This is a genomic window from Agromyces sp. NPDC058484 (genome assembly GCF_042720415.1).
Classification (GTDB): domain Bacteria; phylum Actinomycetota; class Actinomycetes; order Actinomycetales; family Microbacteriaceae; genus Agromyces.
Genome location: NZ_JBHXMP010000011.1, coordinates 18,166 through 129,455 on the forward strand (window position 1 = coordinate 18,166; position 111,290 = coordinate 129,455).

The window sequence follows — 111,290 nt, forward strand, 5'->3', positions numbered from 1 at the left end:
CCGCTGCAGCATCCTCCTCGACGACGATCGTGCGTGCGCGGCATCCGTCGACCCCGGCGCGCCCCTGAATCTCTGCGCCGAGCACCTGCTCGTCGCCCACGATTGGGTCGCGCGCACGGTCGGCGTCACCGACCTGCTGCCGAGCCCGTGCATCGCGTGCGGCTCGAGGGTCGGCGTTCGCTACCCGTCGGGATGGATCTGCGCCGAGTGCGAGTGGCGGGTCGGCGACGTGCCCGACGACGAGCTCGAGCGCCCGGTGGTCGAGGTCGTCTACTACATCCGCTTCCGCGACCAGATCAAGATCGGCACGTCGGCGAATCCGCGACTGCGCCTCGTCAGGCTGCCGCACGACGAACTGCTCGCGTTCGAACGCGGCGGACGCGCGCTCGAACAACGCCGGCACGCGCAGTTCGTCGCGCACCGGTTCCCGGGAACGGAGTGGTTCGCCGTGCACGACGCACTGCTCGCGCACATCGCGGAGCTTCGCGCCGGGATCGACGACCCGTGGGCGGAGTACGGCCGGTGGATGAGCCGCCGGCTCGCGCTGCGGGGGTGAGGCCGGGAGAGCGAGCCCTCCGGGGGCCGTCAGGCCCGGCCCCGTCGTCAGCTTTCGGGATCGAACCCTTCGATGCGCCCGTCGGCCGAGGCGTACTTCACGATGAGGCTGCAGTCCTTGCCGCCGTAGCCCTCGTCGATGAGCCGCTCGAACTGGTCGAGCGCGATGCGCGCCGCGGGCAGGTGCAGGCGTGCATCCTCCCCCGCGGCGAGCGCGAACGAGAGGTCCTTCTCGGCGAGCACGGTCGTGAACGTGGCGTCGAAGTTGCGGTTCGCGGGGCTGGTCTCCACCACTCCCGGCACCGGATACCAGATGCGCAGCGGCCAGGAGTCGCCCGACGAGACGGATGCCACCTCGAAGAACCTCTTGGCGTCGAGTCCGAGCTTCGCGGCGAGCTGCGACCCCTCGGCGAGGCCGAGCAGCGACACGAACAGCATGAGGTTGTTCGCGAGCTTCGCGGCGATGCCCATCGTGGGACCACCGACCGCGAACACGTGCCCGGCCATCGGCTCCACGAGGGCGGATGCCTCGTCGACGTCCGCCTGCTCGCCGCCGAGCATGAACGTGAGGCTTCCCGCGGTGGCGCCCGCGATGCCGCCCGAGACCGGGGCGTCGACGAACCGGAACCCCCGTTCGACGGATGCCTCGTGGCAGTAGCGCGAGGTCTCGACATCCACCGTCGACGTGTCGAGGAGCAGCGCCGACGTCGGCGCGGTCGCCCACACGCCGCCCTCGCCGCCCAGCACCTCGCGCACGTGCTCGCCGCGCGGCAGCGACGTGAACACCGCATCGGCGCCGGCCACGGCCTCGGCGATGGTGCCGACCACGGCGACCCCGCGCGACGCCGCCGCGGCCCGGCACGCCTCATCGGGGTCGACGCCCCGCACCTCGTGCCCCGCCGCGACGAGGTTGCCCGACATGGGCCCGCCCATGTGGCCCAGACCGATCCACGCGATGACCGCCATGGCCCCTCCCGACGTCGTCGGCGCGAAGCGCGCTCCGTGCGGACGCCCGAACGAGCGCCCGCGCTTCCACGATACGGACGCGGCATCCGCGCGGCAACGGAGCGAGCGGATGCCTCACTACACCATTCCCTGTGCGGTCTGTTCGAGGACGCTCTTCGGACGATCGCGCTGCGTCGCGATGGCCGTGCCGGCCGCGCCGCAGACGATCGCGATCTGGCGAGCGCGATCGCGAGCGGTCCGAGGAACTCGATCGTCGCGGCGATGCCGAGGCCGAGCAGGTGTCGCGAGGAAGGGCGCCCGTTGTACAGGACGAGCGGCCACATGGCCTCGTATGCGAGGCCATGACCGCTCTGGTCCTGCGATAGTGGCCACGCGCCAGCCGGCAATCCGCGCGACCTCTCGGCTCACGGCCGACTCGTCCACCCGTTCGCTCAGCCCGCGAGCTGCTCCCGGAACGCGGGCGGCCCGTCGGGCACGGCCCGAGCGGATGCCGCGGCGGCCACGAACCCGTCGGGCCGCACGAGGTAGACGAGGCCCGGGTCGAGCCGGCCGTACGGGTCGGCCGGGAAGGCGTGCGCCTCGAGCCCGAGCGAGTCGGCGATCCGCCGCACCTCCGGCGCGTAACCGCCATAGCCGTGCACCTGCCAGGTCATCGAGCGGAGCACGCCGTAGTTGCCGCCCGTCCACGGGAGGCGGCGGCCCACGACGGGGTCGCGTCGCGACGAGGCGCGCGGCGACATCCGGTAGTGGATGCGCGTCTGCGAGAGGTAGCCGAACACGCGACCGCCGACGAGGCGGGGCAGCAGCCGCACCCAGATCGGCCCGATGAGCGGAAGGATGCGGCCGCGCAGCAGGCGCGCGATCCGCGACTCCGACGTGACGTTCGCGAAGAGGCGGTCGGTGGTCGCGACGAGGGTCCTGCCGACCGGTCGTCGTTCCGCCTCGTAGCGGTCGAGCCGACGGTCGGGCATGCCGCCGACGAGCACGTCGGCGAGCGCGCACGCGAGGTTGTGCGCCTCCTGCAGCCCGGTGTTCATGCCCTGCGCGCCGACCGGCGAGTGGATGTGCGCCGCGTCGCCGACGAGGAAGCACGGCCCATCCCGGAACCGCGCGGCCAGCCGGTGGTGCACGCGGTACGTCGTGAACCACGTGGCCTCGCCGTACTCGACGCCGAACTCGCGCCGCACGAGCGCGCGCACGTTCGCCTCCTCGAGCGTGCCGCCGGCGTCGAGGTCGCGATCGCGCACGATCCCGAGCAGGCGCATCCGGGTGCCGCCCATCGGGAAGGCGAGCAGGAAATGCTCGGTCGTGAACCGCAGGTTGATCGCGTCCTCGGCGAGGCCCGTCACGTCCGCGGCATCCGCGATATAGAAGGTGAACGCGTTCGTGATGCCCTCGAACGGGATGCCGAGTGCCTCGCGCACCGGTGAGTGCGACCCATCGGCGCCCACGCAGTAGCGGGCGCGCACGATCACCTCGCCGTCGGGGCCCGAGAGGGTCGCGGTGACGGGTGCCGCGGTGCCGGATGCCTCGGTGCCGGGTGCCGCGGTGCCGGGTGCCGCGGTGCCGGATGCCTCGGTGCCGGATGCCGCGGTGACGGATGCCGCGGTGCCGGGTGCCGCGGGCTCGACCTCGAGTCGCTCGAGCGCGTGTCCCCACCGCACGGGTCGGCCGAGCTCGGCGAGCGTGTCGGCGAGCAGCTGCTCGTTCCTGCTCTGCTCGAACACTGTGATCTCGGTGTACGGCGAGACGCCCTCGCCCGCCGCTCGCAACTCGATCCGTCCGAACACGCGACGGCCGGATCCGGGCGCGACTGCGACCGCCGGCGCACGCTCCGCGAGCACCCGGTCGACGAGACCGAGCTGGTCGTAGATCTCCATCGACCGGGCCTGCACGCCGAGCGCGCGCGACTCGCGCGTGGGTCCCGTCTTGCCGTCGACGATGATCGCGTCGACGCCGAGCTTCGCGAGGCAGACGGCGAGCATGAGCCCGCTCGGCCCGGCGCCGACGATGAGCACGTCGGTGCGGAGCTCTTCGGAAGCGGCCTGCGCCATGCCTTCACTGTGGCACCACGCGGCATCCGCCGTCGAGGATGCTCAGGGAATGTGCCGCGGGCCAGTTGGCGACCACTTTGTTACATGTAACATTGGCGCATGGCAAGCACACGAGAGCGGGTACGCGAGCATCGCCGGCGTTTGCGCGAGCAGGGCCTCCGGCCTGTTCAGATCTGGGTGCCCGACGTTCGGGCTCCGGAGTTCGCCGCGGAAGCTCACCGCCAGTCGGCTGCCGTCGCGGCGAGCGAGCATGAAGCCGATGACCAGGCATTCGTTGATGCCATATCTGTCGATTGGGACGAGGCGGAGCCCGGCGAGTGAGGCGGGGCGACATCTATATCGCAGCTGCGCGTGGTGCCTACACCGGCAAGCCGAGACGTGTGGTCATCGTCCAGGACGATCGGTTTGACTCAACCGCTTCGGTTACGGTGTGCCCGCTGACGACCAATCCGGTCGAGGCGCCGCTTGTCCGGATCGCGGTGGAGCCGACCGACACCACGGGGATCGAGAAGCCAAGTCAGATCATGGTCGACAAGGTCACGACGATGCCGCGGCTGAACATGCGTGACCGCCTCGGCCAACTGGCCGATGCCGATCTGGTTCGGCTGGACCGCGCCCTTGTCGTATTTCTCGGGCTAGCCGATTGAGCCGGCTCGCTCGGCGGCGCGATGTCGCAAACGGATCGTTCGGCGGGGTGCCCACCAAGTTGTGAAGTTCTCGGAGCTCGCGAACCAGGTGCAGCGCGGCGACCTGAGAAGGCTCGGCGCCTCGGCCCGGTCGACCGCGGCCGCGTTTCTTCAGCGCATCGATATCGAAGCCGACCCCGGCCTCGGCTCGGCTTTCTCACGTGCGTCCTCGGTGCTGGAAGCGTCGACGCTCTCGGTGAAGGCGAGTAGGTCGTCGAACTCGCTGCTCCCGTCCACCAGAATTGAGCCTCGGCCAGCTCGGCTACCGGAATGCATGTGCTGCTCCTGAGGGGCGCGGCATTCGACCGCCGCTCGTACGGTTGCGTAGCGGAGGATCCCGACGACCCACCCCCCGTCGTCCGGCGATGAGATGCCCAATCCTCACTAGAACCGGATCGCGTCGATCACTTTCACCCGCACCGCGGTAAGAGCCGGCACGAGGCCCGCGAGTGCACCGACGATGGTCGCTGCTGCGATGCCGACGACCGCGGCATCGACCGGAAACCCGGGTACATCGTCGGGCGAGGATCCGAACAGCATCGCGAGGAGCGGGCTGCGCACGAGCGCGATCGAGACGCCCACGCCGACGATGCCGGCGACGAACGTGCCGACGACGCTCTCGAGCATGACTGCGAAGAACACGCGACCGCCCGTCGCGCCGAACGTGCGCCGAATCCCGATCTCGCGGATGCGCGTGCGGACGGTCACGAGGGTGATGTTCACCAGGCCGAGCGCGCCGAGCGACAGGATCACCACGGCCACGCCGACGACCACGAGCTTCATCACGAGGAACGGGTCCTCGGGCCACGCGCCGTAGTCGCCGCGCCAGCCGTCGAAGCTCGTGCCCTCGCCGAGCGTTGCCTTCACCTCGCTGGAAACGGCCTGCATCAGCCCGTCAGCGTGTTCGGGCGGTACCCACATCTCGTAGTTCGCCGAGCCCATCATCATCGGGTCGACCGCCACACCGAGCCTCGGGAACGCGTCGGCCAGAACGTAGGCGCTCTCCATGTCGTACTGGCTCTGCACGCGGGTCACGCCGACGATGACGGCGTCAACACCCGAGCCGGAGAACTCGAGCATCGGATGCGTGGCGATCGCCGGCCGTCCGAGGCGGTTCCAGACCACCTCGTTCACGACCACCGCAGGCGCGAGCCGACGCACGTCGCGATCGACGAACCATGCCCCGTCGAGAAGACGCACCCGGCGCATTTCGCCATAGGGCACGTCGACGAGTTGCAGTGCCGTCTGCGACACGCCGTCTGCGTACTGCACGTTCGCCATCGCGCTGCTCACCCGGCTCGCGTAGGTGATCTCGTGCCGGGCGAGGGACTCCGCCCAGGCGGCGTCGAGCGCTGCGGTGTCGAGCTGCCCGGTCGGTGACTGCGTGTGCGCCGAGAACGTGATCGTCGCCGGTCTGCCGCTGTTGCGCTCGTTCACCTCGCGCGACATCTGCTCGGCCACCGTGCCCGCGCCCACGACGGTCGTGAGCGCGCACACGGCGACGGCGACACCGACGAGAGACAACAGCACCCGACCCTTGTGGATGCGCAGTTCCTCCCACGCCTCGGCGAGCGAGCTCACGACCGCGGTGAGGAGCGTTCCGAGAACGTTCATGCGGCAGTTTCCTGCAGGTCTTCGCTGTCGGATGACTCGGCGGCCGAGGCATCCGTCAGCAAACGCCCGTTCTCCAGGCGTAGATGCGTCGAGGCCAGCGCCGCGATCGCGGGGTCGTGGGTGATGGTCAGGAGCGCGGCGCCGGTCTCGGCGGCGACATCCTCGATGAGTTCCATCACCGTCTGCCCGGTGGCCAGGTCGAGGGCGCCGGTCGGCTCATCGGCGAGAATGAGCCGGGGGCGGCGCACGAGTGCCCGGGCGATCGCGACCCGCTGCTGCTCACCGCCCGACAGCCGCGAGGGAAGCTGGGCGGCTCGTTCGCCGAGCCCGACCCGCTCGAGCATCTCGCGGGCGATCCGCTCGCGTTGCCAGAACGAGCGTCCGGAGGCGTAGTAGAGCGGCGTTGCGACGTTCTCCAGCGCCGTCCGGCCCGACAACAGGTTGAACTGCTGGAACACGAAGCCGACCTCCCGGCCGCGCAGGCGATCTCGTGCTGCGCCGCGGAGCCGCATGGCATTCTCGCCGAGAAAATGCAGCTCGCCGGAGCTCGGCGCGTCGAGCAGGCCGAGCACGTTGAGCAGCGTCGACTTGCCCGACCCCGAGCGTCCTACGATCGATATCCGGTCACCCTCATCGACCTCGAGGTCGATGCCGGCGAGGATCGTGAGCGGATCGCCATCGATGACGTCGACGGTGCGCGTCACATCCCGCGCCATGAGCAGCGCGCTCACGGGCCCTCCATGCACGCGGTGGAACCATCGGGCAGGGTCGTGCAGGCTCCCTCGGGAGGCGCAACCGCACCGGGCACGAACTGGAGCACCGTGTCACCCTCGGCCAGACCCTCGACGATCTCGACCATCTTGCCGTCGGTAAGACCGAGCGTGACCGGTCGCTCGGCGTGGCCGCCGTCGGACCCCACTACCCAGACGACCCCGGTCTCCGCACCGCCCTCGACGGCGGTCGACGGCACGACGAGCACATCGCTCGCGGCACCCGCCGAGATCGTCACCTCGGCAGCGAGACCGGGAAACACCCGAACGTCAGCCGGCACTCTGCACGTGACCGTCGCGGCGGCGGCCGTGCCGGCGGCGGTGGGAACCACGCCGTCTTCGCCGCCCTGGCCTCCTCCGCTCAGCGGAGTCGTGATCGTCAGGCCGGTGCATGTGAACGGGGCGGGCCCGCCGGAGATCACGACCTGCGCCACGCTGGGCCGCTGCTTCAACCGGTACTGCATCGCAGGAGCGATCGAAGCGGTGACGTTGAAGCTCGGCGGCGCGATCTTTCCGGAGACCTGCCCGACCGACACTGCCTGGCCTGGCAACACGTCGAGCGACGACAGCGTGCCCGATGCCGCGGCGAACACCTTCTCGAAGTGATGGCTCGGCGCCGGCATCGTGACCACGGGGACGCCGTCGGGGCCGGTCGTCGTGGTGGGGTCCAGCTCATCGACCACCTTGATGTCGAAGAGCTTGTCACCCTCGTGCACGGCAGCGCCGACGGTGAAGAACACCTCGTCGACCGTGCCGGTTCCCGTCGCCTTGACCGGCACCGCGTCATCGGCGTTGACGGTGCCGGTGAGCACGACGTCATTCGCGATCGAGCCGCGCTGCACGGGCATGGTCGCCTCTTCGGTGGTGCCGGTCGGGAACGCACCCAGTTGCGCCGGTGCGCGATCGGGGAAGAACGCCAGCTTCGCGAGCGCGACGGCGATCACCACCACCAGCACGATTCGGATGCTCGGGAAGATCCACTTGCGCCAGACGCCCATTGCACTCCTTCATTCGGGTCGCCGAGCGCGGACAAGGGCGCGCTCGGCTTCTCCCACCCTAGAGAACGGAGACGGCGCTCCGGAAACAGGGTGGGATGAGGTTCTTGGACGGCGCGGCGGGCTGCTGCGCGGTCCCCAGAAGCGGCCACGGTGCGGCGGCCTCGCACACGGGATCCCTCGTGGGGGGCGGATTACCGCGCTCAGCTGTTGACAAGTTGAGGCACGAAGATCAACACGAGTACGCCAGCGGGCGAGACACGAACATATTGCGTTTGGAAACCCGAAGGCGGCGGGATGGGCCGCTACCTCTCGTCGATCCAAGGAACTCGTCCGTCGCCCCTATGCGCCGGGTGAAGGATGAGGCGCAGCGTCAGGCGGATGCCATGATCGGTGCATGCCGACTTCTGTGGAGCTGATCCGAACGTCGACGCTTTCCTCCATCGCCGAGTATGCCTATGCGGCGACGGCGCCACAGGATGCGCGGTTGATATTCCTCGCCGGCGCGTGTCCGCTCAGCGATGACGGAAGCACTGCCGCAGTCGGCGACTACGCCGGTCAGGCGGCCGCCTGCATCGAGACGATGACGCGTGCCCTCGCCGCGGCAGGCGCGACGATCGAAGACGTGATCAGCACCCGTGTGCTCGTCGCGTCGTCTGATCGAGCGGATCTCGGTGCCGCCTGGCACGTGGTGCGTGACGCGTTCGGCGAGCACGACGTGCCGAGCACATTGATGGGGGTCACGGTGCTCGGGTACACCGACCAACTCGTCGAGATCGAAGCAATCGCAGCCGTCGTCGACTGAACATCCAACCTCATGCCGGAGGGCACCCGCCGCGCCACTGGTTCTCGCTACCTGCCCGCTGAACCCAAGCATCCCTCTGCGGGCGGCGCCCACTCGGAACCAGTGGGACTGGGCGGGTTCTCGTGGGGCCACCGAGATTCGGTATGCGATCGAGCTTCAGCGCCGAATCTCTGCAACGTTCATCGCGATCGCGCGCAAAGCGTGGACAACGTTCTTCTGCTGCGCCTCGGCCGAAGTTCCGCTCCCTGACGAGCCTTGCCTCGGCAGCGGAATGAGTTTGGGGTACTCGGTCAGGTCGTAACGCATCGAGTCCTCGTAACGACGCTCGAGCCGGCCGCCTCCAGGCGTCCACCCGTACTGGATCGAAACTTCGCCGACCACCGGCGTGCCAAGGTTCCCGCGAGGAATCGAATCGACGATAGCCGCCAGGGCGAGGACAACACCGACCGCCGTTGCGATCGCTTCGATCCACGACGGCACGAGGTCAGCGGGCGGAATCTCGACAGGGCTCATCCACATGCGGTCAAGCTAACCCAGCGCTCCGACATCGCCGGCATTTCCGAACTACTCGAAGCCAGTGACGTCTTGGATGACAACGCTCATAACTCGGCTCGTCACAATCGAGGATGGTCAGCGGGCACACCAAGCGCGTCGGCAATGAGTGCCTCGGCAGGTTCGCTCTTGGTCCGCGCGACTTCAGAGCGACTTCCGCATCTGCTGCGTGACGACTTCATACCCGGATGAACTGTAAAGGGCAGTGGCCGTGTGGTTGCGTGCGAAGACGTTCAGCTCCAAGGCAACTGCGCCAGCTTGCCGGGTTGCATCCTCGACGGCCTCGAGGAGAGCACGGCCGAGTCCGCGTCCTCGCCTCGTCTCGATGACCTCGATGTCATAGAGGAGTGCAACATCCGGTGCACCACGCGGGTGATCAAGGTCCACCCAGGCACCGCCGACAGGCTCGCCGTCGGTATCGACGCCGCGAAGAACAAGCATTCGCGCGGTCTCCAGCCCTTGAGGGAGTAGCCGCGCGTTCTCGTCGCGAGCACGTTGCACTGCCCCTTCGCGTTGCCATCGGCCAGCAGCGACCTGCTCGTCCGCGTATTCCTCTGCGATCGCGGTTTGCCACTGGTCAAACTCGGCCGGAGTCATACGGCGCACAGTCACCTTCGTCACCAAGCCATGCTGACACGGTGCTGACGCCGCGCAAACGGAAGGCGCGGGGACCAATGCGGCCACGGCTGCACCGGGACAACGTCCTGACCGCATACCGATCCTTGATCGGGGTCGCGTTGGAGACGTCGATCAGTAGGGTGACGACATGCAGCGAATGTCCGGGACAGTACTTGTCGCGCTCATCCTCTCGGGTGTTCTCGTCGTCGGTGGAGCTCTGCTGGTTGTCGTGTCGAGCCAAGCACCCGCATCGTTCGGATGGTTCGCCTACCAGCCGCTGCCCGATTCGGTGTTCGTCCCAGGTAGCTTCGTGGTGCTGGCGCAGACTGCAGTCGTCGGCGCCGCCGTCACGGGCGGCGGTCTCATCGGATTGGGCGGTGTGGTGGGGTTCGCGCTTGGCCGTCGCAGTCGCGTGGCCGAGTAGCCGATCCCATCCGGAACAATCCGTTGAACGTGCGCCGTCCACGATTTCCGGATGTGGCCCTATAGCCGTCCGTGGGGTCAGTCGCATAGTCCCCCGTCACCGGGCATCTTCTCAGGCGGGGTTCGCAGCGAACCTCAGAGCAGGTACCGCTTGCGCCGAGCTTGGCCGCGGCATCCGAGAGGCTCGCTGCGACGTCGGCGCGAGCGGTGCGAAGCGGAGTTCTTGACGCGAACCGCTCCATCCAGGGCAAGCCATGCCGAGACGTCGTAGATCCGCCGCGTGATCAGGCATCTGCGGGGTGGGTGACGACGGTGGTCTCCCCTCGATACCACCAGCCTCCTTGCACCGCGACCGACAGGGCGACTTGATCCATCTCGGCGTCAGCAGGGTCTTCCGCGGCGAGTCGGTGGGCGATCTCATCGCTGCTCCGCAGGGATCGTGCCCGGGGCGAACCGGAACTGGATCCGCTCCATCACTCGCCGGCGCTTCGTGTTCTGGAATGCGGCGATGCGCCACTGGCCGTCCGCCTCGCGAACGAGGGTGTACGTCTGCACCTTGTCGAGCTTCCGGGGCGCGGCGCCCTTGTACGTGTCTCCGAGGCTGGTGACGACCACGGCGTCGGATCCGATGAATCGCACATCGAGCACTTCGTCGGCGAGCTTGGTGTCGCCGAGGAATTTCTCGAAGAGGTGCCGGTGCGCTTGGACGATGTCATTGCGCCCGCGGTAGTAGGTGCCGACGAACGTGACGTACGTCGCGTCTTCGGTGAAGTGAGCGCCGTACCCGTCGGCGTCGTGATTCGCCCACGCTTCGATGAGCGACGCGATGACGGCGGTGACGGCACCCCGATCCCGTGTTGCAGACACAGTTCCTCCGCTCGTTAGACTAGTTGCAGGCGTGCATTATCTGCACGCATGCAACTAAAGTAGTGGAGAGGGAGCCGAATGGCAAATCCGACGCCCACCGATGAGCAGCAGATCTACCGCGAGTACCTCGATGCGGTGGGCCTACACGGCCTCGCCGGCGCTCAGGCCGTCGGGCTGCATCCGACCGAGTGGTACGCAGTCAGCCTGATCTCTCTCGAGGGTGCGATCACTTCTGGCGAACTCGCAACACGCACGGGCCTCACCACTGGAGCGACGACGCGCCTCATCGACCGACTCGAGCGGGCAGGCTACGTGCGGCGCGGCGCGGACCCCGCGGACCGTCGGCGTGTGATGGTCGAGCCGGTTCACACGAGCTACGCCGAGATCGATGACGTCGTCGATCCGGCACGCGGGCGGATCGCCGAGGTGCTCGCCCGCTACACCCCTGAACAGCGCGCACTGCTGTTCGACTACTTCGCTCATGCCGCTCCGGCGTTTCGCGCGGCGGCCGAGGAGCTTCGCACTGCAGCGAACACGGACGGCTCCCGTGGTTGAGCGCGCGATTGGGTCGGTCATGCGGGAGCTCCGCCGCGGCGTCGCCGTGATCGCTTCACCGAATCTGATTTCGCCGACGGGCCGTGCGCCGTGCTCGTGCACAGCATCGGGGATCGGTCCGGCACGATCTCTCAGCGTCCCGGTCAAGGAGAGTGGCTCGTTACGGTGGGTTCATGAAGCTCGGCCTGTCGCAGTTGTTCGACCCTCGGCTGATTCCGCTGGTCGACTCGACCCGCGCGTTCTCTGAGAAGCGGGGCATTGGCCGAGGCCCGGGCAGCTGGATCGAGCTCCAGTCGATCCGCGATGCGGCGCAACCTCCCACCCCATCGTGTCCCCCCGCGGTCGTCGAAGTGGTCGACCACGGCGACCGCACGGTCCCGGTGAGGATTCACTTCCCGACGTCGGCCGCCCCCAGGGGTGTGTTCTTGGATATCCATGGCGGTGGGTTCTACATGGGCTCCGCAGCAGGAACCGATGTCCGCAACCGTGAGCTGGCCGACACGCTCGGCATCGTGGTCGTCAGCGTCGATTACCGGCTCGCACCAGAAGATCCGTGGCCGGCGGCGCCCGACGACTGCGAGACCGCAGCATTATGGCTCGCAGCAAACGCGGTCGGCAGATTCGGAACGCGTCGCCTCGCTATCGGCGGGTTCTCCGCGGGCGCCACCTTGGCGATGACCACCCTCGTTCGCCTCCGTGATCGCGGCGTGGCCGCGTTCAACGCCGCCGTGCTGCAGTTCGGAACCTACGACCTCAGCGGGCAGACACCCAGCGGACGCCTGATCAGCGACGAGTACTTCATCGAAGCCTACGCAGGCCTTGCGCCCGACCGCACCCACCCGGACATCTCCCCCATTTACGCCGACCTGGCGAACCTCCCACCGGTGCTGATCATGGTCGGAGAAGAGGACATCCTGTTGCGCGACAACCTCGCCATGGCCGTGCTGCTTTCCGCAGCAGGCGTCGACGTCGACCTGCGGGTCTACCCCGCCGCGCCTCATGGCTTCACAGGGCACGCGACGCCCCTGGCCAGTGCAGCACGCGACGACCTGCGTGTCTGGCTCGACGGCCAACTCGGCCAGTGAAGGCGACCGTGCAGCGCCATCATGTCAGTTGATGATCTCGCCTCGCTCGTCGGCGCGGAGCGCTGCCAGCCGTTGTCTCCACGCCTGCAGCGCCTCGGGAGTCTGTCTCGTCCAATCGGTGATTTCGCCAACGACCCTGAGTGGGACACTGCTGCGGTACGAGCGGGTGGGGTTGCCGGGAAACTTCCTGTCGGTCACGTTCGGGTCGTCCTCGAACGGTCCGGTCGGCTCGACGGCATAGACGCGCGGGGCACCGTCACCGGCCGCGAGTTCCGCAGCGAGTCCGGCGCCGTCGGGAAGAGCGGTGAAATAGATGTGGTTCATCACCACTTCGGGACGATAGTTCGACCGGAATCCCGGCGTAAGGAGATCACCGTACCGGAGATCGGCCTTCGTGCCGTGAAAGAACGGCCCCTCGTCCAGCGGTTGGCTCACTGCCACAGCCTAGGCGGACGACATCCGTAAGCACAGCAGGCACCGAACCGGATCGGCCGTCGTTCCTCATTGCGCTGAAGGAGAGGAAGCGTCCCGCCGCGGGATCCCCGACCGGGACACGGAGGCACGTGTAGAATCATCATTCGATGATGCATGACGTGCATGGAGGCTACCGTGAGAACTACCCTCGCCCTTGATGATGATCTCGTCGCGGAAGCACAGCGCTTGACCGGAACCACCGAGAAGACCGCTCTTGTTCGTCAGGCCCTGCGTGCATTGATCGAGCGTGAAAGCGCGCGTCGGCTCGCTCAGCTGGCAGGCAGTGAGCCTGGCGCGAAGCCGGTCCCGCGGCGGCAGACGACCCCTGCGTGATCCTCGTCGACACGTCGATCTGGATCGACCATCTCCGTACCGGCAACCCCGAGCTCGTCGCGCTTCTCCAAGACGGCCACGTGCTGGCGCATCCGTGGGTGACCGGCGAACTCGCCCTCGGCCACCTCTCGCACCGCAGTGAGCTTCTCGGGTTGCTCCACAACCTCCCGCAGGCGACCGTCGCGACGGACGTCGAGGTGCTGACGCTGATCGACAGCCGACATCTGTTCGGCCTCGGCATCGGATACGTCGACGCGCACCTCTTGGCTGCGACGATGCTGACAACCGGTGCCCTCCTGTGGACGCGCGACAAGCGACTTGGATCGGTCGCTGTCCAACACGGACTCGCCCACGACGGCGAGAGCCCCTGAGAGGAACGCTCAGCGCGGGCGGGTCACCCGATCAGAGCTTGAAGCGCGTCACAGCAGGATCTCGTCGGATGTCTCGACACGCCGCCATCCCGCCGCGGCGACGGTCGGCGGCATCCGGTCGGCGGCGACGAGGTCGGGCATCGTGAGGCCCGCGAGTGCGGCGATGTCGCCGATCGGCACCTGGAACGTGCGGAACGGCCCGAGCGGCGGCACCTCGCCCGGCGCGGGTTCGCGCAGCTCCTCCGTATCGACGAGCGGCGCCTGGTCGACGACGAACCCGATCGCCGCGAGCTCGACCCCCGTGTTCCACGCCGCGATCTTCCAGAACCGCAACGGCACCCGGATGCCGCGATACGGCGGATCGCCGGCGGCGAGCACGGGTGCGGTGAAGACGCTGAGCCGCAGCCGATGCGCGCGGGCGTGCTCGAGCACATGGTCTTCGAGCCCGAGCCAGAGCTCCTTCGACTGGTTGAACTCCGACGCTTGCGGTGCCGCGTTCGGGTAGCGGAACGAGTCGGCGTTCGCGCGCGTCGCGACCTCGCGGCTCCCCCACACCGGATCGCGGCGCCGCACGAGGTGCCCCCGGTCGAGATCGTTGCGCGCGTAGATCTCGGGCCCCGCCTGCCAGTCGGCCGGGATGCGCTCGTCGAGCTCCCACTGGTCGCCGCGCTCGATCTCGACGAGGGCTGCCCCGTCGATGTTCACACCCGTGACCCGCGCGAACCGCCTCGCGGTATCGAGCACAACGGTGAAGTGCACGTAGTCAAGATGGACGGCAGCGTCGAGTTCGACGGATGCCGCGGCACGGTCCCTGAGCCCTGTCGAAGGGTCCGCCCCTCCCACACGCGGCATCGCCGCGCTCACCCCCAGGAACCGCGCGTCGAAGCCCATGCCCCCACTCGACCACGAACCGCCGACACGCGCCAGCAGAGATCGGGGCGAGGGCGGGAACGAGCACGCACCCTGCCGCATCAGTGGAGGCGCTGATTCTCAGGACCGGATCCGCCGATAGCCTTGGCGCATGACGAGACGAGAGCGCGCGGCCGCGGCGATCTGTGCAGGAATGCTGGCTCTCGGACTCGCCGGATGCACCGGTGCGGGAGCAACGCCGATGGCGGAAGCCGATCCGTCGACGCCCGCCGCGACGCAGGGGCCCTCGGCGACACCGACTCCGACGCCGACGCCGCCCTCGCCGACCCCCGTTGCGGCCGAGCCGGCGAGCTGCGACACCGTGCTCACCGAGGCGGGCTACGCCGACCTCGCGGGTTCGAACCTCTCAGCCAGGGACTTCACGCCGCAGAGCTGGGACTATCCCCTCCTGCACACGATGTCTGCGGAGGGCGTCGTCTGCCTGTGGGGCAACTCGGGCGATGTGATGGTGGTCCTCGGGCAGTTGCCGATGGAGGCGGCGGCGTGGGAGTCCACCCGTGCGCAGCTGGCAGCTGAGGGCTACGTGCAGCGCGACGACCTGGCGGCGGAGTTCATGGACGGACCCGATCTACCGGACGCCAGCTACCCGGGCCGCGGCTTCGTCTACCGCGACGGCATCCTCTACTACGTGAGCTACAGCGACTTCCTGACGTTCGTCGCAGCGTTCGCGTCATAGCGCCCGCAGCGCGCCAGCACCGCCCGATCACACCAGGATGTCGTCGGCCGACTCGAGCGGGCGCCATCCCGTGACGGAACGCGGCAGGTGCTCGGCGTCGACGAGCTCGGGCATGCTGAGGCCGGTCAGCTCCGCGATGTCGGCGATCCGAACCTGGAAGGTGCGGAACGGCCCGAGCGGCGGCACCGCCCCGGGCACCCGTGGGAGCTTGTCGACGTCGACGAGCGGCGACTGGTCGACCACGAAGCCCGTCGTCGCGAGCGCCTCGCCCGTGTTCCACGCCGCGATCTTCCAGAACTTCAGCGGAATCCGGATGCCCCGGTACGGCGGGTCGTCCTCCTCGAGCACGGGGCCCGTGAACACGCTGAGCTTGAGATCGTGCACGCGGGCGTGCTCGAGCACGTGGTCCTCGAGCCCTACCCACAGCTCCTTCGACTGGTTGAACCCCGACGCCTGCGGCGCCGCATTCGTGAAGTGGAACGTGTCGGTGTTCGCCCGGTTCGCGACGTCGGCATCGCCCCACACCGGGTCGTTCCGCCGCACCAGGTGTCCGCGGTCGAGGTCGTTGCGAGCGTAGACCTCCGGTCCGGCCTGCACGTCTTCCGAGACGCGGTCGTCGAAGATCCATCGGTCGTCGCGCGGAACCTGCATGAGCCGCGCGCCGTCGATGTTCACGCCGGTCACCGCGGCGAGGCGCCTCCCGGTGTCGAGCACGACCGTGAAGTGCTGGTAATCGAGCACGACGGATGCCGCGGCCAGCGCCTCGGGCACGCGCGGCATCGTGGCGTCGACCCCGAGGAACCCCGCATCGAATCCCGTGGCCACCTGCACGAGCGCGTCGCCGGGTGCGGAGGGTTCTGAGGGTTCCACTCGTTCATCCGCGTTCATGATGTCCTCCCACTGAGTGTTCCTCAGTTCGTTCTACACCCGAATCGTCCCGGTTGGGTCAGGGGTGCCACCGAGCCGGTGCTTGGATGGATGCAGCCGCCACGAGAGGACCCCCCGCCATGACGTCACCGGCCACCCGCATGCACGCCGTCACCGACGAGACGGCGCAGATCGTCGACCTCGTGCTCGACTACTCCCGCCGACGCATGCTCGCGAGCGACACCCCGCTCGACAAGCCCATCTCGCCGTTCGAGCTGAACCGGCTCGCAGGACGCACGATCGACGAGCACGGCATCGGCGCCACGCGCGCGATCGCCCTCTTCGAGCACGTGCTCGCGCCCGCGTGCCTCACGACGAACCATCCGCAGTACCTCTCATTCATCCCCACCGCGCCGACGAAGGCAGCCACCGCGTTCGACCTGGTCGTCTCGGCGAGCGCGGTCTACGGCGGATCCTGGCTCGAGGGCGCAGGGGCCGTGCACGCCGAGAACGAGGTGCTCGCCTGGCTCGCGCGCGAGTTCGGGCTGCCCGCGTCGGCGGGCGGCGTGTTCGTGCAGGGCGGCACGCTCGGCAACCTGTCTGCGCTCGTCGCGGCCCGCGAGCACGCACGCTTCCTCCTTCATGAGGCGGGCACGGATGCCCCGGGCCGCTGGAAGGTCGTGTGCAGCGCCGAGGCGCACTCCTCGATCGCATCCGCGGCGCGCGTGATGGACGTCGACGTGCTGCCGGTGGCCCCCGGCGCCGACGGGATGCTGCGGGGCGACGCGGTGCGGGCCGCACTCGACGAGCACGGGGCATCCGTCTTCGCCGTCGTCGCCACCGCCGGCTCGACGAACTTCGGAATCGTCGACGACATGGCCTCGATCGCCGCCCTCAAACAGGAGTTCGACTTCTGGCTGCATGTCGACGGCGCGTACGGGCTCGCCGCGATGCTCTCGCCGCTCGCGCGCGACCGGTTCGCGGGGGTCGAGTCGGCCGACTCGCTCATCGTCGACCCGCACAAGTGGCTTTTCGCGCCGTTCGACGCGTGCGCGCTCATCTATCGCGACCCCGAGGCCGGCCGCCGCGCGCACACGCAGCACGCCGAGTACCTCGACACGCTCACCGAGACGAGCGAGTGGAGCCCGTCGGACTACGCCGCGCACCTCACGCGCCGCGCCCGCGGCCTGCCGCTCTGGTTCTCGCTCGCCACCTACGGCGGCGCCGCCTACCGCGACGCTATCTCGAGTTCGCTGCAGCTCGCGCAGGACATCGCACGTGAGATCTCCTCGCGCGATCACCTGCGGCTCGTGCGCGACCCGCAGCTCTCGGTGGTGGTGTTCGAGCGCGACGGCTGGTCACGCGAGGACTACAACGTCTGGTCGTCGCGCCTGCTCGAGTCGCAGCGCGCGTTCGTCACGCCGAGCTCGCACGCCGGCCGCCCGAACACGCGGTTCGCGATCGTGAACCCCACGACCACGTTCGAGCAGCTGGTGGGGATCCTCGACACGATGTGAACGGATGCCGCGGGCCCGCGACTTCAGCGGCGCTGCGCGGCGGTCCCCCTCCACCATGTTCGCGTCGTGCGTTACGGCGCGGTGGCGATGTTGATGCGTTGGGCCTGCACAGCTTGGATCAGGTCGAAAGCCAGTCCGCTGGAGCACATGAGCGCGATCGCAGCTACCGCGACGGTTCCGCCCCAGACGACCGCCAGGCGCCCGCCGCTTCGTGTCCCGTGGGCAAGCGCCCGTTTCCGGGCCTTCTTCTTGGGGATGCGGCCGTCGATTGCGGCGATGTAGCGGCGGTACTCGAGCGCTTCCGTGACCAGGAGCACGAGGAGCACCCCGGCCGCTGCGACCCCGAGGAACAGCAGAACCGCGAACGACACGCCCGGCATGCCATAGACGTCGAGGAACAGTTGCACCTGGTCGGCCAGACGCTGGAACATTCCACGGTTCGTACCTGCCGGATTCGGGGTCGTGACGATCGTCCGTTGCATCGCCTCGACATGCAGGACGTTTCGCACGGTGGTGAAGATGCCAATCCAACTCAGTGTGATCGCGGTTGCTGTGACCACCGTGAGCGCCGTCAGAGTCTTGGCGGGTTGATTCCACCCGTGCGCGCGTACGCCGGCGGTGACGACGTTTACGATAAGGCCGAGTACCACCGCAGTGGCGAGCACGTAGATCCAGAACAGAATCTGGAAGTAGAGAACGAACAGCACGGCGGTGACGATCACGGCCCCGAGGATGCCGAGAATCATCCCGATCGTGTTGGTCGTGTCGTCCTCGCTGGCGGCGAGTGGTGGATTGTTGATCGTCGTGCTGTTCTTGTTCGTCACGTGTTTCTCGGTGTGGTTGTACTTCACCTTCGCGGACCGGTCGCCATCGCCGTCGCCGTTCATCGTTACGACGGGCCCGTCTCCCGAGGTCACGCTGCTGTCTTTGATGGTTGGGCCCGTGGCTCGCTTTGAGCGTGTGAGCAGGTCGTACGGGACGACAGTCAGAAGAAACAGCACGACACCGCTTACGACGGCGACCCACACTGAGGTCCAGAAATCCAAGGCGGGTCCCTTCTATAGCGTGTCCGGTCTAACCCGAACTCTAGCGATCGGAGGTCGCGGCACTTTCGCATTCGGCGAAAAGACATGTACCGGGGCGAGACCAGAAGCGCGGGGGGACATGTAGACCAGTGAGTGCTTCATGGAACTCGAGGCGATCGCTCTGTTCACTATGGAGATCGGTTAGCAAACATTGAACTCTTCGGTTCAGTGTTGTACACTGAACCACATGGTTCAGCAACAAGCTCTCGATCGGGCGTTCGCCGCCCTCGCCGACGAGACGCGCCGCGGCATCCTGACCCGGCTCGGCGAAGGGCCGGCCACGATCACCGAGCTCGCGGGGCCGTCGGGCATGACGCTCACCGGCATCCGCAAGCACGTCGACGTGCTCGAGACCGCGGGCCTCGTCGCGACCGAGAAGGTCGGCCGCGCACGTCAGGTCCGACTCGGCGCCGAGCGTCTGGACGATGTGATGGCATGGATCGGCTTCTACCAACGGCTCTGGGAGCGCCGACTCGACGGTCTCGACGCCTACTTCACCCTCCGCAACGGAGCGAATGAGAATGAGAAGGGATCAGAACAGTGAACGACACGAGCACCACCCAGCAGTCGAGCGAGACCATCGGACTCCGGATGACGCGGCAACTGCCCGCGGCGCCCGAGGAGGTCTTCGACGCGTACACCGACGCCGAGAAGCAGAAGATCTGGTTCTCGATCCTCGACGAGGAGCCCGGCGTCGTCGAGATCGACGTCGACCTTCGCGTCGGCGGCAAGCAGCACGCAGTCTGGGGGCCGAACCGCGCGACCCTCTTCCGCGAGGAGCAGACGTTCCTCGAGATCGACCGCCCGCACCGGCTCGTCACCGAGTCGACCGGCAGCGACCCGAGCGGGCAGTCCATGACGACGCACGTCGTCGTCACCTTCGAGCCCGACGGAGACGGCACGCTCGTCACCGTCGAGCAGACCGGGTTCCCGACGCCCGAGATCCGCGACTTCTTCCAGACCGAGGTGTGGGTCGGCGCGTTCGACCGGATCGAGGCGTTCCTGGTGCGCGAATGACTCCGAGCCCACTGTTCGCAGGATGAGCGCCGGTTCACCGCCCCCAGTGAGCCTGTCCCAGCGCTCATCCTGCGAACGACGTGCCGGAGGCGGTCGGCGCGGGCCTGCGGCATCCGACGTTCGAGGCGGAGTGGCTCGAAGCAGCGCCCGCCCCTCCAGCCGCCAGAATGGACGGGTGACCGACCACGTCTTCATCGCCGGGCCCGCCTCCTGGAATCGCATCGCCCTGCTCGACCGCCTGCCCGAGCCCGTGCCGCACATGCAGTTCGCGCTCGGCGACTGGGAGACCGTGGGCGGCACCTCCGCGGGAAAGGCGCTCGGGCTCGCCGGTCTCGGCCGGCGCGCCGTGCTGCATACGCTTCTCGGTTCAGACGAGGCCGGCGAGCGCGTTCGTGCACTGCTCACCGCCGCGGGCGTCGAGCTGATCGCAACTGACGGCGGCAGGACCGAGCGACACCTCAACCTCATGACGCCCGCGGGCGAACGCGTCTCGCTGTACCTCGCGACGCCCGACGACCGCGACGACGATCCGCCCCGCGAGGTGGTCGATGCGATGACGGATGCCGCGGCGATCGTGCTCGACCTCGCGCCGCTGTCGCGCCGGCTGATCCCGTCCGCCCGTGTCACGGGCCGCCCGATCTGGACCGACATCCACGACTACGACGGCGAGGCCGACTTCCACCGCCCGTTCATCGAGGCCGCCGACGCGATCTTCATGAACGCCGACCGCATCGGCGACGACCCGCTGCCCTTCATGGAACGCTGCATCGAGGGCGGCGCCTCGCTCGTCGTGTGCACCCTCGGTGCCGAGGGTGCGGTCGCGGTCGACGAGCGGATGTCGCGGCACCACGTCGCGGCCGAACCCGTCGAGGTCCTCGACACCAACGGCGCGGGCGACGCGTTCATGGCGGGCGTGCTCGACGCGACGCTCGCGGGGTCGCCGCTGCCCGACGCGTTGCGGGCCGGAGCCCGCCACGCGGCATCCGTGCTCACGACCCGCCATCTGCACCCGAACCTCGACGCGCTGCTCGGGGCGTGATCCCGCGGGCCGGCGCGCACGCCCCCGACACGCACGGCCCCCGACACGAGCGTGCGTCCCGGTCGCGTCAGCGACCCGTGTGGTCGACGAACGCCATGCGCGGTCCGCGCCGCGGGCGCCCGCGCACCCCGGCCGCACCGAGCAGCCGCACGACGCGGTAGCGGTGCCCGGCCCACGGCGTCATCGCCTCGAGCATCTCGTCGTCGGTCATGTCGCGGCCGAAGAGGGCATGGCCGACGTAGTTCGACAGGTGGTAGTCGCCCACCGAGAGGGCGTCGGCGTCGCCGAGCGCGCGCTGGGCGACCTCGGCGGCGGTCCACGCGCCGATGCCGGGCATGAGGGTGAGGCGCGCCGCGGCATCCGGCGGGCTCATGCCGACCGCCTCCTCGAGGCGCGCCGCGTACCGCGCGGTGTTCGCGATGGTGCGCGCGCGTCTCGGGTCGACGCCGGCGCGGTGCCACTCCCAGGTGGGGATCGACGCCCATTGCTCTGGCGTGGGCACGACCGCCATCTTGCGCGGCACCGGGCCGGGCGCCGCCTCGCCGAAGCGCCAGATGAGCCTGCGCCACGACTCGTGCGCCTGCAGGGTGATCACCTTCTGCTCGAGGATCGCCGGCACGAGCGCCTCGAACACGCGGCCGCTGCGCGGGATGCGCAGGCCCGGATTGCGCCGGTGCGCGTCGTCGAGCAGGCGGATGCCCGGCACGAAGCCGGCCGGATCGTCGCGCTCGCCCAGCACCGACGGTGCCGCCGCCACCGCCGCCCGGGCGCCCGGTCCCCAGCCCTCGCAGCGCAGCTCGTGGGCGGCAGGCTGCGTGTACCGGAGCGTCGCGGCGCCCTCGTCGGTGCGCGTCGTGCGCCATACCGCGCCGGCCGCGTCGAGACGGAAGGTGGGGTCGCCGGGTCCTCGCCGCAGCGCACCGATGGTCTGCATCAGATCGGTCGGATGCCGCGGACTCCAGGTCAGGGCATGTTCGGCGATCACCGCTCCAGTGTGCACCACCGTGCTGACAGTCAAGCCCCTGACGGAGTCGCCCCGCCCTCCCTACGTTGTGGAGAAGAGATCTCGAGCGAGGGGGCCTGCCATGACCATCACGGCCGAGCCACGATCCGGCGCCGCCGCGACCGTCGCCCCGACCAGCACCGCGGCCCGCGTCGCCACCGACGCCGCGAGTCCCGGTGGCGCCATGCGCCCGATGGCGCTCCCCGCGCCGCGCGGGCCGGTCTCCGAGGCGCTCATCTCCCAGCTCACCGGCCCCGAGCACGCGCCGGTGGGCGGCCTGGCCGTGACGGCGACCGAAGCACTCGCGGCATCCGACGACCTCCTTCTCGACGACGACGTGCAGCTCGCGCTCTTCCTGATGTACGAACTGCACTACGGCGGCCTCGAGGGGGTGCCCGACACTTGGGAGTGGGATCCGCGCCTGCTCGCCGTGCGCGTGCCCCTCGAGCGCGAGTTCGAGGATGCGCTGCGCCACTCCGTGCCGCAGCCGGTGGCCACCCGCGGCGTCTCCGAGGCGCTCTTCGCCCTCGTCGGAGCCGCCGACGACGGGCCGGGCCTCTCGGCGTTCGTGGAACGGACGGCGACCGCCGAGCAGGTGCGAGAGATCCTCGCGTGCCGCTCGATCTACACGCTGAAGGAGGCCGACCCGCACAGCTGGGCGATACCGCGGCTGCACGCCCGCGCGAAGGCGGCCCTCGTCGAGATCCAGGCCGACGAATACGGCGGCGGTCGGCCCGAGCGCCTGCACGCCACGATCTTCGCGGACGCGTTGCGCGGCGCGGGGCTCGACGACCGCTACGGCGCCTACGCCGACCATGTGCCCGTGACGGTCTACACGTCGATGAACCTGATGTCGCTGTTCGGGCTGCACCGGCGTCTTCGCGGCGCCATCGTCGGCCACCTCGCCGCGTACGAGATGACCTCGTCGCTGCCGTGCCGGGCCTACGCCAACGGGCTGCGGCGGCTCGGCTTCGGCGATGACGTCACCGACTACTTCGATGAGCACGTCGAAGCCGACGCGGTGCACGAGCAGCTCGCCGCCCGCGACCTCGCCGGCTCCCTCGTCGACGCTGAGCCGCACCTCGAAGGCGACGTCCTCTTCGGCGCCGCGGCGTGCCTGGCCGTCGACGGCCGGCTGTGGGGCGGCCTGCTGGAGCGGTTCGAGCGCGGGGAATCCGTGCTGAGGAGGCCGCTGACATGAGCGCAGAGGCATCCGCTCGACCGGAACCCGCCCGCCCGGTGTCGATCACGGCCTGCCCCGACGGCCCGCTGTTGGTGCGCGGGGAGCTCGCACTGTTCGACGACCACGGCGAGCCCGTGCAGCCGAACCGCCGCACGTTCGCGCTCTGCCGCTGCGGCGCGTCGGCGATCCGTCCGTTCTGCGACGGGTCGCACAAGCTCGTCGGTTTCCGCACGACTGCGCCGGCGCAGACCCCGGCCGTGACGTTCGAGGCGAACGCCCCGGTCCAAGAGTGAACCGAGGCGTTCGCGGCGTGAATGCCTACGCGGCGATCTGCAGCCCGCCCTCGCGCACGCTGCGCAGCGCGTCGGCCCAGGCGACGATCTGGTCGACCTGCGTCTGCAGCTCGCCGGCCTTCTGCTCCGCGGGGGTGAAGACGGGAGCGCCCTCCATGAAACCCTCGAAATCGGTGTAGATCGAGAACATCACGTGCTGGCGCACGTCGGCGACCTGCAGCTCGCCGAAGATCTGGCGCAGGTGCTCGCCGGCGCGCACGCCGCCCATCGAGCCGTAGCTCACGATGCCGGCCGCCTTGTCGGCCCACTCGCCCTTGACGTAGTCGAGCGCGTTCTTCAGCGCCGCGGGGATCGAGTGGTTGTACTCGCCGGTCACGAAGATGTATCCGTCGAACTCGTCGACCTTGGCGGCCCACGCGTTGGCCGCGGTGCCCTGGTAGTTGCCGGCGCCAGCGGGGAACGGCTCCTCGAGAATCGGCAGCTTGAAGTCGTGCAGGTCGACGAGCTCGAACCCGACGCCCTGCGCCGCTGCGTTCTGCTTCACCCACTCCCCGACGAGCGGGCCGATGCGGCCCGGGCGGGTGCTTCCGACGATGATGCCGATCTTGAGGTCAGACACGTAGGTCCCTTTCATGAAATTCGATCACCGATCGGTGACGCGTCAACGACTTTAGATCATTGGTTGACATATCAACAAACTGGTAGGATCGCCGACATGTCCGAGTGCCCCGCCGTGAGCGAAACCGAGTGGGCGGTCTGGCGCGTCTTCGACACCATGCACCGTCAGCTCGAGGTGACCATCGAGGGCCGCCTCCAACACGACGCGAGCATCTCGGGAGCGGACTTCCAGGTGCTCTCCGCGCTCCTCGAAGCCCCTCAGCGCGCCTTGCGCGCCGGCGATCTCGCGGCCCTGATCGGCTGGGAGAAGAGCCGGCTCTCGCACCAGATCAAGCGCATGGAGGCGCGCGGGCTCGTCGAGCGCCTCGACTGCGCCACCGACCTGCGCGGCACATGGATCTCGTTGTCCGAAGGGGGCCGCGCCATCGTGCGCGCCGCTCTTCCCGAACGGCTCGGCGTCATGCGCGAGCTGTTCTTCGACGTGCTCGACGACGACGAGCAGGAGCTCCTCCGCCGGGTGTCGCAGAAGGTGCTGTCCGCGATGGACGCCGACGGCTGCGAGGTCGTGCAGCGGGTGCGCGACGAGCAGGCCCGCGACGTCGAGCGGACCGGCGGCGAGGCGCTCGCGGCATCCGTCGTACGCTGATCGCACCATGCGCTTCGGAACCCTCGACTTCACGCCGGCACTCGACGCGCCCGCACTCCTCGCCGCGCCGACGGCTGCTGCGCTCCGACCGACGGATGCCGCGAATACCGCGAATGCGACGAATGCCGCGAATACCGCGAATGCGACGGATGCCGCGAACGTGCTCGTCGCGGCGATCGACCCCGACCTCGCCGACACCGGCGCGTTCTGCGAGCACTACGGGATCCCCATGGGCGACGGCGCGAACTGCGTGATCGTGCAGGCGCGTCGCGGCGAGCGCACGTGGTACGCGGCATGTCTCGTGCGCGGCGCCGACCGCCTCGACGTCAACGGCGCCGTGCGACGGCACCTCGAGGCCCGCAGGCTCTCGTTCGCGTCCATGGACGACGCGGTCGCGCTGAGCGGCATGGAGTACGGCGGCATCACGCCGGTCGGCCTGCCCGACGACTGGCCGATCCTCGTCGACGCGTCGGTCGCCGAGCACGAGCGCCTCATCGTCGGCAGCGGCATCCGCGGTTCCAAGCTGCTCGTGACGGGCGCGTTCCTCGCCGGGCTGCCGAACGCCGAGGTGCTGCCGATCGCACAGGCCCCGCTGGTCGGGTAGCACCGAAGGCGCGTACCGAGACCCGCCCGCCGACCTACCCGGTGACGGTCGGCACGTCGCGCCCGCTCGACTCCTCGGAGGCGTCGTCGCCCGCCGCACCCTCGATGCGCGTGCCGACGTCGTCGAGTCCGAGGTCGGCGAGCGCGGGGTTCGCGACGGGCTCGGTGCTGCGCGCGATGGCAGCGCCGGCGGCCGTGCCTCCGACGAGCGAGCCGATGAGTTCGCGGATGCCGACACCCATCGTCGAGCTCAGCATCGCGTCGACCTCGGTGATGCCCGAGACGGCGTTCTTCGCGAGCTGCGAGGCACCGTCGGTGGAGACGACCGTGAGCTGGTCGATGTTCGACATCGGCGCGGTGAGCTCGCGCGCGATGAGCGGCAGTGCGTCGATGAGCCGCATCTGCAGGAGCGCCTCCGACTCCTGCGCGACGGCCTCGGCGGCGGCCTGGGTGGCGGATGCCTCGGCAGCACCCTTGGCCTGGATCGCGTCGGCCTCGGCGAGCCCCTCGGCCTTCAGGGCCTCGGCGGACGCCGTACGGGCGACCCGGTCGGCGTCGGCGGCGATGCGCACCGCCTCGGCCGCGGCATCCGCCTCGACCTTGACCTTGTACGCCTGTGCGTCGGCGACGGCCTTCACCTCGGAGTCGAGCTCGGCCGCGCGCAGGGCCGCCTTCTTCTGCGCGGTGATCTCCTGCTGGGCGACGACCTCCTGCTGCGACAGTGCCTCGGCCAGCGGGCGGGCGGCGTCGGCTTCGGCCGTCGCCTTGTCGGTCTCGCGCTGGAGTGCAGCCTTGCGCTGGGCGAGCTCGGCCTCACGCTCGGCGACGGTCTGCTCTGCGGCGATCACGGCCTCTCGAGCCTCGCGCTGGGCCTCGGCCTCGGCGATCTCGGCCTGCTTTCGCACCTTCGCCTGCTCGGCGCGACCGAGGTCGTCGATGTAGCCGTTGTTGTCGGAGATGCCCTTGATCTCGAACGAGTCGACGTCGAGGCCCTGGTTGGCGAGCGACTCGCGAGCGACGCCGAGCACGGCGGCCGACAGCTCGTCGCGGCGGTTGATGATCGTGAGCACGTCGGTGGCGCCGATGGAGGCGCGGAGCGACCCCGACAGCACCTCCTGCGCGAAGATGTCGATGTTCTTGTCCTGGCCGAGGAACCGCTGCGCGGCCGCGCGGATCGCCGCGGCGCTGTCGCCGACCTTCACGATGGCGACGGCGTCGACGTTCACCGTGATGCCGTTGTTCGTCTGCGCCTCGGCGCGGATCTCGATGGCCCGCGAGCGCAGCGAGAGCTTGTGCGCCTTCTGGAAGAACGGCATGATCCAGACGCCCTGGCCGTGCACGACGCGCTGACCCGACTCCTCGGTGTCGACGCCATCGATCATCTTGCGGCGCGAGCGCTTGCCGGTGACGACGATCGCCTCGTCGGGCGACACGTTGCGGTACAGCACCTTCGCCCACAGCCACACGACGATGAGGACGAAGACGACGAGGGCGACGATGCCGGCGATCGGGGTGAACAGCAGTTCGAGCACGGGATTCCTTTGCTGGGGTGGATGGGACTCTGTCAAGAATGGATGCCGCGCGCCCGCCGCGCAACGGAGAGTCGTGCCCGTTTCGGCGCTCGCGCGATGTCGCGCGCCGCCGGATGCGGTCGCGCGCTTCGGCGTCTGGCTAGAGATCCTCCACGGTCGCTCGAGCATCACCGGCGAGGAGGGACAGCGCGCGACTCGAGCCCGGGAACCGCTGGAAGCCGAATCGCTCGTAGAACGTGACGACATCCTCGGTGAGCGCGTGCACGAGAATTGCCCGCATGCCGATGATCTCCGCGGCGCGGATCGCTTGCAGAACGGCGTGCTGCAGCAGCGACGCCCCCAAGCCCGCGCCGCTGAATGCGTGGTCGACCGCGAGCCGGCCGATCAGTATCACCGGAATTGGATCGGGCTGATTCCGTGCAAGCACTGAAGGCGCATCCTCGCGGACGAGGGAGCTTGCAGACAGCGAGTAGTAGCCGGCAATGCGCCCCTCTCGGGTGACGGACACCATCGTCCTCGACGCACCCGTCCGCTCCTTCCTGGACGCGAATCGAAGCAACCAGTTGTCGAGGACTTCCACGCCGCAACGGAAGTCGGAGAGTTCATCTCCCGCCGCAAGGGGCCGGGGGCTGAGGAACTCAGTCAATGAAGATCGGCTTGCGCGTCAGCAACTCACGGAGCCCGTCGACAGAGTTCGCAGGTTGATCGAGCAATGCCGCGAACTCATCGAACGCAGCTGCCTCGACACGCAACTCTCGATCGCGCCTGATCACTTCGTCTGCCTTCGCGGTCAACGCGTCCATCGAGAAATCGGTGATGGAGCGGCCCTCAATGGCAGCCGCGGTCTCGATCGCATCCTTCTGTGCACTGGTGAGGCGCAGCTCGATTCGCTTGTCTTTGAGAGGAGTGGCCATGGACCTACGGTACGGGATATTGCCGTACACTGCGTACCTTCTCATTCCTTCACCGCGGCGGATCTCCGGGCCGTCAGCCTGACCGCGCGGTTCGCTGACGATGGCCGCCGTCGGCGGCCGGGTGCAGACTGGCAGCATGTGCGGACGATTCGCGAACGACGCCAAGGTCGACGAGATGATCCAGGAGTTCGTCGCCCAGGGCAACGACTACCGAGACTGGCGGCCCCAGTACTCGCTGGCGCCAACGCAGACGGTGCCGATCGTTCGCGAGCGCAAGAACAGCGACACCGGGGAGATCACGCGATCGATCGACCCGGCGGTGTGGAACTTCCATCCGTCGTTCATGAAGGACGCGAAGCGCCCGCAGTTCAACACCCGCATCGAGACGGTGGCGACGAACGGACTCTGGAAGGGCGCGTTCGCGTCGTCACGCTGCCTCGTGCCGATGCGCGGCTACTACGAGTGGACGGGTGAGCCCGGCCACAAGCAGGCGTTCTTCCTGCACGGCGAGCAGCCGCTGCTCGCCGCAGCCGGCATCTACACCGCGCGCAAGGTCGGCGACGACTGGGAGGTGTCGACGTCGATCATCACCCGTGAGGCTCGGGATGCCTCGGGCGAGGTGCACGACCGCATGCCGGTGTTCCTCGAGCGCGACGTCTGGGACGACTACCTGGCGCCGGTGAAGCTCGACGACACGGCGAAAGACGAGATGGTGGCGCTCCTCAGCGCGGAGTCCGAGAAGGTGGCCGCGTCGATCTCGAGCTATGAGGTCGACCGCAAGGTGAACAACACGCGCACCGTGAACCCCGAAGACCCGTCGCTCATCGAGCCGCTCGACTGATCGCCTCGTATCGCCGGAGAGCCACGGATGGCAACGTCAGTGACGTTCACGACGGAGTCGTGGTCCAGCCCAGCGGTCGCTGCCGGGAGGAAGACGTTGCCCGGGTCATCCGGCGTCGACCCGCTCTCGTGAGAGCTCCTCGGCATCCGCCCCGGCGTCGGGGCTACCGTCGACCGCCGGCTGCCGGGCGGCGAGTGCGGCGGCGACCGCCTCGTCGACCGCGCGCTGGTGCACCGCCGTTGCACGGCGTCGGGCGAACACGCGCCAAGCAATCGCCGCGGCGATGAGCAGGAGCAGTGCGAGCGCCGACCAGGGCACCGCCCATGTCGATGCGGACCCCGCCGCCGTCGCCGACGGAACCTCCTCGGCGGGTCCGCCCGCACGCGCGACCACGTCCGCGGTCACGGACACGTCCGCGGTGATGAGCCCGAGGGGTGCCACGCCATCGAGGTGCACGACGTGCTCGATCGAGCTGCCCGGCAGGAGTTCCGGGATCTCCTCACCGGGTGCGACCGTCGGCACCCAGCCGAACGGGCCCGCCACCTGCACGGCGGCGACCGGCGCCAGGCGCGCATTGCCGGTGTTGGTGAGGGTGAACGAGACCACGGCCGTGCCACCGGCCACCGGGTTGACGACGCCCTCGTAGGCGAGCGAGACATCCGTCACCGTGACGGTGGGAGCGAGCTCGCCGTGAACGCGCAGGTGCACTCGAGAGCCGAGTCGGCGTTCGGTGATCACACCGCCGTCGGACCCCACGCTCATGGACGCGACAACCCCAGCGGCGTAATCCCCCGGCTGCGTCGACTCCGGCACGACGACCTCGAACGGGATCTCGGCGCTCTCGCCGCTGGCGATCGAGACCTGAGGCGATTCGATCTCGATCCAGCTGCCGAGCTCGGTGGACTCCTCGCCACCCGCCAGGATATCGAGGGAGCCGTCTGGGGTGAGGAAGCCGTCGGCCGCGTAGATGTCGAGGGAGATCGGTTCGTCGCTGCGGTTGGTGACGATGATGCCGTCGGTGAGCGTTCCGCCCGGCGGAAGGTCGTAGGCGAAGTTCGGACGCCCGCTACCCTGCACGGTGTCGGCGGGTCGTACGCTCCACGACACGGTCGTGTCGGTGTCGGATGCCTCCTCCGCACCTGCAGGGGGTGCCCATGCCATGACGAGCGCAGCCGCCAGCCCTGCGGTGAGGACGGCTCGAAGCACTCGCGATCGCCGAACGGAAGACGGGCGGGGGAAGACGGACAGGGACACGGGCACGGCTCGCTTTCGAAGTGGATGTGACGGTGCCTGCCCGGGTCGCGATGCTTCGTCGCGACCCGGGCAGGCGGAGCGATCAGCTGAGGGCAGTCAGCGTGACCGTCGCGGTGTAGGTGCCGCGGGGGGTCTCGAGCGGGAGCTTCAGGTCGAGGTCCGCGCCGACGACGGATGCGCCGCGTGCGTGACCCGCCTCAGCCCCGGCCAACGTTCGGGCCACGGACATTCCCTCGCCCTCGTCGAAGCCCGAGGCCACCGGCGTGCCGGCGACAGCACTGCCGCCGTTGTCGATGACGCCAGGAGTCCAGCCGAGGTACTTGCTGGACACCGTCTCCCCGCCGGCTGCGAAGTCTGACACCTGCGCGGTGAGCGACCACGCGGGGTTGCCCGCCCGGGTGTCCTGGATCCGGATCGGGACGATCGCTCCCTCAGCGAAGTAGTGGTCGATCTGCTCATCCGCAACGCCGAGGTCGACGAGCGCAGACGTGCCCTCAAGCGACCAGATCAACTCACCCGCAGCCTGATTCGGAATCGTGACGGCGATCGCCTGATCGCCGACGGCGGGGCTGCCCGGCTGGTCACCCGTATAGTCGCCCACGACGGAACCGGCGGCGACGCCCTCGCCGAGCGCGGCGAGCGGGTCGTTGCCATCGAGCCTCAGGACGCCGTGCGCGGTCGTCGCCGCGACCCGCAGGTTCGCCGAGTTGCCCGAGAGCACCAGGTCGCCGCCGATCAGGTTGGCGAAGGCGTCGGCTGCCCCGTCCGCGTCGGCCCCGATGAGAACGTCGCGCGAGTTGTTGCTCACGGTCACGCTGCCCTGGACGATCGCTCCGACCACCGAAACGCCCCACGGCGAGCCGTCGATCGAGGCGTCGCCGACGATCGACGTGCGGACCAGGTCGACGTAGTTCGCCTCCTGCGCCATGAACGAGCCGCCGATCGTGACGTCGGTCGCCTCGACGTCGATGCCGCCGACGGCGACCGAGCCACCGACCTCGAGGTCGTTGGCGTAGAGGAAGCCGACGGTCGTGTCGGCCGAGTAGGCGCTGATGTCGCCCTCGACCTTCGCGCCGTCGAGCAGTACGCCGTAGGCGTCGGTGGCGATGACGTCGCCCTCGACGACGACGGATGTCGCGTCGAGCCAGCCGCCCGGCTCGACGATGATGTCGCCCTGCACGGTGGCACCGCCCAGCACGCAGTCGGCTCCGTCGGCCACGACGAGGTTTCCGGCGATGGTCTGGTCGCCGAGATCGCTCGCGCAGCTGAGGTCGGCCGCGTATGCGGGCACGGCGACGACGCCGGCCCCGACGACGAGCACCGCGACGGTGGATGCTTTCCAGATGTTTCTCATGTTGCTCTCTCCTCGTTCTCTCAGCCGCGAAGCGACGCGATGTTCTCGTAGCTCCGAGCGGCGTTGCCCAGCGAGTTCCCGCTCGCGGAGGCGTTGTCCTGCTCGTACATGCCGTACCGTTGCCCGCGGTCGCGCAGCTGCGACAGGAACTGCTGGAAGGGGATGTCGCCGGCACCGAACTCGACGATGTCGTAGCCGTTCGCGCTGGCCGGGTTGATCTTCCCGTCCTTCAGGTGGAGCAGTGGGAAACGTCGCGGGTCGCGCGTGATGTAGTCGATCGGCTCGAACCCGGGTGAGCGGTGCTTGCCGACGTAGGCCCAGTACACGTCCATCTGGAAGTACACGAGGTCGGGGTCGAACTCGTCCCAGAGGAGGTCGTAGACGCGCTTGCTCGGGTCGTCGCTCGTGAACCCGAACTCGCCGGCGTGGTTGTGGGCGTACAGCTTCAGCCCGGCGGCCTTTGCCTTCTCGCCCATCTGGTTCCACGTCTGCGCCGCCTGCGTCCATCCGGCGACCGTGTTGTTGTTGGTGATGGCGCCGCCTTGGCCCAGGTGCGGCATCCCGAGGACCTTCGCCGTCTCGATCTGCTGGTCGATGTTGTTCGGGTTCAGGCCGACGTGCGACCCGACGGCCCGGAGGCCGTTGTCGTCGAGCAGCTGGCGGATCTCGGCGGGCGTGATGGCGCCGAGCTGTCCCTGCGTGTATCCGGCGAATTCGACCTCCGAGTAGCCGATGCCGGCGAGCTCTTCGAACACTGCGCGGAAGCCGAGTGAGCTGACCTTGTCGCGAATGGTGAACAGCTGGATGCCGATGCGGTTGACGGGCACGAGCCGCCGCCCTCCGCTGACCGTGGGAACGGCCGCTGGTGCGACGCCGAGCGCGGATGCCGCGCTGGGCGCCATCGCGGCGCCGAAGCCGACGGCGACGGAGGACGCGGCCAGCGCCGTCAACAGGTTCCGACGACTCATCGGCTTCGCCGACACCGTCGGGTGTGCGTGATCGTGGTGGTGACTCATTTCTCTCTCCTTCGAGGTGGATCCGGCCGCGGGGCGCCCGGATCGGTCTGGGGTGGTGGCGGGATCCTCGCGTCGTGAGGACCCCGCCGTGGTCGTTATCGAACGGTCAGGATGGCGGTGGCGGTGCTCTTGGACACTCCGGCCGAGCCGTCGTAGACCGCTTGCACCTGGTACGTCCCCGTGCCGAGCTTCGGCAGCGTCACCGTGACCTTGCCGTCGGCATCGAGCTCGCCGGTCAGCTTGGTGACCGTGGTCGACCCGCGCTTCACCGTCACGCTGACCTCGCCGGTCGGGACGATGCCCGTCGACGATGCCACCGCGATCGCCGCCTTCGCGGCGACGGCCGGCTTCACGGGATTGGGCGAGACCGTGACCTCGCTCGTCGATGTCGCCTTGGACACCGTGAGGCGCCCGGTGTCGGACGAGGTCTTGAAGACCTCGTCGGCGCCGTACGTCGCCCGCAGTGTGTGCGTTCCGACCGCAAGATCAGCAGCGAGCGCGATCGTCGCCTTGCCCTCCGCGTCGAGCGTGCCGCGGCCGACCTCCGTCTCGCCGGAGGTCACGACGACCTCACCGGTCGGGATGCCGCCCTCGCCGGTCACCGAGACCGCCACGGCGCCGGGAGCGCCGTAGGTGACCCGCGCAGCGTCGAGGCTCACGCTCGTGCGCGAGTCGACGGTCGGCTCGTTCGGCGCGTTCAGGTCGACCTTGAACGAGACCGTACCCGTCTGCGACACGTTGCCGCCGGTGTCGGTCGCCCGGTACGTGAGGTCGTACCGGCCGTTCTGAGAGAACGTCACGCCGTACTGCTGGTTCGCCGCGAGGTTGGTCCACGTCGCACCGCCGTCGCGCGAGTACTGCACACTGGCGAGCGCACCGTTGTCGGCGGGCTGCACCGCGAACCGCACCGGCTCGTTGAACACTCCGCCGACGCCGGTCGGCTCGGCGGGGGTGAGCGTGTGCTCGACCGTGGGCGCGGCGACGTCGGCGACGCCGGCGCCCGTCATGGTGATCGAGTCGAGCGCGAGCTCATCCGACGACGTGACATACAGCGCACCCGTGCCCTCCGGGGCGTCGAACTGGATCTCGACGTCCTTCCAGCCGGCCCCGGCGGGAATCGTCGCGACAGCGAACGGCGTCGCGTCTGCGGCACCCCAGCGCAGCTCGATCTCTCCGCCGCCGTTGGCGCGGACGATCGCGCCGTCGATGCCGGAGAAGCTCACCGGGTCGAACCGCACGAAGTCGGGACCGCCGTTCGTTCCCAGGCCGCGGATCGCGGATCCGCCCGAGGCCGTCTCGTCGGCGTAGACGACGACGCCCTGGCGCGCGATCGCGTGCTCGGCCTGCTGGAGCTTCGGGTTCAGTCGCACCGTCGCCTCACCGGCGGCCGCGGGCAGTCCGTTGGCTCCGGCATCCGTGTACGTCACGACCACCGCGCCGTAGAGCAGCGCGCCCGGTCCGTGCTCGGGCGAGCTGGCGTTGGTCCTCCACGCGCCGGTGCACCCCGTTCCCGAGACCTCGGGGTGGGCGTGCTCGTCGTGACCGAGACCGTAGGTCCAGGCGACGCGCGAGCACACGGTCTCGTTGCCGTCCTCGGCATCCGTGGCGGTCACCCGGTACGGAACCGCCTGACCCCAGTCGACGAAGCCGCCGTTCTCGGGGAACTCGACGTTCACCTCGGGCGCCTGGTTGCCGACCGAGATCGAACGGGACGTCAGCGCGAACTTCCCCTGCGGGTCGGTGACGCGAAGGCGAGCCGTGTAGGCGCCCAGCTCGGTGTACGTGTGCGACGCGGTCGCCCCGGTGCGGTCGAAGGACCCGTCACCGTCGACGTCCCACTCGTAGGTGAGCGCCCCGTCCTCGGGGTCGCTCGACGCGGACGCGTCGAACTCCACCTCGAGCGGCGCGCCCGATGACGAGTCCGGCGTGGCCGTGAAGCGCGCCTGCGGCGACTTGTTGCCCTCGACGTAGTCGATCCGGTACAGCCCGGAGTCGGGGTTGGCCCGGAAGAACCCGTCGCCGTAGTCGAGCACGTACAGCGAACCGTCGGGCCCGAACTCCATGTCCATCGGATTGTCGTGAGTCGGCTGGGCAGCGGCCGCCAGCGCCGAGTTGGGCAGGAAGTCCTGGATGTGGGTCACACCGAACGTCTCCCGATCCATCGTGAACGCGGCGATGTAGTCCTGCGAGAACTCGCCCATGAAGGCCTTGCCGTCCCAGTACGCCGGGAACTTGGCGGCTGACGGGTTCGCCTCGTCGTAGTGATAGACGGGACCGCCCATCGGGCCCTGGCCCGAGCCGGCGCCGAAGTTCACGAGCTCGTCCCACGGCTGGTCGCCCGGGTTGTCGCCGTAGTAGAGCGTCGCGGCGCGGGCGGCCGGGATCTGCGTGAGGCCCGTGTTCCACCGCGAGTCGTTCACCAGGTTGGCCGGGTCGAAGAACGCGCCGGGCGCGGCCGCCGCGAAGTCCCAGTCGTTGTACGCGAAGTTGTCACCGGTGGCGTAGGGCCAACCCGAGTTGTGCGGGTCGGCCAGGCTCGCCGCGTTCCACTCCACGATGCCCATCGGCCCGCGACCCGCGGAGGCGGCCGCCGCCTTCGTGGCATCCGGCCCGTAGTCGCCCCACGAGATCGAGTTGGTCTCGGGGTCGACCTCCATGCGGAACGGGTTCCGCACGCCCATGATGAAGATCTCCGGACGCGTGAGTTCCGTTCCGGGTGCGAAGAGATTGCCCTCGGGGATCGTGTACGTGCCGTCCTCCTCGACGCTGATCCGCAGGATCTTGCCGCGCAGGTCGTTCGTGTTGCCCGCGCCGCGCCGTGCGTCGAAGCCCGGATTCATGTTCGGCGCGTCGTTGTTCGGGGCGAACCCGCTCGCGCCCGGCGTTCCGGCGGGCGTGTTGTCTCCGGTGCTCAGGTAGAGGTTGCCGTCGCCATCGAAGTCGATGTCGGCTCCGACGTGGCAGCACTGGCCGCGCTGCACATCGACGTCGAGGATGACCTGCTCGCTCGCGAGGTCGAGGCCCGAGCCGTTCCACTGGAACCGCGAGAGGCGATTGACGCCCTCCCATTGCTCCCAGTAGCTCTCGTCGGCACCGGCGGGCAGGGTGTTCGGCGCCGAACCGGTCGGCGTGTCCGCCGCGCCGTCGCCGTCGGCGTCGACCGGAGCGTATACGAGGTACACCCAGCCGTTGTTCTCGAAGTCGGGATCGAGGGCGACCGTCTGAAGGCCGTCCTCCGAGTTCGCGTAGACAGGGATCGTGTTGACCACCTTCGTGACGCCCGTCGTCGGATCGGTGAGACGGATGTCGCCGTTGCGCGCCGTGTGGAGCACGCGGCTGTCGGGAAGGACGGCCAGATCGATCGGCTCTCCCACGTTCTTGGTGAGGAGGACCTTCTCGTAGTTCGTCCAGTCGAGCGCTGCGGTGCCGCCGGGCTCGGCATCGTGGTCGTGCCCGTCATGGGCGGCGGCCGGCGAACCGGCGAAGCCGATCGCCGCCAGCGCGACAGCTCCCGCCGCGAGCGCGGCGAACTGCCGCATCCGCGTCGATGAGCGTCTGGGATTAGAATTCGTCATTGAACAGCTCCTGTCGGTGAATGCCAGTCAGGGTTGTCGGACCGGGTCACCGCTCATCGCTTGACGGTCGTGTGCGGTGGCCCGGTTTTTCTTGGTTGGATGCCGGGGCGCGGCCCGGTGCCGAATCTGCCCCCCTCCTCGTCGAGTCGGCCGTTGTCGACCAGACCTCTTCGTCGGTTGCGGGGCCAAGTTCCCCCGGCGTGCCGGTCGTCCCCCATGAAGGTGACACCCACCATGCGTTTTCATACTGACGTATATTTTCGCCTAGCGTCAAACAAAAGTTGTTGTGTCATCGACGAATTTCTGCCGACCGCCTACCGACTTGGTTGCAACCTGAACCATTGGTAGGATCTGCCGCCCAGACCGTGGCGACATGGTGCGGGTTCGAAGCGGGCGAAGAGCGCTCAGTCCAAGGGAAGCGGCGCCGACCACGACACCGGCGGATCGGGGCTTCCAGCCTTCACACGATCCCGGGCCTGGCCAGACCAGGTGCGTTGTCAATGAGAAAACGCCGGGGCCTGGCAACGGCGCGTAGTGGTGCGCGAGGGGGGACTTGAACCCCCACACCCTTGCGAGTACTGGCACCTGAAGCCAGCGCGTCTGCCAATTCCGCCACTCGCGCACGTGGGGCGCACCGAGGTGCGCCAACCAAGCGAGATTATCACCTCGTTCCGGCAATAGCCATTCGGCGGTGCCGCGAGGCGACCGCGAGCCTTCGGCCGACTTGGAACCGCAGGAAGATTCGCGTGACACGCCGTCGAACGGATGCCGCGAGCAGGCGTGTCACGCGATTCTTCCTGCATTTCCGATGCGCGTCGCCTCAGTGAATCCTTCGAGTCCCGATTGCACCTCGCGCTCGCGGCACCGCCGGGAATAGGCTCGATCCGCAGGTTCCGGTGCCCCGGCCGATGCAACGAAAGGACCGCCCGTGACCTCGCCCCACTCCCCAGACTCCCCAGACTCCCTAGACTCCCCCGCTCAGCCCGACTCCCGCACGCCGTCCGACTCCCCCATCTCCCCCGACCCCGGTTCCCGCATGCCTCCCATCTCCCCCGACCCCGGTTCACCCGTGCCTCCCATCTCCCCCGACCCAGCCGGCATCGACCTCACCGACATCCGCGGCTACCTCTTCGACCTCGACGGTGTGCTCACACCCACGGCCGTCGTGCACATGCACGCGTGGTCGCGCCTGTTCACCCCCTTCCTCGAGCAGCACCACGCGGCGCCGTACACCGACGGCGACTACTTCGCGTACATCGACGGCAAGCCCCGCTACGACGGTGTGCGAAGCCTGCTGCGCAGCCGCGGCATCCGCGTTCCCGAGGGCGAGGTGACGGATGCCGCGACCTCCGACACCGTGCACGGACTTGGCAACCGCAAGAACGACGCCTTCAACGCGACCCTCGCCGAAGAGGGGGTGCGGCCCTACCCCGCGAGTGTCGCCTTCCTCGATGCGGTGCAGGCCGGCGGATGCCGCGTCGCCGTCGTCTCGAGCTCGAAGAACGCGCCGGCCGTGCTCGCCGCCGCCGGACTCGCCGACCGGTTCGAGGTCGTGGTCGACGGCGCCGTCGCCGCCCGGGACGGCCTGCCCGGCAAGCCCGAGCCCGACACGTTCGAACGTGCCGCCGAGCTCCTCGGCCTGCCGACCACCGCGTGCGCCGTCGTCGAAGACGCCGAGTCGGGCGTGAAGGCCGGAGCCGCCGGAGAGTTCGGCGTCGTGATCGGCGTCGATCGCGGCGTCGGCCGCGACGCGCTCGAAGAGCTCGGCGCCGACGTGATCGTCGACGAGCTCGACGAGCTGATTCCTCTGCTTCCGCACCCCACCCCCGGCACCACCCGAGAGGACCAGTCATGAGGTTCGCCGACGCCGACCCACTGAACCGCACCCGGTTCCCCATCGACGAGTGGGCGCTCGTCGAGACCGAGTTCGGCATGGCCGACATGGGCCGCACCGAGACCCTGTTCGCGGTGGGCAACGGCTACCTCGGCCTCCGCGGCAACGTCGAGGAGAGCCGCGACGGCCACATGCACGGCACGTTCCTGAACGGCTTCCACGAGACGTGGCCGATCCGGCACGCCGAGGAGGCGTTCGGCTTCGCGCGCGTCGGGCAGACCATCGTGAACGCGCCCGACGCCAAGGTGATCCGCCTCTACGTCGACGACGAGCCCCTGGTGCTCACGAGAGCCGAGATCCTCGCCTACGAGCGCCGACTCGACTTCCGGCTCGGCTCGCTGTCGCGGTCGATCGAGTGGCGAACGCCGTCGGGCAAGCGCGTGCTCATCACGAGCCGCCGCATGGTCTCGTTCACCGACCGTCACATCGCGGTCGTCGACTACGAGGTCGAGCTGCTCGACGCGGATGCCGCGGTGACGATCTCGAGTCAGATCCTCAACCGCCAGGACGGGCGCGACGAGTACCGTTCGGGGGTGCAGGAGCCGCCGGGCGCGTTCGATCCGCGCAAGGCAGAGCTGTTCATCGAGCGCGTGCTCCAGCCGCGGGTGAAGCGCGCCGTCGACTCCCGGTACATGCTGGGCTACGAGTGCACGAATTCCGGGATGACCATCGCGATCGGCGCCGAGCACTCCATCGAGACCGAGAACGAGTTCACCGAGTCGGGCACGATCGGCGACGACCTCGCGAAGCACACGTACCGAGTGCACGCGAAGCAGGGCAAGCCGATCCGGGTCACGAAGCTGATCAGCTACCACACGGCCCGCATGGTCCCGGCGCGGGAGCTCGTCGACCGCACCGATCGCACGCTCGACCGTGCGGCCGAGCTCGGCGTCGCCGAGATCTTCGCGCAGCAGCGGTCGTGGCTCGACGACTACTGGGCGAGATCCGACGTCGAGCTCGAGGGACACCCGGCGCTGCAGCAGGCGATCCGCTGGAACCTGTTCCAGCTCGCGCAGGCCACCGCGCGCACCGACGGCGACGGCGTGGCCGCGAAGGGTGTTTCGGGCTCGGGCTACGGCGGCCACTACTTCTGGGACAGCGAGATCTACGTCATGCCGTTCCTCAGCTACACCGCCCCGATCGTGGCGCGCAACGTGCTGCGATTCCGGCAGCGGATGCTCGACGCCGCCCGCGCGCGGGCGCTCGAGCTCAACCAGCTCGGGGCCCTGTTCCCGTGGCGCACGATCAATGGACAGGAGTCGTCGGCGTACTACGCGGCGGGAACCGCGCAGTACCACATCGACGCCGACATCGCCTACGCCCTCGGCCAGTACGTCGCCGCCACCGGCGACGAGGACTTCCTCGCGCGCGGCGCCATCGACATCCTCGTCGAGACCGCCCGCATGTGGGAGGACCTCGGCTTCTGGCGGTCCGGGGTCGACGACGTGTTCCACATCCACGGCGTCACCGGGCCCGACGAGTACACGACGGTCGTGAACGACAACCTGTACACGAATGTCATGGCGCGTGCGAATCTCGCCGCCGCGGCATCCGCCGTCGACAGCCTGCAGGTCAACGACCCGATCGCCTACCACAAGCTCGTCGAGCGGCTCGGGGTCACACCGGCCGAGGTCTCGACCTGGCGCCGCGCCGCCGCGCACCTGCACATCCCGTACGACGAGCAACTCGGCATCCACCCCCAGGACTCCGCGTTCCTGCAGAAGGAGCTGTGGGACCTCGAGAACACGCCGGAGGACCGGCGCCCGCTCCTCCTGCACTACCACCCGCTCGTGATCTACCGGTTCCAGGTGCTGAAGCAGGCCGATGTCGTGCTCGCGCTCTACCTCCAGGGCGACCGGTTCTCGGCCGACGCGAAGCGCGCGAACTTCGAGTACTACGACCCGCTGACCACGGGCGACTCGACGCTTTCGGCGATCGTGCAATCCATCATCGCCGCCGAAGTGGGGTACCACGAGCTCGCCCTGCGATACTTCCGGTCCGCGCTGTTCGTCGATCTCGCCGACCTGCACCAGAACGCCGCCGACGGCGTGCACGTCGCCTCGACGGGTGGTGTGTGGAGTGCGCTCGTCGCCGGCTTCGGCGGCTTCCGCGACCACGGCGGGGTCTTCACGTTCGACCCCCGCCTGCCCGACGAGTGGCGCAGGCTCGTCTTCCGCCTCACCCTTCGCGGCACGAGGATACGGGTCGCGCTCGAGGCCGAGTCGATCACGTTCGCCGTCGAGGCGGGTGACGAGGCCCGGGTGCGGGTGCGCGGCACCGAGGTCGTGGTGACGGCCGGCACGGATGTCACGGTGCCGCTCGACGGCCAGGGGCCGCGGCTCTACGGCGCCCCGACCATGCGCGACGTGGCCGGATCGCGTCGTGCCGACGGCTCGCTGCTCACGGCGTCCATCCCGACCCTGTCGCTCGATGTCGACGAGGAGGAGGCGCCCATCCCGGTCGACTGAAACGGAGCGTTCTCAGCCCATCGGGCTACCATGACACCATCACGGAACCGGATCGGGAGACCTGTGGGCCTACTGGACAACTTCGAGAAGGGTCTCGAGCGCGCCGTCAACGGCGCGTTCGCGAAGACCTTCCGCTCGGGGCTGCAGCCTGTCGAGATCACCGCTGCCCTGAAGCGCGAGATCGACACGAAGGCGGCCGTCGTCTCGCGCGACCGCGTGCTCGTTCCGAACACGTTCACGGTGCGGATGTCGCCGACCGACCATGACCGCATGGCCGGTCTCGGCCCGGCACTCATCGACGAGCTCACCGATCTGGTGCAGAAGCACGCCGCCGCGCAGCGCTTCCAGTTCGCCGGCGGCATCTCGATCGCGCTGGAGGGGGACCCGGGCCTGTCCGTAGGCATGGTGCAGGTCGACTCCCGCAACGTGAAGGGCCAGGTCGCCTGGACCCCGGTGCTCGACGTCGCCGGCACCCGTCACCCGATCCTCAAGGGCCGCACCGTGATCGGACGCGGCAGCGAAGCCGATCTCACGCTCGACGACTCGGGCGCCTCCCGCAGGCACGCCGAGGTGCAGTGGGACGGCACCCGTGCGCGCGTACGCGACCTCGGTTCCACCAACGGCACCCAGCTGAACGGCGCGCCTGTGAAGGACGCGGTGCTCGAACCCGACTCGGTGATCACCATCGGTCGCTCGCGCATCGTCTTCCGCGTGCTCGCCCAGGCATCCGCCCCGCCAGGAGGCCAGGGCGACCCGGCCACCCAGCGCCACGACATTGGCGGATTCTGGGGGCCCGCCGAATGAGCGAACTCACCCTCGTCGTCCTCCAGCTCGGATTCCTCCTGCTGCTCTGGGTCTTCGTCTTCGCGATCGTGTACTCCCTGCGCAGCGACCTCTTCGGCCAGCGGGTGCGCAAGCTCCAGCCCGATGCCGCAGCGTCGGCCGCGGCATCCCCGTTCCCCGCGGCAGCCCCGCCCGTCGGTCCCGCCTCGCCCGCCGCGCACCCTGCCGCCCCCGCGTCGGGTCCCGGAGGCGAGACCGCCTCGACCGAGAACGCCGCCCGCCTCGTCATCACGAGCGGGCAGAAGGCGGGCGCCGAGTTCCCGCTCGGCCGTGACGAGATCACCATCGGCCGCTCGAGCGACTCGGCGATCATCATCCGCGACGACTACACGTCCACCCACCACGCCCGTCTCATGCTCTGGAACGGCCGCTGGATGATCCAGGACCTCGACTCCACGAACGGCACCTTCCTAGGCGGCTCCCGAGTGACCGTGCCGACGCCCATCCCGCTCGGAGCCACCGTCAAGGTCGGAGCGACGACGTTCGAGCTGCGGCGGTAGCCCATGGCGACGGTCAAGGCGAGCGCCGCGGTCTCGCATGTCGGGCGCATCCGCTCGAACAACCAGGACTCCGGGTATGCCGGGCGGCACCTCTTCCTCGTCGCCGACGGCATGGGCGGGCACGCCGGCGGCGACGTCGCGAGCGCCATCGCGACGCGCCGCATCGCCGAGGCCGACGCCCTGTTCGATTCCCCGGCGGATGCCGCAGCGAACCTCGAGGGCGCGCTGATCGCCGCCAACCGCCAGCTCGCCGAGACCGTCGCCGAGCATTCCGAGCTCACCGGCATGGGCACCACCGTGAGCGCACTGCTGATCGACGGCGACCGGGTCGTCATCTCGCACATCGGCGACTCCCGCATCTACCTGTTGCGTTCGGGAGAGCTCAGCCAGATCTCCACCGACCACACGTTCGTGCAGCGCCTCGTCGACGCGGGCCGCATCACCGCCGAGGAGGCGATGGTGCATCCGCGTCGCTCCGTGCTCATGCGCGTGCTCGGCGACGTGGAGAGTTCGCCCGAGATCGACTCGATGGTGCTCGACACCCGCGCCGGCGACCGGTGGATGCTGTGCTCCGACGGTCTCTCGGGTGTCGTCTCGTTCGACGAGCTGCACGAACTGCTGTCGGCCGACGCCGGCGCGAAGCAGATCGCCGACCGGCTGGTCAAGGCGTCGCTCGACGGCGGCGCGCCCGACAACGTCACGGTCGTCGTCGTCGACATGGGCGAGCCTCCGGCGCCCGCCACGCCGCCGCTGGTGGTCGGTTCGGCGGCGGCGCCGCTCGCGTTCGGCGCGGCGGAGCCGGCGCGCGCCCGCGGCATCCGTCTCGCTCCGTTCCGCCCCCACCCCGTGCAGGAGACGCACTTCGAACCCGACTCGGCCGACTACTTCGACGAGCTCATCGAGGAGGACGCCCGCCGCAGGCGCCGTCGACGCTGGATGTGGAGCTTCTGGATCGTGCTGCTCATCGCGGCGATCGTGACCGTGTTCGTGGTCGGCTACCGGTGGACCCAGACGCGGTACTACGTGGGAGATTCGAACGGCCGCGTGGCGATCTTCCAGGGCATCCAGCAGAACCTGGGGCCGATCTCGCTGCACGAGCTGCACACCGAGACGCAGATCGACGTCGCCGAGCTCCGCACCTACGACCAGCAGCGCGTCGAGCAGACGATCAGCGCGGGCTCGCTCTCCGAGGCATCCCGCATCGTGGAGCGACTGGAGGAGTCCCTTGACTGATCCCATCGCCGGCCGCGTCGCGAGGCCCACGACCCCGCCGGCCGGGGTCCGGCGCATCCGGCTCCCCCAGAAGCTCCGCAACACCGAGCTGTGGCTCCTCGTCGTCGCGTGCCTCATCAACGCCGGGGCCATCGTGCTCGTGCAGTTGGGCGCCCTGGGCCGCATCGACACGCAGCTCGTGTTCCTCGGCGCAGGGCTCTCGATGCTCGTGTTCGGGCTGCACATCGCGATGAGGTTCGTGGCCCGTGACGCCGACCCGTTCCTGCTGCCCATCGCGACGGTGCTGAACGGGCTCGGCATCGCGATGATCTACCGCATCGACATCGCCGACGGCGAGTCCGGGTGGGAGAGCGCGTCGGTGCGGCAGATCGTGTGGAGCGCCATCGCGATCGTGGCCGCGATCGCGACGATCCTGGCGATCCGCAACCATCGGGTGCTGTTCCGCTACACCTATCTCTCCGGCCTCGTCGCGATCGTGCTGCTGCTGCTGCCGCTGATCCCCGGCATCGGTCGGCAGGTGAGCGGTGCGAGGGTCTGGATCGGCATCGGGGATGTCGCGACCTTCCAGCCCGGTGAGATCGCGAAGATCGCCCTCGCGGTGTTCTTCGCGGGATACCTCGTGCGCAACCGCGACTCGCTGTCGATGGTGGGGCGGAAGTTCCTCGGCATGCGGTTCCCGCGCGCCCGCGACCTCGGCCCGCTGCTCGTCGTGTGGGCCCTGTCGATGTCCGTCATCGTCTTCCAGCGCGACCTCGGCACCGCGCTGCTCTACTTCGGGCTCTTCCTCGTCATGCTCTACGTGGCCACGAGTCGCCTGTCGTGGGTCGTGCTCGGGCTCAGCCTGTTCATCGGCGGCGCGCTCGTGGCGAGCCAGACGCTCGACTACGTCGGCAACCGCTTCGCGAACTGGCTCGACCCGTTCAGCGACGCCCGATTCAACGCCGACCCGGGCGGCAGCTTCCAGCTCGTGCAGGGCCTCTTCGGACTCGCGAACGGCGGGCTCATCGGCACCGGCTGGGGGCAGGGGCGCCCCGACATCACCCCGGTGCCCCAGAGCGACTACATCATCGCGAGCCTCGGGGAGGAGCTGGGCCTCGCCGGGGTCTTCGCCATCCTCGCGCTCTACGTGCTCTTCGTCGCCCGCGGCTTCCGCATCGGATTCGCGGGCCAAGACGACTTCGGCAAGCTCCTCGGCGTCGGACTCGCGTTCGTCATCGCCCTTCAGGTGTTCATCGTCGTCGGCGGCGTGACCCGGGTGATCCCCCTGACCGGGCTCACCACCCCGTTCCTCGCCGCGGGCGGCTCATCGCTCGTGGCCAACTGGATCATCGTGGCGCTGCTGCTGCGGCTCTCCGACACGGTGCGCAACCATCCGAGGCTGGTGATCGACGGATGAACCGCGAACTCAAACGCGTGACGATCGTCGCGCTGCTCATGTTCCTGACGCTCTTCGTATCGTCGACCGTGATCCAGTACGTGCAGGCCGACGCCCTCGCGGCGGACCCCCGCAACTCGCGCACCCTCTACGAGAGCTACTCCGTCGAGCGCGGACCGATCCTCGTCGGCGGCGACCCCATCGCGTTCTCGCAGCCCTCCGACGACGTGTATCGGTTCCAGCGCGTCTACGCGAACGGCATGCTCTACGCGCCCGTCACCGGCTACATCCCCGTGAACGGGGAGGCGACCGGGCTCGAGCAGTCCCTGAACTCCTACCTCAGCGGACAGTCGTCGAGCCAGTTCTTCGATTCGCTGAACCGGCTGATCTCCGGGCAGGATCCGATGGGGGCATCCGTCGAGGTCGCGATCGACCCTGTTGCGCAGCAGGCCGCGTGGGACGCGCTCGGCGACTACACCGGCGCGGTCATCGTCACCGAGCCCGCGACCGGGCGGATCCTCGCGATGGTGACGAAGCCCACGTACGACCCCAACGCCCTCGCCGTGCACGACGGCGAGCAGGTGCAGGCCACCTACGAGGGGCTGCTCGCCGACCCGGGCGACCCCCTCTTCAACCGCGCCACGGGCGGCGACATGAACCCGCCGGGCTCCGTGTTCAAGCTCGTCGTGACCGCGGCGGCGCTCGAATCGGGCCGGTACACGCCCGAGAGCACGTTCCCGAACCCCGCGTCGCTCACGCTGCCCGGCACCGACGCCGTGGTGCGCAACTCCAGCGGCGGCACGTGCGGGGGCGGGGCGACGGTGACACTCGCCGACGCGCTGCGACTCTCGTGCAACATCCCCTTCGCAGAGCTCGGCATGGAGCTCGGAGATGCCGCGATCCGCGCGCAGGCCGAGAAGTTCGGGTTCAACCACGAGTTCGCCATTCCCACCCCGACCGAGCCCAGCACATACCCACGCGTGCTCGACGAACCCCAGACGGCGCTCACGGCGTTCGGGCAGGGCGATGTGCGTGCGACGCCGCTCCAGATGGCGATGGTGTCGGCGGCGATCGCGAACGGCGGCATCGTGATGAATCCCGATCTCGTCGACGCGATCGCGGCACCCGACCTCACCCCCCTCGAGGAGTTCGCACCCACCGAATTCGGACGCGCGATCAGCGAGGCCACCGCCGACACGATGGTGGGGATGATGGTCAACGGCGTCGAGAACGGCGCCGCGAGTAATGCAAGAATAGACGGCGTCAGCGTGGCCGGTAAGACCGGTACAGCGGAGAACGGCGAGGATGACCCTTACACCTTGTGGTTCACCGGTTTCGCCCCCGCCGACAACCCTCAGTATGCGATCACGGTACTCGTGGAGGATGGCGGGGGACTTGGCCAGGAGGGGTACGGCAATCTCATCGCCGCTCCCGTCGCAAAGCAGGTACTAGAGGCGGTGCTGAACAAATGAGACCGAGCGCAGGGCTCACCTTCGGGGGGCGCTATGAGCTGGCGTCCCGGATCGCCATCGGCGGCATGGGCGAGGTGTGGCAGGCCACCGACCTCGTGATCGGCCGGCAGGTCGCCATCAAGATCCTGAAGGACGAGTACCTCGGCGACCCCGGGTTCCTCGAGCGCTTCCGCGCCGAGGCGCGGCACGCCGCGCTCGTGAACCACGAGGGCATCGCAAACGTCTTCGACTACGGCGAGGAAGAGGGCAGCGCCTACCTCGTGATGGAGCTCGTGCCCGGTGAGGCGCTCTCGACGATCCTCGAGCGCGAGCACGTGCTCTCGACCGACAAGGTGCTCGACATCGTCGCCCAGACGGCCTCCGCGCTGCAGGCCGCGCACGCGGCCGGCCTGGTGCACCGCGACATCAAGCCCGGAAACCTGCTCATCACTCCCGACGGACGTGTGAAGATCACCGACTTCGGCATCGCTCGCATCGCCGACCAGGTGCCGCTCACCGCCACCGGTCAGGTCATGGGCACGGTGCAGTACCTCTCGCCCGAACAGGCGTCGGGTCACCCCGCATCCCCGACCACCGACATCTACTCGCTCGGCATCGTGGCCTACGAGGCGCTGGCCGGCCGCCGGCCGTTCACCGGCGAGTCGCAGGTCGCGATCGCGATGGCGCAGATCAACGAGACGCCGCCCGATCTGCCGGTCACGGTGTCGGAGCCGGTGCGCAACCTCGTCTACGCGTGCATCGCGAAGAACCCGGCCGATCGCCCCCAGTCGGCGGCGCACCTCGCACGCGCAGCCACCGCGCTCCGCCGCGGCGACGTGCAGGCCGCCGCGGCAGCAGTGCCCGCCGTGCTCGGAGCCGCGGGCGCGACGGCGGCCACCATGCTCATGCCCGCCGCAGCCGGAGCCACGGCCGCCACGACGGTGCTGCCGTCGGCCGGAGCGGCCGGCGTCGGAGCGGCCGGCGTCGGCGCGGCCGGCGTCGGCGCTGCCGGCGTCAGCGACGGCGAAGCAGTCGAGGGGGAGGGCGCTCCCAAGAAGCGCAGCCCGTGGACATGGCCGCTCATCGTGCTCATCGCGATCCTCGCGATCGTGCTCATCGGCACGATCATCGCGCTCGCGCTGGGCCGCGGCGGCGAAGGCGGCGACCCCACCTCGACGTCCGCCCGGCCCACGTCCACCGCCACCCCCACCCCGACGCCCACGCCGACCCCCACGCAGACCGAGGCGCCGCCCGAGACCATCCAGATCGACCGCAACGCGTACATCGGCATGAACATCGACGACGCGGCCGCGGCGATCGAGGCCCTCGGGCTGCCGGTCACGCGCCAGGAGGGCGCTGCGGCCTCCGAGCCCGACCTTGCCAACACGGTCTCCGAGGTCAATCCGAGCGGCCCGGTGCAGCCCGGCACGACGATCACGCTGACGTACCTCACCGACCCGGTGGCCCCGAGCGCGCCGGCCTCCGCGCCGACGACGGGTAGCAACCCGGTCGAGCCCGACGTGGGACAGATCACCGTCAACTGGACCGCGCAGACCTGTCCCGCCGGGCAGACGCTCAGCGGCTACGAGGTGTCGGTCGCGGGCGACGCCACGGTGCCGAACAACCCGGTCTTCGGCGCCGGCACCACGAGCGCCCAGATCAACGTGAACAACACCCCGGGCGGATCGTTCGACGTGACCTTCCGCTACTTCTGCGGCCAGCTCGATTCGCCGTTCTCCCCCGCACTCACGGTGAACATCGAGAACTGACCGCACGGTTCGGTCGACCGGAAGACAGAGGACGAGGACGGAGCTGCAGGGTGAGCGATGAAGGACGCGTGCTCGCGGGACGCTATCGTGTGGGTGCGCTCATCGGTCGCGGCGGCATGTCCGACGTCCACGTCGGCTCCGACACCCGGCTCGGCCGGCAGGTCGCCATCAAGCTCCTGAAGCCGCAGCTGGCCACCGACCCCGCCTTCCGCATGCGCTTCCGCCAGGAGGCGCAGTCGGCCGCGCGCATGGCGCACCCCACGATCGTGCGCGTGTTCGACGCCGGCGAGGAGACCGTGGTCGACTCCGCCGGCCATGAGGTGCAGCTGCCGTTCATCGTCATGGAGTTCGTCGAGGGTCGACTGCTGAAGGACATCATCCACGACGGGCCGCTCGATCCCGTCGCCGCCGTGCGCGTCGTCGACGGCGTGCTCACGGCGCTCGAGTACTCGCACCGGGCCGGCGTGGTGCACCGCGACATCAAGCCGGGCAACATCATGATCACCACCACCGGGCAGGTGAAGGTCATGGACTTCGGCATCGCGCGCGCCGTGTCCGACTCGGCGACGACCGTCGCGCAGACCACCGCGATCCTCGGCACCGCGTCGTACTTCTCGCCCGAGCAGGCCAAGGGCGAGATCGTCGACGCGCGCACCGACCTCTACTCGACGGGCGTCGTGCTCTTCGAGATGCTCACCGGGCGCCCCCCGTTCCGCGGCGACACGCCGGTCGCGGTCGCGTACCAGCACGTGAGCGAGCGTCCGGTCAAGCCCAGCGTCATCAACCCGAAGGTCTCTCCCGCACTCGACACGGTCGTGCTGCACGCGCTGACGAAGAACCGTGCGGAGCGGTACCAGTCGGCGGCGGAGTTCCGAGCCGACGTCGACACCGCGGCATCCGGTCGCGTTCCGGTGCACCGCCGTCCCGACGAGGCGACGCTGCTGCTCGGCGCGCCCACGAGCTCGCTCTCGACCTCGGAGCTCGCGCTCCGGCAGCTGACCGAAGACGAGACGATGACGCGCACCCAGCGCAGACCGCCCGCCATCTGGATCTGGTCGGGCATCATCGCCGTCGTCGTGATCGTCATCTCCGTCATGTACTGGGCGTTCAACCTGCAGCCCACCGACGATCTCCCGTCGAACGCGAGGGAGATTCCGACCCTCACGGGCATGAGCTTCGAGGAGGCCGTGCAGACGCTGCAGGAGCTCGGACTCCCCGCGAGCCGGATCGACGAGACCAACGACACGGTGCCGGCCGACCAGGTGATCCGCAGCGACCCCCCCGCGCTCGAGATCGTCGACACCGGCACAGCCGTGACGGTGTACGTCTCCACGGGCCGGGAGGCCGTGGAGGTTCCCGACGTGCGCAACAAGACCCTCGAGCAGGCGAAGGCCGACGTGCAGGCGGCCGGCCTGACCCCGGGCACCGAGACTCGCGAGAACTCGCCGTCGGTGCCGGCAGACACCGTGCTCGGCACCACCCCCGAGGGCGGCACGTCCACAGAGGCCGGTTCGACGGTCGACTTCCGCATCTCGAGCGGACTCGTCACGCTCACCGACCTCACCGGGCAGACGCTCGCGGCGGCATCCTCGTACCTGTCGGCCGAGAACCTGCAGCTGAGCCCGGTGCCGGAACCCGACCCCGGGTGCAAGTCCGAGCCCGGATCCCCCGTGACGCAGCAGTCGCTCGCGCCGGGTGACGTGCCGCAGCGCTCCGAGGTCGTGCTGACGTACTGCGCGGGCTGACGGTCGCCGAGCAGCGACCGACGTGTCGTGTCAGGTGCCGCGCACCAGCGGGTTGAGGTGCGCCGCTCGCTCACGCGCCTCGGGCAGTCCCGCCGCCGCCAGCCAGTTGCCGAGCATCCGGTATCCACCCTCGGTGAGCACCGACTCGGGGTGGAACTGCACGCCGTAGATGGGCGCGGTCTCGTGCCGGAGCCCCATGATCACGCCGCCCTGGGTGCGGCTGGTCACGACGAGCTCGGCGGGAACGGTGCCGTCGACGACGGCGAGCGAGTGGTACCGGGTCGCGGTGAACGGCTGGGGCACGCCCTCGTAGAAGGCGCTGTCGTCGTGGGTGATGCGCGACGTCTTCCCGTGCATGAGCTCCTCGGCGTTCGTGACGGTCGCGCCGAACGCCTCCGCGATCGCCTGGTGGCCGAGGCAGACGCCGAGCAGGGGTTGCCCCGTCGCGAGGGCGGCCTCGACGATGGGGATCGACACACCGGCATCCGCGGGTTTGCCGGGACCCGGCGAGATGAGCACCGCGTCGTACTCGGCGATGCGCGCCGGTACCTCGGATGCCGCGATGGCATCGTTGCGCACCACCTCCGTCTCGGCGCCGAGCTCCTGGAGGTAGCCGTTCAGCGTGTACACGAAGCTGTCGTAGTTGTCGACGACGAGGACTCTGGTCATTCATTCCACCGTGACTCGGATCGGGTTGATGATGGCGTCCACCCAGGGGAACACCCAGGTGAACAGGGCGAGGACGACCACCGCCGCGAGCAGCATCGCCAGGATGACGCGGAGCCACACGGGACCGGGCAGCACGCGCCAGAGGGCACCGTACATCTCAAGCCTCCCACGTCGCGACGACGTCGGCGATCTCTCCGGGCGGGCCGGCCGCGCTCGGCCGCCAGGACTCGAGCACGCCGTACGCGATGATGCGCTCGGCGGTCGAGTAGAGGGGGTTGCAGCTCGTGAGCGTGACGATGCGATCGGTGGGCTGCAGCCCGGGATGGTGGGGCACCGGCGCGAGCACGTCGACGGCCTCGGGGGCCACGTACTCGAGGTCGCGGAAGCGATACGTGTACCAGGCGTCTCGCGTCTGGATGTAGATCGGGTCGCCGAGTCGCAGCCGCCCGATCTCGTGCATGCCGCCGCCGTACGCGCTGCGGTGCGAGGCGATCGCGAAGTTGCCGACCTCGCCCGGCAGCTGGGTGCCCGGATAGTGGCCGACGCCGAGGTGCGCGCTGTTCAGCACATCGAGGCCGACGCCCTCGGCGATGCGGCGCTGCGAATCCTCGCCGAATCGGGGCACGTACATGACGGCGAACGCTTCGCCGTTTCCGTACGAGACCGGCCCGACGAGAGCGTCTCCGAACGCTTCGGTCGCGGGCGGCGGTGCGTCGCCACGCTCGGTCCAGCCGTCCTCGAGCCATTGCGCACCGAGGTCGGATGCCGCGCTCGATTGCTGCCCGGCAACGATCGCGTCGTTCCACCAGAGCTGCCAGCCGAGGAACAGCAGGATGAGCGCACCCGCGGTGAGGAGCAGCTCGCCGAGCACGCCGACGACACTCGGGCGCCCGTGCGCGCTCGCCTCGGACCGTCGCGAACGGCCGCCTTCGGCCTGGTCGACGGACATGGATGCGATTCTATTCCGCCCGGGAGCGGGCTCGACTGGGAGTACCCGGCCCGCTCGGATAGAATCGCCCGCATGGCACGTACGAAATCATCGAAGCCCGCGCGCGGGGAGCAGGCGGGCGGCGAAGACGCCCCGAACCCGGTCTGGTTCAAGCCCGTCATGTTCGGCTTCATGCTTCTCGGGCTCGCCTGGATCATCGTCTTCTACGTGAGCCAGGGGCAGCTCCCCGTCGCCGACCTCGGCTCGTGGAACATCCTCATCGGCTTCGGCATCGCGTTCGTCGGCTTCCTCATGACGACCCGCTGGCGCTGACCCGGGCTTGTTCGACGGCGGGCGGGTGCACAGCGGCATCCGCCCGTCGTCGCGTTTCTCCACAGGCCGTGCGGGATCGGGTCGTCCGTGTCCCCTGAACTGGCGTCAATTACAGCGGTGTAACTCTCCCCAGATGTGGAGAAGGGTGTGGATAACTAGAAGGCACCGATCTTCAGCCGCGCCACCGCGATGCCGACGACGATGAGGCCGACCGTGAGCGCGACCAACAGGCCGATCTGCAGCGGCCGGCGCGACGGCTTGCGGGTCTCGAGGTAGACGAGGCCGACGAGCGCCCCGCCGATGAGGCCGCCGAGGTGCGCCTGCCAGGAGATGTTCGCGCCCGGGATGAAGCCGATGCCGAGGTTGATGGCGAGCAGGATGTAGAGCTGCGTCATGTTGCCGCCGAGCCGGCGCTGGATCACGACGAACGCCCCCATCAGTCCGAAGATCGCACCGGATGCCCCGAGCACCTGCGAGTTCGGCGCGGCGAAGGCGACCACGCCGACCGATCCGGCGAGTCCGCTGATCAGGTAGAGCGCGAGGAAGCGGATGCGTCCGAGCATCGGCTCGAGCAGCCGCCCGAAGATCCACAGCGTGTACATGTTGAGCAGGATGTGGAAGACCAGCGACGTCGAGTGCAGGAACACGCTCGTCAGCGCACGCCACGGCTCGAATGCCAGCTCCGTCATGAACAACGGGCTGAAGAACAGCGCGTTCGTGACGCCCAGGCCGGGAATCCACTGCAGCAGATAGACGAAGGCATTTATGCCGATCAGGGCATACGTGACCACCGGCGCCCCGCGGCCGGCCGCCGAGCGCATCCTCGTGAGCGCGGCGGGCTTCGTGCGCGGCGCCGAGGCGCGCTGCTCTCGCATGCATTCGGGGCAGATGACACCCACGGGGGCCTGGGTCTGGCACTCCGGGCAGACCGTGCGCCCGCACCGTTGGCAGAGGATGTAGCTCTGCCGATCGGGATGCCGGTAGCAGAAGTTCGTGCGATCGACGACCGGATCGCTCACCGCGGCGTCAGACCTGCTCGACGGTGACGCTTTCGATGACGACGTCGTCGAGCGGGCGGTCGCGCCCGTCGGTCGCCACCGAGGCGAGCTTGTCGACGACCGCCTGGCTCGCGGCATCCGTCACCTTGCCGAAGATGGTGTGCTTGCCCTGCAGCCACGTGGTGGGCCCGACGGTGATGAAGAACTGCGACCCGTTCGTGCCGCGCCCGCCCTGGATGCCCGCGTTGGCCATCGCGAGCACGTAGGGCTCGGTGAAGTCGAGCTCGGGGTTGATCTCGTCGTCGAACTGGTAGCCCGGACCGCCGGTGCCCTGGCCGAGCGGGTCGCCGCCCTGGATCATGAAGCCCGGGATGATGCGGTGGAAGACCACGCCGTCGTAGAGGGGGTCGTTCGACGTCTCGCCCGTCGCGGGGTGCGTCCATTCGATCTCACCGGTCGCGAGCCCGACGAAGTTCTTGACGGTCTTGGGGGCCTGGTGGCCGTAGAGGTCCACCTTGATCGGTCCGTGGTTGGTGTTGAGGGTCGCGACGGCGGTGTGAATCGGCATGCCCTCTATTCTGTCACGCACGGATTCGTCAACCGGCATGCAGGTTTCCGACTCCCGCCCCGCTTCCAGCTGTTTCGGTGGCAAGATGGAGGGGTTCGCTGCACAACGATGGAGGTCGAGATGAGCCTGTCACGCAAGCGCCGGAAGGAACTCAAGCGACTGCGCAGCAGTGCCGAGGAACTGTGGGGGAACCAGCAGCACGTGATCGAGCACGCCAACGCCGTCGCTCGTGAGGCGAGCCGGCAACTCGGCAACCTCACCCGCGAAGAGGTCGTTCCGCGCGTTCGCACGGGCTACGAGAGCTACGTCCGCCCGGGAGTGGAGCAGGCACGCTCCCTCGCACGAGGTGCCGGCGACACGCTCGAACGCACGCTGGGCAACGCGCTCGGCTCCGTGCTCTCGATCGGCGACATCGCCAACGACGCCCGCGTTCGTCGTGCCGTCGCGCGCGTCTCGCCGCGTGCCGCCGCGGTGGTGCAGCAGAAGAAGGGCGGCCCCGGCGTCGGCACCTACCTCGCGATCGGCGCCGGCGTCATCGCCGCGGCCGGGGTCGCATACGCGGTGTGGCAGACGTTCCGGGCCGACGACGAGTTGTGGGTCGCCGACGACGAGACCGAGCCGATGACGCCGGTCACCCGGCCGGCCACGCCGACGTCGAGCACGACGCCGGCGTCGAGCGCACCGCCCGCCGTCTGACCACGGTCGCACAGGCCCCATTCCGCACGCGAGTGCCGATGGGGCCTTCGTCGTGCCCTGAAGCCTCAGTGCCGGCACTGGTTTTTCGAGCGGATCTCGGCGAATCTGAGAAATCGCCTTGCGGTCGGCCCGAGAATGCCGCTAGTGTCAGTTTTCGGCCCCTGACGGGTCAGACCAGGAGAGGAGTTGATACCCATGATGCACATTCATTTCACCGCGCAGCACACGGGAGTCCTCCTCGCGCCCTCGGCCTGCTAGTCCGCCTCGACGACGCGCGTCAGCGCCTGGTGATCGTCGCTCCGCCCGCTCGGGCGTGACCGCGCAAGCGTGAGCCCGCGGCATCCGTTCACGCCGATCGCAACGGTGGAACATGCTCACGGATGCCGCAGCATCGGCCGTCGGCGCACGCGCTCGGCCTCGCCTCCGTGGCAACGCGCTCGCGCGCGCCCATGTCAATGCACCTCGCACCCTCACCACGCACCCAACCGAAGGAAACATCGTGAACACGAGTTCTCTCACCATCGGCTCGACCCGATCGGGTCAGGCCACCGCCCTCCGTGCCCAGGCACGCCAACTGAACGAACGGCTCGCACGGCGTGCCGGTCTCGCGCTCCTCGCCTGGAGCCGTCGGCAGGACGAGCGTCGCACCCACGACGCCGTGCTGCTGCGTCGCCAAGCCGAGCAGCTCGCGACCCAGGCTCGCGACGACCAGTTCCGATGGATCGCCCTCTCCGGCGCTCCGCGGGCGTGATGATCATGCGCACCGACACCACCGAGCCCCCGCGGTTCGCCCCGATGACGATGGGGATCCGACCCGCGGGGGGCTCGGCCGCGTACGGCGCCGTCGAGAGCGCATCGGCCGTACCGGTCGCTGCGTTGTCGTCGGCGCCGTCGAGGCCGTCCTCACCCGCGCCGTTTCAGCCGACGGTCGGCGGCTCCCCGACGGTCGGCGGCACCCCGTCGACGGGTTCCGCGTCGTTCAGCCGCAAGGCGATGTCGAGGAGACTGACCCGCTTCAGGTCGGGCACTTCATCGAGCGGGAACCACCTCGCCTCGTCGCTCGAGCCGCCGACCTCGTTCCGCAGGTGACCGCCCACCACGCTCGCCCGGTAGACGATGCGCATCGCGTACAGCGGCACGGTGCCGGTGTGCCGTCGCTCCGCCGGCACCACCATGGTGTCGATGCCGAGCAGGCGATCGACGGATGCCTCGTAGCCGGTCTCCTCGAAGATCTCGCGCTTCGCCGCGACCACCGGATGCTCCGCACCTTCGATGCCGCCGCCGGGCAGGGTCCAGCCCGAGCGCCCGTGTTGATTCCAGTGGGACAGCAGGATCAGACCGTCGCGGACGATGACCCCGTATGCGGCGACGCGGATGTCCATCCGGCCACTGTAGTGGTCGTTCTCCGGTGGTGGCCGCATCGATCATCGATCGCGGCGCACCCGCGCGCGGGCAACTGATGGCAATGAAGGATGAGCGTGGTCATGCCGCTCGCACGAGGCTCGTGAACGCTGTGGTCCTGCGAACGCGCGCAGGCGGTCATCGGGTGACCCGCGGCATCCGCTCTCGGAGGCCATTTCAGAGTGGATCCGAACATCGTGCGAGCTGGGGACTCGGATTGTGGAGCCTAGGAGATTCGAACTCCTGACATCCTGCTTGCAAAGCAGGCGCTCTACCAACTGAGCTAAGGCCCCGGAGGCGGATGCGGGGCATCCGCCGGTTGTGGAATCGGGAGTGGGGATACGAGGACTTGAACCTCGGACCTCTTCGTTATCAGCGAAGCGCTCTAACCGCCTGAGCTATATCCCCGAATTTCGGCCGAAGGAAAGACTACCCGACGGTGCGGGAATCTCCGAATCCGGCCGAGATCGGCGCGGTCCCTGAGCCCGTCGCAGGGTCAGTTGTTCGTGAAGCCGACGAGGATGCCTCCCGTGATCTTCACGCTGAGGTTGTAGAGCACCGCGAGGATCGCGCCGAGAGCCGTCGTGACCACCAGGTTGAGCAGCGCGGCGACCACGGCGAAGCCCATGACGTTGCCGAGCGACAGCACCGCGGTGAGGTCGCTCGACGAGCCGGCGACATCCTGCACGAGCGAGTTGACCTGCTCGAAGATGCCCGTCGAGCTCAGCACCGTGTGCACCAGGAACGTCACCACGATGCTGATCACGGCGAGTGCCACGGCGATGAGGAACGACAGTTTCACCGCCGACCAGAAGTCGATGTAGACGAGCCGCAGGCGCACCTGCTTCGCGGGCGGCTTACGGCCGGACTTGCGGGCCAGTTTCTCGGCGACGCTACTCATAGACGGTTACTCCTCTCCCATGGGCTCGGCCGCTTCTTCGTCAGCGGCCTCCTCCACGAGATTGCGTTCGGAATTCTTCGCGATGGCGATGATCCGGTCGTCGTCCGCGAACTTCGCGAACACGACGCCCATCGTGTCCCTGCCCTTGGCGGGAACCTCGGCGACGTCAGAGCGTACCACCTTGCCGCTGGCAAGAACCACAAGCACCTCGTCGCCGCCGGAGGCGATGAGGGCGCCCGCCAGATCGCCGCGATCCTCGCTGAGCTTCGCCACCTTGATCCCCAGGCCACCGCGCTGCTGCTTGCGGTAGTCCTCGACGCGAGTGCGCTTCGCGTAGCCGCCCTCGGTCACGACGAAGACATAGGTGTCGGTCGTGCTGAGCTTCTGGCCGTTGTCCTCTGCCGCCGACTCCGCGGCATCCGCTTCGGCGTCGCCGTTGGATCCGGGAACGACGGATGCCTCGAGCAGCGCGTCGCCTCCACGGAAGTGCATGCCGATCACGCCCGACGTCGACCTGCCCATGGGGCGGAGCGCGGCATCCGTCGCCTCGAAGCGAAGCGACATGCCCTTCTTCGAGACGAGCAAGATCTCGTCGTGCTCGTCGGCGAGCATCGCCGAGACGAGCTCGTCGCCGTCGCGCAGGTTGATCGCGATGATGCCGCGGGAGCGGTTCGTGTCGTACGCGGTGAGCTCGGTCTTCTTGACGAGACCGCCGTGCGTGGCGAGCACGAGGTACTGCGCCGCATCGTAATCGGGGATGTCGAGGATCTCGGCGATCTGCTCGTCGGGCTGCAGCTCGAGCAGGTTGGCGAGGTGCTGGCCCTTCGCGTCGCGGCCGCCCTCCTGGATCTCGTAGGCCTTCGCGCGGTAGACCCGGCCCATGTTCGTGAAGAAGAGCAGCCAGTGGTGCGTGGTCGTCACGAAGAAGTGCTCGACCACGTCGTCGGCGCGCAACTGCGCGCCCTTCACGCCCTTGCCTCCGCGGTGCTGCGACCGGTAGTTGTCGCTGCGGGTGCGCTTCACGTAGCCGCCGCGAGTGACGGTGACGACCATCTCCTCTTCAGGGATGAGGTCTTCGACCGACATGTCGCCGTCGTAGCCCGGGAGGATGTGCGTGCGGCGCTCGTCGCCGTACTTCGCCACGATCTCGCCGAGCTCGTCGGACACGATGGTGCGCTGTCTCCCGGGCGACGCGAGGATCGCCTGGTAGTCGGCGATCTCGGCGGCGAGCTCGTCGGCCTCGTCGATGATCTTCTGGCGCTCGAGGGCCGCGAGCCGGCGCAGCTGCATCTCGAGGATGGCGCGGGCCTGCAGCTCGTCGATGTCGAGCAGCTCGATGAGGCCGTCGCGAGCGTCGTCGACCGTCGGCGACCGGCGGATGAGCGCGATGACCTCGTCGAGCGCGTCGAGCGCCTTGAGGTAGCCGCGCAGGATGTGCATGCGCTCCTCCGCCTTGCGGAGGCGGAACTGCGTGCGGCGCACGATGACGTCGATCTGGTGGTCGACCCAGTGCGCGATGAAGCCGTCGATCGACAGGGTGCGCGGCACGCCGTCGACGATCGCGAGCATGTTCGCGCCGAAGTTCTCCTGGAGCTGGGTGTGCTTGTACAGGTTGTTCAGCACGACCTTCGCCACCGCGTCGCGCTTCAGCACGATGACGAGCCGCTGGCCGGTTCGACCCGAGGTCTCGTCGCGGATGTCGGCGATGCCCGAGATCTTGCCGTCCTTCACGAGGTCGGCGATCTTGATCGCGAGGTTGTCGGGGTTCACCTGGTACGGCAGTTCGGTGACGACGAGGCAGGTGCGGCCCTGAAGCTCCTCGACCGAAACGACCGCGCGCATCGTGATCGAGCCGCGACCCGTGCGGTACGCGTCGCTGATGCCCTTGACGCCGAGGATCTGCGCGCCGGTGGGGAAGTCGGGTCCCTTGATGCGCTGCATGAGCGCTTCCTGCAGCTCTTCGCGGGATGCCCCGGGGTGCTCGAGGTACCACTGGGCGCCGGATGCCACTTCGCGGAGGTTGTGCGGCGGGATGTTCGTCGCCATGCCCACGGCGATGCCGACCGAGCCGTTGACGAGCAGGTTCGGGAAGCGAGCGGGCAGGATCGCCGGCTCCTGGGTGTGGCCGTCGTAGTTGTCCTGGAAGTCGACGGTCTCCTCGTCGATGTCGCGCACCATCTCGAGCGCGAGCGGAGCCATCTTCGTCTCGGTGTATCGGGGTGCGGCGGCGCCGTCGTTGCCGGGCGACCCGAAGTTGCCCTGCCCGAGCGCGAGCGGGTACCGCATGCTCCACGGCTGCACCAGGCGCACGAGCGCGTCGTAGATGGCCGTGTCGCCGTGCGGGTGGAACTGGCCCATGACGTCGCCGACGACGCGGGCGCACTTCGAGAACGCCTTGTCGGGCCGGTAGCCTCCGTCGTACATCGCATAGATCACGCGGCGGTGCACGGGCTTCAGGCCGTCGCGCACCTCGGGCAGCGCGCGACCCACGATCACGCTCATCGCGTAGTCGAGGTACGAGCGCTGCATCTCGAGCTGCAGGTCGACCTGGTCGATCTTGCCGTGGATGCCGGGGCCGTCGCCGTTGTCGCCCTGGCCCGGGTTCAGCACATCAGATGTCAAGGAAACGCACGTCCTTCGCGTTCTTCTGGATGAAGTTGCGGCGGCTCTCGACGTCTTCGCCCATCAGGGTCGAGAAGATCTCGTCGGCGGCGGCCGCATCCTCCATGGTGACCTGCAGCAGCGTGCGGGTCTCGGGGTTCATCGTGGTCTCCCACAGCTCCTGGTGGTTCATCTCACCGAGGCCCTTGTACCGCTGGATGCCGTTGTCCTTCGGGATCCGCCATCCCCTCGCGGTACCGTCGGCGACGAGCAGGTCGCGCTCCTTGTCGGAGTAGACGAACTGGTGCTCGGCGTTCGACCACTTGATGCGGTACAACGGCGGCTGGGCGAGGTAGACGTAGCCGAGCTCGATGAGCGGGCGCATGTAGCGGAACAGCAGGGTGAGCAGCAGCGTGGTGATGTGCTGGCCATCGACGTCGGCGTCGGCCATGAGCACGATCTTGTGGTACCTGGCCTTCTCGGTGTTGAAGTCCTCGCCGATGCCGGCGCCGAACGCCGTGATCATGGCCTGCACCTCGTTGTTGGCGAGCGCACGGTCGAGGCGGGCCTTCTCGACGTTGAGGATCTTGCCGCGCAGCGGCAGGATCGCCTGCGTCTCGGGGTTGCGGCCCTGCACAGCCGAGCCGCCGGCCGAGTCGCCCTCGACGATGAAGATCTCGGAGATCGACGGGTCTTTCGAGGAGCAGTCCTTCAGCTTTCCGGGCATGCCGCCCGACTCGAGCAGGCCCTTGCGGCGGGTCGCCTCACGCGCCTTGCGTGCCGCGATGCGCGCGGTCGCCGCCTGGATCGCCTTGCGGATGACGTCACGCGCCTGCGCGGGGTTGCGCTCGAACCAGTCGCCGAGCTGGTCGCCGGTGACCTTCTGCACGAACGACTTCGCCTCGGTGTTGCCGAGCTTCGTCTTGGTCTGGCCCTCGAACTGCGGCTCACCGAGCTTCACCGAGATCACGGCGGTGAGCCCCTCGCGCACGTCGTCGCCGGAGAGGTTGTCGTCCTTCTCCTTGAGGATGCCCTTCTCACGCGCGTAGCGGTTGATGAGCGATGTCAGCGCCGCCCGGAAGCCCTCCTCGTGCGTGCCGCCCTCGTGCGTGTTGATCGTGTTCGCGTACGTGTGCACCGATTCGGTGTAGGCGGTCGTCCACTGCATGGCGACCTCGAGCGCGATCTTGCGACCGGTGTCCTCGGACTCGAACGAGATGATCTCGTCGTTCACGACGTCGGACTTCTTCGACCGGTTGAGGTACTCGACGTAGTCGACGAGCCCGCGCTCGTACCGGAACGTGTCGGTGCGCTGAACCGGGATCGTGATCGCCCCGGTCGTCGGGGTGTCTTCGGGGTCGATCTCGACGTGACCGACGCGCATGTCGGTGAGCGTGATGCGGAGGCCCTTGTTGAGGAACGCGTACTGCTGGAACCGGGAGCGCAGCGTCTCGTAGTCGAATTCGACGGTCTCGAAGATGTCGACGCTCGGCCAGAACGTGATGGTCGTTCCCGTCTCGTCGCTTCTCGCGCCCCTCGTGAGCGGCGCGTCGGGAACGCCGACCGTGTACGACTGGGTGTGCACGTGGCCCTGACGGCGCACCTCGACGTCGAGCTTCGACGAGAGTGCGTTGACGACGGATGACCCGACGCCGTGCAGCCCGCCCGAGACCGCGTACCCCCCGCCGCCGAACTTGCCGCCGGCGTGCAGCACGGTGAGCACGACCTCGACCGTGGAACGGCCTTCGGCCTTGTGGATGTCGACCGGTATGCCGCGGCCGTCGTCGACCACGCGAACGCCGCCGTCGGGCAGGATCGTCACGTCGATCTCGGTGGCGTAGCCTGCGAGCGCCTCGTCGACGGAGTTGTCGACGATCTCGTAGACGAGATGGTGGAGCCCGCGCGGACCGGTCGATCCGATGTACATGCCCGGCCGCTTTCGAACCGCTTCGAGGCCCTCGAGAACCTGGATCGCGTCCGCACCGTATTCCGGCGTCTGCTGGGCCTTCGTCGGTTCGTCTGTCATGTGTGAATCGGGCTCCTGACCGTCATTCTGGCGACTCTTGATCCTATCAAACGGAGGGTTCCCCGCCGTCCGGAAGCGCCGATCTCAGGCGATGACGAGAGCCGAGTGACCGAATTTGCCTCGTCACCCGTAAGTATCGCGCGGACCACGCCCTGGAACCGATCTGGGGCCCCGTTTCCAGGTGGGGGCATCCGGCCCTTGGAAGCGGATGGTCTCGACCCCCGCGCCGGGATGGCGGTCGAGGATGCGCGTGACGAGCTCGGTGCGCATGAGCCGCAGCTGCGTCGCCCATGCGGTGGACTCGCACCGCACCTGCAGCACGCCGTTCTCGATCCCGATCGGCTCGGAGTGCTTCGCGGTCTCCTCGCCGGCGATCTCGGTCCAGGAGGCGAGCATCTCGTGCTGCGAGAGCGGGGCCGCCCAGCCGAGCTGCGTCGTCAGCCCGTCGATGGCATCGCCGAGCGGCTTCGGGTCTCTGCCCGGGGTGAAGGGCTCGCTGCCGGATGCCTCGCGCGCACGAGCTCGGGCGCGGCCCGGACGCGGGCGGGCGTCGCCGAAGATCTCGCGGAAGTGCTGGTAGACGCGGGATGCCTCGGACGACCGGGCCGGCTCAGACATCGGTGGTCTCGCTCTCGACGATGCGGCCGGCGTCGATGTGCACGACGCGCGCGATGAGCGGTTCGGGCACGTCTTCGAGTACCGCCGCCGTGACGAGCACCTGCTCGAACCTGCCGATCGCGGCCGCGAGGCGCTCGCGCCGCAGGCGATCGAGTTCGGCGAAGACGTCGTCGAGCACGAGCACGGGATCGCCGGTCGTCGAGTCGCGGCGCAGGAGCTCGGCCGACGCGAGACGCAGGGCCAGGGCGAACGACCACGATTCACCGTGGCTGGCGTACCCTTTCGCCGGCAGCCGGTTGAGCAGGAGCACCATGTCGTCGCGGTGCGGGCCGACGAGTGTGATGCCACGATCGAGCTCCCTGGGCCGCAGCACGCGGAGCGCCTCGGTGAAGCGCGCGCGGGTGTCGGGACGCGGTTCGACGCGATCATGCGGCGCCGCCGCGGCATCCGTCGACTGCTCTTGGTCGGGATCGGCGCCGTCGATCGACAGCAGTGGGCGCAACTCGGGCCGATGGTCTGCGTCGACGATGGAGCGGTAGGCGGTGGCGAGTGGGGCAGCGAGCTCGTCGATGAGCGCGACCCGTTGGTCGATGAGCTCGGCGCCGAGCTCTACGAGCCGCTCGTCCCAGATGTCGAGGGTCGGCAGCCGATCGGCGGAGAGTCCCCTCGCGCGGGCGCTCTTGAGCAGGGAGTTGCGCTGCTTCAGCACGCGTTCGTAGTCGGCCATGACTCCAGCCAGGCGCGGGGTGCGCTGCACGAGCAGTTCATCGAGCATGCGGCGACGCACCGACGGTTCGCCACGCACGATCGCGAGGTCTTCGGGGGCGAACAGCACGCTGTGCGCGTACCGCGGCAGCTCACGGGTCTTGACCTGGGAGCGGTTGAGCTGCGCCCTGTTCGCGCCTCGGCGGTTGAGTTGCAGCTCGACGAGCAGTTCGCGGTCGCCGTGCGCGAGCAGGGCGCGCACGATCGCGGCATCCGCGCCGGCCCGGATCAGCGGCTGGTCGCCCGAGACGCGGTGCGAGCCGAGCGTCGACAGGTAGCCGATCGCCTCGACGAGATTGGTCTTGCCCTGGCCGTTGCGACCGACGAACACCGTGGCGCCCGGCGCCAGCTCGAGTTCGGCGCGCGCGTAGTTGCGGTAGTCGGTGAGGGAGAGACGGGCGACGTGCACGCTGGGCTCCCTTCGATCACGCGGCATCCGTCACGCGCCGATTGCGAATCACCACGCCGCGAATCACCACGCTACCGCCCGCCGCTGACGGTGGCGGGAGACGGCACTGCGCCGCCCGATCAGCGCAGCAGCAGGTTCGGCTGCAGAAGGTAGCGGTACGTGTCGGCGCCGGCCTGCTCGCGAGAAGACTGGCTCGTGATGAGCACCGGACCCGGCTTGTTGGGGTTCTCGGTCTTGGTGAACGAGATGCGCACGAACTCGGAGTGCACGGCGCCGAGGCCGTCGAGAAGGAACTGCGGCTTCAGGGACACGACCGTGTCATCGCCGGTGAGGATCGCGTCGATCGACTCCGACGCCTGCGCCTGCTCACTGCCGATCGCCTCGAGGGTGAGCCCGTCGGCCGTGAAGCTGTAGCGGAGCGCGGCCTCGCGTTCGAGCACGAGAGCGACGCGACGAGTCGCCTCGATGAGCTCGGCGGTGTTCATGACCGCGTGGTTGTCGACCGTGTCGGGGAAGAGCCGGCGCACCGGCGGGAAGTTGCCCTTGATGAGCAGCGACGTGACGGTCTTCTTCTCGGCGCTGAAGGCGATGAGCTCGCGGTCGTCTCTGCTCGTGATCGCCACCGAGATGGTACCCGAGTGCCCGAACGTCTTGCCGACCTCTTGGAGGGTGCGCGCCGGGACGAGCGCGGTGACGGCCTCCGCGCTCGCAACCGAGCCGCCGTCCCAATCGATCTCGCGCACCGCCACCCGGTACCGGTCGGTGGCCACGAGGCTCAGGTTGTTCTCGCGGACCTCGAGTTGCACACCGGTGATCACGGGAGTGACGTCATCGCGGGATGCCGCGACCGCGACCTGCGCCACGGCCGTAGCGAACTCCTCGGCCGGCACCACGCCAGATTCCGCGCCGATCTCGGGAATGGACGGGTATTCCTCCACCGGCATGGACAGCAGGGTGAAGTTCGCGGATCCGCAGGTGACCGAGATACGGGCGTCCTGGGTCGTCACGCGCACGGGCGCGTTGGGCAGGCGGCCGGCGATCTCCGCGAGCAGCCGGCCTGACACCAGCACGGTGCCGGGCTCCTCGACGTCGGCCTGGATCTCGGTCTGGGAGGAGACCTCGTAGTCGAACGACGACAGCACGAGACCGTCATCGCGCGCCTGGATGAGGATGCCGGAGAGGATCGGCAGTGTCGTGCGCTGCGGCAGCAGCTTCACGGCGAAGGAAACGGCCTCACTGAAGACGTCGCGATTGACCTGGAACTTCACGGTTCTCCCGTCGTGGATGCGTTTCGTGGCCTCCCCATGCTATCCGCAGAGCCCCACGCGGCGACGGGAGAGATTCGGTCCGAATCGAATGTTGTCGGGAATCCCCGGTTAATCCATTTCTCTTAACGGTGTTAACCGCTGTGGAAACTGTGGATGGTGTGCAGCGATCGCCGGAATCACGCCCGAGAGACGACATCCCATCTGTGCACGGTGTGTGGATTTCGAGACGGATGCCGCGGGCTCGACCCCTGCGCCGGGGCAGGTTGTGCACAGGCTCGATCGTGATCTCAACAGCGCGCAGGGGGTTGCTCGTTAACAATCCACAGGTTTTCCACAAGCTGTGGGATTCGTGCGGCGGCGCGCGCGCGTGCGGCCGGCGCGCGCGGCATCCGATCAGCGGTAACGACTCGTCTGCTTGATGCGAGCCGTGAGCTCGGTGACCTGGTTGTAGATCGAGCGCCGTTCCTTCATGAGCTCGGAGATCTTCTTGTTCGCGTACATGACCGTGGTGTGGTCGCGGTTGCCGAACAGTTGCCCGATCTTCGGCAGGGAGAGGCTCGTGAGCTCGCGGCAGAGATACATGGCGATCTGCCGTGCCGTCGCGACCGCCTGTGAACGGCTCGATCCGTAGAGGTCGTCGACCGTGAGCTTGAAGTACTCGGCGGTCGCCGTGATGATGTCGACCGGCGCCACCACATTGTCGGTGTCATCCGTGATCAGGTCCTTCAGCACCGTCTGCACGAGCGGCATGTCGACCGGAGTTCGGTTCAGGCTCGCGAATGCCGTCACGCGAATGAGCGTGCCCTCGAGTTCGCGGATGTTGCTCGAGACCTTCGACGCCATGTACTCGAGGATGTCGTCGGGAACCTGTAGGCGCTCGGACTGGGCCTTCTTGCGGAGGATCGCGATACGGGTCTCGAGGTCGGGCGCCTGGACGTCGGTGATGAGACCCCATTCGAAGCGGCTGCGCATGCGGTCTTCGAATCCGGTGAGGTGCTTGGGCGGCACATCACTCGTGATCACGACCTGCTTGTTGTGGTCGTGCAGGGTGTTGAACGTGTGGAAGAAGGCCTCCTGCGTTTCGGCCTTTCCCTGCAGGAACTGGATGTCGTCGATCAGCAGGATGTCGATGTTGCGGTACCGCTGCTGGAACAGCGAGCCGCGGTTGTTCGCGATGGAGTTGATGAAGTCGTTCGTGAACTCCTCGGAGCTCACGTACCGCACGCGGATGCCGGGGTACAGGCTCATCGCGTAGTGACCGATCGCGTGCAGGAGGTGCGTCTTGCCCAAACCCGAGTCGCCGTAGATGAACAGCGGGTTGTAGGCCTTCGCCGGCGCCTCGGCCACGGCGACCGCCGCAGCGTGGGCGAAGCGGTTGGACTGGCCGATGACGAAACTGTCGAACGAGTACTTGGGATTCAGGCGCGAATCACGCGGGCGGTCGGCATTGGTGTTCTCGAACACGGACTGCGGCGACGCCGGCAGTTCGACGGGATTCTGGTAGTCATCGAGGTTCCCAGCGTGCGGCTCGGGCCCCCGCGTCTCCTCGAGTTCGGGATTCACGACGACGTAGAAGGAGGTCACCGACGCGGGGCCGTCGATCGCGCTCATCGCCGACAGCAGGGACACGCGCATCCGTTGGTTGAGCATGCTCGCCGTGAAGTCGTTCGGCACCTCGAGGTAGAAGGTGCCGGCCGCGATGCCCTTGGGTTCGACGAGGTTGAGGAAGCCCTGGAGCATCGGCGTGATCGCCTCGTCGTCGGACAGCCGGTCGAGCACGGTGGCCCATGTCTCGGAAATGGGCTGCTCTGTCATCGTTCCCCGCATTCTTTCGGTGCCTCGTGTGCCGTTCATCGACCCCCCGATCGACGGAGCAAGCGGCATAAGGCGACGCGTTCACAACGTTATCCACGTCCTGTGAGCAGATTCGGCAAGAGGCCCGAGATTGCGCGAACCGAGCTGGGGATAACTGGTCTCAAACGGTAGCGAACGAGAGGCTTCGCCACAAATGCCGAGCGGGGGATTCGACGTCCCGCGCGTGTCGGTCCACAGGGGATCCCGAGGAGGGGAGGATACTGTGTCGTTTGCACCACGCCCCAGCTCGAGCCGCACCTGGTTTGACCCCGGGACTCCGAGGCCGTAGTTTTAATCAGTTGACCCCAGCCCTTCGGGCACCCAGTTTTCCCGCCATGACATCGCATTTCGCGGTGCGGCGCGAAGATCCGACAGTCGGAGAAGAAGAATGAGCAAGCGTACGTTCCAGCCGAACAACCGTCGTCGCGCCAAGAAGCACGGCTTCCGTCTTCGCATGCGCACCCGTGCGGGCCGTGCCATCCTGTCGGCACGTCGCGCCAAGGGTCGCACCGAACTCTCCGCATAGTCGCTCGGTGCTCGCCAAAGCCAATCGCATCACGAGGGCGGACGACTATCGAGTCATCGTGCGCCGAGGTGCGAAGGTGGCCGGCGCCCATACCGTGAGCTATGTGCGCTCGCGGGAGTCGGGCACCGACGCACGCTTCGGCTTCATCGTCTCGAAGAAGGTCGGCACCGCAGTCCGACGCAACCTCGTGCGTCGGCGCCTCAAAGCGGCGTGCCACGAGGCGCTCCTCGGCGGTGTCCAGGGCGTCGACGTCGTCGTACGCGCTCTGCCCGGTGCAGCGGATGCCACGTGGCCCGTGCTCCGCGACGAGGTCCTGAACGCGCTCGCCCGATCGCGGGCTCGCGTCGGGCACGCGCGAGCGAACACGGCGGCCGAGGTCACGGCGCCCACCGCGGCATCCGGTGTCGTGCCTGCGAAGGGCGCCTGAGATGCGCGACGTCGCCTTCTTCATGCTGCTCATCCCCCGCAACGTCGGTGTGCTGCTGCTCCGCGCGTACCGGGCGGTCATTTCCCCGCTGTACGGCGACGTCTGCCGCTACCATCCGTCGTGCTCGGCGTACGGTCTTGGATCGGTGCAGCAGCAGGGTCTCGTCGTCGGCGCAGCGCTGACGGCCTGGCGCATCCTTCGCTGCAATCCTTGGACGCAGGGTGGCATCGACGATGTGCGTCCTGCGCGTCACGCGCGATACCGCGTCACCGCCTTCGGCTGGGTGGTTCCGGTCGGCCGTGAAGGGCTCGCGTCTGCACCTCTGACCTCAGATGTTCGCGACGTGCCGAATCTGGTTCGCTCCACCCCCACCGTGTCCCGGAAGGACTGACTTCACCCAATGGACTTCATCAGCCTGATCCTCTGGCCCATCAAATGGGTCATCGAGCTGATCCTCGTGGCGTTCCACTCGATGTGGACGTTCTTCGGGCTCGACCCCGACGCGGGTCTCACGTGGGTGCTCTCGATCGTCGGCCTCGTCATCGTGGTGCGGGCCGCACTGATCCCGATCTTCGTGCGACAGATCAAGAGCCAGCGCCGCATGCTCGAGGTCGCCCCGCAACTGAAGAAGATCCAGGACAAGTACAAGGGCAAGAAGGACCAGTTCTCTCGTGAGGCGATGTCGCGCGAGACCATGGAGCTCTACAAGAAGACCGGTACCAACCCACTCTCCTCGTGCCTTCCGCTCCTGCTGCAGATGCCGATCTTCTTCGGCCTGTTCTCGGTGCTGAACGACGCGTCGATCCATGCCGCTCGCGGCGGTGTCGGGCTTCTGACGCCCGCACTCGCCGAATCGTTCTCGAACGCCGAGTTCCTCGGCGCGCCGCTGAACGATACGTTCATCAACGCGTGGAACAACGACTTCCAACCGTGGCAGGTCATGGTCGTCGCGTCGGTGATGATCGTGCTGATGACCGCCTCGCAGTTCATCACGCAGCTGCAGATCGTCTCCAAGAACATGTCGCCCGAGACCAAGGCGAGCCCGATGTTCCGCCAGCAGCGAGTGCTGCTCTACCTCCTCCCGCTCGTGTTCGCCTTCTCGGGTGTCGCGTTCCCCATCGGCGTGATGTTCTACTGGCTTGTTTCCAACTTCTGGACCATGGGCCAGCAGTTCGTGGTGATCCGCAACATGCCGACGCCCGGTAGTGAGGCCGCGAAGGCCCGCGAGGCACGCCTCGCAAAGAAGGGCAAGCTCGTCGTCGACGAGAAGCACGACGGCACAGTGATCGTAGAAGAACCGAAGAAAACCCAGCGCCAGCAGCCGATCAGCAAGGCTCGCGCGAAGAAGCAGAGCGGGAAATAGCCCATGACCAACGTGCAGCACGACACGGACGATCGGTCGATCGCCCAACTCGAAGAAGAAGGCGACATCGCCGCGGACTACATCGAGGAACTCCTCGACATCTGCGACCTCGACGGCGATATCGACATCGATGCTCGCAATGGCCGCGCCTACGTGTCGGTGAACGCGGGCGAGGGGGCGAACCTGAACCTGCTCTCCAAGCCAGACACCGTGAGCGCCCTCCAGGAGCTCACCCGCCTCGCCGTGCAGACGAAGACCGGCGCGTTCTCCCGCCTCATCCTCGATATCGGCGGCTCCCGCGATGTGCGGCGCAACGAGCTTGCGAGCCTCGTCATCCGCGCGGTCGAGCGCATCGAGGCGGGTGCGACCGAGGCGGCACTGCCGCCCATGTCGTCGTACGAGCGAAAGCTGGTGCACGACCTCGTGAGTGAGCACGGGTTCCACTCGGAATCCCGCGGTGAGGGTGCAGAACGACACACCGTCATCACCCGCGGTGCCTGACGTTTCACGTGAAACGATGATCGAGGGACTCGAGCGCGAGCCTCACGCCGCAGCGCACATCTTCGGTTCGCATCTCGAGCGTGGTCGCGCCTTTACTCAGGCACTCGCGCGCCAGGGCGAAGAACTCGGCCTGATCGGCCCGCTCGAGCTTCCGAGACTCTGGACGAGGCACATCCTGAACAGTGCACTCGTCGCTCCCCTGCTCCGCGTCGGGCGCGTGGGCGACGTGGGATCCGGAGCAGGGTTGCCCGGACTCGTGCTCGCGATCGTGCGGCCTGACGTCTCGTTCACGCTCATCGAGCCGATGGAGCGCCGTGTGACATGGCTCGAGCGCCAAGTGCAGGAGCTGGAGCTCGACAACGTCGATGTGATCCGGGCGCGCGCCGAGGAGGCGAAGCTCAAGGGCGCGCTGGATCAGGTGACTGCACGGGCCGTGAGTGCGCTTCGCACCCTCATACCCATCACCGCTCCCCTGGTTCGACCAGGCGGCGAGCTCGTACTCATGAAGGGCGCCGGCGTCGATGGCGAGATCACCGCTGCCGAGAAGGTGATCCGCAAGTATCACGTGCATGACACCGAAGTACTCGTGCTCGGCGAGGGCGTCACCGATGAGGTCACTCGCGTGTTCCGCGGTGTTGTGGGCTGACGGCTCACCGTTCTTCACCGCGGCTCCTCGTGATGACGCCCGCCCGAGAGGAGCGAAGCCGCATGTGGGACCGGTGGCCACATCACGCGTTTTAGGGGCGCAAAGATCACCCAGGGTCGCTCACCTCTGACGGCCACGGAGGGGTCGCGAGCGGGCCGATCGCCGCATGCGAATCTGGGTCGGCACGCACAAAGGTCGCCTCACACCGATCTTCTTCGGAAGCCAGAGCCGGGCGGGCGACGCCATCGGCGCGGGGTGCGCGCTCTGGACCCCTGACCTCGCCGCGGATCATGGAGACATCCTGAACAGCGGCGTCCTTCGGGACCACCGCGCCCTCGAGACAACGGCGCCCTTCGGACGACGGGAGCGAGGCGCCGTTCCGGCTCAGCAGAGGAAGGCATGGGCGTGGTCGGCCCGGGCCGCCCACCAGAACACCCCCGCCGGGTGGAGTCTCGGGTGAATCGCCAGCCACGTGTTGGCCCGTCTCGGACGAGGTGGAGCGCAGGGTGGCTATTCGGCACGGCAGACGTAGTCGCCCGGGGCGTGCTCCGGGGCGCACGTGAGAACGCTGGCCGGGTGAGTTCACGTGTAAACACGTTGTCCACGCGGCCTTTGAATGGGCGCATCACGTGCTAGTCAGCTCTAGGCGAGACTGGATATCTGTGGTCGGCGCGAGTGTAGTCGACACGGGCACCGGGACACCGGCCGAGCGTTTCACGTGAAACGCCATCACGATCGTGTCTCAACGATGCGCCCGGCATCGGCCGGGCGCATCGGGCCGGTCTCATTCCACATCAGCGATCCGCTCGCAAAGTCACTGCCACGGGCGAGCGGAACACGGGGCCGGTGCGTTCACGTGAAACGCCAGCAACATCGTGTCGGGACGAGATGCCTGGACAAGGCACCCCGGACGACGCGCATCGGGCCCAGACGCATCGCGTCGGGGCCACAGGCCGGGGCGCCTTACCGACCACTCGCGTAATCGGTGCAAAGGGGCAAGCGGACACCCGGCTGGTACGTTTCACGTGAAACGCCCACCCTTTGTGCCATCGACGCGAGCCACGTCCGCCTTCCTTCAGCCCGGCCAGAAGGTGCGCGCGTTGATCGATGCTTCGGGTGGCGCACCATTACAACACCGACCCGGTGTTTGTTGTGAATCGTCGCCCACGCTGATGCACTGGCCGAGTCGCATCGCGCGGACGGTCAGACCTCGCGAATGGTCGGCGCGGACGCGCACCGAAACCCAAACCTCGAGTTGGTTCAGGCATCCGTCGAGGATCGTCCCGGGGCGACGGGCGCACGACGCTTCATCGGCTGATATGGACGCGGCAACTGGAGGGTGAACCGCTTGGGTGCGCGCAGAGGCATTGTCGGTGCGCTCACACGTCGAGTCGACTCCCTCGTTGGAGCCGACGGGCTCGTCGTCACCCCTCCTCCACAGCACAGTGGTCGCTCGGATCCTTCGAGGACTCGCGATCCTCACTCGTGCACGACGATCAGGCGGTTAGGCTTGACTATCGTGTCCTGCGGAGCGCCGCCGGTTCACGGACGGGATGCGAGCAGCGGGTTGGAGCAGTCGGTATGGCACAGGGTGGAGGACGCGGGTGGTTCCATCGCAAGCGTCATCGGCCCGAACCCGGCCGGCCAACCGGCACGGCACCCTCTGGCTCGGTGGAAGCACACCTGGAGGATCGCCGCGGTGAACCGGCTCCGACCGATCCTCGCACCCACTCGGACCAGGACGGCGCGCCGTGGACTTCGACGGAGAGCGATTCGTTCCGATCGAACGCTGGGGCCGACGATGTGGCGGATTCCTCAAGACACGATCGCCCGGAATCTCAAGGGAGGACCCACCCCACAGGCGCCGATGCGACGTCACTCGGAACCGCCGGAACGCCGCTAGATCAGCAAGACAAGGCAGACGCACATCCCGTGGGGTACGTGGCTTCCGCTCCGGTTTCGAGCATCGACTGGGATGCCGCGACGGCCGCGGCGCTGAGCGACGAGCCCGACGAGCGGTGGGTAGGCGAACCGCCGCACATGCCCTCCGAGTCCACCGCCGACCGCCTGCTCGAGGACATCATCCGCGAGATCGTCGGCGACACCGCGATGGATACCGCGTCGCCGCTGCCTACCGATCAGTCCATACCCGAGCCGCAGACGCCGACGGCGCGAGGCGTCTCTGAACAGCAACGCATCCAGCGGGATGCACCAGATTCATCGGCAGCCAGGTCGACCACCGCGCCCCATGCCACGCCCGGCGCCGAGTCCGAGCCGTTCGTCGAATCGGTACCGATCGGCGAGCCGTTGCCAGCCGCCGCCGCTGAGGCCGCGCGGATCGCCGACGCTGTGGCCGTGCAGGCCGCCGAGGCCGAGCCGATCTCCGAGTCCGCAGCGGAGTCGACCACGACGCCAACGCCACGTCCCCCTGTCTCGTTCACACCAACCGAGGATCGCGAACCGCCGGCCGCCGCCGAGGCCGAACCGGTCGCCACTGAGGCAGTGCCGACCGCTGAGGCAGTGCCGACCGCTGTGGCAGTGCCGACCGCCGAGGCAGTGCCGACCGCCGAGGCAGTGCCGACCGCCGAGGCCTCACCGGTCCCCGCATCAAAGGCGACCGCTAGGCCAACGCCAACTCCCCCCGTCGACCTGATCCCCGAGCACACACCCGTTCCTGACTTTGAGTCGACCACCCTTCCAAGCTCCGGCCGATCCGTCGATTCCACTTCGACCGCCGATCGCGAACCGGTGGCCGCCGCCGAGCTGATCAGCGAGCCCGCGTCCACTGCCGCGGCAACCGAAGCCAGACACTCGCCCGCTGGTCTCCCGGCCGAGTCCGCGCGGGCCGCCGAAGCAGTGGATGGCGGTGAGTTCGGCTCCGCTGATCCTGCCGCACCGACTGCGACGGTGGGGCCCACCCGGGAGTTCGATCCAGCCACTGACACTCAAGGCGATCCAGCCACTGACACTCAAGGGTGGACGACCGCGGAGCTCGAGGCCGACCACTCGATTGCCACGCCCACCGTGGCCCACGTGAACGACGGTGGGCAGCCCGATCGGGCCCCAGAGGCCTCATCGACGCCGCCCAGCCCCTCTGACCCATTGAGCCGCGCACTGCCGGCGTCCTGGCCAACCGACGCCTCCATCGCGGCGACGACGACCGGGCGGGGAATCGACGTTTCACGTGAAACCCTCGAACGCCGCTCAACACGCCCCGTTTCACGTGAAACGGGGCTTGAACACGGAGGAACGCCCCTGGCCGATCAACTTGCCGATGAGACCCGTCGGCGTGTCGCGCTCGATGAGGCCGTGCTGCCCTTACCCCCGAGCACACGGATCCTTACGATCTCGAACCAGAAGGGTGGTGTGGGAAAGACCACCACCGCAGTGAACCTCGCGGCCGCCCTGGCGCGTGCCGGTGCACATGTACTGGTCGTCGACCTCGACCCCCAAGGGAACGCTTCGACCGCCCTCGGCGTCGATCACCGCTCTGAAGACCAGAGCGTATACGAGGTGCTGGTCGCCGACCTCCCGCTCTCCGAGGTGATCCGCCCCTCGACCGAGCACGAACAACTCGATTGCGTTCCCGCCACGATCCATCTCGCCGGCGCTGAGATCGAACTCGTCTCGCTCGTCGCACGCGAGCAGCGCTTGCGGCGCGCGCTCGACAGACATCTGGCGACCATGGACCGGCCGTACGACTACGTCTTCATCGATTGCCCGCCGTCGCTCGGGCTCCTCACGATCAACGCTTTCGTCGCGGCGCGCGAAGTGTTGATTCCGATCCAGTGCGAGTACTACGCGCTCGAGGGACTGTCGCAACTGCTGAGCAACATCGAACTGATCGAGAAGCACCTCAATCCCGAGCTTCGCCTCTCGACCATCCTCTTGACGATGTACGACTCCCGCACCAACCTTGCGCAGCAGGTGGCGCAAGAGGTACGCGACCACTTCCCCAGCCAGACGCTCACCACGATCATTCCGCGTTCCGTGCGGGTATCCGAAGCTCCAAGTTACGGCCAGAGCGTCATCAGCTACGACTTCGCTTCAAGCGGGTCGTTGTCATATCGTGAGGCAGCCGCCGAGATCGCTCGCCGATCCGCCTCGAACTCGAAGGAAACCACAGATGGCAACTAAGCGAACGGGCCTCGGACGGGGAATCGGCGCCCTCATCCCCGGCGGTGATGACGTAGTCCGGTCGGCCCGGCCCGTCGACGTGTTCTTCCCCGACGCCGAATCAACCCCGGCCACCGCGATCGCCGCGGTCGAACAGGCCGCCGCGGCCGAGGAACTGCTCACCGTGCCGGGAGCTCATCTCGCACGACTCAACCCGAACGACATCCTCCCGAACGCGCAACAGCCCCGGAGTGTCTTCGATCCCGACGACCTCGCCGAACTGGTGCACAGCATCAGGGAATTCGGGGTCCTGCAGCCGATCGTCGTACGCCCGCATCCCGACCAGCCCGGCAAGTACGAACTCGTCATGGGCGAACGAAGGTTGCGTGCTACGAAGGAGGCGGCACTCGACACGATCCCCGCCGTCGTCAAGGACACCGCCGATGAGGCGATGCTGCGTGACGCCCTGCTCGAGAACCTGCATCGCTCGCAACTCAACCCACTGGAAGAAGCCTCCGCGTATCAGCAGTTGCTCTCCGACTTCGGTATCACGCAGGAGGAACTCGCGTCCCGGATCGGCAGATCGCGTCCACAGATCTCGAACACGCTACGCCTCCTGAAGCTGCCCGAGCCCGTGCAACTGCGGGTGGCTGCGGGTGTGCTGAGCGCCGGCCACGCGCGGGCGATTCTCTCGGTGGGCGACGACCCCGAGGAGATGCAGCGCTTCGCCGACAAGATCGTGAACGAGGAGCTGTCCGTGCGAGCGGCCGAAGCCGCCGCAACGAGCGAGCCGAAGCCGTCGCGCGCGAAGCCCGCAGCGGGCCGACGCCAGGAATTCCTCGACGACCTGGCCGGGCGCTTGGGCGATCGGCTCAATACCCGCGTCCGCATCGCACTCGGAGCACGGAAAGGCCAGATCAGCATCGATTTCGCAACGGTGCAAGATCTGCGGCGCATCCTCAGCGACCTGGGTGAGGAACTCGAAGGCGTCTGATCTCAGGGCCACCACGGGATGGCTCCGCACGGAGCCCCGAGGTCAGGGGGTGCGGATGGAAGCGCGGGCCGCCGCGGCGCTCACCAGCCCGCCGTAGATCGTCGGGGCATCCGTGCCGGATGCCTCGATCGCCAGCGGAACGAGTGAGGTCTCGGTGAGCCCGGGAATGACGTTGGCCTCGAGGAACCACGGAGTTCCGTCGTCATCGACGATGAAGTCGACCCGGGAGAGATCGCGGAGCCCGAGGGTGCGGTGTGCGAGCACCGCGGCATCCTTCACCGATTCGATGACATCCTCACCACGTCGCGACGGCGCGTAGAACGTCGTCTCCCCCGCGTTGTACCGGGCCTGGAAGCTGTACACGCCGTCGGTCGGTTCGATCTCGACCGGCGTGAGCGCCCTGGGGCCATCGCCCGTGTCGACGACGGCCACCGCGATCTCGGTGCCGACGACGCGTCGTTCGACCACCGCGACGTCGGCATACGTGAATGCCTCGACCATCGCGCGAGGCAGATCGTTCGAGTCCACGACGATGCTCACGCCCTGCGCCGATCCACCCGAAGCGGGCTTGACCACGAGATCACCCTCGAGCGCGGAATGCACGACCTGCAGCACGCTCGCCGCCCCGAGTTCCCGGAAGGCTTCATGCGAGAGCACGATCGATTCTGGCACCGCGAGGCCGATGTCGGCGATGAGCGAGCTCGCCACGGGCTTCGACCACGCGCGGCGCGCGCTCGCACCGGTGGACCCGACGGTCGGAACCCCGAGCGCCTGGAGGAGGTCGAGCAGCGATCCGTCCTCACCGCTCGAGCCGTGCAGGGCGGGAAACACCACGTCCGGACGCTCCTTTGCGAGGAACGGCAACAGTCCGGCATCCGGATCGCGCAGCACCACACGATGACCGGCAGCCGTGAGCGCGTCGGCGACGCGCCGACCGGAACGGAGCGACACATCGCGCTCGTGCGAGATGCCACCCGCGAGCACGACGACGTAATGACCGTTGGAATCACTCATGATCTGGGGTTTTCTCCACTACTTCAGGTCGGATGGCGGGGCGGAGTCGTGAGTGTCGACGCTCGGGGGCAGCTGCAGCAACCCGGTTCCGGCGAACGTGTCGAGCAGGTCGAGCTCGCCGTTCACGACGGTCGCCAGACGACGGATGCCGACGCGGATCGCGTCAAGGGTCGGGTAGCAGAAGGAGAGCCGCATCGCGTGACGGCCGCGGCCGTCGGCGAAGAACGCCGTGCCGGGGGTGTAGGCGACGAGCTCCTTGACCGCACGCGGAAGCATCTGCTTCGAATCGAGCACGTCGGGCATCGTCACCCACACGTAGAAGCCGCCGTTCGGATCGGTCCACGACAGCTGGGGAAGGTACTCCCCCAGCGCTTCGACCATGGCCTCCTTGCGTTCGCGGTAGACTCCGCGGAAGGTGTCGATCTGGGCCCGCCAGTCGGTCGTCGAGAGGTACTCGGAGACGACCAGCTGGCTGAACGAGCTCGGCGAGAGGATCGCCGATTCAGCGGCGAGGATGAGCTTCTCGCGGATCGCGTGCGGGGCGAGCGCCCAGCCGACCCGGAATCCGGGTGCGAGTGTCTTGGAGAAGGAGCCGAGGTAGATCACTCCGTCTGGATCGAGCGAGCGCAACGCGTTCGGCGCCGGTTCGTCGAAGTGCAGCAGGCCGTAGGGGTTGTCCTCGAGCACGAGGATCTCGTTCGTGCGACAGATCTCGAGGATCTCCGGCCGTCGCTCGGCCGAGAGGGTGACGCCGGCAGGATTGTGGAAATTCGGGATCGTGTAGAGGAACTTGAGGCGCCGGCCCTGCCCGCGAAGGTGCGCGATGGTCTGGCGCAGCGCCTCGGGAATGAGCCCGTGCTCATCCATCGCGACGTGCACGACCGTCGCCTGGTAGGAGCGGAACACCCCCATCGCACCGACGTAGCTCGGCGCCTCGGCGAGGATCACGTCGCCGGGGTCGATGAAGAGCTTCGCGACGAGGTCGAGCGCCTGCTGGGAGCCGGTCGAGGTGACGACATTGTCGACGGAACCCCGAATCCCCTCGAGCGACATGACATCGAGAATGTGTTCCCGAAGCGCAGGAATACCCTGGCCAGAGCCGTATTGCAGCGCGGTCGGGCCCTGCGTGCGCATGACCTTCTCCATCGATGACACGATGAGCTCCTGCGGCAGGGCCGAAACGAACGGCATTCCGCCGGCGAGTGAGACGACCTCGGGGCGGGAGGCGACGGCGAAGAGGGCACGGACCTCCGAGGCGGCGAACCCGGCGGCTCGCTCGGCGTAGTTCGCGTACCAGGGGTCGAGATTGTTGCCGGTCCGCTGGGGGACGCCGTCAGAGGTCACTTGGCTTCCGTTCTGCTCAGACTATTCATGCTAGTTGTCGCCGAGGTCGTGCCCGTTCGATCGACGGATGCCGCGGCATCCGCTGCTGCGAACGGGTGGGGTGGGCGTGGGGTCGATGGGAGCGAAAAGACCCGCCCGGCGTGCACCGGGCGGGTCTCAAGGTTCGCGAGGCGGCCGGCTACGAGATGTAGGCGGCGAGGTCGGCCTCGAGGGCGGGCTTCGGCTTGGCGCCGATGACGGTCTTCACGACCTCGCCCTTCTCGAAGACCTTGAACGCGGGAATCGCGGTGATCTGGTACTTCATCGCGAGCTGCGGGTTCTCGTCGACGTTCAGCTTCACGATGTCGAGCTTGTCGGAGTGCTCGGTCGCGATCTGGTCGAGGATCGGGCTCACCGCACGGCACGGGCCGCACCACTCGGCCCAGAAGTCGACGAGCACGGCCCTCTCGTTGTTGAGAACCTCCTGCTCCCAGGTGGCCTCGGTCACAGCGCGTGCAGTCATTGGGTTTCTCCTTCGATGGAAATCGGATGTCGCGTGGCGTGCAATCGGCTGGCCGCCTACTTGACCGCCGAGCTGACGAGTTCGGCGACTGATGCCTCGGCTAAGGCAGCCTCCGCGGCGTCGTCGGTCTCGCCGAGCGCCGCGAGGTAGTGCTCGGCGTCGAGCGCGGCGACCGTGCCCGACCCGGCAGCGGTGACCGCCTGCCGGTAGTGCGGGTCGATCACGTCGCCGGCGGCGAACACGCCCGCCACCGAGGTCTTCGACGAGCGGCCCTCGACCGCGATCGTGCCCTCGGGCGTGAGGTCGAGCTTGCCGTGCACGAGGTGCGTGCGCGGATCGTTGCCGATCGCGACGAAGAGGCCGTCGAGGTCGAGCGCACGCACGTCGCCGGTGACGGTGTCGCGAAGCGTCACGCCGTTCACCTGCGCGTCGCCGTGGATCGCGGCGATCTCGGCGTTCCAGATGAACTCGATCTTCTCGTTGTCGAACGCGCGCTGCTGCATGATCTTCGACGCCTTGAGCGAGTCGCGACGGTGGATCACGTACACCTTGTCGGCGAAGCGGGTGAGGAAGGTCGCCTCCTCCATCGCCGAGTCGCCGCCGCCGACCACCGCGATGGTCTTCTGGCGGAAGAAGAAGCCGTCGCACGTGGCGCACCACGACAGGCCGTGGCCCGAGAGGACCTCCTCTTCGGGCAGGCCGAGCTTGCGGTAGGCCGAGCCGGTCGCGTAGATGAGCGCGGATGCCTCGTGCACGTCGCCGTTGCCGAGTTTCACGCGCTTGACCGGGCCGTCGAGCTCGAGCTCGACGACATCGTCGTAGACCACCTCGGTGCCGAACCGCTCGGCCTGGGCCTGGAACTTCGCCATCAGGTCGGGCCCCATGATGCCGTCGGGGAAGCCGGGGTAGTTCTCGACCTCGGTCGTGTTCATCAGCTCGCCGCCGATCTCGACGGAACTCGCGATGAGCAGCGGCTCCAGGTTCGCGCGCGCGGCGTAGATCGCAGCCGTGAAGCCGGCCGGGCCTGAACCGATGATGATGATGTCGCGCAAACCCGCTCCCGTCGTTGCTGGTGATTCGGGGCATCCGCCGAAACGGATGTCACGAACTGGTCAACACAGTCTAGGCGCGGCGTATTCCGGCGCCTGAGAGGCCAGCGCGAACTGCCGGCGCGACGGATGCCGCGGGCCGCATGACCTGGCCGCGGCATCCGCTGATCATGCCGGCCGTCGTCAGCGGCGGCGCAGGCGGGCGAGGAGCGGGGCCGCGAACCCCCGCAGTTCGGGCGACCGGAGCATCCAGAGCACACCGAAGTAGAGCACCGCCATCACCGCGCCGATGATCGCCATCGTGATGATGGCGCCGATGCGGTCGCGCACGGCGAACCCGCCGTCGGTGAAGCCGCCGAGGGCGAGGAGGACGGCGAGGCCCGCCACCACCGGCATGGCCACCGCGACGAGGTCGCGGAGGAGGCTGACGAGGATGCGCTTGCCGTCGAGGTGCCCGAGGCGCCGCCGGAGCAGGACGACGGCGAGCAGGAGTTGCGCGGTCGTGGCGAGGGTGGTCGCGAGTGCCACGCCGACCGCGATCCATTCCACCGGCAGGAAGATGCACGCCAGCGCGGCGATCGAGAACACGACGACCTGGAACAGCGTGAAGAAGAAGGGCGTGCGCGTGTCGCCCAGCGCGTAGAACGTTCGCTGCACGACGAACAGGATGCTGAAGCCGACGAGTCCGACGGCGAAGGCGATGATGACATTGCCGAGCGCGGATGCCCCGGCGAGACCGGGCTGGAACACCGCCGCGAACGGGTATGCGACCACGACGAGCACACCCGACGCGAGGACGAGGATGACCGAAACACCGCGAATCGCGCTCGAGAGGTCGTCGCGCACCCGGTCGAGGGCGCCCTGGTGGGCGTGCTCGCTCATGCGCGTGAAGTACGCCGTCGCGATCGACACGGTGATGACGGAGTGGGGCAGCATGAACACGAGCCACGCGTTGTCGATCGCGGCGAGGGATGCACCCTCGCCCGATGCGAGCAGCACGACCTGGGTCTGCACGATGCCCGCGAGGGTGGTGAGCAGCAGCATCCCGAACGTCCACCCGGCCATGCGGCCGGCGGTGCCGAGGCCGACGCCGCGCCATTTGAAGTCAGGACGGTAGCGCAGCCCGATGCGCCGCCAGAACCAGAACAGCACGATCGCCTGCGCGACGATGCCGAGCGTCGCCGACCCGGCGAGGAGGGCGACCATGCCGGGCGTCCACTCGTTCACGCCCCGGGTGCCGTCGGGATCGAAGCCGAACAGCAGGCCGAACGCCACGAGGCCGACGAGGGCGACGACGTTGTTGAGCACCGGCACCCAGGTGAACGGGCCGAAGCTGCGACGGGCGTTCAGCACCTCGCCGAGCAGCGTGTACAGGCCGTAGAAGAAGATCTGCGGCAGGCACCACCACGCGAACGCGATCGCGAGCGGCAGGATCTCGGGGTTCGAGCCGGCGTAGATCCACGCCAGCACGGGCGCGAGGGCGGTGGCGACGACGGTCGCCGCGCCGATCACGACGAGCGCCAGGGTGAGCAGCTTGTTGATGTAGGCGCTTCCGCCGTCGGTGTGCGTGCTCGCGCGCACGATCTGCGGTACGAGCACGGCGCTCAGCACCCCGCCCGCCACGATGACGTAGACCGTGTTCGGCAGGCCGTTCGCGACGGCGAACGCGTCGGCGCTCGCCGAGCCCACGACGCCGATGGTCGCGGCGAGCACGATCGCCTTCACGAAGCCGAGCAGCCGCGACACGATGGTGCCCGAGGCGAGGAAGACGCTCGCGCGGCCGATGCGATCCTCAGCCACGGCGGGGGTCCCCCGTGCCAGAACCGGCTGAGGGGGTTTCGGCGGTGTCGGATGCCGCGGCATCGGCATGCTCGGTGGGGTCGGAGGTCGCGGCATCCGCATGCTCGGTGGGGTCGGAGGTCGCGGCATCCGCGCGCTCGGTGGGGTCGGAGGTCGCGGCATCCGTGCGCTCGTTCGCGGCATCCGGATGGGTCTCGGCGGCCGCGGCGGCGCGCTCGCGACGGCGGCGGCGGATGCTGCGCCAGATGCCGATCCCGAACACGAGCACGGCGATTGTGGCGAGGATGGCCGCGCCGAGCCCCTCCCAGTCGGCCTGCACGTTCGCGGGGATCGTCACGGCGCTGCCGATCGGGACCCCGGTGGGCGAGGAGAGCGAGACCGTGAGCAGGACTTCGCCGTTGCCGACACCCGCCTCGACGGGGACGTTCACGGTGCCCCGCGACTCGGGACCGACCGTGAACTCGACCCGGTCGTCGACGATGAGCCGGCCGTTCGACGGCTCGACCTCGACGATGACGGTGACCGGGTACGGCAGGGTGTTCTCGATCGTCGTGGGCAGCGGGCTCGTGCGCGAAACCACGTTGACCTGGCTGCTCGGCACGACAGAGACCGCGCCGAGCACGCTGCGCTGCGCGGCCAGCCAGTCGGCGACCGCGGTGCTCCAGGCGTCGGGGTCGTCGATCCAGGCGACGTCGAGAAGCGAGAGCAACTCGCGTCTGGTCGGGCCGGTCAGGAGGCGTTCGTCGTCGAGGACGCTCGCGAACGCGGAAACGTCGGCCTCGGCGTCCACCAGGCGCTCGATCACCGCGAGCCGCTCGGCGGGTTCGGGCTCGTCGATGAGGGTGCGCGACTCGGGCGGCGCGCCGATCGCGTCGGCGAGGCCGGCGAGCGTCGACCATTGGGAACCTGCGATCTCGTCGATGAGCGCGGAGACCCGTTCGGAGCGGGCGGGGGCGCCGCGATCGAACGTCGCGAGCACGGTCGTGCGGGCGGCGCCGGCGTCGAGCGCAAGCTCCGAGAGCAGCGCGCCGGTCGCGGCTCGCCATTCGGTGTCGGTGGAGGCCACGGATGCCGCCCGCAGGGGCTCGGTCAGCCCGGCATCGGCGACCAGCGCCGTCGAGCCGTCGATGTTCGCTGCGGACGACAGGGCGCCCTCGATCGGCTCGGCATTGCCGGGGGCGAGGAGCGTGGTCGATAGGCCGGCCGCGTCGAGGTAGGCGAGATCGCCGGCGGCGATCGTGTCATCGGCCGGCCAAGCGATGTCGGTGCGCGTGTAGGACCACTCGAGGAGCTCTTCGGTGGTCGGCACGGCGTCGGGGGTGGGCTGGGGTTCGGCCGGGGCATCCGTCGGTGTCGCGTCCGCGACGTCATCAGCGTCGGCATCCGCGTCTTCATCGGCCGGGGTCGCGAAGTTCACCGGATCGAGCACGTCGACGAACGAGGTAGCTGCGAGCGGTGCCGGCAGGTCGAGCTGCGATTGCGCGGCGAGATCGGCGTCGGCGTAGGCGAGCGGGAATACCTCGTTCGGCAGGCTGGCGAGACGTTCGAGCCAGGCGGTCGCCGAGGCGGGCGCGCTGGTTCCCAGCACACGGATCGAGGCGATGATGCGAGGATCGAGTCCGATGGCGACACGACGGCCGGTAAGGGCGTCGAGTTGGCGGGTGAGGAGCCCCGTCGGGCCCGTCCAGTTCTCGAGCTGGGTCGCCCCGATGAGCCCGGTCGCGTCATCGTCCGGGGGTGCCGTGAGCGGGGCCGCGAGTGCCACGGCGACCGATCCGGCCGCCGGCACGCCCGTGTTCGGGTAAGCGGCGGCGCCGGAGGCCACGAGGGTCTCGCCGATCCGCAGCTGCGCGCCGAGACCGACGACGGGTGAGGCGGCGACATCGGCGAAGGCGTCGGCGGGAACCGTGAACGACACGACCGTCGAGCCGCCCGACGGGAGGCTGCGTGATTCGCCCTCGGCGAGGACGACCACCGGGCCGTCCGTGCCCGCGTCGGCGTCGGTCCCCACGTCGGCGTCGGTGCCCGCGTCGGCGTCGGTCCCCGCGGGGCCACCGGACCCGCCCGCGAGCCAGCCGTCGAGCTCGCCGGCATCGTCGATGACGTCGGCCGCGCGCACGAGGCGCACGAGCCCCGGAGCCAAGGATTCGCCGGTGGCGTTCTCGATCTCGACGGAGATCGCGACGGGCGCGCCGAACGACATGCTCGTCGAGATCGTCGGCGAGACGCTCACCCTGAGTCCAGCCGTCTCTTCGGCGGCAGGCTGCTCGGACCGACCCGCGCCAGGCGTGCCCTCGGAGCCGGCGGCGGGTTCGACGGCGGCGAGGGCGAGCATCGCCTGCACGCTGTGCGAGGAGCCGAGTCCGCTGTCGGCGGCGAACGGTGCGACGATGCCCACGAGCGCAGCCGCGGCGATGCCGAAGATCACCAGGCGACCGCGACGGCTCGACCTGGGGGTGGTGGAGTCGGCGCGGCGACGCGCAGGTCTCGACTCGGCCACCATGCAGGCGATTCTACGGCGTGGCTCCGGGGCATCCGCTCGGCGGGGTCCGGACCGCGCCGCTTAACATAGGGGCATGCAGAGTGTCGCGGCGGCCCTCGACCGGCTGGGCGAGCTGGCTGCTTCGCCGACCGTCGCGCAGCTCGCGGCCGCCTTCGCCGCCGCCGGCCACGAGATCGCACTCGTCGGGGGCCCGGTTCGCGATGCGTTCCTCGGTCGCACCACCAACGACCTCGATTTCACGACGGATGCCTCGCCCGACGAGATCCTCGCGATCGTGAAGCCGATCGCCGAGGCGCACTGGGACATCGGCCGCGCGTTCGGCACGATCGGGGCGAGGATCGAGGGCGAGACCGTCGAGATCACGACCTACCGGGCCGACGCCTACGACGGCGAGTCGCGCAAGCCCGAGGTCGTGTTCGGCGAATCCCTCGAAGCCGACCTCACCCGCCGCGACTTCACGGTGAATGCACTCGCCCTTCGCCTGCCCCAGCTCACCCTCGTCGACCCGTCGGGCGGGGTGGAGGATCTCGTCGCGGGCGTCCTCCGCACGCCGGCCGCGCCCGAGCAGTCGTTCGGCGATGATCCGCTGCGGATGCTCCGCGCCGCCCGCTTCTCGTCCCAGCTCGGCTTCGAGGTCGAGCGGGGCACGCGGGCCGCCATGACGGAGCTGGCCCCCCAGATCGACCGGATCTCGGCCGAACGGGTGCGCGATGAGTTGTCGAAGCTGCTGCTCACGGGAGCGCCGCGTGGCGGCATCCGTCTGCTGGTCGAATCGGGACTCGCCGAGCGGGTGCTGCCCGAGATCCCGGCGCTGCGCCTCGAGGTCGACGAGCACCACCACCACAAGGACGTGTACGAGCACAGCCTCACCGTGCTCGACCAGGCGATCGACTACGAGGTGTCGCGCGGGCAGATGGCGTCGCCCGACCTCGTCGTGCGGCTCGCGGCGCTGCTGCACGACATCGGCAAGCCGGCGACGCGCCGGCTCGAACGTGGCGGAGCGGTGTCGTTCCACCATCACGATCTCGTCGGCGCGAAGCTTGCCCGCAAGCGGCTGCGCGCGCTGCGGTTCGACAACGACACGATCGCGGCCGTCTCGCGGCTCATCGAGCTGCACCTGCGGTTCTTCGGGTACACGGATGGCGCGTGGACCGACTCGGCCGTGCGCCGCTACGTGCGCGACGCCGGCGCGGCTGATCAGCTCGAGCGGTTGCACATCCTCACGCGGGCGGATGTCACGACCCGCAACCGTCGCAAGGCCGACCGCCTCGGATTCGCCTACGACGACCTCGAGGAGCGCATCACGGTGCTCGCCGCTGAGGAGGAGCTCGCCGCGGTGCGACCCGACCTCGACGGGCAGCAGATCATGGCGCTCCTCGGCGTTCGGCCGGGGCCGGTGGTGGGTGAGGCGTACCGGTATCTGCTCGAGGTTCGGCTCGATGAGGGCCCCATCGGCCCGGATGCCGCGGCCGAGCGCCTGCGCGCCTGGTGGGCGCAGCGCGGCGCGTAGCCCGCGTTGCCCGCGCTGCCCGCGCTGCCGGCGCTGCCGGCGCTGCCGGCGCTGCCGGCGTTCCCGCGCTCCCATCTGAGGGTGCATTCTGGCCACCCTGCTAGGGGTGTCCACGCCGGGTTGGCCGATAAGCACCCCTGGAACGAGCGAGTGCGGGACAGGACTCTTCCTCCACAGGTGTCAGTACGCCCAAGGAATCGCCCGCGGCGCCGAACACGCGCGCCGGCCAGGTACTTCCACCGCGAAGATCCGGGAATGGCGAAGTCCAATCAGGCGAATCCTGCGTCCCTCTCGATGCTGCTGGCGCGAACGGCGGCCGCTCCGCACACGTCAGCGCGCACGCTGCGACGTGACGCGGCCGCCGGCCATCTTCACCGCGTGCGAGCGGGCGTGTACGCGAGCGGCGCACAGTGGAATGCGGCATCCCACCGTCGTCTCGAGCTCGCGCGAATCGGCGCCGTCGTTCACACCCGGCGCCGGTGGCCAGTGCTCTCGCACGAGTCCGCCGCCGCGGTGTGGGGGCTGGCACGTCTCGGGCCGGCTCCACTGGTGGTCGAACTGGCCGACGTCCGCGGCACCGCACCTCGTTCCGAGCACGGCGTGCGGTGGCGCAGGACCCCCGTCGACCTCGACGAAGTGGTCGAGGTGAACGGATTCCTGGTCACGGGGCTCGTGCAGACGTTGGTGGACCTCGCCTGTTCACGACCATTCCTCAGCTCGGTGATCGCGTTGGATGCCGGTCTGGGCAGCATCCTGCGAACGGATGCCGCAGTCACGGCTTGCGGGGTCGGCCGAGCCGACGTGTTCGGGCGCCTCGACGCCGATGGTCGTCGACGTGGGACTCGCGGAGCTCAGGTCGCGATCGAGTTCGCCGACGGACGCGCCGAATCGGTGGGCGAGTCGCTGAGTAGGGGCCAGATGCACGTGCTGGGGCATCGCGATCGCGCAGAGCAAACTCCGCCAGGCCCTGCTCGAGGTCGGGCTTCCGCAGCTCGACGTGCATTCCGGGGGTGCACTCCGGCCACGCTGACGGGCGCGCAGTAGAGCAAATGGCCGGAAAGCACCCCCGTAGCGGGGGCAGGTGCGGTGCGCGGGCACGGCGCGGGAGCGCGGGCAGGTGCGGGCGCGGCGCGGGAGCGCGGGCGTGTGCGGGCGGGGCGGCGCGGGCGCGGTTCCACGCGGAAGGCGCGAGGCGCTGTCGGCGCGGGCGCGGTTCCACGCGGAAGGCGCGAGGAGCGGGCCGGCGCGAGGGGTGGCGCGGGCGGAGGGCCTGGCGGCGCGAATGGCGTGGGGGCGCGGCATCCGTTACGATAGGGAGGTTGCCCGTGCGCCGCAGGCGCGGCCTCCTCGGAGCGACGTATGCACAACCCTCCTGTTGCAGAGAGTCTGCAACCGTATAGTCCGAAGGAGGTGGGTTAGTCATGCACCAGTACGAGCTGATGGTCATCCTCGATCCCGAGATCGACGAGCGCACCGTTGCTCCCAGCCTTGACAAGTTCCTCAACGTCATCCGCAATGATGGCGGTACCGTCGACAAGGTCGACATCTGGGGACGTCGTCGTCTGGCCTACGAGATCAACAAGAAGTCCGAGGGCATCTACGCCGTCGTCGACTTCACCGCCGAGTCCAAGACCACCGACGAGCTCGACCGCCAGCTGAACCTCAGCGAGGCCGTCATGCGCACGAAGGTGCTCCGCGCGGAAGAGGCGATCGCCCAGGTCGCCGCCCACGCCAAGGCGCAGGAGGAGAAGGCCGCGAAGAAGGCCGCCTCCGCCGCGAAGGCCGGCGCGAAGGCCGCTGCCCCCAGCGCGGCCGTCGCTGCGGCATCCGCCCCCGCTGCGGCATCCGCCCCTGCATCGGCCAAGCGCCGGGCTGAGCCTGCCGAAGCCAAGGACGCCTAGTCCCCATGGCCGGCGAGACCATCATCACCGTGGTGGGCAACCTCACCGCCGACCCCGAGCTGCGCTACACGCAGAACGGGCTGGCTGTTGCCAACTTCACCATCGCGTCCACTCCCCGCACGTTCGACCGTCAGGCGAATGAGTGGAAGGACGGTGAAGCGCTGTTCCTGCGCGCGAGCGTCTGGCGTGAGTTCGCCGAGCACGTCGCGGGTTCGCTCACCAAGGGTTCCCGGGTCATCGCTTCCGGGCGTCTCAAGCAGCGTTCCTACGAGACGAAGGAGGGCGAGAAGCGCACCTCCATCGAGCTCGAGGTCGACGAGATCGGCCCGAGCCTGCGCTACGCCACCGCGTCCGTGACGCGTGCCCCCTCCAACCGCGGTGTCGGCGGAGGCGGCTCCTTCGGCGGCGGCCAGTCCGACGACGCGTGGGCGCCCAGCGCTCCCGCAGCCCAGAAGCAGGGCGGCGGCGACGTCTGGAACACGCCGGGCACGAGCTACGGCGACGAGACCCCCTTCTAGAGCCGAGAGGCCGGTGATCGGATGCCCCGGGGCATCCGATCGCTCGAATCATCTTCAATCAGACAGGAAATCCAATGGCTGGAAAGTCAAGCGGCGACCGCCGCAAGCCGAGCCGCGGGAAGGGCGCGAAGAACGCCGCCCCGGCGAAGTCCATCAAGGTCGGCGTCATCGACTACAAGGATGTCGCCACCCTCCGCAAGTTCATCTCGGAGCGCGGCAAGATCCGCGCCCGCCGCATCACCGGTGTCTCCGTGCAGGAGCAGCGCCTCATCGCCCGCGCCGTGAAGAACGCGCGCGAGATGGCCCTCCTGCCCTACTCGGGCTCCGGCCGCTAAGGAGCACGACAATGGCAAAGGTAATTCTCACGCACGAGGTCACCGGCCTCGGCACCGCCGGCGACGTGGTCGAGGTCAAGAACGGCTACGCGCGCAACTACCTGGTTCCGCAGGGCTTCGCGACGCCGTGGACCCGTGGCGGCCAGAAGCAGGTCGATCAGATCAAGGCGGCGCGTGCCGCTCGCGAGCTCCACTCGCTCGAGGACGCGCAGGTCGTCAAGGCCAAGCTCGAGTCGGGCAAGGTCAAGCTGGCCGTCAAGGCGGGCCTCGGCGGCCGCCTGTTCGGTTCGGTGAAGACGGCGGATGTCGCGGCTGCTGTCGCCGACGCCGGCCTCGGCGACCTCGACAAGCGCAAGATCGAGATCCCGACGCCCATCAAGGCGATCGGCGAGCACGAGGCCACGGTTCGCCTGCACGACGAGCTCTCGGCCACGATCACCCTCCAGGTGGTCGCCGCGAAGTAGTTCGCAGCACACCCCGCAACGGCGGCTCGGGCTTCGGCCCGGGCCGCCGTTTCGCGTGCGCCCGGGTCGTCGCGTTGTCGCGCGTGCACGGCGTCAGGAACGCCGTTTGCGCGCTCCTCTTGTACACCCGAATGGACGCTGCGCGCAAGCCGTTTTCGTGCGTTCGACGCCATGGTTGTGCACAGGTGAGCAGGCGGCATCCGTGGAGTTCAGAAGAAAAATCCACCCACAGGTGTGGATACAGAAAAAGGCAGGTCGCATTGAAATTCAATCGGTGTAGTTCACAGGAATTCCACAGTTGTCCACAGGCTGAGTGCACACGTTCGACGGCGTTTCGCCCAGTTTGTCCCCAGAGTTATCCACAGGGCAGGTTGTGGGTTGGAGGACGCTTCCCTATCGTGAAGCAGCGTCCTTCGATCAGGGGGTGGATCCGGGGTCGGCGAGCACATGTCAGAGGCTCCGACCACACTGAAACGCAGGCGCTCAGCGGGGTAGCCGGCGCACGCCGAATCGGAGGTCATGAAGTTGTCGATTGCGCACATCGGGCTCGTCGAACCCCCCGACGCTGACGACCCCCGCCGCGGTGAGCGCACCCCTCCACACGACCTGCTCGCGGAGCAGAGCGCGCTCGGCGGCATGATGCTCTCGAAAGACGCCGTGGCCGATGTCATCGAGACGGTGCGCGGGGTCGACTTCTACGTGCCGAAGCACGAGGTCGTCTTCAACGCGATCCTCACGCTCTACTCGCACGGCGAACCCACCGACGTCATCGCGGTCACCGACGAGCTCACCAAGACGGGCGAACTGCAGCGGGCGGGCGGGGTGGAGTACCTGCACACCCTCACGAGCCTCGTGCCCACGGCGGCGAACGCCGGCTTCTACGCATCGATCGTCGCCGAGCGGGCGTTGCTGCGGCGCCTCGTCGAGGCGGGCACCCGCATCGTGCAGATGGGCTACGCCGGCGAGGGCGAGGTCACCGAGCTCGTCAACAACGCGCAGGCCGAGATCTACTCGGTGACGGGCTCGTCCGAGAGCGAAGACTACGTGCCGCTCACCGAGGCCGTCACGGCGGCGATCGACGAGATCGAGGCCGCGAAGCACACCGACGGCAAGTTCACGGGCGTGCCCACGGGGTTCGCCGACCTCGACGAGCTGACGAACGGCTTCCACCCCGGGCAGATGATCATCGTCGCCGCGCGTCCCGCGATGGGCAAGTCGACACTCGCGCTCGACTTCGCCCGGGCGGCGTCGATCGGGCACGACCTGCCGTCGATCTTCTTCTCGCTCGAGATGGGCAAGAGCGAGATCGCGATGCGACTGCTCTCGGCCGAGGCATCCGTTCCGCTGCAAATGATGCGCAAGGGCACGGTCGACTCCCGCGACTGGACCACGATCGCCTCGACCCGCGGCCGCATCAACGACGCGCCGCTCTACATCGACGACTCCCCCAACATGACCCTGGTCGAGATCCGGGCGAAGTGCCGGCGACTGAAGCAGCGCGTGGGGCTCAAGATGGTGGTCATCGACTACCTGCAGCTGATGACGAGCGGCAAGCGCGTCGAGAGCCGCCAGCAGGAGGTCTCGGAGTTCTCGCGTGCGCTCAAGCTGCTCGCGAAGGAGCTCCAGGTGCCGGTCATCGCGCTCTCGCAGCTGAACCGTGGCCCCGAGCAGCGCGCCGACAAGATGCCGGCGCTCAGCGACCTGCGCGAGTCGGGTTCGATCGAGCAGGACGCCGACATGGTGATCCTGCTGCACCGCGAGAGCGCCTACGAGCGCGACAGCCCCCGGGCCGGCGAGGCCGACCTCATCGTGGCGAAGCACCGCAACGGCCCGACCCGCACCATCACGGTGGCGTTCCACGGGCACTTCTCGCGGTTCGCCGACATGGTGCAGGTGTAGGGGTTCTTCTATTTGTATGGTCCGCGTGAAGGTGGCGGTTTCCGCGGACAGATGACGGGCACTTGGCGGTTCCGCCACCTGCCGTGGACACTCGCTTCTGAATGCAGGCGGGTGTTGTGAGTGAGCCGCAGCGTTCGATCCGCACGTGTCAAGCTTCAGTCTCTTGAACGGAGCATTGACAGCCCGGTGGCCCTGAAGCCCGACCCGGCAATCGACCAATGTTCCAAACCCCGATCGAAGTCATCGGAGACATCCTGTTGCGATTGCCGCCAGAATGCCGCCGACCCCTACGGTCGGTTGTTGCGTTTGACGCCCCGTCACCGGGAATGTTCAGCGGGCGGGTCTTGCGGGAATCGCGACCGCCCGGCAGGAGGCTGCTCACGCGTCAGGCTTGAGACGCCCGGTGGTGTAGCAGCGCCGGACCGTCTATCGGGCGGGGCGGCGCGTGCGGCGTTCGGGTCAGCTGCCGTGCCCGCCCGCGGAAGGCGAGTGGAGAGAGTAGGCTGCCCGCGAGGAGGCTTCCTGAAGATGAGCGACTCCGGCACTCGGGTGAGTGACGCCGGTGGCGCCCCGGGCAGCTTCGGCGGGGGTTTGGCGGCGATCGGGCATACGCCGCTGGTGCGACTGGGGGCGCTGGTGCCCGAGGGTGCTGCCGAGGTGTGGGTCAAGCTCGAAGGCGGGAACCCGACGGGATCGTACAAGGACCGGATGGCGATCTCGCTGCTCACACGCGCGCTCGAGCGCGGTGACGTCCGGCCCGGCGACACCGTCGTCGAGTACACCGGTGGCAGCACCGGCACCGCCCTCGCCTTGGTCGCGGGGGTGCTCGGTTTGGAGTTCACGGCCGTATTCTCCGACGCGTTCTCCGACAGCAAGCGCCAGGCCATGGAGGCGTTCGGCGCCACCGTCCTCATCGAGCCGAGCGACGGCGGGATGATCACCACCGAACTCGCGGAACGGATGAAGCAGCGCGCGCGCGCCCTGGCCGAGCCGCCCGGGCACTTCTACGCCGACCAGTTCGGATCGCCGGATGTGCGCCCGGGCTACGCCCCAATCGGCGGGGAGATCGCCGAGGCGCTCGCTGGCGACCTGGACGTCTTCTGTGCGGCGGTCGGGACCGGCGGTGCCCTGATGGGGTCGCTCGATGGACTGCTTCGCGCGGGCGTCGACCCCGAGGTCGTCACTGTCGAGCCTGCCGAGTCACCCCTGCTGACGACGGGGGTCGGCGGCGCCCACCATGTGGAGGGGGTTGCCGTCTTCCCCGACCCGCCGTTCCTGGATAGATCGGTGCTGGCCGACGTGCGGGTCGTGAGTCAGGACCGGGCGTTCGAGATGTGCCGCCGACTCGCCCGGGTGGAGGGCGTGTTCGGCGGTGGGTCCACCGGCCTGAACGTGTGCGCGGCGATCGATCTCGCCGTCGAACTGGGCGCAGGACATCGCGTCGTGACGATCTCGGCCGACACCGGGCTGAAGTACCTCGGAGGAGACATCTACACATGAGGTCGTCGTTGGACTGAGGAGGAGGGCCGGGTTTCCCGGCCACACTTCAGAACGCTGCCTCGTTGATTTCGAACAGGAGGCGGTCGCCCGACGTGGGCCTGCCCGCTCAGGGATCCTCATTCGCGGCAATGTCGGAATGTAACGGCCCTGACGACCGATGTTTCCATGACGGCGCGGATCCCAGGTCAGCGCCCTCGGAGCGACGGACGATAATCCTGATGAAGGGTCACCGGTGAGCCGGCGCTCGGCTCTTGCTACTCTGCCTCGGTTTCGAGGATGTACTCGGCAAACCCGGGCACCGAGAACGAAACGTACCCGAACCGCGTCGCTTCGATGATGCCCTTTTGGAGCAAGCGGGCGCGCGGACCGCTGATCGCGCGCGTCGATGTGCCGAGCGCGCCGGCAAGATCCTCGCGCTTGACGTCGTGTCCGCCGAGTCGAGCGATGGCGCGGAGCACCTCGCGCTCGGCACGCGTGGCGGCGCCCCAGCGCGCGCGGAACAACTCGCGCATCTGCTCCTCCGCCGCCGTGAGCCCCGTTCGCACATGAGCCTCGTCGATGATCCCGCCGCGGTCGGGCCAGCCCGCTGCCGTCCACGCCTCGTGACCGATGAGCTGCACCTTGTAAGGGAAGCCCCGGGCGCTGCCGACACCCAGCCGCAGCGCCGTAGGCGCCCACTGGACGTCGGCCTCCTGCGCCGGGGTGACGAGCGCGAGGGCGACGTCCTTGTCCTCCAGAGTAGGCAGCGCCCGGTAATCGAATCGTTCGGCGAAGGTCACGGCGCTCGCGATCGCCTCCGCGCTGTTGGGCAAGCCTGCGGCGAAGATGCCCGCAGGGGTTCCGGGTCGCTCGCTCGCCAGCTCCTGCCACGCATACGCGATCACGCGCAGGCTCTCGCGGTCTGCCGACTGGATTTCGTCGACGAAGATCGCCAGCCCCGTTCCGCCGTCATCCTTGATCGCCTGAGTCGTCGCGATCACCGAAGCCTTGAATGCCTCCGCGGCCGACGCGGGTACCGTCGCGTTCCGGCGCTTGACCCCGACTTCGGCTGTGACGATCCCCGGCACACCAAGCGACAGCGTCGCGCTCTCGACGAGCTCCGCGATCGCCTTCGCCCGTGAGGGCTCGGCGCCCGCGGCCGCGGGGAGCTTGGCAAGGATGGCGCGCGCGAGGCTCTCATCCGGGTTCGCAGTCACCCACACCGTGCGGATGCGGGCGGCGCGCATGACGCGCTCTCCCTCGCGCAGCAACGACGTCTTGCCGATACCGCGGACTGCGTGATCGACGCGCACGCGCGCAGCTAATCGTCCTAGCCTGGAGATGAACTCCGCCCGCTCGTGGTAGTACGCCAGTTGCTCGTGCCGACCCACGACGGAATGTGCGACCTCGCCGGGTGTGTACGGGCTCGGTTGGGACATGTAGCCTCCTGGATACCTTCGGATAATTCGGGACAGATATCCAACGTTATCCGATCCGGCGAAGCTCGGCGCAGCCGAGGAGATCCGCCGCAGATTCGTCGCTGGTCGCGCCGCGTCCGCGGTCACCACACCGGCGGCGATCGCCGCGGCGCGGTCTGCCGCTCAAGCCTCCGGGGTGGCACACATGGGTGCGCACGCGCTTGGTGCGAAAGCCGCAGGGCTCGCGGCATCCGACGTCCCGGAGGCGGTCGATGGTGAGATCGCCTGGCAACTTGCTCACATGACGACCGCAGTGCGATCCGCACTCCGCCGACTGCCACCAGTTGGAGAAGACAGCGCCGGTCCCGTCGGCGTGGGAGGACTCCTCGCCACCGGCACCCTTGGCGCCGTCATCCGCAAGCTCCAACAAGCCCTGCGCGCCGCGGGGTAGAGCACCGTTTGCAGCGCGCGGTGGGTGCGGTCAGCCCGCCTGCACCTCGGCGGCGGGGCGAAGCACCCGAGACTTGGTCCGTCGACGTTCGCCTCGTGGGCGAATCTCTCGCTTGTCGCGGCAACTCCGGTGGCGAGCACCGTGCGTGCATTGCGGCTCCGCTACAAACTGGCTTCTCGACCGGGGTGTCTCTTCGGCGGCGACGAACAGGGTGACGTCGTGCCGGCCGGCGAAGATGTCCGATTCTCAAGCGATGCAGCGAGGAACTTCAGGGTGGAGTTGTCGAATCAAGGTGGCGGTGTTCGTAGGGGTAGTGAAGGCGCCCACACGAGGGTGCACGAAAGCAAACAAGGAGAAGCACCATGAGCACTACTTTGACCGTCGACTTCTTCTGCAGCCTTGATGGTTACGGCTCGGCCGAGGGTTGGCCAGGGTATTGGGGTAAGGAAGGACCAGGGGTCCGCGAGGACCGGGTTCGCACGTTCGCGCAGAACCAGGTGCTCGTGTTCGGCGCGACGACGTTCCGGCAGTTCCGGGAGTTCGTGGTCGAGTACGACGAGCCGTACTACGACAGCCTGAATGAGCTGCCGAAGATCGTGTTCTCCAGCACTCTCGAGGCGCCGCTCGGATGGCAGAACTCGACGGTTCTGAATGAGGACGCGGTGACCGCGATCGAGCGTCTGAAGCGCACGACCGACGTTCCGATGCGTTCGCATGGCAGCATCTCGCTGAACCGCGCGCTGTTGGCCGCCGGTCTCGTGGATCGAATCGAAGTCATGGTGTTCCCGGCCATTACGGGTCGCGCCGGCTTCGCGAGCCTCTTCCACGACGGAGCTGAGTTCGACCTGGAACTCATCGAGTCGACCGTGCTCGATGGTCGCACCGTGAAGCTCGTGTACGCCCCGCACCTGCACGAGGGAAACCCTGAGGGCGTCGGCCCGAGGCTCCGCAACGCCGGCTGAGAGAGGATAGGGGCATGCAGTATCTGGTCAATGTCATCGACAGCCGCAGCAATTCGGGGACCGCCGAGGAAGCCATCGCGATCGATGCGTTCAACGAGAAGCTCCGCGCCGGTGGACACTGGGTGTACGCAGCCGGCTTGGCCGACCCCACCGTCTCAACCGTCATCGACGGCCGTCGCGACGAGCCCATCGTCACCGACGGCCCGTTCGTCGAGGCGAAAGAATGGGCCGCCGGTCTCTGGATCATCGAGGCGCCCGACCTCGACGTCGCCTTGTCGCTGATGGTCGAGGGGTCGAGGGCCTGCAATCGCCGGCTCGAAGTGCGGCCCGTCCTGCCGGGGTGATCGAAGCGCGTGATGCCCTGACCCGTGCCTACCGAGACGAGTGGGCGCGGGTGGTGGCAACGCTCGCCAAGCGGTTCAGGAATCTCGACACCGCGGAAGACGCGGCCGCGGACGCCTTCGCGGCCGCCGCCGAGCACTGGCCGGCGAAGGGCATCCCACCGAACCCTGGCGCCTGGCTCACCACCACGGCCACGCGCAAGGCAATCGACCGGATCAGGCGAGAGAGCAGCCGCGATGCGAGACACAGGGAGGCGCAGCTCGTGTACGGCGCAGAGCCCGAGCCGCTGGGCGCGATCGACGACGACCGGCTGCGCTTGATCCTCATCTGCTGCCATCCCGCGCTCTCGATGGAGGCGCGGGTCGCGCTGACGCTTCGGATGGTCGGCGGGTTGAGCGTGCACGAGATCGCACGAGCGTTCCTGGTACAGGACACGACGATGGGCGCGCGCATCACCCGCGCCAAGGCGAAGATCGCGGCCGCCGGGATCCCGTACCGCCTGCCCACCGCCGACGACTTGCCCGACCGGCTGTCCGGGGTGCTGGCGGTGCTCTTCTTGATCTTCAACGAGGGCTACCTCGCGTCCGGACCCGACACTGCGCCGGTGCGTGAGGAGCTCACCAGCGAAGCGATCCGGCTTGCACGGCTGCTCCACGAACTGCTGCCCGGCGACGGCGAGGTCGCGGGGATGCTCGCAATGATGATCCTCACCGATGCGCGCCGCCCGGCACGTGTGTCGTCCTCGGGCGAGCTGGTCCCGATGGCCGAGCAGGACAGGGGACGGTGGGATGAGGCGCTGATCTCAGAGGGTCACGCGCTCGTGCGGGAGCGGCTGGCCTCTGGTGACGCACCGGGCCGCTATCAGTTGCTCGCCGCGATCAACGCCGTGCACACCGATGGAGCCGCGACCGACTGGGTCCAGGTGGTCGCGCTGTACGACCAGCTGGTCAGGCTCGATGGCTCGCCGATCGTGCGGCTCAGCCGCGCGATCGCGGTGGGTGAACGCGACGGAGCGGCGGTCGGGCTCGTACTCATCGACGAACTCGAGCCCGAGCTATCGGCATTCCACGCCTATCACGCCGCGCGCGCAGACCTGTTGCGGCGCCTCGGTCGGGTCGCCGAAGCTCGCGAGGCGTACGACGCCGCGATCGGCCTTGCCGGCAACATGGCAGAGATCGCCTTCCTCACGCGACGGCGGGACGAGCATGACCCGATCTCTTTCCCCAAGGGTGGCGCATCAGTCGTTCGACCGGTACGGAGTGATCGTTTCTGCGATTCGATGGAAGGCGGTCACGACTCGGTCCGCGTCGAGGCTGAGCTCGTCGCTGAGGAGGGACTGGACCAGTAGTCCGGTGAATAGGGCATGCACCAACCCGCCGGCATCTGTTCCGATGTCGTCGTCGCCCAAGCCGAGAAGTTTCGCGACGCGGGGACGCGTATGCATGAATCCCTCGATCAGGTGATCAGCAACCACTTTGTCGTGGTGTCCCCGGGCCAGCGCAACGACGAACGCCCGAGCGACGGATTGGTGCGCGGCCCGTGTGGCGTCAATTGCAACAGCCGCCTGGTGGAACCGTTCCGAACCATCCGCCGAGTCGTCCACCGCCGACAGCTGCTCACCAATGCTCGCCAGCCAACGGTCCAGGCTCTCGACAACCGCCGCCGTCACAAGACCGTCTTTCGACCCGAAGTGGTAGCCGATGGACGCAAGATTGGCGTTGGCCTCGGAAGCCAGGGCGCGGGCTGAGATCAGCTCGAGCGGCATGCTTCCCACGCAGCGCAGCGCACCTTCCAACAGGGCGGACCGGTTGCTCGGTTGTGGACTCATGCCGGCTACCGTATCATGGAAGCTAGACGTACGTACATATTGCTTCCCGCCGACGAGAGGGCGTCCCAAGTGACGATAGCTCTGTACCCGGTGGCCGGCCTCCTGGTCGTTCTGCTCCTGGTCGCTGCCGGTCGCAAGCTCTCGGGCCGGCCGGACGTCGTCGAGTCATACGCCCGCGTCGGGGTGAGCCGCCGGCAACTGCCCCGCCTTGCCGCAGTCTTGATCGTGGGCGCGCTCGGCGTCGTCGGTGGATTCTTCTGGATGCCCCTCGGGGTCGCCGCCTCGGCTTGTCTCGCCGTCTACTTCGTGTTGGCACTGATCGCCCACGCCAGGTACGCCGATCTGGCCCATGCCGCCACGCCCGCGCTTCTCCTGCTGCTCGCGTGCAGTGCGACCGTGCTGTTCGCCTTGGGCGCGGGGCGGTGAAGGTGTTGATCGCCGGCGCTGCCGGTCGGATCGGGAGAGTACTCACCGACGGCCTCGCCCGCCACGGCCACCACGTCGTGGGCGTTGACCAGGTTCCCGCCCGAAGCGGTGACCAGGATTGGCGCGTTTCCGACTGCGGCGATCCCGAGGCAACCCGCGACGTGTTCGAAGCGGAACGACCCGATGCCGTCATTCACCTCGCGGGTCAGCCCGGCGAGACTTCGCTACCCGACGCAATCGCGTCGCACATCCTGACGACCGCTGCTCTGCTCGACGCGTCCGTCCAACACGGCGTGCGACGTTTCGCGTTCGCATCCTCCAATCACGCCGTGGGCTTCGCACCACGGACTGCCTGCTTGGACGTGACGACACGCCCGCGCCCGGACACGTTCTACGGCGTTGGAAAGGTTGCCGCAGAGGCCCTGCTCAGTCTCTACGCCGACCGCTACGGCATCAGCACGATCGCGTGCCGGATCGGTTCCTTTCGCCGGGCCCCAACCACGCTCCGAGAGCTTTCGACGTGGCTCTCTCCCGGCGATTGCGTTCGCCTGTTCGCTGCCTGCCTGGCCGCACCAGGACCCGGATTCGCCGTGGTCTACGGCATCTCGGCGAATAGTCGCGCTTGGTGGGACCTGGAACCGGGCCGGGCACTGGGCTATCACCCAGTCGACAACAGTGAGGACTTCGCGGACGGGATCGCCGCCCGCGTCGAGGATGTACTCGAGGCCGCGTACGTGGGCGGACCGCTCGCCACTGAAACCTACCGCCGGTCAGCGTGGGAACAGCGGTAGACCACGAGCGTGCTCATCCCGCACTCGACGGCCCGCGTGCCGGCGGGCGGAAGAGCGGCACCACCACCTCGTCCACGATCGCCACGATGACGTCGTCGTCGATCGGGGTGCCGTTGAACAGGAAGTGCTGGCGCAGCATCGAATGGCCGGCCTCGAGCCGTATCGGCGTGACGTCGGCCGGGTCGATCTCGGCGCGGGCGACAGCTCGGCGGGCGATCTCGGTCATCGCCGTCACGCCCGAGCCGTGCGAGCGCCGGCGGAGCTCCCGCATGCGCTGCTGGTCGGCGAGCGCGTCGCCGAGCAGGCCGCGCAGCGCTTCGCCCGGCGGCCCGTCCATGAGCGCAGCGCTCTCACGTAGGAGGGCGAGCAGGTCTCCGCGCAGGCTCCCGGTGTCGGGGGGCGAGGTCGGGTCGGGCATGGCGTGGCGCACGGCGTCGAGCGTGAGCTCCATCCGGGTCGGCCAGCGCCGGTAGATCGAAGCCTTGCCTGTCCTTGCCCGCTCGGCCACGCGCTCCATGGTGAGGCCGGCGTACCCCACCTCGGCGAGCTCGTCGAGGGCGGCCTCGAGGATGGCCGTGTCGAGCGCCTCTCCGCGGCGGCGCGGGTGCGTGCGGTGGTCGACCGTCATGCGGCCTCGGTGTGCGTGCTCATCGCGGCATCCGCATCCGCGTTCATGCCCTCTCGTGTGACCCGGCCGGTGTCGCCGTCGACCGTGACGACTTGCCCGTCGTGGAGAACCGTGGTGCCCTCGGCGGTGCCCATGACGGCGGGGATGCCGTACTCGCGGGCCACGATCGCCGCATGCGAGGCGACGCCGCCCGAGTCGACGACCACGGCCGCGGCCCGCTGGAACAGCGGCGTCCACGACGGATTCGTGTAGGGGCAGACGAGCACGTCGCCGCGCACGAGCCGACCGAACTCCTCAGGTCCGTGGATGACCCGCACCGGCCCCGTGACCCTGCCGCCGCTGGCCGGCTCGCCCGAAGCCAGCGCGTCACCGGTGTCGTCGATGGGGAAGACCGCGCGCGGATCGATCATGCGCACGCCGGTGAGCTCCTCCCGCCGCGCGGCCCTGGCCAGTGCCGTCGAACGCAACCCCGCGGCATCCGGCCCCTCCTCCAGCTCTTCGAGCCGCAGGTGGAACACGTCCTCGGCACGATCGAGCACCCCCTCGGCGGCCAGCCGCCGGCCCATCTCGAGAAGCGCCCGGCGCAGGATCGGCAGCGGCCGCATGAACTCGTAGTGGCTGTCCTCGCGGAAGGCCATCCCCACCCTGGCCCGCTCGACCAGGCGGCGCATCCGCGCGCTCGATCCCGCAACGCCTCCCGCAACCGGCGGCCGCTCCCGAGGGGTCGGCGGCTCGGCGGCGAGCACCTTGATCAGGCCCGCCACGATCTCCGGCGCATCCCCCCATGTGGGCGACGTGACGAAGAGGGGCGAAGCCGACTCACGGTGGCCGTGGTCGGCGAGGAACGCCGTGAATCCCGGCATCCGCTGCATGACCGGCAGCAGCTCGGCCGTCTCCGCCGCGGCGACCCTCGCGGCGAGCTCGGGGTCGGCACGCACCTGATCGGCCAACGCCTCCAGCTCGCGGTTCGCGAGTTCGGTTCGGGATCTGCCGTCCATCAGCAGGTCGCCGAAGGCCGAGGAGTGCCCCGTCAGCTTGAGCGCGGCGAACAGTCGAGCGAAGGCGACTCCCGCGCCGGGGAGGTAGTCGATTCGGAGGTCGGCGACCGGCTCGACGAGAGCGAGCGCTTCGTGCGACACGTCGATCAACTCGGTCCAGCTCATGGCCGTCACATCGCGTCCCGCCAGCTCGCGCACGCGCTCCCGGTACTCGCGATACCGCCGGTCCTCCGTCCAGCGCGCGGGATCGTGCCGGCGCGCGCGAGAGAGCAGCAGGAACGGCGCGATCAGCACGCGGAGCGTGGGACGCGGCTCGGGCGGGACGAGCTGGTAGACGACGCCGTCCTGTTCGCGGAGGAAGCCCTCGAACGCGCTGTGGATCCCGACGCTCTCCACCACCCGGGCCATCAGCCCGGCCGGGCCGTGCGGCAGCCAGGTCGACATGTCCATCGGGTACGGCCGGGTTGGCACGTACTCCATCAGCACCGAGGCGAGACGGCGCCGAAGCGGGTTGAGCCTGCCGGGCAGCGGTGGCGGCGGCAGCGCCGTCATCGGCCTCGCCTGCACGAGGTGCACCCGGCCCGACGCGACGGCCCACTCGATGTCCTGCGGGCGGCCGAAGTGGGCTGCGACCTCGGTGCCCAGCCGAGCCAGCTCGGCGAGGACGGCGTCTGAGAGCCGATCAGCGGATGCCGCGGGGCCGGTGCTGTCCTCGAGGTCAGCGGATGCCGCGGCGCCGGTGTCGTGCATCACGCCGCCGCCCACCGCGCTCCGCACCACGACCTCGCGGCGACCGGCAGTGAATCCCAGCACCCGGCCGTCCCGGTCGAGGACGTAGTGGTCGGGCGTGACCAGCCCCGAGACCACGGCCTCGCCGAGGCCGGCGTTGGCGTCGACGACGAGGTGGTCGCGGTCGCCGGTGACGGGGTCGGCGGTGAACAGCACGCCCGCGGCATCCGCTTCGACCATCGTCTGCACGACCACCGCGATGCGCACCTCGGCGGGATCGATGCCGAGCCGATCGCGGTAGGCGACGGCCCGCTCGCTCCAGAGCGAGCCCCAGCATCGGCGCACGGCGTCGAGCAGATCGCGCTCGCCGACGATGTTGAGGTAGGTGTCCTGCTGGCCCGCGAAGGCGGCGCCGGGCAGGTCCTCGGCGGTGGCGCTCGAGCGCACCGCGACGGGCCCGCGGCCGAGTTCGGCGTAGGCGCCGACGATGGCCTCGGCGAGCGCGGCGGGGATGTCGGCTGCCTCGTAGCGCGCCCGATCGGTCGCCGGCACGTCGATCGATGCGTAGGCGTCGGTGGTGATGACGAATCCGTCGGGCACCGGCATTCCGATGCGCACGAGCTCGCCGAGGTTGGCGCCCTTGCCCCCGGCGCGGGCGACGTCGGTGCGACCGAAGGCGCTGATCGGGGCGACCGGGGTCATGTCGGCTCCTTCACGAAGGCGGTGGTGCGAAGCGGGCGCGCCGGAATGGCGAGCGCGAGCACGAAGGCGACGCCGAGCAGCGGCGCCATCAGCACGAAGGCGAACGCGGCCGCCTGCCCGGTGTCGTGCAGGTCGGCAACGCGTTGGTTGATCAGCGCCCCGACCGCGGCGACGCCGGCGGAGGCGCCGATCTGGCGAAGGAACGTCACGGTCGAGGTCGCCGTGCCGAGATCGCCGTACGACACCGAGTTCTGCGCGACCAGCACCATCACCTGCATCACGAGGCCGACGCCGAGCCCGATCAGCGCCATCACGCCCACCATGGCCGTGGTCTGCCCTTGCCCGGTCAGAACGCCGAGCAGGGCGAGGCCGGCGGCAGCCAGGGCAGTGCCGGCGATCGGGTATCCGCGATAGCGGCCGGTCCTGGTGATGAGGGCGCCCGACAGCACCGTGGTGATCAGCACCCCGGCCATCAGCACGGTCAGGAGGAGCCCGGCCTGCGTGGCGCTCGCACCCGTCGCCACGTGGAACACGGCGGGCAGGTAGGTCAGGGTGCCGAAGAGGGCGAAGCCGATGAGGAAGCTGATGGCCACCGGGATCGCGAAGGCCCGGTCGCGGAACAGGCGAAGCGGCAGGATCGGGTCGCTCGCGCGACGGGCGGTCACCAGCCACGCCGCGATCCCGGCGATGGCGATCGTCGCCCACAGCAGGCTGGGACTCAGGCAGAGCAGCACGAACCCGATGACCGCAACGGAGAGCGTGGCGGCGCCGGCGTAGTCGACCGGCGTCACGCCGTGCGGCCTCGGGAGGTGCAGCGTGCTGGTGAGCACCACGAACGCAATGAGGCCGAGCGGTGGGTAGATCGCGAAGATCCAGCGCCACCCGGGGCCGTCGGCGAAGAATCCGCCGATGAGCGGACCGCCGACGGCGGCGACCACATAGGCGGCACCGATGAACCCCAGGTAGCGCCCGCGCTCTCGAGGGCTGAAGACCTCGCCGACGATCGCCTGCGCACCGATCATCAGGCCGCCGCCGCCGACGCCCTGCAGCACACGCGAGGCCACGAGCACCGGCAACGAGGGGGCGAACGCGCACGAGACGGCACCCGCCACGAAGACCAGGATCGCGACCTGCATGACGGGCTTGCGGCCGAACCGGTCGCCGAGCTTGCCATACAACGGCATCACGACGGTGGCGGCGACCAGGTACGCGGTCATCACGGCCGGCATCCGGTCGAGGCCACCCATCTCCCGCGCCACGGAGGGCAACGCGGGCGCCATGATCGTCTGGTCGAGCGCACCGAGCAGCATGGTGAGGATCAATCCCGGGAGGACCTTCATGACGCTTCCTAGAGAACATTGCGTTCTCTAAATCAGAGTACGCCTCCACGTTGGAACCGCAACCTCCAGAAGCCGTGCGCGAGATGACACCACTGTGGAATCGCGGCCCCTGGTGCACTTCGACGTGAACCTCCTGATCGGGTGTAGATTTCACGCGAAGCCGGCGGGTTCCTCGAAGGCGCACCGGTACGGAGGTTCGTCAGATGTACGCAGTGGTGAGGCTCAACACCTGGGACGTTGCGAAGCGGGCGGCGGCGGCCGATGATGTCGCTGAGTTCGACCGGATCCACGCTGAGCAGCCGGGGTTCATCGGCAGCCTGGTGGTTGACGTGGGTACGGGACGCAACGCGATCGTCAACCTGTGGGTGTCCGAGGAGGATGCGACCGAGGCGCTTCCGGTCGTGGGTCCCGCCGTCGGGCGGCTGCTGCAGCCGTTGATGGCGGAGCCGTCGCAGCTGATCGGCACCGGCGAAGTCATCCAGGGCGCCGAGCTCGTGCACGATCCCGCTTGAGCCCGCTCCGCGACGCGCCGAAGAGCGACACGAGGCGCCGGCACCATCGTGCCGACGCCCCGCGGTCTCGATGCGGCATCCGCGACTACGGCGCCACCGCCTTCCAGGGGCTCTTCTTCGCGTTCGCGCCCGGCTGGCTCCTGGTTGCGCGTCTACCACTTGGCGACTGTTCGCCTTCGTGCGTGACCACGTCACCCTCCAAGGAGATTCGCGAGGGCGTCCAGAGGTCGACTCCGTCGCCGACCGCGGTGGCTGGAACTTGGTGCGGGTGGGCATGGATATCGCTTTCGTCATTGAAGGCAAAGTGAAGGCGCGCTTGTTCAGCCCGCGTCGAGGCTCTACCATAGGTGAGCGATAAAAGAATGTCTAGTTCGATTATCGAACACGCCGCTACTGCGTCGATGTGCCAACAGAGAGATGTGCCCACAGAGAAGTGAGGAGAAGCCGTGCAGTTCCACCACTACGGCTACGTGTCCAGTGACCCGCGGGTGCTGCCCGCGGCGGGTGTCGGTCTCGACCGGCCCGAGGAGCTGCCCGATGAGGTCGACGTGCTCATCGTCGGCTCCGGTCCTGCCGGCATGCTGTTGTCTGCACAGCTCTCGCAGTACCCCGACGTCGTCACCCGCGTCATCGAGCGCCGCGACGGCCGGCTCGTGCTCGGCCAGGCCGACGGCATCCAGCCGCGAAGCGTCGAGACCTTCCAGGCGTTCGGATTCGCCGAGCGCATCGTCGCCGAGGCCTACAACATCGGCTACATGAACTTCTGGGGCCCCGACCCGGCCGACCGGCAGAACATCATCCGCACCTCGCGCACCGAGGACTACGGCTTCAAGATCAGCGAGTTCCCGCACCTCATCGTGAACCAGGCGCGCGTGCTCGACTACTTCGCCGAGGCGGCTGCCCACGGGCCGGGCCGCATCGTGCCCGACTACGGCGTCGAGTTCACCGGCCTCACCGTGCACGAGACGGGCTCCGAGGCCGCGGGCGAGTACCCCGTCGAGGTGCAGGTGCGCTACACCGCGGGCGACCGCGCGGGCGAGGAGCGCACCGTGCGCGCCAAATACGTCGCGGGATGCGACGGCGCACGCAGCCGGGTGCGTGAGGCGATCGGCCGCAAGCACCTCGGCGGAATCTCGGCACACGCATGGGGCGTCATGGACGTGGTCGTGAACACCGACTTCCCCGACTGGCGCACGAAGTGCGCGATCAACTCCGAGGCGGGCAACATCCTGCACATCCCGCGCGAGGGCGGCTACCTCTGCCGCATGTACATCGACCTCGGCGAGGTCGCCGATGACAAGCACGAGGTGCGCAAGACGCCGATCGAAGCCATCATCGCCAAGGCCAACGACATCCTGCACCCCTACACCCTCGACGTGCGCGAGGTCGCCTGGTTCAGCGTCTACGAGGTCGGGCACCGGGTCACCGACCACTTCGACGACCGTGAAGAGGGCACGGATGCCGCGCCGCGCGTGTTCCTCACCGGTGACGCCTGCCACACGCACAGCGCGAAGGCGGGGCAGGGCATGAACGTCTCCATGCAGGACGGCTTCAACCTGGGCTGGAAGCTCGGTTCAGTGGTCACCGGCCGGTCGCCGGCCGAGCTGCTCGCCACGTACTCGGCCGAACGGCAGCCGGTCGCCCAGCAGCTCATCGACTTCGACCGCGAGTGGTCGTCGCTGATGGCGCGCAAGCCCGAGGAGATCTCCGACCCGCAGGAGCTGGCGAACTACTACCTCGGCACCGCCGAGTTCCCGTCGGGCTTCATGACGCGGTACGAACCCTCGATGACCACCGGCGAGGCGACGCACCAGGGGCTGGCATCGGGCTTCCCCATCGGCAAGCGGTTCAAGTCGTCGGAGGTGTCGTTCGTGTGCGACGGCAACGTCGTGCACCTCGGCCACCACGCCCGGGCCGACGGCCGCTGGCGCATCTACGCGTTCGCCGACGCGCCCGCAGCGGGTGAGGCATCGGCGCTGGCATCCTGGGCAGAGTGGATGTCGTCGTCCCCCGACTCCCCGTTGACGCGATTCACGCCCGAGGGTGCGGATGCCGATGCCGTGTTCGACGTGAAGGTGATCTACCAGCAGCCGCACGAAGACGTCGACATCATGGGGGCGCCCGAGGTGTTCCGCCCGAAGACCGGGCCGCTCGGCCTGATGGACTGGGAGAAGGTGTTCGCGGCCGGGCCGAGCGCCTGGTGCAGCACCGACATCTTCGAGGAGCGCGGCATCTCGCGCGACGGCGCAGTCGTGGTCGTGCGGCCCGACCAGTACGTCGCGCACGTGTTGCCGCTGGCGGCGACCGGGGAACTCGCGGCGTTCTTCCAGGGGACGATGCTCGCCCGCTGAATGGAGACTCGCCACGCAGTACGCGCGCATCGAGCGTGCAGTTCGCGCCCGGGAACGGGCGGAAGGTGCACACTCGGCGCTGTGGCGCGGTGGCGCGGTGCCGATCAGCCGTACGCTCGAGCCACGCTCTCGGCGGCGAGCTTGAGGCGCTGGGCGATCTCAGCCTCGGGTCGCGGGAACGAGACATGGATCACCGCGATCGCGGCCGGCGGCTGCCCCGGCAGCGTCAACGGAACCGCGACCGACCTCAGCGACGGCACGACCTCGTCGTGGCTCCGCGCATAGCCGCGAAGCCGGCTCTCGGCGATCTCGTCGCGGAGGCCGTCGGGCACGGTCGCCGGCCACGCACTGTCGGGGAGGCTGAGCAGGATCGCCTTGCCGGGGCCGCCGCGGGTGATCGGATGCCGGTGGCCCGGCCGATACGAGACGACGGCCACGGACTGGCGCGGTGACGCGCTCACCAGCGTGACCGCCTCCTCGCTGTCGACGAGCACGGCGAGCAGGCACGTCATTCCGAGCTCGTTCGCGACCTCGTTGAGCTCGGGCAGCGCCAGGTGCTGCAGGTCGCGGGCCACGCCCGAGGCCAGCGCCGCGAGACCCGCGCCGAGTGCGAGGCGACCTGCAGCGTCACGAGTGACGAGGCCGTGATCCTCCAGCGTGCGAAGCAGCCGATACGCGACCGAGCGGTGCACGCCCAGCGCGTTCGCGAGTTCGTCGATCGTCAGGTTGCGGTCGGCGGCGGCGAGGATCTCGAGCACACGGATGCCGCGGCTCAGCGTCTGCGACCCCGTTTGCGCCTCGGACTTGCCCGCCATGCTGCGCCGTGCCCTTCCTCCACCGGCGCGCCATGCCGACCCATGGAGCTCGCGCCGCTCGTTCGATACTAGGACGAATCGACCGGTAATCGAACGACCGCGCGCGGATCGGGATCAGGAGCAGCGGTGCCTGAGGTGCACCTGCACCGTCGTCCCGACCTCCTTGCCGTTGTCGGCCCGCCGCATCGGGAGGAGAATTGCCCGACCTGGGCCGGTTGACGCAACGGACTCACATCGGGATGGATGGGCTTGGCATGAAACGGGATGCTGCGGCCGCCGCCGCCATCGGCGGTCTCGCGGGCGCGACGTGGGCCGCCGGGTTCCGCGAGTACATGTCGGCGCTCTCCGGGCGGGACTCGGAGGTGACCTGGTATGGCACGTTCGCCGGCGTCCTGGCGCCCGCCGCCGCCGTCGGCGCGCTCTTCGGGTGGGCGGAGCACCGCCGCCGCACCGGGAGCAATCTCCCGTATCGCCGTGCCATCGCGGCCGCCCCGGTCGTCATCGGAGTGCTCCCGCTCACCAAACGAGGTGCGATCGAGACGCTGCGATCGAACGGACAGGGCAGCGCGGCGGGTGCCGTCGCGCTCGCCGCGATCGGAGGGGGATACGCGCTGGCGGGGCGCGGCCCGGGCTGGACACGCATCCTGACGGGCGTGCTGGCCGCAGCGGTCGCCGCCGGAACCGCGGCGAGCGTGCCGACCATCGGCGGACGGCGCCTGTCGCTCGCGACGCCGCGCGGCGCTCTGACCGCGGTCCTCGGGGCGGGGTCGGTGCTCACGTTCGCGCTCGCGGCATCCGTTCCGTTCCGAGGGTGGGAGGCTCGCGATGTGCGCGACGCTCGCGATGTGCGGGACGCCGGCGGTATGCATGACGACCGAGATGTGCGCGACGCGCACAATGAGCGCGACGATTCCGCCTCGTGAAAGAATCCACGATCTTCACGGCATGAATCGCCCGAATCATCGTGCGAGACACGTGCCGCACCGTACGCTGAACCTCACATGCAGCGCCGCCGCCGCCGGGTTCACTCCGCCGAGGCACCGCTGCATTCCTGTGTGAGAGGAGTGCCGTGAGAGTCGGTATCGCGAGAGAACGGCGAGAGGGTGAGCGGCGAGTGGCGGTCACGCCCGAGACCGCGCGCCAGTTGACCGGGCTGGGACTGGAGGTGCTCGTCGAGCACGGTGCGGGCGAGGCATCCGGCCACTCGGATGTCGCGTACGAGCAGGCCGGCGCCACCGTCGTCGACTCGCTCGCGCTCGGCGATCTCGACGTGTTCCTGCACGTGGGCCCACTCGACCCGGCGACGCCCGCGCGGCTGCGCCGGGGGGCCATCACGATCGGACTCGCGTCGCCGTCGAGCGAGCTGCCGACGGTACGGGCGCTCGCCGACGCCGGCATCACGGCGTTCGCGCTCGAGCTCGTGCCGCGCATCTCGCGAGCCCAGTCGATGGACGCCCTCACCAGCCAGGCCCTCGTCGCCGGCTACCGGTGCGTGCTCGAGGCGGCCATGCGGCTGCCGCGATTCCTCCCCCTCTACATGACGGCCGCGGGCACCATCCCGCCCGCCAGGGTGCTGGTGCTTGGCGCGGGCGTCGCGGGCCTGCAGGCGATCGGCACGGCGAAGCGGCTCGGCGCGCGCGTCTCGGCGAACGACGTGCGCGCGGCATCCGCCGACGAGGTGGCGTCGATGGGCGGCACGTTCATCCACCTCGACCTCGACGCCGCCGACGCGGGCGGCGGGTACGCCAGGGAACTCGGCGCCGATCGCGCGGCGCGACAGCGGCAGCTGCTCGCGCCGCACGTCGCCGACGCCGACGTGCTCATCACGACGGCGGCGATCCCGGGCCGTCCCGCCCCGCTGCTCGTGACGTCGGACATGGTGGCCGCGATGCGGCCGGGGTCGGTCGTGGTCGACCTCGCTGCAGAGTCCGGCGGCAACGTCGAGGGCTCGGTCGCGGGGTCGGATGTCGCGGTGCCGACCGCCGACGGCAGCGGCACGGTCACGATCGTCGGCATGAAGGATGCCGCGTCGACGATGCCGGCCGACGCATCCCGGCTCTACGCGAAGAACGTCGCCAATCTGCTGGAGCTCATGAGCCGCGACGGTTCGGTCGAACCCGACTTCGGCGACGTGGTCGTCATGGACTCGTGCCTCACCCACGGCGGCGAGGTGCGGCATCCGGCGACCGCGGAGGCGCTCGCCTTTTCGAGTGAGCTCGCTGAGCCTGTCGAAGCGGGAGACACCGAAACGTCTTCCCCTTCGACGAGCTCAGGGGACGAGAGTTCTTCCCCTTCGACGAGCTCAGGGGACGAGAGTTCTTCCCCTTCGACGAGCTCAGGGGACGACAGCAAGGAAGGAGACGCCTGATGGATCCCATCGCCCTCGCCACGATCACCGTTCTCGCGGTATTCGTCGGCTTCGAGGTGGTCTCGAAGGTGTCGAGCACCCTGCACACGCCGTTGATGAGCGGCACGAACGCGATCCACGGCATCATCCTCATCGGCGCGGTCATCGTCGCCGGGCAGGCGGCCGACCCGTGGGTGCTGGGGGTCGCGCTGCTCGCGGTGCTGCTCGCCACCGCCAACCTGGTCGGCGGCTTCGTCGTCACCGACCGCATGCTCGAGATGTTCCGCGGGCGCCCTTCGACAAGCTCAGGGACCGATCGCTCGCTGAGCTCGTCGAAGCGGGCCCTTCGACAGGCTCAGGGACCTGAGGGGGCTGACAAGTGAGCCTCCTCGACCCGACCTGGAGCGCGCTGCTCTACCTCGTCGCCGCGATCTGCTTCATCCTCGCCCTGAAGGGCCTCGGCTCGCCGAAGACAGCCCGCCGCGGCAACCTCATCGGCGCGTTCGGCGCGCTCATCGCCGTCGTCACCGTGTTCCTCTCGTCGAGGCTCGAGAACATCCCGTGGATCCTCGCGGCCATCGCCGTCGGATCCGCGATCGCGTGGCCGATCGCGCGCCGGGTGCAGATGACGCAGATGCCGCAGCTCGTCGCGATGCTGAACGGCGTCGGCGGCGGCGCGGCGGCGCTCGTCGCGCTGCTCGAGCTCGACCACGCCGCCGACTGGTGGACCCGGCTCGCGATCGTGCTGACCCTGCTCATCGGCGCGGTGAGCTTCGCCGGGTCGATCATCACGTTCTCGAAGCTGCAGGGAATCATGTCGGCGAAGGCGATCGTCTTCGCCGGCCTGCCGGTGCTCATGGGGCTCGTGATCCTCGCGGGCATCGCCGCGGGCGCGTGGGTCGTCGTCGACGGCCCGTTCTGGGCGGCGATCGCGGTGCTCGTGCTCGGACTCGTCGCGGGCGTGCTGCTCGTGCTGCCGGTCGGCGGCGCCGACGTGCCGATCGTCATCTCGCTGCTCAACGCGTTCACCGGCCTCGCGGTCGCGGCGTCGGGCTTCGTGCTGGGCAACGTGCTGCTCATCATCGCGGGAACGCTGGTCGGGGCATCCGGAACCATCCTGACCCGGGCGATGGCCTCCGCGATGGGCCGCAGCGTCTCGGGCATCCTGTTCGGCGCATTCAAGGGCGGGTCGACCGCGGGTTCGACCGAGGCATCCGACCGCCCGGTGCGCTCGTCGAGCGCAGAGGATGTCGCGGTGCTGCTCGGGTACGCGCAGAAGGTGCTGATCGTGCCCGGCTACGGACTCGCGGTGGCGCAGGGCCAGCACACCGTCGCCGAGCTGCAGCAGGCGCTCGAGGCCCGCGGCACCGAGGTGGTCTTCGCGATCCACCCGGTGGCGGGCCGCATGCCCGGGCACATGAACGTGCTGCTCGCCGAGGCGAACGTGCCGTACGAGTCGCTGAGCGAGATGAGCGAGGTGAACCCCGAGTTCAAGACGGCGGATGTCGCGCTCGTCGTCGGCGCGAACGACGTCGTGAACCCCGCCGCGAAGACGACGCCGGGGTCGCCGATCTACGGCATGCCGATCCTCGAGGTGGGCGACGCGAAGCAGGTCGTGTTCCTCAAGCGCTCGATGCGGCCCGGGTTCGCGGGCATCGAGAACGACCTGCTGCACGAGCCGCAGACGACGCTGCTGTTCGGCGACGCGAAGGACTCGCTGACGAAGGTGCTGTCGGCCGTGAAGGGGCTGTGACCGCTCCGCCGCTACTCGACCACGGGAATGAGCGGAGAATGGTGGTGATGTCCGAGACCGGCGGGAGCCGGGTGATCGGCTCCCGCACCGCCGAGGCGGCCCGCGCGACGCGACGGGGCGCGGGATGGAGTGATGCCCGCGTCGCGCTCGTCGTCGGGTGCGCGGCGGCGATCGTGGGGGTCGCGGGGTCGTGGATCCCATCGCTGTGGGGCGACGAGGCGGCGAGCATCATGTCGGCGCGTCGCGACTGGGCGTCGCTCGCCGCGCTCCTCGGCACGGTCGACGCCGTGCACGGGCTCTACTACGGCCTGCTGCATCTCTGGACGGATGTCGCCGGCACCTCGCCGTTCGCGGTGCGCCTGCCGTCGGGCTTGGCGTTCGGGGCGGCCGCCGCCGGCCTCTACCTGCTCGTTCGCACACGAGCCGACCGCGCGACCGCCCTCATCGCGGCGATCATCCTCTCGGTGCTGCCGCGCGTGACCCAGGCGGCGACGGAGGCGCGCCCGCTCGCCTTCGCCACCGCGCTCGCGGTGTGGCTCACGCTGCTGCTCACCACCCTGCTCGACGGTCGTCGTTCGCGCCGCTGGTGGTGGGTCTACTCCGCCGGTCTCGCCGTGAGCGCCTACCTGAACCTCTACCTCCTCCTGCTGCTTCCCGTGCACGTCGTTGCAGCAGCCCTCCACCCGGACCGCCGCGGGCGCCTCGCCGAGCTCGGGGGCGCTGCGGCAGGCACGGTCCTCCTCGCCTCGCCCATCGTCGTCATCGCCGCGATGCAACGAGGCCAGGTCGCGTTCCGCGCCGACCAGGAGGTCGTGACCCTCGAGGGGGTGCTCGTCGACCAGTGGTTCATGCTCCCGCCGCTCGCGGTCGTCGGGTGGACGCTCGTCGCGGCATCCGTCGCCCTCGTCGTCGTGCACCGAAGCGATCCATCGTGGGCGGGGGTGCGGTGGCTGCTCGCACTGAGCGTCGCGTGGATGATGCTCCCGACGGTCGCGCTGGTGACGGGCACCGTCGTCGTCACGCCGATGTACACGCCTCGCTACCTGGTGTTCTGCGCGCCGGGAGTGGCGATCGCGATCGCCGTCGCAGTGGCGGCGCTGCGGGCGGGGTGGGTGCGGGCCTGCGTCGTCGCCGCGGTGGTCGCACTCGCCGCGCCGGGCTACGGCGACCAGCGCACACCGTATGCGAAGAATCTGGGCACCGATTGGCACGACGTGTCGGCCACTGTTGCTCGGCTGACGGAACCCGGCGATGGCATCGTCTTCGACGAGTCGGTGCGTGCGTCACGTCGGCCACGGCTGGCGATGTACACCTACCCCGACGGGTTCGCCGGCCTCGTGGATCTCACGCTCGTGCGCCCGCATCACCGCACGGATCGATTGTGGGATGTCACGGCGCCGCTCGCCGAGGTCGATCGGCGTCTCGAGGGTGTCGATCGGGTGATCGTCGTCTCGCGCAGCCGCGACGGTGTGGAGCAGGACGTCGACGTGCTGCGCTCCGCTGGCTTCGTCGAACGCGAGCGCATCACGCTCGAGTCCGACGTGGTCCGTCGCTTCGATCGCCCGTGACCGGGCGCTCGGCTCACGGGCGCGAGCTCCGAGAACTCCCACGTAGGATGGATCGGTATCCCTCCGATGTGAAAGAGGTCGCCGTGGCCACCGCCCGCGATGCCGCTCCGGAGCGCGCCCAGTACTGGGTCGTCCCGGTCGTGCGGGGACTCCTCGCTCTGGTGCCGGCCGCGGTCATCACGTTCTCGCAGAATCACTCGCCCGCGTTCGGGCTGCTCGTCTTCGGGGCGTGGGCGATCGTGTCGGGGCTCGTCGTCGGCGCGCTCGCGATGCGCCTCATCGGCGACCGCGGCATCCGCTCGCTGTTCCTCGTGAACGCGGTGGTGACGGTCGCGGCGGGCCTGCTCGCCGTCACCGTGCCCGGCGGACTGCCGTTCCTGCTCTACCTCGTGAGCGTCTGGGCGGCGGTGACCGGCTTCGTCGAGCTCTACGCGGGGTTGCGCGCCCGCGGCCGCACCCAGGCGGCACGCGACTGGATCGCCGCCGGCGGGTTCACTGCGCTGCTCGCGATCGTGTTCCTGCTCCTGCCGCCCGATGCGGTGACGGCCGTCGGCCTGCTCGGCGGCTACCTCGTGATCCTCGGTGTCTACCTCGTCATCGGCGGATTCTCGTTGAAGTGGGCCACGGCGCCTGGCGCCGCGGCATCCGGAACGGAGCAGCACTCGTGAGCCAGCCCCCCGGCGAGTTCAAGCCGAGCCGACGCGACCTCCTGCGCCCCGTCGAGTACGTCGGCGGCGCCGCGATCGCCGCGATCTTCACGGCGCTCATCGTGCTCATGGTGACACGCGACTGGACGCTGACGCTCATCACCGCCGGCGGCGTGTTCATCGTCGTGCTCGTTGTGCTGGCGTTGCTGGCGATGGCGGTGAAGCCGGATGCCTCGGAGAAAGCCGAGGTCGACGAGGGCGGGGCACCGCCCCGCGACGGCGACGGCGGCGGCGAGCCCGGGGCGCCGCCCGCGCACTGACGCCGGTCGCTGCGACTCCCTGCCGGCAGGTGCAACCAGGTGGGGTACGGTCGGCGCTGCAATCGGTCGGCGCTGGAATCGGGCGGCGCTGGAATGGGGCGGCGCTGGAATCGGGCGGCGCCAGGACGGGTACTCGGCATCCGCCGCCATCCACCGGGCATCCGCCGCCATCCAGCGGGCATCCGCCCGGGACGGACCCGTGCGCACGCTCGGCCCTTGCTTTCTCGAGTCCCGGATTTGTGCGGGTGTGGCCGCAGAAACCCGGGACTCGCGTGGATGGTGGATGGTGGATGGTGGGTGGTCGGTGCGGGGACACCGGCACCTCCAATGGGACGGCAGGCCAGGACAACGACGAGGACGTTCAGCCCTCGTCGGACTGTCAACGGCCAGTAGGAAGTGCCCATCGGCGGCCAGCAGAAGTGCCCGCTGGTGGCCAATAGAACTGCCCATCTGCGGCCAGGAGTTCTGCCCA

At 68.8% G+C, this 111,290-nt stretch carries 107 protein-coding genes, 3 tRNA genes and 1 pseudogene; 62 read left to right on the forward strand and 49 right to left on the reverse strand.

All coding sequences use genetic code 11. The annotated features are described in order from the left end of the window. The first annotated feature begins 64 nt into the window (after nucleotides 1-64). Nucleotides 65-556 carry a GIY-YIG nuclease family protein gene (locus tag ACFWN7_RS10420; RefSeq protein WP_376938835.1) on the forward strand — a complete coding sequence of 164 codons (492 nt, stop codon included), beginning with the start codon at nucleotides 65-67 and terminating at the stop codon, nucleotides 554-556. A gap of 47 nt (nucleotides 557-603) precedes the next feature. Here the strand turns inward: ACFWN7_RS10420 and ACFWN7_RS10425 are convergent, their stop codons facing one another. Together ACFWN7_RS10425 and ACFWN7_RS10430 are read right to left on the reverse strand one after the other, a co-directional pair. Beyond that, entirely contained in the window at nucleotides 604-1,521 is a 918-nt protein-coding gene (locus ACFWN7_RS10425) for an NAD(P)-dependent oxidoreductase (RefSeq protein ID WP_376938736.1), read from the reverse strand. A 431-nt stretch (nucleotides 1,522-1,952) separates the two neighbouring features. Beyond that, nucleotides 1,953-3,575 carry an FAD-dependent monooxygenase gene (locus ACFWN7_RS10430; RefSeq protein ID WP_376938737.1) on the reverse strand — a complete coding sequence of 541 codons (1,623 nt, stop codon included), beginning with the start codon at nucleotides 3,573-3,575 and terminating at the stop codon, nucleotides 1,953-1,955. A 99-nt stretch (nucleotides 3,576-3,674) separates the two neighbouring features. Between ACFWN7_RS10430 and ACFWN7_RS10435 the strand changes: the two genes are divergently transcribed. Then, the gene (locus tag ACFWN7_RS10435; RefSeq protein WP_376938738.1) at nucleotides 3,675-3,896 is read left to right on the forward strand and encodes an antitoxin MazE family protein; all 222 of its coding nucleotides are present in this window, start codon (nucleotides 3,675-3,677) and stop codon (nucleotides 3,894-3,896) included. After that, nucleotides 3,893-4,222, forward strand: coding sequence for a type II toxin-antitoxin system PemK/MazF family toxin (locus ACFWN7_RS10440; protein WP_376938739.1), 330 nt, complete (start codon nucleotides 3,893-3,895; stop codon nucleotides 4,220-4,222). The genes ACFWN7_RS10435 and ACFWN7_RS10440 overlap by 4 nt, the downstream gene beginning before the upstream one ends. Before the next feature lie 423 nt (nucleotides 4,223-4,645). Here ACFWN7_RS10440 and ACFWN7_RS10445 read toward each other — a convergent pair whose 3' ends face one another. Genes ACFWN7_RS10445 through ACFWN7_RS10455 form a run of 3 tightly spaced genes read right to left on the reverse strand, consistent with a single transcriptional unit; the run spans nucleotide 4,646 to nucleotide 7,643 of the window. Beyond that, nucleotides 4,646-5,875: an ABC transporter permease gene (locus ACFWN7_RS10445; protein WP_376938740.1), complete on the reverse strand. Its 1,230-nt coding sequence runs from the start codon at nucleotides 5,873-5,875 to the stop codon at nucleotides 4,646-4,648. Then, nucleotides 5,872-6,591: an ABC transporter ATP-binding protein gene (locus ACFWN7_RS10450; protein WP_376938836.1), complete on the reverse strand. Its 720-nt coding sequence runs from the start codon at nucleotides 6,589-6,591 to the stop codon at nucleotides 5,872-5,874. The genes ACFWN7_RS10445 and ACFWN7_RS10450 overlap by 4 nt, the downstream gene beginning before the upstream one ends. Before the next feature lie 11 nt (nucleotides 6,592-6,602). Then, the gene (locus ACFWN7_RS10455) at nucleotides 6,603-7,643 is read right to left on the reverse strand and encodes an efflux RND transporter periplasmic adaptor subunit (RefSeq protein ID WP_376938741.1); all 1,041 of its coding nucleotides are present in this window, start codon (nucleotides 7,641-7,643) and stop codon (nucleotides 6,603-6,605) included. A gap of 394 nt (nucleotides 7,644-8,037) precedes the next feature. Here ACFWN7_RS10455 and ACFWN7_RS10460 point away from each other — a divergent pair, with 394 nt between their 5' ends. Continuing rightward, complete coding sequence (locus tag ACFWN7_RS10460) at nucleotides 8,038-8,445, forward strand: RidA family protein (protein WP_376938742.1); 408 nt, start codon at nucleotides 8,038-8,040, stop codon at nucleotides 8,443-8,445. A gap of 156 nt (nucleotides 8,446-8,601) precedes the next feature. On the opposite strand, the gene ACFWN7_RS10465 is transcribed toward ACFWN7_RS10460, so the two are convergent. Further along, nucleotides 8,602-8,964: a hypothetical protein gene (locus tag ACFWN7_RS10465; protein ID WP_376938743.1), complete on the reverse strand. Its 363-nt coding sequence runs from the start codon at nucleotides 8,962-8,964 to the stop codon at nucleotides 8,602-8,604. Nucleotides 8,965-9,141: 177 nt separating this feature from the next. Beyond that, nucleotides 9,142-9,618, reverse strand: a complete 477-nt coding sequence (locus ACFWN7_RS10470) for a GNAT family N-acetyltransferase (protein ID WP_376938744.1) — start codon at nucleotides 9,616-9,618, stop codon at nucleotides 9,142-9,144. 145 nt (nucleotides 9,619-9,763) lie between these two features. Between ACFWN7_RS10470 and ACFWN7_RS10475 the strand changes: the two genes are divergently transcribed. Continuing rightward, entirely contained in the window at nucleotides 9,764-10,039 is a 276-nt protein-coding gene (locus ACFWN7_RS10475; protein ID WP_376938745.1) for a hypothetical protein, read from the forward strand. Between the two features lie 416 nt (nucleotides 10,040-10,455). Here the strand turns inward: ACFWN7_RS10475 and ACFWN7_RS10480 are convergent, their stop codons facing one another. Next, nucleotides 10,456-10,905, reverse strand: a complete 450-nt coding sequence (locus ACFWN7_RS10480) for an SgcJ/EcaC family oxidoreductase (RefSeq protein WP_376938746.1) — start codon at nucleotides 10,903-10,905, stop codon at nucleotides 10,456-10,458. Nucleotides 10,906-10,983: 78 nt separating this feature from the next. Here ACFWN7_RS10480 and ACFWN7_RS10485 point away from each other — a divergent pair, with 78 nt between their 5' ends. Beyond that, the gene (locus ACFWN7_RS10485) at nucleotides 10,984-11,460 is read left to right on the forward strand and encodes a MarR family winged helix-turn-helix transcriptional regulator (protein ID WP_376938747.1); all 477 of its coding nucleotides are present in this window, start codon (nucleotides 10,984-10,986) and stop codon (nucleotides 11,458-11,460) included. A 173-nt stretch (nucleotides 11,461-11,633) separates the two neighbouring features. After that, nucleotides 11,634-12,545, forward strand: a complete 912-nt coding sequence (locus ACFWN7_RS10490; RefSeq protein ID WP_376938748.1) for an alpha/beta hydrolase — start codon at nucleotides 11,634-11,636, stop codon at nucleotides 12,543-12,545. Nucleotides 12,546-12,569: 24 nt separating this feature from the next. On the opposite strand, the gene arr is transcribed toward ACFWN7_RS10490, so the two are convergent. Beyond that, a complete protein-coding gene (arr, locus tag ACFWN7_RS10495; RefSeq protein ID WP_376938749.1) occupies nucleotides 12,570-12,980 on the reverse strand; it encodes an NAD(+)--rifampin ADP-ribosyltransferase in 411 nt (136 codons plus the stop codon). Between the two features lie 162 nt (nucleotides 12,981-13,142). On the opposite strand from arr, the gene ACFWN7_RS10500 reads away from it, so the two are divergent. Beyond that, entirely contained in the window at nucleotides 13,143-13,352 is a 210-nt protein-coding gene (locus ACFWN7_RS10500; RefSeq protein WP_376938750.1) for a type II toxin-antitoxin system VapB family antitoxin, read from the forward strand. Beyond that, entirely contained in the window at nucleotides 13,349-13,723 is a 375-nt protein-coding gene (locus ACFWN7_RS10505; protein WP_376938751.1) for a type II toxin-antitoxin system VapC family toxin, read from the forward strand. The genes ACFWN7_RS10500 and ACFWN7_RS10505 overlap by 4 nt, the downstream gene beginning before the upstream one ends. Before the next feature lie 48 nt (nucleotides 13,724-13,771). Here the strand turns inward: ACFWN7_RS10505 and ACFWN7_RS10510 are convergent, their stop codons facing one another. After that, nucleotides 13,772-14,614: a DNA/RNA non-specific endonuclease gene (locus tag ACFWN7_RS10510; RefSeq protein WP_376938752.1), complete on the reverse strand. Its 843-nt coding sequence runs from the start codon at nucleotides 14,612-14,614 to the stop codon at nucleotides 13,772-13,774. Between the two features lie 130 nt (nucleotides 14,615-14,744). Between ACFWN7_RS10510 and ACFWN7_RS10515 the strand changes: the two genes are divergently transcribed. Then, nucleotides 14,745-15,329 carry a hypothetical protein gene (locus ACFWN7_RS10515; RefSeq protein WP_376938753.1) on the forward strand — a complete coding sequence of 195 codons (585 nt, stop codon included), beginning with the start codon at nucleotides 14,745-14,747 and terminating at the stop codon, nucleotides 15,327-15,329. Nucleotides 15,330-15,356: 27 nt separating this feature from the next. Here ACFWN7_RS10515 and ACFWN7_RS10520 read toward each other — a convergent pair whose 3' ends face one another. Then, nucleotides 15,357-16,109 carry a DNA/RNA non-specific endonuclease gene (locus tag ACFWN7_RS10520; protein ID WP_376938837.1) on the reverse strand — a complete coding sequence of 251 codons (753 nt, stop codon included), beginning with the start codon at nucleotides 16,107-16,109 and terminating at the stop codon, nucleotides 15,357-15,359. A gap of 227 nt (nucleotides 16,110-16,336) precedes the next feature. Between ACFWN7_RS10520 and ACFWN7_RS10525 the strand changes: the two genes are divergently transcribed. Then, nucleotides 16,337-17,713 (forward strand): pyridoxal phosphate-dependent decarboxylase family protein, encoded by a 1,377-nt coding sequence (locus tag ACFWN7_RS10525; RefSeq protein WP_376938754.1) that lies wholly within the window; start codon nucleotides 16,337-16,339, stop codon nucleotides 17,711-17,713. Between the two features lie 71 nt (nucleotides 17,714-17,784). Here ACFWN7_RS10525 and ACFWN7_RS10530 read toward each other — a convergent pair whose 3' ends face one another. After that, complete coding sequence (locus ACFWN7_RS10530) at nucleotides 17,785-18,759, reverse strand: hypothetical protein (RefSeq protein WP_376938755.1); 975 nt, start codon at nucleotides 18,757-18,759, stop codon at nucleotides 17,785-17,787. Between the two features lie 226 nt (nucleotides 18,760-18,985). Here ACFWN7_RS10530 and ACFWN7_RS10535 point away from each other — a divergent pair, with 226 nt between their 5' ends. The 3 genes from ACFWN7_RS10535 (at nucleotide 18,986) to ACFWN7_RS10545 (ending at nucleotide 20,854) form a co-directional block, all read left to right on the forward strand. Continuing rightward, the gene (locus ACFWN7_RS10535) at nucleotides 18,986-19,342 is read left to right on the forward strand and encodes an ArsR/SmtB family transcription factor (RefSeq protein WP_376938756.1); all 357 of its coding nucleotides are present in this window, start codon (nucleotides 18,986-18,988) and stop codon (nucleotides 19,340-19,342) included. Continuing rightward, on the forward strand, nucleotides 19,339-19,815 hold the full coding sequence (locus ACFWN7_RS10540; RefSeq protein ID WP_376938758.1) for an SRPBCC domain-containing protein: 477 nt from the start codon (nucleotides 19,339-19,341) through the stop codon (nucleotides 19,813-19,815). The genes ACFWN7_RS10535 and ACFWN7_RS10540 overlap by 4 nt, the downstream gene beginning before the upstream one ends. A 175-nt stretch (nucleotides 19,816-19,990) precedes the next feature. Next, nucleotides 19,991-20,854 carry a carbohydrate kinase family protein gene (locus tag ACFWN7_RS10545; RefSeq protein WP_376938759.1) on the forward strand — a complete coding sequence of 288 codons (864 nt, stop codon included), beginning with the start codon at nucleotides 19,991-19,993 and terminating at the stop codon, nucleotides 20,852-20,854. A 67-nt stretch (nucleotides 20,855-20,921) separates the two neighbouring features. Here ACFWN7_RS10545 and ACFWN7_RS10550 read toward each other — a convergent pair whose 3' ends face one another. Beyond that, the gene (locus tag ACFWN7_RS10550) at nucleotides 20,922-21,839 is read right to left on the reverse strand and encodes a DNA-3-methyladenine glycosylase family protein (protein ID WP_376938760.1); all 918 of its coding nucleotides are present in this window, start codon (nucleotides 21,837-21,839) and stop codon (nucleotides 20,922-20,924) included. 211 nt (nucleotides 21,840-22,050) lie between these two features. Between ACFWN7_RS10550 and ACFWN7_RS10555 the strand changes: the two genes are divergently transcribed. Together ACFWN7_RS10555 and ACFWN7_RS10560 are read left to right on the forward strand one after the other, a co-directional pair. Next, the gene (locus ACFWN7_RS10555; protein ID WP_376938838.1) at nucleotides 22,051-23,058 is read left to right on the forward strand and encodes an iron-containing redox enzyme family protein; all 1,008 of its coding nucleotides are present in this window, start codon (nucleotides 22,051-22,053) and stop codon (nucleotides 23,056-23,058) included. Then, nucleotides 23,055-23,333, forward strand: coding sequence for a CDGSH iron-sulfur domain-containing protein (locus ACFWN7_RS10560; protein ID WP_376938761.1), 279 nt, complete (start codon nucleotides 23,055-23,057; stop codon nucleotides 23,331-23,333). Before ACFWN7_RS10555 ends, ACFWN7_RS10560 begins: the two co-directional genes overlap by 4 nt. Nucleotides 23,334-23,358: 25 nt before the next feature. On the opposite strand, the gene ACFWN7_RS10565 is transcribed toward ACFWN7_RS10560, so the two are convergent. After that, nucleotides 23,359-23,952, reverse strand: a complete 594-nt coding sequence (locus ACFWN7_RS10565; protein ID WP_376938762.1) for an NADPH-dependent FMN reductase — start codon at nucleotides 23,950-23,952, stop codon at nucleotides 23,359-23,361. 96 nt (nucleotides 23,953-24,048) lie between these two features. Here ACFWN7_RS10565 and ACFWN7_RS10570 point away from each other — a divergent pair, with 96 nt between their 5' ends. Both ACFWN7_RS10570 and ACFWN7_RS10575 read left to right on the forward strand, forming a co-directional pair. Then, entirely contained in the window at nucleotides 24,049-24,597 is a 549-nt protein-coding gene (locus tag ACFWN7_RS10570; protein WP_376938763.1) for a MarR family winged helix-turn-helix transcriptional regulator, read from the forward strand. A 7-nt stretch (nucleotides 24,598-24,604) separates the two neighbouring features. Then, the gene (locus ACFWN7_RS10575; RefSeq protein WP_376938764.1) at nucleotides 24,605-25,201 is read left to right on the forward strand and encodes a YbaK/EbsC family protein; all 597 of its coding nucleotides are present in this window, start codon (nucleotides 24,605-24,607) and stop codon (nucleotides 25,199-25,201) included. A gap of 34 nt (nucleotides 25,202-25,235) precedes the next feature. Here ACFWN7_RS10575 and ACFWN7_RS10580 read toward each other — a convergent pair whose 3' ends face one another. The 3 genes from ACFWN7_RS10580 to ACFWN7_RS10590 all read right to left on the reverse strand — a co-directional run bounded on the left by ACFWN7_RS10580 (nucleotide 25,236) and on the right by ACFWN7_RS10590 (nucleotide 27,646). Then, on the reverse strand, nucleotides 25,236-26,732 hold the full coding sequence (locus ACFWN7_RS10580; RefSeq protein WP_376938765.1) for a flotillin family protein: 1,497 nt from the start codon (nucleotides 26,730-26,732) through the stop codon (nucleotides 25,236-25,238). A gap of 139 nt (nucleotides 26,733-26,871) precedes the next feature. Next, a complete protein-coding gene (locus ACFWN7_RS10585; protein WP_376938766.1) occupies nucleotides 26,872-27,312 on the reverse strand; it encodes a GNAT family N-acetyltransferase in 441 nt (146 codons plus the stop codon). A 58-nt stretch (nucleotides 27,313-27,370) separates the two neighbouring features. Continuing rightward, nucleotides 27,371-27,646: a DUF1778 domain-containing protein gene (locus tag ACFWN7_RS10590; RefSeq protein WP_376938767.1), complete on the reverse strand. Its 276-nt coding sequence runs from the start codon at nucleotides 27,644-27,646 to the stop codon at nucleotides 27,371-27,373. A 136-nt stretch (nucleotides 27,647-27,782) separates the two neighbouring features. On the opposite strand from ACFWN7_RS10590, the gene ACFWN7_RS10595 reads away from it, so the two are divergent. Next, nucleotides 27,783-28,487 (forward strand): SOS response-associated peptidase, encoded by a 705-nt coding sequence (locus ACFWN7_RS10595; RefSeq protein ID WP_376938768.1) that lies wholly within the window; start codon nucleotides 27,783-27,785, stop codon nucleotides 28,485-28,487. Between the two features lie 105 nt (nucleotides 28,488-28,592). Here the strand turns inward: ACFWN7_RS10595 and ACFWN7_RS10600 are convergent, their stop codons facing one another. From ACFWN7_RS10600 to ACFWN7_RS10620, 5 genes are all read right to left on the reverse strand, one after another. Beyond that, nucleotides 28,593-29,693, reverse strand: a complete 1,101-nt coding sequence (locus ACFWN7_RS10600) for a DUF916 domain-containing protein (protein WP_376938769.1) — start codon at nucleotides 29,691-29,693, stop codon at nucleotides 28,593-28,595. A gap of 130 nt (nucleotides 29,694-29,823) precedes the next feature. Beyond that, the gene (locus ACFWN7_RS10605; protein WP_376938770.1) at nucleotides 29,824-31,095 is read right to left on the reverse strand and encodes a hypothetical protein; all 1,272 of its coding nucleotides are present in this window, start codon (nucleotides 31,093-31,095) and stop codon (nucleotides 29,824-29,826) included. Between the two features lie 20 nt (nucleotides 31,096-31,115). Then, entirely contained in the window at nucleotides 31,116-32,111 is a 996-nt protein-coding gene (locus tag ACFWN7_RS10610) for a sugar phosphate isomerase/epimerase family protein (protein WP_376938771.1), read from the reverse strand. Nucleotides 32,112-32,206: 95 nt separating this feature from the next. Then, nucleotides 32,207-35,650 carry a PQQ-dependent sugar dehydrogenase gene (locus ACFWN7_RS10615; protein ID WP_376938772.1) on the reverse strand — a complete coding sequence of 1,148 codons (3,444 nt, stop codon included), beginning with the start codon at nucleotides 35,648-35,650 and terminating at the stop codon, nucleotides 32,207-32,209. Nucleotides 35,651-36,221: 571 nt separating this feature from the next. Then, nucleotides 36,222-36,308 (reverse strand) — tRNA-Leu (locus tag ACFWN7_RS10620). A gap of 447 nt (nucleotides 36,309-36,755) precedes the next feature. Between ACFWN7_RS10620 and ACFWN7_RS10625 the strand changes: the two genes are divergently transcribed. From ACFWN7_RS10625 to pknB, 9 genes are all read left to right on the forward strand, one after another. Next, the gene (locus tag ACFWN7_RS10625) at nucleotides 36,756-37,541 is read left to right on the forward strand and encodes an HAD family hydrolase (protein WP_376938773.1); all 786 of its coding nucleotides are present in this window, start codon (nucleotides 36,756-36,758) and stop codon (nucleotides 37,539-37,541) included. Beyond that, entirely contained in the window at nucleotides 37,538-40,048 is a 2,511-nt protein-coding gene (locus ACFWN7_RS10630) for a glycoside hydrolase family 65 protein (RefSeq protein ID WP_376938774.1), read from the forward strand. The genes ACFWN7_RS10625 and ACFWN7_RS10630 overlap by 4 nt, the downstream gene beginning before the upstream one ends. Nucleotides 40,049-40,111: 63 nt before the next feature. Beyond that, on the forward strand, nucleotides 40,112-40,852 hold the full coding sequence (locus tag ACFWN7_RS10635) for an FhaA domain-containing protein (protein ID WP_376938775.1): 741 nt from the start codon (nucleotides 40,112-40,114) through the stop codon (nucleotides 40,850-40,852). Next, nucleotides 40,849-41,391: an FHA domain-containing protein gene (locus ACFWN7_RS10640; RefSeq protein ID WP_376938776.1), complete on the forward strand. Its 543-nt coding sequence runs from the start codon at nucleotides 40,849-40,851 to the stop codon at nucleotides 41,389-41,391. The genes ACFWN7_RS10635 and ACFWN7_RS10640 overlap by 4 nt, the downstream gene beginning before the upstream one ends. 3 nt (nucleotides 41,392-41,394) lie before the next feature. Next, nucleotides 41,395-42,624, forward strand: coding sequence for a PP2C family protein-serine/threonine phosphatase (locus tag ACFWN7_RS10645; RefSeq protein WP_376938777.1), 1,230 nt, complete (start codon nucleotides 41,395-41,397; stop codon nucleotides 42,622-42,624). Continuing rightward, nucleotides 42,617-44,020 (forward strand): FtsW/RodA/SpoVE family cell cycle protein, encoded by a 1,404-nt coding sequence (locus ACFWN7_RS10650; RefSeq protein ID WP_376938778.1) that lies wholly within the window; start codon nucleotides 42,617-42,619, stop codon nucleotides 44,018-44,020. The genes ACFWN7_RS10645 and ACFWN7_RS10650 overlap by 8 nt, the downstream gene beginning before the upstream one ends. Then, a complete protein-coding gene (locus ACFWN7_RS10655; RefSeq protein WP_376938779.1) occupies nucleotides 44,017-45,471 on the forward strand; it encodes a peptidoglycan D,D-transpeptidase FtsI family protein in 1,455 nt (484 codons plus the stop codon). Before ACFWN7_RS10650 ends, ACFWN7_RS10655 begins: the two co-directional genes overlap by 4 nt. Continuing rightward, a complete protein-coding gene (locus tag ACFWN7_RS10660; RefSeq protein WP_376938780.1) occupies nucleotides 45,468-47,219 on the forward strand; it encodes a serine/threonine-protein kinase in 1,752 nt (583 codons plus the stop codon). Before ACFWN7_RS10655 ends, ACFWN7_RS10660 begins: the two co-directional genes overlap by 4 nt. Before the next feature lie 50 nt (nucleotides 47,220-47,269). Continuing rightward, nucleotides 47,270-48,964, forward strand: coding sequence for a Stk1 family PASTA domain-containing Ser/Thr kinase (gene pknB, locus ACFWN7_RS10665; RefSeq protein ID WP_376938781.1), 1,695 nt, complete (start codon nucleotides 47,270-47,272; stop codon nucleotides 48,962-48,964). A gap of 30 nt (nucleotides 48,965-48,994) precedes the next feature. Here the strand turns inward: pknB and ACFWN7_RS10670 are convergent, their stop codons facing one another. From ACFWN7_RS10670 to ACFWN7_RS10680, 3 genes are read right to left on the reverse strand one after another with little or no spacing between them, the layout of a single operon-like run. After that, entirely contained in the window at nucleotides 48,995-49,633 is a 639-nt protein-coding gene (locus tag ACFWN7_RS10670) for an anthranilate synthase component II (protein ID WP_376938782.1), read from the reverse strand. Then, a complete protein-coding gene (locus ACFWN7_RS10675; RefSeq protein WP_376938783.1) occupies nucleotides 49,634-49,789 on the reverse strand; it encodes a hypothetical protein in 156 nt (51 codons plus the stop codon). A gap of 1 nt (nucleotide 49,790) precedes the next feature. Next, a complete protein-coding gene (locus ACFWN7_RS10680; RefSeq protein WP_376938784.1) occupies nucleotides 49,791-50,582 on the reverse strand; it encodes a class E sortase in 792 nt (263 codons plus the stop codon). Between the two features lie 72 nt (nucleotides 50,583-50,654). Between ACFWN7_RS10680 and ACFWN7_RS10685 the strand changes: the two genes are divergently transcribed. Beyond that, entirely contained in the window at nucleotides 50,655-50,894 is a 240-nt protein-coding gene (locus ACFWN7_RS10685; RefSeq protein WP_376938785.1) for a cell division protein CrgA, read from the forward strand. 155 nt (nucleotides 50,895-51,049) lie between these two features. Here ACFWN7_RS10685 and ACFWN7_RS10690 read toward each other — a convergent pair whose 3' ends face one another. Beyond that, the gene (locus ACFWN7_RS10690) at nucleotides 51,050-51,913 is read right to left on the reverse strand and encodes a rhomboid family intramembrane serine protease (RefSeq protein WP_376938786.1); all 864 of its coding nucleotides are present in this window, start codon (nucleotides 51,911-51,913) and stop codon (nucleotides 51,050-51,052) included. A 7-nt stretch (nucleotides 51,914-51,920) separates the two neighbouring features. Next, nucleotides 51,921-52,460, reverse strand: a complete 540-nt coding sequence (locus ACFWN7_RS10695; RefSeq protein WP_376938787.1) for a peptidylprolyl isomerase — start codon at nucleotides 52,458-52,460, stop codon at nucleotides 51,921-51,923. A gap of 120 nt (nucleotides 52,461-52,580) precedes the next feature. Between ACFWN7_RS10695 and ACFWN7_RS10700 the strand changes: the two genes are divergently transcribed. Continuing rightward, the gene (locus ACFWN7_RS10700; RefSeq protein ID WP_376938788.1) at nucleotides 52,581-53,156 is read left to right on the forward strand and encodes a hypothetical protein; all 576 of its coding nucleotides are present in this window, start codon (nucleotides 52,581-52,583) and stop codon (nucleotides 53,154-53,156) included. 499 nt (nucleotides 53,157-53,655) lie between these two features. After that, entirely contained in the window at nucleotides 53,656-53,907 is a 252-nt protein-coding gene (locus ACFWN7_RS10705) for a hypothetical protein (RefSeq protein ID WP_376938789.1), read from the forward strand. A gap of 166 nt (nucleotides 53,908-54,073) precedes the next feature. Here the strand turns inward: ACFWN7_RS10705 and ACFWN7_RS10710 are convergent, their stop codons facing one another. The 10 genes from ACFWN7_RS10710 to dnaA all read right to left on the reverse strand — a co-directional run bounded on the left by ACFWN7_RS10710 (nucleotide 54,074) and on the right by dnaA (nucleotide 65,029). After that, nucleotides 54,074-54,538 (reverse strand): NUDIX hydrolase, encoded by a 465-nt coding sequence (locus tag ACFWN7_RS10710; RefSeq protein ID WP_376938790.1) that lies wholly within the window; start codon nucleotides 54,536-54,538, stop codon nucleotides 54,074-54,076. A gap of 239 nt (nucleotides 54,539-54,777) precedes the next feature. Beyond that, a tRNA-Ala gene (locus ACFWN7_RS10715) sits at nucleotides 54,778-54,850 on the reverse strand. A gap of 41 nt (nucleotides 54,851-54,891) precedes the next feature. Continuing rightward, nucleotides 54,892-54,965, reverse strand: a tRNA-Ile gene (locus ACFWN7_RS10720). 88 nt (nucleotides 54,966-55,053) lie between these two features. Further along, complete coding sequence (locus ACFWN7_RS10725; RefSeq protein ID WP_376938791.1) at nucleotides 55,054-55,458, reverse strand: DUF3566 domain-containing protein; 405 nt, start codon at nucleotides 55,456-55,458, stop codon at nucleotides 55,054-55,056. Between the two features lie 6 nt (nucleotides 55,459-55,464). Then, entirely contained in the window at nucleotides 55,465-57,987 is a 2,523-nt protein-coding gene (gene gyrA / locus ACFWN7_RS10730) for a DNA gyrase subunit A (protein ID WP_376938839.1), read from the reverse strand. Between the two features lie 82 nt (nucleotides 57,988-58,069). After that, nucleotides 58,070-60,085 carry a DNA topoisomerase (ATP-hydrolyzing) subunit B gene (gyrB, locus tag ACFWN7_RS10735; protein ID WP_376938792.1) on the reverse strand — a complete coding sequence of 672 codons (2,016 nt, stop codon included), beginning with the start codon at nucleotides 60,083-60,085 and terminating at the stop codon, nucleotides 58,070-58,072. A 123-nt stretch (nucleotides 60,086-60,208) separates the two neighbouring features. Next, entirely contained in the window at nucleotides 60,209-60,703 is a 495-nt protein-coding gene (locus ACFWN7_RS10740) for a DUF721 domain-containing protein (protein WP_376938793.1), read from the reverse strand. Further along, nucleotides 60,696-61,877, reverse strand: coding sequence for a DNA replication/repair protein RecF (gene recF / locus ACFWN7_RS10745; RefSeq protein WP_376938794.1), 1,182 nt, complete (start codon nucleotides 61,875-61,877; stop codon nucleotides 60,696-60,698). Before recF ends, ACFWN7_RS10740 begins: the two co-directional genes overlap by 8 nt. A gap of 119 nt (nucleotides 61,878-61,996) precedes the next feature. After that, nucleotides 61,997-63,145: a DNA polymerase III subunit beta gene (gene dnaN / locus ACFWN7_RS10750; protein WP_376938795.1), complete on the reverse strand. Its 1,149-nt coding sequence runs from the start codon at nucleotides 63,143-63,145 to the stop codon at nucleotides 61,997-61,999. A 393-nt stretch (nucleotides 63,146-63,538) separates the two neighbouring features. After that, nucleotides 63,539-65,029 (reverse strand): chromosomal replication initiator protein DnaA, encoded by a 1,491-nt coding sequence (gene dnaA, locus ACFWN7_RS10755; protein ID WP_376938796.1) that lies wholly within the window; start codon nucleotides 65,027-65,029, stop codon nucleotides 63,539-63,541. Nucleotides 65,030-65,387: 358 nt separating this feature from the next. On the opposite strand from dnaA, the gene rpmH reads away from it, so the two are divergent. The 8 genes from rpmH (at nucleotide 65,388) to ACFWN7_RS10795 (ending at nucleotide 73,572) form a co-directional block, all read left to right on the forward strand. Next, nucleotides 65,388-65,525, forward strand: a complete 138-nt coding sequence (gene rpmH, locus ACFWN7_RS10760) for a 50S ribosomal protein L34 (RefSeq protein WP_022889115.1) — start codon at nucleotides 65,388-65,390, stop codon at nucleotides 65,523-65,525. 7 nt (nucleotides 65,526-65,532) lie between these two features. Then, a complete protein-coding gene (rnpA, locus tag ACFWN7_RS10765) occupies nucleotides 65,533-65,952 on the forward strand; it encodes a ribonuclease P protein component (protein ID WP_376938797.1) in 420 nt (139 codons plus the stop codon). A gap of 1 nt (nucleotide 65,953) precedes the next feature. After that, complete coding sequence (gene yidD, locus ACFWN7_RS10770) at nucleotides 65,954-66,343, forward strand: membrane protein insertion efficiency factor YidD (protein ID WP_376938798.1); 390 nt, start codon at nucleotides 65,954-65,956, stop codon at nucleotides 66,341-66,343. Between the two features lie 9 nt (nucleotides 66,344-66,352). Next, entirely contained in the window at nucleotides 66,353-67,315 is a 963-nt protein-coding gene (gene yidC / locus ACFWN7_RS10775; RefSeq protein WP_376938799.1) for a membrane protein insertase YidC, read from the forward strand. 3 nt (nucleotides 67,316-67,318) lie between these two features. Further along, on the forward strand, nucleotides 67,319-67,816 hold the full coding sequence (locus ACFWN7_RS10780; RefSeq protein ID WP_376938800.1) for a protein jag: 498 nt from the start codon (nucleotides 67,319-67,321) through the stop codon (nucleotides 67,814-67,816). A 16-nt stretch (nucleotides 67,817-67,832) separates the two neighbouring features. Continuing rightward, on the forward strand, nucleotides 67,833-68,462 hold the full coding sequence (gene rsmG, locus ACFWN7_RS10785; protein WP_376938801.1) for a 16S rRNA (guanine(527)-N(7))-methyltransferase RsmG: 630 nt from the start codon (nucleotides 67,833-67,835) through the stop codon (nucleotides 68,460-68,462). A 3,255-nt stretch (nucleotides 68,463-71,717) separates the two neighbouring features. Beyond that, nucleotides 71,718-72,599: a ParA family protein gene (locus ACFWN7_RS10790; RefSeq protein ID WP_376938840.1), complete on the forward strand. Its 882-nt coding sequence runs from the start codon at nucleotides 71,718-71,720 to the stop codon at nucleotides 72,597-72,599. Then, nucleotides 72,589-73,572, forward strand: a complete 984-nt coding sequence (locus ACFWN7_RS10795) for a ParB/RepB/Spo0J family partition protein (protein ID WP_376938802.1) — start codon at nucleotides 72,589-72,591, stop codon at nucleotides 73,570-73,572. Before ACFWN7_RS10790 ends, ACFWN7_RS10795 begins: the two co-directional genes overlap by 11 nt. Nucleotides 73,573-73,614: 42 nt before the next feature. On the opposite strand, the gene ACFWN7_RS10800 is transcribed toward ACFWN7_RS10795, so the two are convergent. From ACFWN7_RS10800 to ACFWN7_RS10825, 6 genes are all read right to left on the reverse strand, one after another. Further along, nucleotides 73,615-74,586, reverse strand: a complete 972-nt coding sequence (locus tag ACFWN7_RS10800) for a D-alanine--D-alanine ligase (protein WP_376938803.1) — start codon at nucleotides 74,584-74,586, stop codon at nucleotides 73,615-73,617. 18 nt (nucleotides 74,587-74,604) lie between these two features. Next, nucleotides 74,605-75,930 carry a PLP-dependent aminotransferase family protein gene (locus ACFWN7_RS10805; protein ID WP_376938804.1) on the reverse strand — a complete coding sequence of 442 codons (1,326 nt, stop codon included), beginning with the start codon at nucleotides 75,928-75,930 and terminating at the stop codon, nucleotides 74,605-74,607. A 178-nt stretch (nucleotides 75,931-76,108) separates the two neighbouring features. Beyond that, nucleotides 76,109-76,432, reverse strand: coding sequence for a thioredoxin (trxA, locus tag ACFWN7_RS10810; protein ID WP_376938805.1), 324 nt, complete (start codon nucleotides 76,430-76,432; stop codon nucleotides 76,109-76,111). 56 nt (nucleotides 76,433-76,488) lie between these two features. Next, nucleotides 76,489-77,484 carry a thioredoxin-disulfide reductase gene (gene trxB, locus ACFWN7_RS10815; RefSeq protein WP_376938806.1) on the reverse strand — a complete coding sequence of 332 codons (996 nt, stop codon included), beginning with the start codon at nucleotides 77,482-77,484 and terminating at the stop codon, nucleotides 76,489-76,491. Between the two features lie 180 nt (nucleotides 77,485-77,664). Beyond that, nucleotides 77,665-79,281 (reverse strand): murein biosynthesis integral membrane protein MurJ, encoded by a 1,617-nt coding sequence (murJ, locus tag ACFWN7_RS10820; protein ID WP_376938807.1) that lies wholly within the window; start codon nucleotides 79,279-79,281, stop codon nucleotides 77,665-77,667. Beyond that, a complete protein-coding gene (locus ACFWN7_RS10825) occupies nucleotides 79,274-81,784 on the reverse strand; it encodes a DUF6049 family protein (RefSeq protein WP_376938808.1) in 2,511 nt (836 codons plus the stop codon). Before ACFWN7_RS10825 ends, murJ begins: the two co-directional genes overlap by 8 nt. A 73-nt stretch (nucleotides 81,785-81,857) precedes the next feature. Here ACFWN7_RS10825 and ACFWN7_RS10830 point away from each other — a divergent pair, with 73 nt between their 5' ends. From ACFWN7_RS10830 to ACFWN7_RS10865, 8 genes and pseudogenes are all read left to right on the forward strand, one after another. Beyond that, nucleotides 81,858-83,294: a CCA tRNA nucleotidyltransferase gene (locus ACFWN7_RS10830; RefSeq protein ID WP_376938809.1), complete on the forward strand. Its 1,437-nt coding sequence runs from the start codon at nucleotides 81,858-81,860 to the stop codon at nucleotides 83,292-83,294. Between the two features lie 255 nt (nucleotides 83,295-83,549). Next, nucleotides 83,550-84,338 carry a hypothetical protein gene (locus ACFWN7_RS10835; protein WP_376938810.1) on the forward strand — a complete coding sequence of 263 codons (789 nt, stop codon included), beginning with the start codon at nucleotides 83,550-83,552 and terminating at the stop codon, nucleotides 84,336-84,338. 377 nt (nucleotides 84,339-84,715) lie between these two features. Continuing rightward, nucleotides 84,716-85,078, forward strand: a pseudogene (rpsF, locus tag ACFWN7_RS10840) (30S ribosomal protein S6); the annotation flags it as partial. A 122-nt stretch (nucleotides 85,079-85,200) separates the two neighbouring features. Then, a complete protein-coding gene (locus ACFWN7_RS10845; protein ID WP_376938811.1) occupies nucleotides 85,201-85,713 on the forward strand; it encodes a single-stranded DNA-binding protein in 513 nt (170 codons plus the stop codon). A gap of 74 nt (nucleotides 85,714-85,787) precedes the next feature. Then, nucleotides 85,788-86,048 carry a 30S ribosomal protein S18 gene (rpsR, locus tag ACFWN7_RS10850; protein ID WP_056727560.1) on the forward strand — a complete coding sequence of 87 codons (261 nt, stop codon included), beginning with the start codon at nucleotides 85,788-85,790 and terminating at the stop codon, nucleotides 86,046-86,048. Between the two features lie 11 nt (nucleotides 86,049-86,059). Continuing rightward, on the forward strand, nucleotides 86,060-86,512 hold the full coding sequence (gene rplI, locus ACFWN7_RS10855) for a 50S ribosomal protein L9 (RefSeq protein ID WP_376938812.1): 453 nt from the start codon (nucleotides 86,060-86,062) through the stop codon (nucleotides 86,510-86,512). Between the two features lie 525 nt (nucleotides 86,513-87,037). Beyond that, the gene (gene dnaB, locus ACFWN7_RS10860) at nucleotides 87,038-88,411 is read left to right on the forward strand and encodes a replicative DNA helicase (RefSeq protein ID WP_376938841.1); all 1,374 of its coding nucleotides are present in this window, start codon (nucleotides 87,038-87,040) and stop codon (nucleotides 88,409-88,411) included. Nucleotides 88,412-88,939: 528 nt separating this feature from the next. Further along, nucleotides 88,940-89,911 carry a PLP-dependent cysteine synthase family protein gene (locus ACFWN7_RS10865; protein WP_376938813.1) on the forward strand — a complete coding sequence of 324 codons (972 nt, stop codon included), beginning with the start codon at nucleotides 88,940-88,942 and terminating at the stop codon, nucleotides 89,909-89,911. 254 nt (nucleotides 89,912-90,165) lie between these two features. Here ACFWN7_RS10865 and ACFWN7_RS10870 read toward each other — a convergent pair whose 3' ends face one another. Continuing rightward, nucleotides 90,166-91,203: an AAA family ATPase gene (locus ACFWN7_RS10870; protein WP_376938814.1), complete on the reverse strand. Its 1,038-nt coding sequence runs from the start codon at nucleotides 91,201-91,203 to the stop codon at nucleotides 90,166-90,168. Nucleotides 91,204-91,411: 208 nt separating this feature from the next. On the opposite strand from ACFWN7_RS10870, the gene ACFWN7_RS10875 reads away from it, so the two are divergent. The 4 genes from ACFWN7_RS10875 (at nucleotide 91,412) to ACFWN7_RS10890 (ending at nucleotide 94,411) form a co-directional block, all read left to right on the forward strand. Next, the gene (locus tag ACFWN7_RS10875) at nucleotides 91,412-91,759 is read left to right on the forward strand and encodes a putative immunity protein (protein WP_376938842.1); all 348 of its coding nucleotides are present in this window, start codon (nucleotides 91,412-91,414) and stop codon (nucleotides 91,757-91,759) included. Between the two features lie 362 nt (nucleotides 91,760-92,121). Next, nucleotides 92,122-92,721, forward strand: coding sequence for a dihydrofolate reductase family protein (locus ACFWN7_RS10880; protein WP_376938815.1), 600 nt, complete (start codon nucleotides 92,122-92,124; stop codon nucleotides 92,719-92,721). A gap of 14 nt (nucleotides 92,722-92,735) precedes the next feature. Further along, complete coding sequence (locus ACFWN7_RS10885) at nucleotides 92,736-93,065, forward strand: YciI family protein (protein ID WP_376938816.1); 330 nt, start codon at nucleotides 92,736-92,738, stop codon at nucleotides 93,063-93,065. 53 nt (nucleotides 93,066-93,118) lie between these two features. Further along, entirely contained in the window at nucleotides 93,119-94,411 is a 1,293-nt protein-coding gene (locus ACFWN7_RS10890; RefSeq protein WP_376938843.1) for an RNA polymerase sigma factor, read from the forward strand. Here the strand turns inward: ACFWN7_RS10890 and ACFWN7_RS10895 are convergent. Beyond that, a complete protein-coding gene (locus ACFWN7_RS10895; RefSeq protein WP_376938817.1) occupies nucleotides 94,301-94,891 on the reverse strand; it encodes a TetR/AcrR family transcriptional regulator in 591 nt (196 codons plus the stop codon). The two genes, ACFWN7_RS10890 and ACFWN7_RS10895, sit on opposite strands and share 111 nt — an antisense overlap. Before the next feature lie 69 nt (nucleotides 94,892-94,960). On the opposite strand from ACFWN7_RS10895, the gene ACFWN7_RS10900 reads away from it, so the two are divergent. Next, a complete protein-coding gene (locus ACFWN7_RS10900; protein ID WP_376938818.1) occupies nucleotides 94,961-95,317 on the forward strand; it encodes a DoxX family protein in 357 nt (118 codons plus the stop codon). Beyond that, complete coding sequence (locus ACFWN7_RS10905; protein ID WP_376938819.1) at nucleotides 95,314-96,108, forward strand: NAD-dependent epimerase/dehydratase family protein; 795 nt, start codon at nucleotides 95,314-95,316, stop codon at nucleotides 96,106-96,108. Before ACFWN7_RS10900 ends, ACFWN7_RS10905 begins: the two co-directional genes overlap by 4 nt. A gap of 13 nt (nucleotides 96,109-96,121) precedes the next feature. Here ACFWN7_RS10905 and ACFWN7_RS10910 read toward each other — a convergent pair whose 3' ends face one another. The 3 genes from ACFWN7_RS10910 to ACFWN7_RS10920 are packed head-to-tail and all read right to left on the reverse strand — an operon-like array spanning nucleotide 96,122 to nucleotide 100,505. Next, entirely contained in the window at nucleotides 96,122-96,736 is a 615-nt protein-coding gene (locus tag ACFWN7_RS10910; protein ID WP_376938820.1) for a TetR/AcrR family transcriptional regulator, read from the reverse strand. Then, nucleotides 96,733-99,165: a PEP/pyruvate-binding domain-containing protein gene (locus tag ACFWN7_RS10915; protein WP_376938821.1), complete on the reverse strand. Its 2,433-nt coding sequence runs from the start codon at nucleotides 99,163-99,165 to the stop codon at nucleotides 96,733-96,735. The genes ACFWN7_RS10910 and ACFWN7_RS10915 overlap by 4 nt, the downstream gene beginning before the upstream one ends. Continuing rightward, complete coding sequence (locus ACFWN7_RS10920; RefSeq protein ID WP_376938822.1) at nucleotides 99,162-100,505, reverse strand: MFS transporter; 1,344 nt, start codon at nucleotides 100,503-100,505, stop codon at nucleotides 99,162-99,164. The genes ACFWN7_RS10915 and ACFWN7_RS10920 overlap by 4 nt, the downstream gene beginning before the upstream one ends. A gap of 203 nt (nucleotides 100,506-100,708) precedes the next feature. Between ACFWN7_RS10920 and ACFWN7_RS10925 the strand changes: the two genes are divergently transcribed. After that, nucleotides 100,709-101,017, forward strand: a complete 309-nt coding sequence (locus ACFWN7_RS10925; protein ID WP_376938823.1) for a hypothetical protein — start codon at nucleotides 100,709-100,711, stop codon at nucleotides 101,015-101,017. Between the two features lie 446 nt (nucleotides 101,018-101,463). After that, the gene (locus ACFWN7_RS10930) at nucleotides 101,464-103,368 is read left to right on the forward strand and encodes an FAD-binding monooxygenase (protein ID WP_376938824.1); all 1,905 of its coding nucleotides are present in this window, start codon (nucleotides 101,464-101,466) and stop codon (nucleotides 103,366-103,368) included. Nucleotides 103,369-103,472: 104 nt separating this feature from the next. On the opposite strand, the gene ACFWN7_RS10935 is transcribed toward ACFWN7_RS10930, so the two are convergent. Beyond that, nucleotides 103,473-104,183 (reverse strand): IclR family transcriptional regulator, encoded by a 711-nt coding sequence (locus ACFWN7_RS10935; protein WP_376938825.1) that lies wholly within the window; start codon nucleotides 104,181-104,183, stop codon nucleotides 103,473-103,475. Nucleotides 104,184-104,437: 254 nt separating this feature from the next. Between ACFWN7_RS10935 and ACFWN7_RS10940 the strand changes: the two genes are divergently transcribed. The 7 genes from ACFWN7_RS10940 to ACFWN7_RS10970 all read left to right on the forward strand — a co-directional run bounded on the left by ACFWN7_RS10940 (nucleotide 104,438) and on the right by ACFWN7_RS10970 (nucleotide 110,818). Further along, nucleotides 104,438-105,106 carry a hypothetical protein gene (locus ACFWN7_RS10940; protein WP_376938826.1) on the forward strand — a complete coding sequence of 223 codons (669 nt, stop codon included), beginning with the start codon at nucleotides 104,438-104,440 and terminating at the stop codon, nucleotides 105,104-105,106. A 146-nt stretch (nucleotides 105,107-105,252) separates the two neighbouring features. Next, complete coding sequence (locus tag ACFWN7_RS10945) at nucleotides 105,253-106,551, forward strand: Re/Si-specific NAD(P)(+) transhydrogenase subunit alpha (protein WP_376938828.1); 1,299 nt, start codon at nucleotides 105,253-105,255, stop codon at nucleotides 106,549-106,551. Further along, nucleotides 106,551-106,913, forward strand: a complete 363-nt coding sequence (locus ACFWN7_RS10950; protein WP_376938829.1) for an NAD(P) transhydrogenase subunit alpha — start codon at nucleotides 106,551-106,553, stop codon at nucleotides 106,911-106,913. Before ACFWN7_RS10945 ends, ACFWN7_RS10950 begins: the two co-directional genes overlap by 1 nt. After that, entirely contained in the window at nucleotides 106,910-108,283 is a 1,374-nt protein-coding gene (locus tag ACFWN7_RS10955) for an NAD(P)(+) transhydrogenase (Re/Si-specific) subunit beta (protein WP_376938830.1), read from the forward strand. Before ACFWN7_RS10950 ends, ACFWN7_RS10955 begins: the two co-directional genes overlap by 4 nt. A 47-nt stretch (nucleotides 108,284-108,330) precedes the next feature. Beyond that, entirely contained in the window at nucleotides 108,331-109,851 is a 1,521-nt protein-coding gene (locus tag ACFWN7_RS10960) for a glycosyltransferase family 39 protein (protein ID WP_376938831.1), read from the forward strand. An 83-nt stretch (nucleotides 109,852-109,934) separates the two neighbouring features. Continuing rightward, the gene (locus ACFWN7_RS10965) at nucleotides 109,935-110,519 is read left to right on the forward strand and encodes an HdeD family acid-resistance protein (RefSeq protein WP_376938832.1); all 585 of its coding nucleotides are present in this window, start codon (nucleotides 109,935-109,937) and stop codon (nucleotides 110,517-110,519) included. Further along, nucleotides 110,516-110,818 (forward strand): hypothetical protein, encoded by a 303-nt coding sequence (locus ACFWN7_RS10970; RefSeq protein ID WP_376938833.1) that lies wholly within the window; start codon nucleotides 110,516-110,518, stop codon nucleotides 110,816-110,818. Before ACFWN7_RS10965 ends, ACFWN7_RS10970 begins: the two co-directional genes overlap by 4 nt. The last annotated feature ends 472 nt before the right edge of the window (nucleotides 110,819-111,290 follow it).

Excerpts from the sequence above, each read along its gene's own strand:
- ACFWN7_RS10425 (WP_376938736.1), bottom strand. The coding sequence starts at position 1,521 with ATGGCGGTCATCGCGTGGATCGGTCTGGGCCACATGGGCGGGCCCATG.
- ACFWN7_RS10430 (WP_376938737.1), bottom strand. The coding sequence starts at position 3,575 with ATGGCGCAGGCCGCTTCCGAAGAGCTCCGCACCGACGTGCTCATCGTC.
- ACFWN7_RS10435 (WP_376938738.1), top strand. The coding sequence starts at position 3,675 with ATGGCAAGCACACGAGAGCGGGTACGCGAGCATCGCCGGCGTTTGCGC.
- ACFWN7_RS10445 (WP_376938740.1), bottom strand. The coding sequence starts at position 5,875 with ATGAACGTTCTCGGAACGCTCCTCACCGCGGTCGTGAGCTCGCTCGCC.
- ACFWN7_RS10450 (WP_376938836.1), bottom strand. The coding sequence starts at position 6,591 with ATGGCGCGGGATGTGACGCGCACCGTCGACGTCATCGATGGCGATCCG.
- ACFWN7_RS10455 (WP_376938741.1), bottom strand. The coding sequence starts at position 7,643 with ATGGGCGTCTGGCGCAAGTGGATCTTCCCGAGCATCCGAATCGTGCTG.
- ACFWN7_RS10460 (WP_376938742.1), top strand. The coding sequence starts at position 8,038 with ATGCCGACTTCTGTGGAGCTGATCCGAACGTCGACGCTTTCCTCCATC.
- ACFWN7_RS10465 (WP_376938743.1), bottom strand. The coding sequence starts at position 8,964 with ATGTGGATGAGCCCTGTCGAGATTCCGCCCGCTGACCTCGTGCCGTCG.
- ACFWN7_RS10475 (WP_376938745.1), top strand. The coding sequence starts at position 9,764 with ATGCAGCGAATGTCCGGGACAGTACTTGTCGCGCTCATCCTCTCGGGT.
- ACFWN7_RS10485 (WP_376938747.1), top strand. The coding sequence starts at position 10,984 with ATGGCAAATCCGACGCCCACCGATGAGCAGCAGATCTACCGCGAGTAC.
- ACFWN7_RS10490 (WP_376938748.1), top strand. The coding sequence starts at position 11,634 with ATGAAGCTCGGCCTGTCGCAGTTGTTCGACCCTCGGCTGATTCCGCTG.
- ACFWN7_RS10500 (WP_376938750.1), top strand. The coding sequence starts at position 13,143 with ATGGAGGCTACCGTGAGAACTACCCTCGCCCTTGATGATGATCTCGTC.
- ACFWN7_RS10510 (WP_376938752.1), bottom strand. The coding sequence starts at position 14,614 with ATGGGCTTCGACGCGCGGTTCCTGGGGGTGAGCGCGGCGATGCCGCGT.
- ACFWN7_RS10515 (WP_376938753.1), top strand. The coding sequence starts at position 14,745 with ATGACGAGACGAGAGCGCGCGGCCGCGGCGATCTGTGCAGGAATGCTG.
- ACFWN7_RS10520 (WP_376938837.1), bottom strand. The coding sequence starts at position 16,109 with ATGCCGCGCGTGCCCGAGGCGCTGGCCGCGGCATCCGTCGTGCTCGAT.
- ACFWN7_RS10525 (WP_376938754.1), top strand. The coding sequence starts at position 16,337 with ATGACGTCACCGGCCACCCGCATGCACGCCGTCACCGACGAGACGGCG.
- ACFWN7_RS10535 (WP_376938756.1), top strand. The coding sequence starts at position 18,986 with ATGGTTCAGCAACAAGCTCTCGATCGGGCGTTCGCCGCCCTCGCCGAC.
- ACFWN7_RS10555 (WP_376938838.1), top strand. The coding sequence starts at position 22,051 with ATGGCGCTCCCCGCGCCGCGCGGGCCGGTCTCCGAGGCGCTCATCTCC.
- ACFWN7_RS10560 (WP_376938761.1), top strand. The coding sequence starts at position 23,055 with ATGAGCGCAGAGGCATCCGCTCGACCGGAACCCGCCCGCCCGGTGTCG.
- ACFWN7_RS10570 (WP_376938763.1), top strand. The coding sequence starts at position 24,049 with ATGTCCGAGTGCCCCGCCGTGAGCGAAACCGAGTGGGCGGTCTGGCGC.
- ACFWN7_RS10575 (WP_376938764.1), top strand. The coding sequence starts at position 24,605 with ATGCGCTTCGGAACCCTCGACTTCACGCCGGCACTCGACGCGCCCGCA.
- ACFWN7_RS10590 (WP_376938767.1), bottom strand. The coding sequence starts at position 27,646 with ATGGCCACTCCTCTCAAAGACAAGCGAATCGAGCTGCGCCTCACCAGT.
- ACFWN7_RS10595 (WP_376938768.1), top strand. The coding sequence starts at position 27,783 with ATGTGCGGACGATTCGCGAACGACGCCAAGGTCGACGAGATGATCCAG.
- ACFWN7_RS10605 (WP_376938770.1), bottom strand. The coding sequence starts at position 31,095 with ATGAGAAACATCTGGAAAGCATCCACCGTCGCGGTGCTCGTCGTCGGG.
- ACFWN7_RS10610 (WP_376938771.1), bottom strand. The coding sequence starts at position 32,111 with ATGAGTCACCACCACGATCACGCACACCCGACGGTGTCGGCGAAGCCG.
- ACFWN7_RS10615 (WP_376938772.1), bottom strand. The coding sequence starts at position 35,650 with ATGCGGCAGTTCGCCGCGCTCGCGGCGGGAGCTGTCGCGCTGGCGGCG.
- ACFWN7_RS10630 (WP_376938774.1), top strand. The coding sequence starts at position 37,538 with ATGAGGTTCGCCGACGCCGACCCACTGAACCGCACCCGGTTCCCCATC.
- ACFWN7_RS10640 (WP_376938776.1), top strand. The coding sequence starts at position 40,849 with ATGAGCGAACTCACCCTCGTCGTCCTCCAGCTCGGATTCCTCCTGCTG.
- ACFWN7_RS10645 (WP_376938777.1), top strand. The coding sequence starts at position 41,395 with ATGGCGACGGTCAAGGCGAGCGCCGCGGTCTCGCATGTCGGGCGCATC.
- ACFWN7_RS10655 (WP_376938779.1), top strand. The coding sequence starts at position 44,017 with ATGAACCGCGAACTCAAACGCGTGACGATCGTCGCGCTGCTCATGTTC.
- ACFWN7_RS10660 (WP_376938780.1), top strand. The coding sequence starts at position 45,468 with ATGAGACCGAGCGCAGGGCTCACCTTCGGGGGGCGCTATGAGCTGGCG.
- ACFWN7_RS10670 (WP_376938782.1), bottom strand. The coding sequence starts at position 49,633 with ATGACCAGAGTCCTCGTCGTCGACAACTACGACAGCTTCGTGTACACG.
- ACFWN7_RS10675 (WP_376938783.1), bottom strand. The coding sequence starts at position 49,789 with ATGTACGGTGCCCTCTGGCGCGTGCTGCCCGGTCCCGTGTGGCTCCGC.
- ACFWN7_RS10680 (WP_376938784.1), bottom strand. The coding sequence starts at position 50,582 with ATGTCCGTCGACCAGGCCGAAGGCGGCCGTTCGCGACGGTCCGAGGCG.
- ACFWN7_RS10685 (WP_376938785.1), top strand. The coding sequence starts at position 50,655 with ATGGCACGTACGAAATCATCGAAGCCCGCGCGCGGGGAGCAGGCGGGC.
- ACFWN7_RS10695 (WP_376938787.1), bottom strand. The coding sequence starts at position 52,460 with ATGCCGATTCACACCGCCGTCGCGACCCTCAACACCAACCACGGACCG.
- ACFWN7_RS10700 (WP_376938788.1), top strand. The coding sequence starts at position 52,581 with ATGAGCCTGTCACGCAAGCGCCGGAAGGAACTCAAGCGACTGCGCAGC.
- ACFWN7_RS10710 (WP_376938790.1), bottom strand. The coding sequence starts at position 54,538 with ATGGACATCCGCGTCGCCGCATACGGGGTCATCGTCCGCGACGGTCTG.
- ACFWN7_RS10725 (WP_376938791.1), bottom strand. The coding sequence starts at position 55,458 with ATGAGTAGCGTCGCCGAGAAACTGGCCCGCAAGTCCGGCCGTAAGCCG.
- gyrA (WP_376938839.1), bottom strand. The coding sequence starts at position 57,987 with ATGCAGCGCTCGTACCTCGACTACGCGATGAGCGTGATCGTGGGTCGC.
- gyrB (WP_376938792.1), bottom strand. The coding sequence starts at position 60,085 with ATGACAGACGAACCGACGAAGGCCCAGCAGACGCCGGAATACGGTGCG.
- ACFWN7_RS10740 (WP_376938793.1), bottom strand. The coding sequence starts at position 60,703 with ATGTCTGAGCCGGCCCGGTCGTCCGAGGCATCCCGCGTCTACCAGCAC.
- dnaA (WP_376938796.1), bottom strand. The coding sequence starts at position 65,029 with ATGCCGCTTGCTCCGTCGATCGGGGGGTCGATGAACGGCACACGAGGC.
- rpmH (WP_022889115.1), top strand. The coding sequence starts at position 65,388 with ATGAGCAAGCGTACGTTCCAGCCGAACAACCGTCGTCGCGCCAAGAAG.
- yidD (WP_376938798.1), top strand. The coding sequence starts at position 65,954 with ATGCGCGACGTCGCCTTCTTCATGCTGCTCATCCCCCGCAACGTCGGT.
- yidC (WP_376938799.1), top strand. The coding sequence starts at position 66,353 with ATGGACTTCATCAGCCTGATCCTCTGGCCCATCAAATGGGTCATCGAG.
- ACFWN7_RS10780 (WP_376938800.1), top strand. The coding sequence starts at position 67,319 with ATGACCAACGTGCAGCACGACACGGACGATCGGTCGATCGCCCAACTC.
- rsmG (WP_376938801.1), top strand. The coding sequence starts at position 67,833 with ATGATCGAGGGACTCGAGCGCGAGCCTCACGCCGCAGCGCACATCTTC.
- ACFWN7_RS10795 (WP_376938802.1), top strand. The coding sequence starts at position 72,589 with ATGGCAACTAAGCGAACGGGCCTCGGACGGGGAATCGGCGCCCTCATC.
- ACFWN7_RS10800 (WP_376938803.1), bottom strand. The coding sequence starts at position 74,586 with ATGAGTGATTCCAACGGTCATTACGTCGTCGTGCTCGCGGGTGGCATC.
- trxA (WP_376938805.1), bottom strand. The coding sequence starts at position 76,432 with ATGACTGCACGCGCTGTGACCGAGGCCACCTGGGAGCAGGAGGTTCTC.
- ACFWN7_RS10825 (WP_376938808.1), bottom strand. The coding sequence starts at position 81,784 with ATGGTGGCCGAGTCGAGACCTGCGCGTCGCCGCGCCGACTCCACCACC.
- ACFWN7_RS10830 (WP_376938809.1), top strand. The coding sequence starts at position 81,858 with ATGCAGAGTGTCGCGGCGGCCCTCGACCGGCTGGGCGAGCTGGCTGCT.
- ACFWN7_RS10835 (WP_376938810.1), top strand. The coding sequence starts at position 83,550 with ATGGCGAAGTCCAATCAGGCGAATCCTGCGTCCCTCTCGATGCTGCTG.
- ACFWN7_RS10845 (WP_376938811.1), top strand. The coding sequence starts at position 85,201 with ATGGCCGGCGAGACCATCATCACCGTGGTGGGCAACCTCACCGCCGAC.
- rpsR (WP_056727560.1), top strand. The coding sequence starts at position 85,788 with ATGGCTGGAAAGTCAAGCGGCGACCGCCGCAAGCCGAGCCGCGGGAAG.
- rplI (WP_376938812.1), top strand. The coding sequence starts at position 86,060 with ATGGCAAAGGTAATTCTCACGCACGAGGTCACCGGCCTCGGCACCGCC.
- ACFWN7_RS10865 (WP_376938813.1), top strand. The coding sequence starts at position 88,940 with ATGAGCGACTCCGGCACTCGGGTGAGTGACGCCGGTGGCGCCCCGGGC.
- ACFWN7_RS10880 (WP_376938815.1), top strand. The coding sequence starts at position 92,122 with ATGAGCACTACTTTGACCGTCGACTTCTTCTGCAGCCTTGATGGTTAC.
- ACFWN7_RS10885 (WP_376938816.1), top strand. The coding sequence starts at position 92,736 with ATGCAGTATCTGGTCAATGTCATCGACAGCCGCAGCAATTCGGGGACC.
- ACFWN7_RS10895 (WP_376938817.1), bottom strand. The coding sequence starts at position 94,891 with ATGAGTCCACAACCGAGCAACCGGTCCGCCCTGTTGGAAGGTGCGCTG.
- ACFWN7_RS10910 (WP_376938820.1), bottom strand. The coding sequence starts at position 96,736 with ATGACGGTCGACCACCGCACGCACCCGCGCCGCCGCGGAGAGGCGCTC.
- ACFWN7_RS10915 (WP_376938821.1), bottom strand. The coding sequence starts at position 99,165 with ATGACCCCGGTCGCCCCGATCAGCGCCTTCGGTCGCACCGACGTCGCC.
- ACFWN7_RS10920 (WP_376938822.1), bottom strand. The coding sequence starts at position 100,505 with ATGAAGGTCCTCCCGGGATTGATCCTCACCATGCTGCTCGGTGCGCTC.
- ACFWN7_RS10925 (WP_376938823.1), top strand. The coding sequence starts at position 100,709 with ATGTACGCAGTGGTGAGGCTCAACACCTGGGACGTTGCGAAGCGGGCG.
- ACFWN7_RS10935 (WP_376938825.1), bottom strand. The coding sequence starts at position 104,183 with ATGGCGGGCAAGTCCGAGGCGCAAACGGGGTCGCAGACGCTGAGCCGC.
- ACFWN7_RS10940 (WP_376938826.1), top strand. The coding sequence starts at position 104,438 with ATGAAACGGGATGCTGCGGCCGCCGCCGCCATCGGCGGTCTCGCGGGC.
- ACFWN7_RS10950 (WP_376938829.1), top strand. The coding sequence starts at position 106,551 with ATGGATCCCATCGCCCTCGCCACGATCACCGTTCTCGCGGTATTCGTC.
- ACFWN7_RS10960 (WP_376938831.1), top strand. The coding sequence starts at position 108,331 with ATGTCCGAGACCGGCGGGAGCCGGGTGATCGGCTCCCGCACCGCCGAG.